Consider the following 115,343-nt stretch of genomic DNA (forward strand, 5'->3'; position numbering starts at 1 on the left):
GTCGGCGGAGGCTTCGGCACCCGCCGAGTCCGCCCCCGCGGGAAATGCCGGCGACGGTGCCGCGGCCTCCGGGCAGCAGGTGTGCAACGGCTCCACCGTCACGCTCTCCGGCGAGGGCGGTGCGCCGGCCGCGTCCAGCAACCAGTTCCCGGTCGGCACGAAGCTGAAGGTCACCAACCTGGACAACAACAAGTCCACGACGGTGGAAGTCACTTCGGCCTCCGGCAGCTGTGCGCTGCTCAATAACGCGGCCTTCGAACAGGTCCGTGAGCCCGGCAAGTTCCTGATCCGCCGGGCCGTGATCGAGAAGGTGGGGTGATGCCGGACGGCCGAACGGGTCACTGAGGCGGCGGCCCACCCCTCGGCCGCCCCCTCGGTACGTGTCACCGGTCCTGCTGCTCCCGGCCAGGAGCAGCAGGACCGGCACGTCCGGGTCACACGGGCGCCGGTCACCGGCTTGACGGAGGGAAGCCGGTGACCGAGGCCTCCCCGGGCGGCAACACCCTCTCGGCGTGAAGTACCGCACGGGCACACCAGGTAACACGGGGTTCACATTCGAGCAATGGCCGGGAAATCGCCTGTTGACAGGCTGCCGGACAGTTGACGCGGCGCACCGGTGCCGCAGCGCCGCAGCACCCGCGATACGCGCCCAGACACACCCCCGAAGGATGTGGCCCGTGACCTTCAAGGCTGAGTACATCTGGATCGACGGCACCGAGCCGACGGCCAAACTGCGTTCCAAGACCAAGATCATCGCGGGCTCGCCCGCCGGTCTCGACGCGCTGCCGATCTGGGGCTTCGACGGGTCGTCCACCAACCAGGCCGAGGGCCACGCCTCGGACTGCGTCCTCAAGCCGGTCTTCACCTGCCCGGACCCGATCCGCGGCGGCGACGACATCCTGGTGCTGTGCGAGGTCCTGAACATCGACCTCACCCCGCACGCCAGCAACACGCGTGCCGCGCTGGCCGAGGTCGCCGAGAAGTTCGCCGCCCAGGAGCCGATCTTCGGCATCGAGCAGGAGTACACGTTCTTCCAGGACGGCTACCCGCTCGGCTTCCCCAAGGGCGGCTTCCCGGCCCCGCAGGGCGGCTACTACTGCGGTGTCGGCGCGGACGAGATCTTCGGCCGTGACGTCGTCGAGGCGCACCTGGACAACTGCCTGCAGGCGGGCCTCGCCATCTCCGGCATCAACGCCGAGGTCATGCCCGGCCAGTGGGAGTTCCAGGTCGGCCCGGTCTCCCCGCTGGAGGTCTCCGACCACCTGTGGGTGGCCCGCTGGCTGCTCTACCGCACCGCCGAGGACTTCGACGTCGCCGCCACCCTCGACCCGAAGCCGGTCAAGGGCGACTGGAACGGCGCCGGCGCGCACACCAACTTCTCCACCAAGGCGATGCGCGAGAACTACGACGCGATCATCACCGCGGCCGAGTCGCTCGGCGAGGGCTCCAAGCCGCTCGACCACGTCAAGAACTACGGCGCCGGCATCGACGACCGCCTGACCGGTCTGCACGAGACCGCCCCGTGGAACGAGTACTCCTACGGCGTCTCCAACCGCGGTGCCTCGGTCCGTATCCCGTGGCAGGTCGAGAAGGACGGCAAGGGCTACATCGAGGACCGCCGTCCGAACGCCAACGTCGACCCGTACGTGGTGACCCGCCTGCTCGTCGACACCTGCTGCTCGGCCCTGGAGAAGGCCGGCCAGGTCTGACCGACGCCCCAAGGCTCCCGAGGGGGCGCTCACCGTTCGCGGTGGGCGCCCCCTCGCGTTGTCGGTGGGTCATGCCAGGGTGGGGCGCATGGAGATCGACGGGGGCCTTGCGATCAAGGTGAAGACGGAGAGCGGGCAGACGTACGCGCGGGTGTCCGCGCGGCGGCTGCGGGAGCTGGTGGAGCGGATCGGCGGTGCCGACGACCATTTCCTCGTCGTCCAGCGGATACCGGACCGGCCGAATGTCTTCATCCAGGTGGCACACGACCCGGGCGGGCCGTACGCGTTCCAGCACTGCACCGGATCCGTCCCGCACATGTGGGTGACCGAGGTGAGCGACCCGGGCCCGGTCGCCGAGGTGATGACGCGCTGGGCGCGGCAGGAGGACGGCTGGGACGCCGGAGTCGCGTGGCAGCGCGAGGAGTTCGGGGTGCCCGGGGAGGTCCCCGCTCTCGCCGCCGACGTGGCGGCACGGGCCGAGGGGCACGTCGGCGAAATGCTCCGGGACGGCTACCTGGGCATCGACGCACTGGTCCGCGAGACGGTGTACCTGATGCGGGACGGGGAGGACGAGTCTCCCGTCTCCCGGGCGCAGGCCGGCGAGATCGTCGAGCGGCTGTGGCTGGAGCGGCTCGACGAGCAGGAGACCTGGACGGAGCCCACGGATCCGGACCGGCTGGAGCAGGCCTTCGGGGCCCTGGAGCACGACGGCATCGTCGCCCGCGAGGACTTCACCTGCTGCCGCGGCTGCGGCATGACGGAGATCGGCGCGGAGGCGGACGGCACGCCGGGGGCGCGGGGGTTCGTGTTCTTCCACCACCAGAGCACGCGCGGCGCCGCGGAGGGGCACGGCCTGTCGCTCCACTACGGCGGGTTCGACGGTTCCGAGGAGACCACGAGAGCCGTCGGGCACGAGGTGGTGGCGGCGCTGACCGTGGCCGGGCTGTCCACGGAATGGGACGGTGACCCGGGCCAGGCGATCGGTGTCGCGCCCCTGGAGTGGCGGAAGCGCCTGGTGGGATGAGGTTTCGGCGGGCCGGCCGGATGTCCGGCATGTGTCCAAGGTGTGAGAGGAGGGTCCCGGCGCGGGGGCCTCTCTGCTTCAATGGGGCCATGGCCAGCTACCAGAAGTACACCGCGACGGGTCGTCATGACCTCGAGCCCTTCTGGCCGTCCCGTCAGGACTACGACTTCGACCGGGTGTGTTGCCGCGCGACGAACGCGCCGGCCCTCTAACGCCGTACACCCCGGCCTTCGGCCAGCGCGAACCGCGTACGTCCTCGGCGACCCCGACCACGAACTCGCGGCCGTCGACCTCTCCGACGAACTCCTCGCGCGAAAGAGCTGACCTCTCATGGCGACCACTCGTTCTCTGTCCACCGCCGCCCTCAACACCCCTCCGGCGAACAGCGCCCGGCATCGGCTGCGTGCCGTCGACCGGGACGAGGTGGTGACCGTCGCGGATCTGCTGCCGCCGGGTGCCACCTGGCTGCCGGCGCCGCAGCACACGCTGCCCGCACTGCCGGGCCAGCCGCCGATGATCGGCTATCTGGTGCTCGTCCCGGCCGACCAGCAGCCGCCGTTCCCGGTGGCGGTGCCGGACCGCCCGGAGCCCGTCGCGCCCGAGGCCGGTCCCGAGCCGGGCGGCGAGCAGCTGATCCGCGTCGACACCGTGCAGCGCACCGCCCGGGTGGCCGGCCGGCCGCTCGACCTCACGTATCTGGAGTTCGAGCTGCTCGCCCACCTGGTGGCGCACCCGGGCCGGGTGCACACCCGCGACCAGCTGGTCGGCACGGTGTGGGGCTACGGGCACGTGGGTGACGGCCGCACCGTCGACGTCCACGTCGCCCGGCTGCGCCGCAAGCTGGGCGCGGAGCACCGCGACACGATCCGGACGGTACGCCGGGTCGGATACAAGTACGTGCCTCCCGTGGGCCACTGAGCCACTGGCCCCCGGCCCGTCCGCCGACGGTTCTGCTGACGGCAGATCCCCGTTCCGTACCGCCGCCCCACCGGGCAGAGTCGGCGGCATGAGGCTTCTGATGCTGGGTGGTACGGAGTTCGCGGGGCGGGCCGTCGTGGAGGCGGCCCTGGGGCGTGGCTGGGACGTGACCGTCTTCCACCGGGGGCGGCACGAGGCGCCGGAGGGCGCGCGGTCGCTGCTCGGCGACCGCACCGCGCCCGGCGGTCTCGCCGCCCTCGCCGACGACCCGGGCGAGTGGGACGTCGTCGTCGACACCTGGTCGGCGGCGCCCCGCGCGGTGCGGGACACGGCGCGGCTGCTGCGGGGCCGCGCGGGCCGGTACGTGTATGTGTCGAGCTGCTCGGTGTACGCGTGGGCCCCGCCCGCCGGGTACGGCGAGGACGCGCCCCTGGTGGAGGGCGCCTCGGCCGACGCGGAGCAGACCGCGTACGCGCAGGACAAGCGCGGCGGTGAACTGGCCGTGCTGGACGCCTTCGGCGAGGACCGGTCGGTGCTCGTCCGGGCCGGGCTGATCCTCGGCCCGTACGAGAACATCGGCCGGCTGCCCTGGTGGCTGGACCGCACGGCGCGCGGTGGTCCGGTGCTTGCCCCGGGCCCGCGCGAGCTGCCCCTGCAGTACGTGGACGTCCGCGACCTGGCCGAGTGGATCCTGCACGCGGCCGAGCGGGAGCTGAGCGGGCCGTACAACCTCGCCAGCCCACAGGGGCACGCCACGACGGGCGCGCTGCTGGAGGCGTGTGCGCGGGTCACCGGCGGTGCGGCCGAACTGCGGTGGACGGAGCCGGAGGTGATCCTGGAGGCGGGCGTCGAGCCGTGGACCCAGCTGCCGGTGTGGGTGCCGCCGGGCAGCGACCTGCACGACGCGCTGCACAGCGCGGACGTCTCCCGGGCGGTGGAGGCGGGGCTGGACTGCCGGCCCGTCGCGGAGACCGTGGCCGACACCTGGAGCTGGCTCCAGGACATCGGCGGCACGGCACCCCAGCGGCCGGACCGGCCGCGCTCGGGGCTCGACCCGGAGGTGGAGGCGAAGGTGCTCGCGGCCGGCGGAGGCGTATGAACCACCGCACCGCGCCCCGGCTCCTGGGGGTGTACGTAACACCACCCCCTGACCGGGTGTCCCGGCCCAGTGACCCGGCACCCCCGCTCGGCGAGACTGACGCCATGACCATCGACACGAAGAGCGGCTACAGGGCAGCGAAGGGGCGGGGCGTCGCGCTCGCCGCGCTACGGGGGCTGGGGGTGGCCCTCGTCTCGTTACCGGCGGCGGTGTTGTGCTTCACCCTGTCCCTGGTGTCCATGGCGCTCATACCGATCGGCGTCGGGCTCGTCACCACGCCGTACGTACTGAAGGGGGTGCGGACGTTCGCGAACTGGCGGCGGGTGCTCGCGGCGGAGTGGGGCGGGGTGCGGATCCCGCCGGCGTACCGGCCGCTGCCGAAGGACGCCAATCCGTGGGCGGCCACGTTCGGGATGCTGCGCGACCCGGCGACCTGGCGGGACCTGATGTGGCTGCCGGTCGACATGACGGCGGGGTTCCTCACCGCGCTGCTGCCCGCCGCGCTGTGGCTGTACCCGCTGGAGGGCTTCACGCTCGCGGCCGGGCTGTGGCGGGTCTTCCCCGACGGGTACTGGTACGGGTTCGTCAAGGTCACCGGGCAGGTGTCCGCGCTCGGTGCCGCCGTGCTCGGCCTGGTCATCCTCTTCTTCGCGCACTTCCTCACCTCGCTCCTGCTGGACGTCCACTTCCGGCTCACCCAGGCCGTCCTGGGCTCCGGCCGGCGCGACCTGTCCGAGCGGGTGCGGGTCCTGACCGAGACGCGGCGCGACGCCGTCGACACCTCCGCCGCCGAGCTGCGGCGCATCGAACGGGACCTGCACGACGGGGCCCAGGCCCGGCTCGTGGCGGTGGGCATGGACCTGGGCACCATCGAGGCGCTCCTCGACAAGGACCCGGCCAAGGCCAAGGAGCTGATCGCGCAGGCCCGCACGTCCTCGGTCGAGGCCCTGGCCGAACTGCGCGAGCTGGTGCGCGGCATCCATCCGCCGGTGCTCGCCGAGCGCGGTCTCGGCGACGCGGTACGGGCGCTGGCGCTGCGGCTGCCGGTGACCACCGAGGTGAGCGTGGACCTGCCCGGGCGGGCGGAGGCGCCCGTGGAGTCCGCCGCGTACTTCGCCGTCAGCGAGGTGCTCACCAACGCGGTGAAGCACTCCGGAGCCGACCGGATCTGGGCCGACCTGCACCACGCCGACGGGATGCTGCGGGTGTCGGTCACCGACAACGGCAAGGGAGGTGCGGTGATCGGAGCCGGTTCAGGACTCTCCGGAGTCGAGCGGCGGCTCGGTACATTCGACGGCGTCCTGGCCGTCAGCAGCCCCGCGGGCGGTCCCACCATGGTCACCATGGAGATCCCTTGCGCGTTGTCCTAGCCGAAGACCTCTTCCTGCTGCGCGACGGGCTCGTCCGGCTGCTCCAGGCGCACGACTTCGAGATCGCGGCGGCCGTCGAGTCCGGTCCCGAACTGGCCGCCGCGCTGGCCGAGCTGGAACCGGACGTCGCCGTGGTCGACGTACGCCTGCCGCCCACGCACACCGACGAGGGGCTGCAGTGCGCGCTCGACGCCCGCCGCAAGCGGCCCGGGCTGCCGGTGCTGGTGCTCTCCCAGCACGTGGAGCAGCTGTACGCGCGTGAGCTGCTCGCCGACGGCAGCGGCGGGGTCGGGTACCTGCTGAAGGACCGGGTGTTCGACGCCGAGCAGTTCGTGGACGCCGTACGGCGGGTCGCCGCCGGGGGTACGGCGATGGATCCGCAGGTCATCCAGCAGCTGCTGGCGCGCCAGTCGGGCGACGACCGGCCGCTGGCGCGGCTGACGCCCCGGGAGCGGGAGGTGCTGGAACTGATGGCGCAGGGCCGGACCAACGCGGCGATCGCCGGCCGGCTGGTGGTGACGGAACGGGCCATCGCCAAGCACACCGCGAACATCTTCGCCAAACTGGGACTGGAGGTCTCGGACGACGACAACCGCCGCGTGCTGGCGGTTCTGGCGTATCTCGACCACGGCCGGTGAAACCGGACTCGCTGGTTCACCGACCGTGGGGGATCAACAACTCCCGGTACGAAATGGGTTGTTGAGAACACAGAGCCCTCACGAATCTCGCATCAATTTCCGGGACCTCTGAACACCCGTGGGACCACCTCCGTATGGAAGGGAGCCGCTTCACTCCTGTCGGGCGCCTCGATGCCCCCGAAAAAGGAAGTCAGAGGAGTTCCATGGGACGCAACACAAGAAAACGCCGGACGCCGATGGCCACCAAGGCCATAGCCGCATCGGCGGCCCTAGCGCTCGGTGGGGGCGGGCTGATCTGGGCAAACTTCTATGCCTCGGCGCATGAGGAGAACTCGGCGAACCAGACGAAGTCCGCGGGTGCGCAGGTCGCCACGATCCAGTGCCCGGACGTTGGACAGAGCCTGACCGACGTGCCGGACGGCGCGCGCCAGGGCGTGGACAAGGAGCTGGCGAACCTCGACAAGCAGATCAGCGAGGCCTACACCCGGCTCGCCTCCACGCGTCAGGCCCAGGCCGGTGACTCCGGCTTCGTCAACAACGCCATCCTCGGCCCGCTGAAGTCGAAGCGGACCGCCGCCATCGACCGGATCGGCATCAACATCAAGCGTGTTGGTGGCCAGGCGCCGGACAACCTCGCCCAGATGGCCGAGTGCCAGGGCATGGCCGCCGACGCGAACACCAACGACGGCCAGGCCGGGGGCGATCAGAACCAGGACGGCCAGAACCAGGACGGCCAGGACGGTCAGAACCAGGACGGTCAGGACCAGGGCCAGGACCAGGGGGGTCAGGACCAGGGGGGTCAGGACCAGGGCGGTCAGGACCAGGGTCAGGGCGGCAACGGCGGTCAGGACGGCAACGGCCCGGCAGCCGCGGACTTCGTCAACATCGAGGACGTCCAGCCCAACTCCCGTAACCTGCCGAACGGTCTGGCCTCGAACGGCGACGGTGGTTCCACGGGCACCTTCACCACGCAGTGCGGCACCAACGAGAACGAGAACCGCAACTCCGACAACGTGATCGTGGCGCCCGGTGTCTCCAACGGTGCCCAGCACCAGCACGACTACGTCGGCAACCAGAACAACAACGCCTTCGCGAGCGACGAGGACCTGGCGAACGGCGAGACGACCTGCCAGAACCAGGGCGACAAGTCGACGTACTTCTGGCCGGTCATCCGGATCCAGGACGGTTCGGACGACATCGACGCGGGCCAGCCCGGCGGTGGCCAGGACGGCAACGTCGGCAAGATCGTCGAGCCCGCCCAGGCGGAGCTGAAGTTCGTGGGCAACCGGACGAGCGACGTCGTCGCGATGCCGAAGGCGCTGCGGATCATCACGGGTGACGCCAAGGCGTTCACCAACGGTCTGAACAACGCCAACACCTCCTGGAGCTGCACCGGCTTCGAGGACCGGCAGTCGACGGACAAGTACACGATCTGCCCCGAGGGCAGCAGCGTGGTCCGGACGTCGAACTTCCAGAGCTGCTGGGACGGCCAGAACATCGACAGCGCCAACCACCGCACCCACGTGGACTTCGTGGAAGCGGACGGCAGCTGCTCGAACGGCTTCCAGGCCATCCCCCAGCTCCAGGTCCGTCTGGTCTACGACGTCCCGGCGCCGCAGATCAACAACGGACAGGTCCAGAACGCGTTCGCGGTGGACTCCTTCCCGGAGCAGCTGCACAAGCCGATCACTGACCACAACGACTTCATCAACTTCTTCGACGACAACGTGATGAACGAGATGGTCCAGTGCATCAACAACGGCGAGAACTGCCAGTAGTCCTCGGCCAGTAGAAAGCCGGCGGTGGGAATTCCCACCGCCGGCTTTCTCGTCCGTCCGGGCCCGCGAGGTTCAGCCGTGGTGGCTGCTGCCGCTGCTGTGACCGCCCTTGTTGTGGCTGCCGCCGGGGTTCATGTGCTCGGAGCCTTCCTCCATGGTCCCGCCGAGGGTGCCCTGCAGCGCCGTGACCGTCTTCTGCTGGCCCACGGCGACCCACTTGCGGCCGACGAGGTAGTAGCCGCCGTAGTCCTTCGCGCCGTTCAGCCACTCACGCTGGCCGCGGTCGGTGGAGAAGGTCGCGAGGACGTACTTCTCCTTGCCCTTCTTGCAGAGGGCCTGGCGGATCGTGTCGGCGTCGGTCTGCATGTTCGGCTTGCACTTGGCCTCGGCCGCGATGTGCTCCAGGCTGCCGGTCACCTCTTTCGGCACGGCTGCCTCGTCCTTGCCGCCGGATCCGCAGCCGGCCAGCGCCAGTATCGCCACCGCGCCGCTCAGCGCGAGCATCGGTCGGGTCACCCTCATCTGTTCCTCCGGTCCTTGTCACGGCACGGTCCGGACGCATGCCGCACGGAGCCCCGGCAAGGGCTCTCGCCTTCGATACGGCTGCGGAGCCCACAGCGCTCAAATTCCGCTGCCTCCGTAGGCACGCCTGTGCGAGGGTGGCAGGGTGAACCAGGACTGGGAAGATCGCGTCACCGCTCTGTGGGCCCGCTTCGACGACTACGCCGAAGAGGAAACGGACGAGGCGCGCTTCCGTGCCGAGATCGACGCCCTCGTCGCCGAGCTGCCGGACGGCAGCCCGCTCGGGCCGTTCGAGCAGGCCTGCGCCTGGGACTCCACGGGCCGCTCGGACCAGGCGGTCCCGCTGTACCGGGAGGCGCTGCGGCGCGGACTCGCCGACGCCAGCCCCTACAAGGCCCGCCGGACGAAGATCCAGCTGGCCAGCTCGCTGCGGAACACCGGCCGGGCGGATGAGGGCCTCGCGCTCCTGGCGCCCGAGCTGGTCGCCCCCTCCGACGAGCTGGACGACCCCGTACGCGCGACGCTCGCGCTCTGCCTGTCCAGCCTCGGCCGCGACCGGGAGGGACTGTCGCTGGCCCTGGGCGCCCTGGCCCCGCACCTGCCCCGCTACCAGCGGTCGATGGCGAACTACGCCCGGCTGCTCGTGGAGCCGCAGGAGCAGCCGGGGGCGTGACGCCCCGCGGTCAGGTGACCATCCGACCATTCGCTCGTTCTGCTGAACGTGCAGTCACAGGATGTCGCCCAGCGCCCCGCACCCTCCTCCCCCGCCGGCCCGGTCGTCGACGTCGAGCAGGCCGAGGCCGCGCTCGTCGAGCACTACCCGCGGCTCGTGCGGCTCGCCTATCTGGTGCTGCCACCGGGCCTGGGCCGCAGCAGGCGCGTCGTGACCGCACACGCCCTCACCCAGCGCGCACTCCCCCGCAACCGCACACCGGCACCGGTGATCCCGGCCCAGTCGACCGGGCGTGACGGCGATCCGGGCTACGCCCTGGTCCGCCTCCAGGTGCTGCGCACGGCGCTGGAGGCGGGGCTGCCGTTGCGGCGCAAGGCATGGCCCAAGCGGTCCCAGCTGCCGCCGCTGCTGCCGCAGGTGTGGGGCCTGAAGCTGTTCCCGCGGTCCGGTGGCGCCGACGAACTCGCCCTGGACCAGCGGCTGTCCACCCTGTCGGGACCGGCCCGGGCCGCCTACGCGCTGCGCGGCCTGGAGCGGCTCGCGGACGACGGGGCGCGCAAGGTGCTCACGGCGGCGGGTGTCGCCGACCCGGACGGCGCGCTGCTGGAGGCCGACGGGGTCCCCGCGCAGTACGGACTGCTCGACTCCCCCGAGTTCGACCCCTGCTCGCTCCAGGCGCGCCCCACCGACCTGATGCGGCGCCGCCAGCACCTGAAGGCCGCGCTGGCCGCCGGGGCGGCGCTGCTGGTGTGCGGGGCACTGCTCGGTCTGCCCGGCGAGGGCTGGGGTCCCGACGGCGCCGCCGCACCCCCGTACGCGCGGAACCCGGCCGCCCAGGCCGCCCTGGACCCGGCGAAGCTGACCCGGGTCGATCCGGCCGCGTGGCAGAGCTCGGCGCGCACCGACTTCTCCGTGTGGCCGGCCCGCGGCGACCTCACCGGCGATTCGGCCCTGCTGCGCCGCGCCCTGGCCGTCTGGGCACGCCCCGGCGAGCGGGTCCAGGTGTCGGCGACGCCCGGCACCCTGTCCGGCGGCCCGGCCGGACCGCCCCAGCTGCTGTACGCGGGGACGGTCGACGCCGCGCACGTGGTGATCCTCTACGACGGTCTGCGCCTCGCCCGGTACGCCGAGCCCAAGGACGGCACGCAGGGCGCAGCCCTCGACTTCGCCCGGGTCGACGGCGCCGACCGGGCCGAGGCGGGCGCGGTGGTCCTGGGCAGGACCGACGGCAACGTCCGCTATCTGACGGCCCCTTGGGTGTCGAAGGCGGGCGAGCGGGATCTGCTGAAGCCGGGCTCCGGGGCGATGGACCTCGCGCTCACCGACGGCGTGACCGCGCCGCTGGCCAGCCCGGCCCTGCGGTCCGGTCCGTGCACGTCGTGGAACGTGCTGCAGCTGGCCGACGGCAAGCGGACCCGGCTGCTGAGCGACCTCGGCGAACTGGTCCCGGCCCGGCTCACCAGCGGCCGGCCCGGCTCGCCGGGAGAGGCGTCCGGCGCGGCGGCGCTGCGCACCTGGCAGCCGTACGCCTGCTCGCTGGGCACGGTGCGCTCGGCGGGCGTGCGCAGTGTCAACGCCTGGGCGTTCAACGAGCAGCCGCTGCCGGACGCGAGCGGGTCGGCGGCGTGGGTGTGCACGCGGGCCGAGACCTGGCGGGGCGGCGGGGCGCGGGTGCTGGCGCAGTTCCACACCCCGGGCGGGAGGTACGGGGCGGTGGCGGCGAAGGCCGAGAACGTCCCGGCGTGCGGGGCGCGTGACCCGCATGTGCTGGCCGGGGTGCTGTGGAAGTCGGAGGCGGGCACCTGGTATCTGCTGGCCGCGGGCAGCCGCCGGACCGCGTCGATCCGGGCGACGGGCGGGATCAACGGGTCGGCGCGGAGCAGTCTGCTGACCGTGCCGGGCGAACAGGGGGCGCGGGCCGAGCTGAAGGGGACCCTGCGGGACGGGCGTTCGCTCGGCGGGCTGCGCTGACAGGCCCGCTCTGGTGCCCGCCCGGTGCACCCGGGTGAACGTCCGCGATCGATCCGGTCCGTTCGAGGCTGGAATCGATCGGTAAGGTGTTCGCATGACTACCGGGGTTCGCCGCAGATTGGGAGTCGAGGAGCGGCGGCAGCAGTTGATCGGCGTCGCCCTCGAACTGTTCAGCCGCCGCTCGCCCGACGAGGTCTCCATCGACGAGATAGCGTCGGCCGCGGGCATTTCGCGGCCGTTGGTCTATCACTACTTTCCCGGCAAACTCAGCCTGTACGAGGCCGCGTTGCAGCGGGCGGCGGACGATCTCGCGGCTCGGTTCGTGGAACCGCACGAGGGTCCGCTGGGGGCGCGGCTGCTGCGCGTCATGGGCCGCTACTTCGACTTCGTGGACGAGCACGGGCCGGGTTTCTCGGCCCTCATGCGCGGCGGACCCGCGGTCGGCTCCTCGACGACCAACGCGCTCGTCGACTCCGTACGGCAGGCCGCGTATGTCCAGATCCTTTCGCACCTGGGCGTGACCGATCCGCCCGCGCGTCTGGAACTGGTCGTCCGTTCCTGGATCTCGCTCGCCGAGTCGACGGCGCTGATCTGGCTGGACGGCCGGCGCATCCCGCGGGCGGAGCTGGAGAGCCAGCTCGTGCACGACTTCGCCGCGCTGGCCTCCGTGAGCGCCGCCTACGACCAGGAGATGGGCGCCCTGCTGCGCCGCATCTTCAAGGAGGAGCCGGCCGACGGCCCGTTCGCCGACCTGGCCGGCCGGCTCCTGACGCTGGCGACCTGACCCTGCTCAGCCCTCGAACTTCCGGTAGGAAACGTCCAGGTCACGCACCTCGGCGGAGGCGTGCAGCACGATCCCGTCGGCGGTCTTCAGATACCTGCGCAGCAACTCCAGCGCGGCTTCGGTGAGCCGGGCCTTGGTCTCCTCGGTGCGGCCGGCGAGCAGCGCGATGTGGACGTGCACATGGGCATGTCCCTCGGTGTCGGGTCCGACCACGATGTCCTCGGTCGGACGGAACCGGCTCTTGCACGCCGGCGGCTTGGCGGCCGCGATGTCGACGGTCGCCTCGTGCAGCGCCTTCGCGAATCCGGTCCGGTCGAAGCCGTCCGCGAGGTCGGCGGAATAGTCGACGGTGATCTGCGGCATCAGTACTCCAGTCCTGGGCGGCCAACGGCTCACCCTAACCGGAGGGCCAGCATGGCGATGTCGTCCTCCCGGTCGTGGCCGAAGCAGCCCAGGAGCACGTCGCAGAGGGTGTCCAGGGGGGTGGGGGCGTCGGCGGCGGCTGTGCGGAGTTGTTCCAGGGAGGTCTCCAGGGGGATGCCCCGGGTTTCGATGAGGCCGTCGGTGACCATGAGCAGGCGGTCGGTGGGGGTCAGGTGGTGCTCGGTCGGCGGGGGGCGTTCCAGGCCCAGGCCGAGCAGCGGACCGCACGCGTCGACGTACTGCGCGTCGCCCCCGTCGCGCAGGATCAGCGGCGGGATGTGACCGGCGTTGGCGATCCGTACCCGGCCGCTGCCGGGGTCGACCAGGGCCAGGCACACGGTGGCCGTGATGTCGGGGTGGTACCGCTGGAGCATCCGGTCGAGCCGCCCGGCCAGCACCACCGGGTCGCTCTCGTCCACGCAGTAGGCGCGCAGCGCGTGCCGTATCTCGACCATGACCGTGGCGGCGTCCAGCGAGTGCCCGACCACGTCACCGACCGCGGTGAGCACCCCGTCGCCGGTGCGCAGGGCGGCGTAGAAGTCGCCGCCGATCTCGGCCTGCCGGGACGCGGGCACATAGCGGACCTCGATGTCGACGCCGGGCAGGTGGGGCAGCTTGTGCGGCCGGGGCAGGAAGCTGTGCTGGAGGGTGAGGGCGACGTGCCGCTCGACCTGGTACAGCAGCAGTGGTTCGGCGGCGAGCGCGGCGGCCTGGGCGAGGCGGGCGAGCAGCCCGTCGTCCGCGGGGTCGGTGATCGCCGCGCGCCGTACGGGCGTGGCCAGGCACACGGCCGTACGGCCGTCCTGGCCCGTCGCCACGGTCAGGAGGGCGTCCTCCTCGACGCCCGGCCGGAAGATCCCGGCCGGCCACAGCGGCGCGGGGACGACGGTGCTGTGCACGCCCGTACGGCCCTCCGCGATCCGGGCGGCCAGGCGGGCCGCCGCCTGGTGCGCGCCGCTGTCCGTCGCCGCGGGGCGGCTGCGGGCCGCGCCCTGGTAGGGCTCGCCGTCCGGGGCGATCACGAACACCACGGCGGGCGAGCCGGTGAGACGTGCGGTGCCGTCGGCGGCGGCGGTGGCGAGTTCCCGGGGGCAGCGCGCCGTCTGCACCGTGATGATGGCCTCGGACAGCAGGGTCAGCCGGTGGACGACGGTCTCGGCGCCCGTGGCGCGGCGCGCTCCGCGCACGGCGGCCCGGACGACGGCCTGGATCTCCAGCGGTTCGGCGGGCACGGTCAGATAGGCGTCGCCGCCCGCGTCCAGCCCCCGGCACCGGTCGCCCGGCGCGGTCGCTGCGGCCGAGAAGTGCACGACGGGCAGAGCGGCCATGGGCGGCAGCGCCCGGAGCCGGCGGCACAGTTCGAAGCCGCTCATGTCCGGCAGGCCCACGTCGACGAGGGCCACGTCGGGCAGGGTGCCGTCGCGCAGCCGGACGTCGAGTTCGACGAGCGCCTCGCCGCCGCTGGCGACGGGCACGACCTGGTGGCCGGCCCGGCTCAGTACCGCGCCCATGGCGTACCGGCTGGCCGCGACGTCGTCCACGACCAGCACGGTGGTGCCGGGGGTGTGCTGCGTGCCGTTGCCGTCCATCTCGAGGAGCACCTCGGGGCCTACGTGGAGGGGGCGGACCGTCGGTCGCGGCCCGCCCCATCCAACCTAGTGCGCTATGCGGCGGCGCGGGTGAAGACGGCGACCGTGCGCCCCGGAACGGCGAACGTGCCCGATTCAGCCACGTAGGAGGACGACTTGACGGTAGGGTCCGCCCCCGCCGCCTGCACCGGGTGCAGCCGGTAGCCGGTTCCGGCGACTGCGGTGACCTGCTGTTCCTGCCGCTCGGGGGTGGCGTTGAAGACGACGACTAGATCGCCGAGCCGCATGGTGATCACACCGGGTGTCTCCTCCTTGCCGGACAGCGGGAAGGAGAGCTTCGACTGCACCTGGCCCGCCGTGGAGAGGGAGAACGCCGGCTCCGTCGAACGGATCCGCAGCAGATCCCGGTACGCGGCCGAGGTTCCCTCGATCTGCTCGCAGCCGACCTTGACCGTGCTCAACAGGGGCTTGCCGTAAGGCCACTTGTCCTTGTTGTCGGCAGCCATGGGCAGGCCGCGGCCGAAGCCGTTGCCGTCGGCGCAGTTCCAGTGGACGGCGTTGAACCAGTCGCCGCTGTCGTAGGAGTTGCGGTCCAGGGACTTGGAGCGCAGCAGGTCGGTGCCCGCCTGGGAGAGGGCCGGGCCCTGGGAGAGGGTGGCCGTCGCCATGGCGAGGACCTGCATCCGGGCGCGGTCGGACGCACTCGTCGTCGCGGGCAGTTTGAAGGCGAGGGCGTCGAAGAGCGACTCGTTGTCGTGCGCGTCGGCGTAGGCGAGGGCGTCGCCGGGGGCGTCCGCGTAGCCGGCGGGTTGGCCGTTGTAGTCGACGTCGGCGCCGGTGACGTCCTTGCCCTCGGTGTCGGTGAACCGGTAGCGGGCGAGATTGCCGGAGAGACCCACCTTGATGAGGTCCTGGTAGTGCAGCAGGCGGGCCTTCTGTTCGGCCGGGGTGCCGTTGCGCTCCGAGGAGTTGGGGTCGGTGTACAGGCCGGACGCGAAGCCCTGGACGCCGGGGTCCTCGTCGAAGGGGCCGCCGCCGCGCACGGCGTCGCGGGCGCGGTCGGAGAAGGTGGCGATGCCGGTGCCGGCCATGTTCTTCTGCGTGGCCTGCGTGAACCGGGCGTCGTCGGCGATCTCGCCGAAGTTCCAGCCCTCGCCGTAGAGGATGATCTTCTTGCCGTCGACGCCGTCCTTGTCCACGGTGAGCGCGTCGAGGGCCTTGCGGACCGCGAGGATGTTGGCCTTCGGGTGGTGGCCCATGAGGTCGAAGCGGAAGCCGTCGACCTTGTACTCCCTGGCCCAGGTGACGATCGAGTCGACGACGAGTTTGCCCATCATGGCGTTCTCGGTGGCCGTGTTGGCACAGCAGGTGCTGTTCGCGACCGAGCCGTCGGCGAGGAGCCGCTGGTAGTAGCCGGGGACGATCCGGTCGAGGACGCTCGTCCTCTCCTGGCCGCTCGCCGCGGTGTGGTTGTAGACGACGTCCATGACGACCCGCAGGCCGTCGTCGTTCAGTGCCTTCACCATCTTCCGGAACTCGACCGTGCGGGCCGTGCCGTCCGGGTCGGTGGCGTAGGAGCCCTCCGGGACGGTGTAGTGGTACGGGTCGTAGCCCCAGTTGTAGGCGTCCTTCGCGGCGATCTTCCCGACGCACTCCTGCTGCCGGTCGGAGTCGGCCGGATAGGAGGCGAGGTCGCAGTCGGCCGTCGCCTGGTCGGCCTTCTTCTCCGGGATGGTGGCGATGTCGAAGGCGGGCAGGAGGTGGACGTACGAGGTGCCCGCCTTCGCCAGCTCGCGCAGGTGCTTCGAGCCGTCGCTGTCCTGGTCGGTGAAGGCGAGATAGGTGCCGGGGTGCTTCGCCGTGCGGTCCTCCACGGAGAAGTCCCGGATGTGCAGCTCCTGGATCTGGGCGTCCCTCAGCGGTACGGCCTTGGGCTTGGTGTACGCCGACCAGCCGGAGGGCTTGAGGGCCTTGTCGTCCAGGTCGACGACGAGGCTGCGCTCCGAGTCGGCGGCGAGGGCCAGGGAGTAGGGGTCGGTGACCTTGTTGGTGACGACCTTGCGGACACTGGGGGCCCAGACCTCGACGACGTACCGGTAGGGCTTGCCCGTCCAGGACTTCGGGCCGGTCGCGGACCAGACGCCGGTGGTGGCGTCGCGCCGCATCGGGACGGTGGAGTCGCCGATCTCCAGGGACACCTGCTGTGCGGTCGGTGCCCAGACGGACAGCGTGGGGCGGCCGTGGGCGAACGTCGGCCCCAGGTCTGCCCTGGTCGCGCCGGAGTACAGGTCGTCGAGGACACCCGCGATCTGAATGCCGGTCGCCGCGAGCACGGCACCGTTGCCGGCGTGCTGCGTGGCGACGACCTGGCCGCGCAACGCCTCGCGAACCCGGTCGCGGTCGCGCGGGTCGACGGTCCAGGCGTCGTACGCCTTCAGGTGCGGGAACCTTGCCTTCTGGGCGTCGGTGAGCTCGGTCTTCGACAGGCGCAGCCACTTGGCGTCACCGGTGAGGGCGCCGTCCTTCGCCTCGATCGAGCCGTCGCGGGCGTAGAGCAGCTGGGTGGAGGCGGCCGCGTCGGAGCCGTTCCAGGCGAGGGTGTTCCGGTCGATCCAGACCGCCTTGGACGTGGTCAGGTCGAGCGCGGCAGCGGCACCGGCCGGCTGCGGGAGCAGGTACTTCTCCTGGCCGCTCAACAGCCACACCTCGTGGCCGTTCGCCTTGAGGTCGAGCGACCGGTCGGAGGGCAGGTCCTTCTCGTCGCCCTTGTGGAGGATGTAGCTGAGGCTGGTGGCACCGTCGGTGAGCGGTACCTCGAAGACCGCACCATAGGTATCAGTCTTGACCGGCTTGAGGGGGTTCGACCAGTCGGTGGGGTTCGCGGCGCCGGTCCAGACGTGCAGGCCCCAGCCGTCGTAGTCCCCGTCGGCCCGGTGGTAGTGCAGGACGGCCTTGGTCTTGTCCGGGGCCGGGTAGTCGGCGGCCGGCTTCTCCGTGCGGACGGTCTCCTCGCCCTGCTCGATCCAGACCTCGCCGGTCTTCGTGACGTCGATGGTGCGGTCGGCGGAGACGTCCTTGTCGCCGTCCTCGTCGATGACGAGGAAGCTGACGTTCGAGGCGCCGGGCTTGAGCTTGACGTAGGCGAAGGCGCCGTAGGCGTCACGGCCCGTGAAGGGGTGGCTGTCGGGCCATTGCGTGGCCTCGCCGTCGGCGAGGTCGCCCCAGGCGTACAGGCCCCAGTCGGCGTAGTTCCCGTCGGCGCGCTTGTAGTGGACGATCGCGTGGTCGCGGGAGGAGGCGCCGGGCGGCTCCTCGACGGGCGGGGTGCCCGTGGTGGAGGCGGCCAGGGCGCTCGCGGTGCGGCCGGCCGAGTCCACGACGACGGCCTTGTAGCGCAGGGCGGTGCCGGGCGGTACGTCCTCGGCGATGGTGTGGGTGACCTTGTACGGGGCGTGGTCGGCGGAGCCGAGGGTCTGCCACTCGCCGTTGCCGGTCTGGGCGGCGAAGACGACCCGGTTGAGCCGGCCGCCTCCCCCACTCTCGGCTTCGCTCGAGCGGGAGGTGCCCCCATCGTCGGCGGAGAGCTCCACGGTCCCGGTGGCACCGGCCGCCGGGGCCTTGAGGGTGAGCGTCGGCTCGGTGGCGGGCGGGGCGAGCTTGCCGGCCGCCTTGAGGACGATCGCCGAGCCAGCCGGGACGGTCACGGTGAGCTTCTTGTCGCCGTCGCTCTTCAGGGAGTCGCCGGTGCCGTAGACGCCCTTGAAGGCCATGCCGGCCGAGCCGGTGGCGAAGGTCGCGGTCTTCTGGCCGGCGGCGTTGTTGAAGGCGACGACGTACTCGGTGCCGGTGCGCGCGTCCGTACGGGAGAAGGCGTACACCCCTGCGCCGTCGGACGCGTACCGCTCCTGCTGGACGCCGTCGGTGAGGGCGGGGTTGGCCTTGCGGAGCTTGGCAAGGGCACTGATCTGGCGGTAGAGCGGCGCTCTCGTGTCGTAGGCGTCCTCGGCGTGGGTGCGGTCGGTGCCGATCCGGTCGTCGTCGAGGTAGTCGGCGGTGCGGGAGGCGAACATGCTCTGCCGGGCGTCCTTGTCGCCGCCCGCACCCGTGAAGCCCTGCTCGTCGCCGTAGTAGACGACGGGGTTGCCGCGGCTGAGGAACATCAGCTCGTTGGCGAGCCGGTCCTTGGCGAGGAGCTGCGCGTCGGTGGCCTTGGGGTTGTCCTGCTTCAGGAAGGTCCCGATCCGGCCCATGTCGTGGTTGCCGAGGAAGGTGACCTGCTCGTACGCGTTCGCCTTGCCGGTCGTGTACTTGTAGTCGTCGCCGAAGACGCCCGCGAGCCGCTGCGCGCTGCCGCCCTGCGAGGCGTACTGGCGGGCCGCCTCCTGGAAGGGGAAGTCCAGCGTGGCGTCGAGGCGGCCCCGGGTGACGTACGGGGAGGTGACGGCGGTGTCGGCCGAGTACACCTCGCCGAACATGAAGAAGTCGTCGCGCCCCTGCCGCGCCGCGTAGGCGTCGAGGGCGGTGGCCCACTGCGTCCAGAACTCCATGTTGACGTGCTTCACGGTGTCGATCCGGAAGCCGTCGACGTCGAAGTCCCGCACCCAGCGCTGGTAGATCTTCTCCATGCCCCGTACGACCTCGGGCCGCTCGGTCCACAGGTCGTCGAGGCCGCCGAAGTCGCCGTGCTCGGAGCTCTCACCGGCGAAGGTGGAGTCGCCGCGGTTGTGGTACATCGTCGGGTCGTTGAGCCACGACGGGACCTTGACGTTCTTCTTCTTGGCGGCCGGAACGGCCGGAGTGCGCGGGAAGGAGCCGGTGCCGACCGGCGGGAACCTCTTCGTGCCGTCCGCGTAGTCGGCGTCGTCGAAGGGCTTGCCGTCCTTCGTCAGGTACGGGAAGGCGCCCTTGGAGAGGTAGTCGTACGACTTCTCCTCGTAGTCGACGACATCGGCCGTGTGGTTGGTGATGACGTCGAAGAAGACCTTCATGCCCTTGGCGTGGGCCTTGTCGATGAGGGTCTCGAGGTCCTTGTTGGTGCCGAAGTGCGGGTCGACCTGGGTGAAGTCGGTGATCCAGTAACCGTGGTAACCGGCCGACGCGTTCGCCCCCGTGCCCTGCACCGGCTGGTTCTTGAAGATCGGGGCCATCCACAGGGCGGTGGTGCCGAGGCCCTTGATGTAGTCGAGTCTCTTGGTCAGGCCCTTGAGGTCGCCGCCCTGGTAGAAGCCCTTGTCGGTGGGGTCGTAGCCGGTGGACAGGCGGGAGCCGGTCAGGCCGCCCTTGTCGTTGCGCGGGTCGCCGTTGGCGAAGCGGTCCGGCAGGACGAAGTAGAACTGCTCACGGGTGGCGTCGTGACGGGCGGGCTCGGCGGCGAGCTTCGCGTCGGACGGGGGCGCCGGTGGGGTGGCCGCTCCGGCGGCGAGAGGCTGGACGAGTGCTGCGGCCAGCGCGGTGGCGGTGACCGCGGCGACCCGTCCGGCACGGGAGGTTCGGCGCCTTGAGGGCGCACGCCATCTCGGTATCACTGACGTGGACTCCTTGCGATTGCGGCTCTCTCGGGTCCGACCCCGCGCGACCGTATCGCCGCCGAAACGCTTACAGCAAGAGTCTTGAAACTGTTGGTAAGAACTTTCATGACCTCGGCGGGTCGAGCACAACTACACCGTCTTCCCTAGCGCGTGAGGGTGTAGGTGACGAGCGAGCGGGCCGGAACCGTGGCCCGCAGCGCACCCCCGCCGACCGGCACGGCCGGCTGCCGGGCGGTGCTGTGGGAGCCGTCGGTCAGGTACGGGGTGGCCGTCCCGGTGGTGAAGCCGAGGTTCCGCAGGCCGAACGACACCGGGGTGGCGCTGCCGGCCGCGTTGAGCGCCACGACCGTCACGGATCCGTCGGTGTCGCGGAACGCCGACAGCCTGAGGTTGGCGTCGGACGTGGTGGCGCCGATGCGGGTGGCTCCGGGCCGGATGAAGCGGCTGTAGTTCGCCAGGGCCCACAGGCGCTTGGAGACGTGGTAGTTCGCACCGTCCATCTGGATCAGCCCACGGGTGGCGCCGGTCGAGGCGCCGTACCAGTACACGTAGCCGCTGGTGTTCCCCTTGGTCAGGGCGTCGTGCACGGCGCCCGCGACCGTGAACCCGTCGTAGCCGCTGCCGTCGTCCCAGGCCTCGTTCCAGGTGGTGCCGTCGGGCGACCACTCCGACATCCAGGTCCGCTTGTCGGTCGGCAGCGGCCCGTCGACCTTGCTGGCATACGTGTGGCCGGCGTGGGTGTCGACGAAGCCGCGGGCCGTGGCGTCGGCCTCGATGGCGCTGGTGTAGTTCTTCTGCTGGTTCCAGCCGAAGGAGTCGCAGCAGACGACCTTGTAGCCGCCGGCCCTCGCCACCGGGCCGAAGACCTTGGTGAACTCCACCGCCTGGGCGGGCGTGAGCCGCATGGAGTCGTAGGTGGCCGTCCAGTCGGGCTCGTTGGTGAACCCGAGGTCATTGATCCGGATGCCTTCCTGGGCGTAGAACTTCGCGTACTGGACCAGGTGGTTCGCGTACGCCTTGCGCCAGTCGCCGCTCGCGCAGCTCGCGCCCGCCAGGCCGCACAGGGTGCCGCCGTTCGCGTCGGTCCCATTGGTCTTCATGTACCCGGGGGCCGTCCAGGCATCGGCGTAGAAGCGGTTCACGCCGTAGGCCTTGGCCTGCTGGGCGAGCCAGACCTGGCCCTTGTCGTTGCGGTCCCACACGTACTTGGGGGTCGCGTTCGGCCCGCCGGGGTCGGTCGGCTGGATGCCCGAGTCGATGCCGAGGCGAAGGATGCTCAGCCCGACGCCGGTGCTCCGGCTGAACAGCAGGTCGAGGATCTCGCGTTGGCGCTGGGCGGGCAGGCCCTGCGAGCCGCGCATGATCTCGGCCCGGCCGAAGTGCTCGGAGATGCCGAAGCCGTCTATGGGCTGATGCCGGGTGGCCCCGTCGATGGTCGCGGAAGCGTCCGCCCGTGTGCCGGCCGGTGCCGTCCCGGCGGTGATCCCGGCGGTCGTCGTCAGCACCGCCGCGGACGTCACCGTCCACCTTCTGAGCCTGCGCAGCGTGATCCGTCCCGTCATGGGAGCGCTCCCAGTGGTATGAGGTCGCCCCTCGGGGTTTCCGAGGGGCGAGTGTTCGAGATGCTGAACAGCGTTCAGGGAGTTGCCACTGAGGAGGGAACGTAGGACAGCGTTCCGGAAGCGTCAATCCCTCACGCAGCGCACTGGGGTGCTCGCGCTCAGCAGGTCGTCCGGCCCGCGTGGAGGGCGAGTGCGGTGTTCGCGCCGAGGGTGGCGGTGAACTGGCCACCGGAGTTCACGGTCACCGTCGTGTTGTCCTGCACGTCGCAGTACGTCCCCGCCGGCAGCGAGGTCTGATACGTCCGGCTCAGCGAGCCCGACTCGTGGTTGATGGCCACGAAGCCCTTGCTCCCCCGCCCGAACGCGATGGCGTCGCCCCCGTTGTCCCACCAGTTGGTGACGGCCTCGCCCCGCGTGGCGTTGCGGAAGCCGACCATCGACTTGATCTCCGGCCAGTTGTGCTGGCACTTCCAGCCGTCCTGCCAGCAGGCGTTCACCTGGCCGCCGTTCGGCGGGCCGGCGTCGTGGTCGGAGAACTCGTAGCCGGAGTTGATGTCGGGGGCGCCGTAGGGCCAGGCGAGCATGAACACGTTGGCGAGGGTGTAGTTGGCGTTGTCCTTGTAGCTGAGGGTCGAGCCGTTGCGCTCGGTGTCGTGGTTGTCGACGAAGACACCGGAGACGCCGCCGCTCATATAGCCCCAGCCCTCGCCGTAGTTCTTCAGATAGGCGAGGTTCTCGTTGGTGAAGACCCGCTTGAGGTCGTAGGCGTAGCGGAACTCCTGGACGTCACCGTTCTTCGTGTATTCGGTGGGCTGGACGGCCTCGCCGGAGCCGTAGATGACCTCCTGCTTCCAGTACACCGAGGGGTTGCTCAGGCGGGACTTGATGTTCGCCAGGTCGGCCGTGTCCATGTGCTTGGCCGCGTCGATGCGGAAGCCGTCCACGCCGAGGGAGAACAGGTCGTTCATGTACCCGGCGATCGCGCCGCGCACGTAGTCCTCGCCGGTGTCGAGGTCGGAGAGGCCGACCAGTTCGCAGTGCTGGACGTTCCAGCGGTCCTGGTAGTTGCTGATCTGACCCGTGCAGTCGTCGAAGTCGGGCGCGGAGTACAGGCCCGGATAGTTGTACTTCGTGTACGACGAGCCGCCGGTGCCGGTGCCGCTGCCCGCCGCCATGTGGTTGACGACCGTGTCGGCGACGACCTTCACACCGGCCGCGTGGCAGGTGTTCACCATGTTCCGGAAGGCCGTGCGGTCGCCGAGCCGGCCGGCGATCTTGTAGCTGACCGGCTGGTACGACGTCCACCACTGGGAGCCCTGTATGTGCTCGGCGGGCGGGGAGACCTGGACGTATCCGTATCCGGCGGGACCGAGGGTGGTGGTGCACTCGCGGGCGACGGAGGCGAAGTTCCACTCGAAGAGGACGGCGGTGACGTCCTTGGTGCCAGGTGGGGAGGCCTGTGCACTCGTCGGGTTCATGACAATCGCAGTCGCGGCGAGCGCGACGGCGGCGGAGAGGTGTCTGCGTGCCATGTGGGGTTTCCTTCTTCGTTGAAGGTTCTTGCTGCAAGGTTCAGAAACCTTGCGGTGACGCAGATGTTAAAGGCCCGCCGCCCGAAAGGGCAGCGGGCCGTACGAAATTCAAAGGAAAATCAGGCGGTGACCGCGGTGGTCCACCACACCGTGGTGTCGGCCGGCACCTTCGCCTCGTCGTCGACCTCGACGATCTCGCCGCTCGCGACCAGCACCCGGCCGTAGGCCGGCATCGCCACCGACTCCCCGGTGGTGTTCGCGACGCACACGAACTCCCCGCGCCGGAAGGCGAGCACGCCCTCGGGCGCCCGCAGCCACTGCACGGACGTGCCGGCGCCGAGGTCGGGCTGCTCGCGGCGCACGGCGAGCGCGGCCCGGTACAGCTCCAGCGTCGAGCCGGGCTCCCCGGTCTGCGCCTCGACGCTCAGCTCGCCCCACCCGTCCGGCTGCGGCAGCCAGCTGCCGCCGTCGCCGAAGCCGTACGACGACCCGGTCCGGGTCCACGGGATCGGCACCCGGCACCCGTCGCGGAAGCCGTCCTGGCCGGCGCCCCGGAAGTACGCCGGGTCCTGACGCACCTCGTCCGGCAGGTCGACGACGTCGGGCAGCCCGAGCTCCTCACCCTGGTAGACGTAGGCCGAGCCGGGCAGTGCCAGCATGAGCAGGCTCGCGGCCCGGGCCCTGCGCAGCCCCAGTTCCCGGTCGCCGGCCAGCCGGATCTGGGTGCCGAGCCCTGCCGGGTTGGCGAAGCGGGTGGCGTGCCGGGTCACGTCGTGGTTGGACAGGACCCAGGTGGCGGGTGCGCCCACCGGGCGCATGGCGTCCAGCGTGCGGTCGATGACCTCGCGCATCTCCGCGGCGTCCCAGTGGGTGCTGAGGTACTGGAAGTTGAACGCCTGGTGCAGCTCGTCCGGGCGGACGTAGTGGGCGGTGCGCTCGATGGTCGGGGTCCAGGCCTCGGCGACGAAGATCCTCTCCCCCGCGTACTCGTCGAGGACGAGCCGCCACTGCCGGTAGATCTCGTGCACGCCCTCTTGGTCGAAGAACGGCATGACATCGTTGCCCAGTAGCTTCACCTGGTCGTGGGATCCAAGGTCGGGCAGCCCCTCCGCCTTCACCAGACCGTGGGCGACGTCGATGCGGAAGCCGTCGACGCCCATGTCCAGCCAGAAGCGCAGGATGGAGCGGAACTCGTCGCCGACCGCCGGGTGCTCCCAGTTGAAGTCGGGCTGCTCGGGGGCGAAGAGGTGCAGGTACCACTCACCGTCCGGCACCCGTGTCCACGCCGGGCCGCCGAAGATCGACTCCCAGTCGTTGGGGGGCAGCTCGCCGTTCTCCCCCTTGCCGGGGCGGAAGTGGTAGCGCTCCCGCAGCGGGGAGCCGGGGCCCTCGGCGACGGCCCGCTTGAACCACTCGTGCTGGTCGGAGGAGTGGTTCGGGACCAGGTCGACGATGATCCGCAGGCTCAGCTCGTGGGCGTCGCGGATCAGCGCGTCGGCGTCCAGGAGGTTGCCGAACATGGGGTCGACGGCCCGGTAGTCGGCGACGTCGTAGCCGGCGTCGGCCTGCGGCGAGGCGTAGAAGGGGCTGAGCCACACGGCGTCCACGCCGAGGTCGCGCAGATACGGCAGGCGGGTGCGGACACCTTCCAGGTCACCCATGCCGTCGCCGTTGCTGTCGGCGAAGCTGCGCGGGTACACCTGGTAGATCACCGCGTCCCGCCACCAGTCGCGGCGCTTGGCGACGGTGGGGGTCATGGCAGGGGCGGCGGAGTGCTGCTGGCTCATGTCGTCCTTGATGCGTCACAGGATGTCGGTCATGGAAGGCGTGGGCGGGGTGTTGTTGGGGCGGCCGCGGCACAGCGGGGTCGGATGGGCACCACGGCCGCCCACCGCGCGCCCCCTCAGGGGCGCGGGGCTGTATCGATCTGCGGCTCCGCCGCGCGGGCGCGACCAGCCACGACGGCGCCGCGGCCGATCGCTCGACGAGGGTCACCCCTTCGTGCCACCGGCGGTGAGCCCGGTCACCAGGTTCTTCTGCACGAGGTAGAAGAAGATGGCAGCCGGTATCGCGATCAGTACAGCCGTCGCGGCCATCAGGTTCCGCTGCGCGTCATGCTCGCTCACAAAGGTCTGCAGACCGACGGCAAAGGTGTACTTGTCGTCGCTCAGCATGAACGTCGAGGCGAACGCGACCTCACCGAAGGCCGTGAGGAAGCTGTAGAACGCCGCGACCGCGAGGCCCGGCTTGGCGAGCGGCAGGATCAGCCGCGCGAACGTGCCGAAGGGGGTCAGCCCGTCGACGCGCCCGGCCTCGTCGATCTCGAACGGGATGGTGTCGAAATAGCCCTTCATCAGCCAGGCGCAGTACGGCACGATCGTGGTGCAGTTGACAAGGATGAGACCAAGGTAGCTGTCGATGAGCTGCAGATCCGAGAGGATCTGGTACATCGGCACGATCAGTACCGCGATCGGGAACATCTGGGTGACCAGCAGTACCCACATCAGCTTCCGGTAACCCGGGAAGCGCATGCGGGAGACCGCGTAACCGGTGGACGCGGCGACGACGACGCCGATGAGCGTCGTGCCCAGCACCACGACCAGCGTGCTCTTCAGCCAGTCGAAGAAGCTCGTGTCCTGCAGGACGAACGCGTAGTTGTCGAGCGTCATCTTGCTCCAGATGCGCCCGGGGTGGAGGTAGTCGTCCTTGTCCGGGCCGAGGGACAGGAAGACCAGCCAGGCGATCGGGAAGAGCGCGGTCAGGCTCGCGCCGATCAGCACGGCGTGCGAGGCGAGGGAGCCCGCGCGGCTGTTCTCGCCGCGGCGGCGGACCTTGCGGGGCGCGTCGGAAGGGCGCCGCTCGGTGACCGCGGCGGAGGTCTCGACGGTGGTCGTACTCATGGTGGACTCCTGCCTCAGATCGCGAGCTGCTGCTCGTTGCGGTTCAGCCAGCGGCGGTAGAAGGAGGTGAAGACGATCAGGAGGGACAGGAGCAGGATTCCGTAGGCGGCGGACTGGGCGTAGTCGCGCGGCTGCTGCCCGAAGCCCAGCTGGTAGGCCCAGGTCACGAGGATCTGGGCGTCGGGGGCGGTGTTGCCGAACAGCAGGAAGATGATGGCGAACTGGTTGAAGGTCCAGATGACGCCGAGCAGTACGACGGTGGTGCTGACGGACCTGAGGCCGGGCAGGGTGACGTAGCGGAACCGCTGCCAGGCGTTGGCGCCGTCCATCTCGGAGGCCTCGTACAGGCTCGCGTCGATCGACTGCAGTCCGCCGAGCAGCGAGACCATCATGAACGGCACACCGCACCAGGTGTTGACCATGATCGCGGCGAACCGCTGCCAGAAGGTGTCCTCCAGCCACAGCGGCGTCGGCAGGTGCAGGAACTCCAGGGCGCTGTTGATGACGCCGCCGTCGGCGAGCATGAACCGCCAGCCGAAGACGGTGACGAAGGTCGGCACCGCCCAGGGCAGCACCAGGACCATCCGGTAGAGGGTGCGGCCACGCAGCTTCTGGTTGAGCAGCAGCGCGAGCCCGAGGCCGATGCCGTAGTGCAGGGCGACACAGGCCGCCGTCCAGAAGACCGTCCACAGGAAGTGCGACCAGAAGCGGTCGTACGACGTCGGGCCCCACAGGATGTCGGCGTAGTTGTCCAGGCCGATGAACTTGTAGGTGGCGTCGATCTCGTTGACGCCGATCGTGCGGGCGGTGTTGAGGCTGGTGGCGTCGGTGAGCGTGAGGTACAGGCCGTAGGCCAGCGGGTACAGCACGAGGACCCCGAGGACGATCGCCACCGGGGCGATCATCGCGTAGGCGTACCAGTGCTTGTGGAAGCCGTTCTTCAGCCGCTGGCCCGGCCCGGGGCGCGGTTCCCGCTCACCGCGCCGCTTGCCGGTCGCTCGGTCGATGACGACTGTCATGGTTCGGCACCTTCTGGAGGTTCAAGGAGGTCAGGGGGAGCTGCCCGGGCGCAGGCGCGGGCCCGTGGCCGCCGGATCCCCTCCCCCCATGCCAGGGGGATCCGGCGGCCACGCGGCGGTCACTTGGAGAAGTCGGGCACCAGCTTGGTGATGGCGGTCTCGGCGTCGCCGAGGCCCTTGTCCAGGGACTCCTTGCCGCCGGCGATCTCGATCAGCTCGTCGTCCAGCGGGCCCCACAGGGAGCTGTACTCGGGCAGCGCCGGGCGCGGCTGGGCGGAGGAGAGCACGCCCTGGTAGCCGGCGATGCCGGGGTCGGCCTTGACCTTGGCGGTGTAGGCGTCCTCGCGCGTGGGGAGCGTGGAGTTCTTCAGCGCGATGGTCTCCTGGGCCTTCGCCGAGGTCATGAAGTTGACGAACTTCAGCGAGGCCTTCTGGTGAGCCGCGTCGGAGCCGGCGTAGACGGAGAGGTTGTGGCCGCCGGTCGGGGCGCCCGCCTTGCCGGTGGAGCCGGCCGGGACGGTGGTGATGCCGAGGTTGTTCTTGTCCTTGAAGGCGGAGCCCTTGTAGAAGTTGGTGATCTCCCACGGGCCCTGGACGATCGAGGCGACCTTGCCGCTGACGAACGCCTCCTGGATGTGGGCGTAGGCGTCGGCGGTGGTGTCGGCCTTGTGCAGGCCCTTGCCCTTGAAGAGGCCCTGCCAGGTGCCGTAGGCCTTCTTGGCCGCGGGCGAGGTGACGGTGATCTTCTTGGCGTCGACGTCGACGGTGTCGGCGCCCTCGCCGTAGAGGAAGCTCTGCGCGTAGTAGGCCTGGGTGGAGCCCCAGTAGCCGTCGACGCCGGTCTTGTCCTTGACGGTGGCGGCGGCCTTCTTCAGGTCGTCCCAGGTCTTGGGGGCCTCGACGCCGGCCTTCTTGAACAGGGCCTTGTTGTAGACGAGGGCGAGGGTGTCCGTGGTGAAGGGGACGCCGTAGGTCTTGCCGTCGTACTTGGCCTGCTCGATCAGGCTGGGCTGGAACTCGGCCTGGTCCTTGAGGGCCTCGGTGCCGTCCAGCGGCGCGAAGAAGCCCTTCTTGGCGAAGGCGGGGGTCCAGCCGACCTCGGAACGCAGCACGTCGGGGGCGCCCTTGGAACCGGCGGCGGTGTCGAACTTGTTCTGCGCCTGGTCGAAGGGGACGTTGACGTAGTTGACCTTGATGTCCTTGTTGGCGGCCTCGAACTCCTTGACCAGGGCCTTGTACGTCGGCGCCTCGTTGGTCGCGTTGGAGGTGTCCCACCAGGTGATGGTGACCGGGCCGTCGGCCTCGTCGCCGCTGTCGCTTCCGCCGCACGCCGTCGCCGCCAGGGCGAGGGACGCCACCAGCGCGGTGGCCGCTATGCCACGCCGCATGAGTTCTCCTTGAGGGTGAAAGCCCGTTCGTGCTGCCGACTGCGCCGTTGGCCGCCGGGCGTCGGTGAGATTAGCCGCGCTTCACGGACTTGCGAAAGACCTTGCAGCAAAAAGTTGCAAGCGGTGCCGATGGTTATCCCGCCGTGACCTCCCTTCGACCGCCCCGCAGCCCTGATTTCCGGCTGTTCGGCGGGGACTCGGACAGTTGTGCAAGACTCTGCAAGCACTTGCCATCCGCTTCCGTCGGGGGAATCATCCGTTGCGGATCGGACGCCGGCCACGACCTCTTCTCGACTTATTTGGGGACCGCGATGACCCAGCAACCCGCAGCCGGCCGTGCGACGGCACGCACCAGGCGTCCCGTCGGTGTGCAGGGAGAACCCCGGCCGCTACAGTCCAGTGCTGTGACCACACGGCTTGCCGACATCGCCTTGCAGGCGGGGGTGAGCGAAGCGACCGTCAGCCGCGTCCTCAACGGGAAGCCGGGCGTCGCCGCCACCACCCGCCAGTCCGTACTGGCCGCCCTCGACGTGCTGGGCTACGAACGCCCGGTGCGCCTGCGCCAGCGCAGCGAGGGCCTGGTGGGCCTGATCACCCCGGAGCTGGAGAACCCGATCTTCCCGGCCCTGGCCCAGGTCATCGGCCAGGCGCTGACGAGGCAGGGCTACACCCCCGTCCTCGCCACCCAGACCCCGGGCGGCTCGACGGAGGACGAGCTCACGGAGATGCTCGTCGACCGCGGGGTCGCCGGCATCATCTACGTCTCCGGGCTGCACGCGGACACCACCGCCGACATGCAGCGCTACGACCGGCTGCGCGCGCAGGGCGTGCCGTACGTGCTGGTCGACGGCTTCTCGCCGAAGGTGCAGGCGCCGTTCATCTCCCCCGACGACCGCGCGGCGATGAGCCTGGCTGTCACGCACCTGGTGTCCCTGGGGCACCAGCGGATCGGGCTGGCCCTCGGGCCCAAGCGGTTCGTGCCGGTGCAGCGCAAGATCGAGGGGTTCGTGCGCACGATGCAGGACCAGTTGGGCCTGGGCGCCGAGGCCGTCGAGACGGAGCTGGTCCAGCACTCCCTCTACACCCTGGAGGGCGGCCAGGCCGCGACCACGGCGTTGATCGAGCGAAACTGCACGGCCGTGGTGTGCGCGAGCGACATGATGGCGCTGGGCGCGATCAGGGCGGCGCGGCAGCTGGGCCTGGACGTGCCGAAGGACATCTCGGTGGTCGGCTTCGACGACTCGCCGCTGATCGCCTTCACCGACCCGCCGCTGACCACGATCCGCAAGCCGGTCCCGGCGATGGGCCAGGCGGCCGTCCGCACGCTGCTGGAGGAGATCGGCGGTACCCCGGCCCCCCACAGCGAGTTCGTGTTCATGCCGGAGCTGGTCGTGCGCGGTTCGACCGCTTCGGCACCCGGGGATCGCGGTCGTTCCTGACGTCGTGGCCTGATCTCGCCGTAGGGAGAACATGCGGCCCGGGCCTCGCCGGGGGATGATCGGTGGGGAAGTCCTTTTCTGGCAGACTTTGTGCCTATGGGTGACACGACCGTGACGAAGCCGGAAGGCCGGGAATCGGCCCTTCCGCAGACCGTTACGGCCGAGAGCGGTCCGGGTTCGCCGCACCGGCTGCGCGCCCCGCGCCGGCCCCGGTTCTGGTTCGAGATCCTGCTGATCGCGGTGAGTTACTGGACGTACTCACTGATCCGCAACGCCGTGCCCGAGCAGAGGGCCGAGGCGCTGCGCAACGCCGACTGGATCTGGAAGGCCGAGCACCATCTGGGCATCGCCGTGGAGGAGTCGGTCAATCACGCCGTGAACGCGGCGACTTGGCTGATCATCGGCATGAACTACTACTACGCGACGCTCCATTTCGTGGTGACGCTGAGTGTGCTCGTGTGGCTGTTCCGTCGGCATCCCGGCCGGTACGCGGCGACCCGGCTGGTGCTGTTCGCGACCACCGCCGTCGCCCTGGTCGGCTACTACCTGTATCCGCTGGCACCCCCGCGCCTGATGAACGGCGGCGATTTCATCGACACCGTCATGGTCCACCAGACCTGGGGATCGATGGCCTCCGGCGACCTGAAGCACATGTCCAACCAGTACGCCGCGATGCCGTCGATGCACATCGGCTGGTCCCTGTGGTGCGGCCTGACGATCTTCGCCCTGTCGGCGATCCCCTGGGTGCGGGTGCTGGGCCTGCTGTACCCGACGCTGACCCTGGTCGTCATCGTCGCCACCGCGAACCACTTCTGGCTGGACGCGGTGGGCGGCATGCTCTGCCTGGCCTTCGGATTCACGGTGGCGAGGCTCTGGTACGGCACCCAGCCGTACGCGCTGCCGCGCCTGGTACCGGCGAGATCCGCCGGGCCCCGTCAGCGGGTTCGAGCCGGCCGCGGGCCGTCGGCCTAGCGCTCCGCCACCCCGTAGAACAGTTCCTCCACCACGCCCCGTGCCCTGCGCGCCGTGCGGCGGTACGCGTCGAGCATGTCGCCCGCGTGTCCGGGGCCGTATCCCAGGTAGCGGCCGACGGCCGCGAGTTCGCGGGGCTCCGTGGGGAAGGTGTCGCCGGCCCGGCCGCGGACCAGCATCACCGCGTTGCGGACGCGGGTCGCCAGGACCCAGGCCTCGTCCAGGGTCGCGGCGTCCTCCTCCGTGATGAGCCCGGCCGCGCGGGCGGCGGCCAGGGCCTCACGGGTGCGGGTGGTGCGCAGGCCCGGCTCCGCCGAGCCGTGCCGCAGTTGCAGCAGCTGCACGGTCCACTCCACGTCGGACAGGCCGCCCGGGCCCAGCTTCGCGTGCAGTTTGGGGTCGGCGCCGCGTGGCAGCCGCTCGGACTCCATACGGGCCTTGAGCCGCCGGATCTCGCGGACGGCCTCGTCGTCGAGCCCGTCCGCCCGGTAGCGCAGCGGGTCGATCAGCTCGATGAACCGGCGGCCCAGGTCCTCGTCCCCGGCGACGGGCTCGGCCCGCAGCAGCGCGTGCGACTCCCACGTCAGGGACCACCGGCGGTAGTACGCCTCGTACGAGTTGAGGGTCCGTACGAGCGGCCCGGACTTGCCCTCGGGGCGCAGGTCGGCGTCGACGAGGAGGGGCGGGTCGGCGCTGGGGATCTGGAGCAGGCGGCGCATCTCGGAGACGACCTTGTTGGCGGCCTGCCCGGCCTCGTGCTCGTCGACCCCGTCGCGCGGCTCGTGCACGAACAGCACGTCCGCGTCGGAGCCGTAGCCCAGCTCGTGGCCGCCGAAACGGCCCATGCCGATGATCGCGAACCGGGTGGGCAGACTGTCCCCCCAGCCCTCCCGCACCACGGCCCGGAGCGTACCGGCGAGCGTCGCCGCCGTCAGGTCCGACACCGCGCCGCCGATCCGGTCCACCAGCGCGCCCTGGTCGGCCTCGGCGGGCTGCTCCTCGGTGCCGTAGGAACCGACGATGTCGACGGCGGCCGTACGGAACAGCTCGCGGCGGCGCACCCCGCGTGCCGCGGTGACGGCCTGGGCGGCCCCGTCGGCCCGTTTCACCGCGGCGAGTATCTCCTGCTCCAGATGGGTGCGGGAGCGCGGTTCAAGACCGCCGCCGTCCCCGTCGCCGAGCAGCGCCACCGCCTCCGGGGCGCGCATCAGCAGGTCGGGGGCGAGCCGCCCGGCGGACAGCACACGGGCGAGGTTCTGCGCGGCGGCGCCCTCGTCCCGCAGCAGCCGCAGGTACCAGGGCGTCTTGCCGAGCGCGTCCGACACCTTGCGGAAGTTGAGCAGGCCCGCGTCCGGGTCGGCGGAGTCGGCGAACCAGCCCAGCAGGACGGGCAGCAGGGTGCGCTGGATGGCGGCCTTGCGGGTGACGCCGGAAGCCAGTGCCTCGAGGTGGCGCAGGGCGGAGGCCGGGTCGGCGTAGCCGAGGGCAACCATGCGCTCCCGGGCCGCCTCGGGCCTGAGCCGGGCCTCTCCGGGGGCGAGCTGGGCGACCGCGTCGAGCAGCGGCCGGTAGAACAGCTTCTCGTGCAGCCGGCGTACGACGGTGGCGTGCCGCCGCCACTCGCGGTGCAGGTCGGCGACCGGGTCGGCGCGCAGGCCGAGGGAGCGGCCGATGCGGCGCAGTTCGGCCTCGTCCTCGGGGACGAGGTGGGTCCGCCGCAGCCGGAACAGCTGGATCCGGTGCTCCATGGAGCGCAGGAAGCGGTAGGCCTCGTCGAGCTGGGCGGCATCGGCACGGCCGACGTAGCCGCCGGAGGCGAGGGCCTTGAGCGCGTCGAGGGTCGTACCGCTGCGCAGGGAGGTGTCGGTCCGGCCGTGCACCAGCTGGAGCAGCTGCACGGCGAACTCGACGTCCCTGAGGCCGCCCGGGCCCAGCTTCAGCTGGCGGTCGACCTCGGCGAGGGGGATGTTCTCCACGACCCGGCGGCGCATCTTCTGCACGTCGGGGACGAAGTTCTCGCGCTCGGCGGCCTTCCACACCAGGGGCTGGACGGCGGCGACGTACTCCGCGCCGAGGTCGAGGTCGCCGGCCACCGGGCGGGCCTTGAGCAGCGCCTGGAACTCCCAGGTCTTGGCCCAGCGCTGGTAGTAGGCGAGGTGGCTGGAGAGGGTCCGTACGAGCGGACCGTTTCTGCCCTCGGGCCGGAGGTTGGCGTCCACGGGCCAGATGGAGCCCTCGACCGTGGTCTCCGAGCAGATCCGCATCATGTGCGAGGCGAGCCGGGTCGCGGCCCGCACGGCCTTGGTCTCGTCGGTCCCCTCGGTGGCCTCCCCCACGAAGATGACGTCCACGTCGGAGACGTAGTTCAGCTCGTGGCCGCCGCACTTGCCCATCGCGACGACGGCGAGCCGGCACTGGGCGGCGTCCTCGGGCGCGGCCGCCTCGGCGATGCCGAGGGCGGCGCGCAGGGTGGCGGTGGCGAGGTCGGCGAGCTCGGCCGCGGACTCGGCGACGCCGGTCGTGCCGCACACGTCCCGGGCCGCGATGGAGAGCAGGCAACGCCGGTAGGCGACGCGCAGGGAGACCGGGTCGGTGGCCTCCGCGAGGCCGGCCTCGAACTCCTCCACCCCGGGGTGCAGGTCGTACGCCTCGTACATGACGAGTGCCTGCCAGTCGTCCGGGTGCCGGGTGAGGTGGTCGGCGAGGGCGGTGGAGGCGCCGAGCACACCGAGCAGCCGGTCGCGCAGCGGCTTGGCCGCGATCAGCGTGTCGAGCAGTTCCCGGCGGGCGCCGGGATTCGGCTGGGCCTCCAGCAGCCGGACGAGCCCGAGCAGCGCGAGATCGGGGTCGGCGGTCCCGCCCAGCGCTTCCAGCAGCACCGGGTCGTCGCGCAGGAGCACGAGCTCGGCACTGTCCAGGAGCCGTTCGGCGGCGGTGGCGTCGGTGAAACCGTGCCGCAGCAGCCGTGTGAAGGTACTGCTCCTGCGCCCCGGCGCCGCCGTCATCCCGGGCCTCCCTCGGACTCGCCTCGGACCTGCTTCGGACTTCTTCGGATCAAGGTCGTACGGGCTCGAGCCTAGTCGCAGACCCCCGGTCGGGCCCCGATGAGTTCGGCAGGCGGACGGGGTCTGCCCTGTGAGAGCGCTGGGGGGCGCTTGGGGCGCTCTGTCAGGCGAGAGCTCAGGAGGACGGCTGATGACCACCACGCGACCCGAGACCAGGCTGGACCGCCGCTACAGCGACGAGACGGCCACCGCGACCGACTGGCAGGAGGCCGAAGCGCGGCTCACGGCGGCGGAGCTGTTCTGGATCACGACGGTACGACCGGACGGACGCCCGCACGTCACCCCGCTGCCGGCGATCTGGTCGGACGGCGCCCTGCACTTCTGCACGGGCCCGGAGGAGCGCAAGGCGAGGAACCTCGCGGAGAACCCGCACGTCGTGCTCACCACCGGCACGAACACCTGGAACAAGGGCTACGACCTGGTGGTGGAGGGCGAGGCGAGGCGCGTGACCGAAGACGCCCGGCTACGCGCTTTGGCCACCATGTGGGAGGCGAAGTACGGCAGTTTCTGGCACTTCGACGTACGGGAGGGCTATTTCCACCACGGTGCGGGACACGCGGCCGTCTACGCGGTGGCGCCGCGCACGGTTTTCGGCTTCGGTAAGGGGGAGCCGTTCAGCCAGACGAGGTGGCGGTTCGCCTGAGCCGTCGTCCGATGCCCGACGAAGGAGTCACGCCATGGACTTCACTCTCGAAGTGATCCCGCTGCCCGTCACCGACATCGACCGCGCCCGGGACTTCTACCGGGACAAGGTCGGCTTCCACGTCGACATCGACCAGGAGGTCATGCCCGGGATGCGGATCGTCCAGCTGACCCCGCCGGGTTCCGGCTGTTCCATCGCCCTCGGCGAGTCGATCTGGGAGATGACACCCGGCCCCACCCCGGCCCCCGGCTCGTACCAGGGCCTGCAACTGTGCGTCGCCGACATCAAGGCGGCCCACGCGGAGCTCGTCGAACGCGGCCTCGACGTCTCGGAGCCGGTCCAGTACGCCCCGGACGACGGCGCCACGTTCATGCACTTCACGGACCCGGACGGGAACGGCTGGGCGGTCCAGGAGTACCGCCGCCGGGCGACGGAGCCGCTGCACCAGCTGCTGGCGGACCTCAAGCGACAGGGGGCGTGACGCTGCCGGGCGCCCCGGGAGCGGACGAGGGGCCGACGGTCCGCGACCGTCGGCCCCCTGTGTCGTCTCGGCGGGCGAATCCGCGCCGGTTTGCGCCTACAGCGCCGGCAGGTTCTTCCGCAGCTCGAACGCCGTGACCTCGCTGCGGTACTCCTCCCACTCCTGCCGCTTGTTGCGCAGGAAGAAGTCGAAGACGTGCTCGCCGAGGGTCTCGGCGACGAGGTCGCTGCGTTCCATCAGGGTCAGGGCCTCGCCGAGGTTCTGCGGGAGGGGTTCGATGCCCATCGCGCGGCGTTCGGCGTCGGAGAGGGCCCAGACGTCGTCCTCGGCGCCCGGCGGGAGTTCGTAGCCCTCCTCGATGCCCTTGAGGCCGGCGGCGAGGAGGAGGGCGTAGGCCAGGTAGGGGTTCGCGCCCGAGTCCAGGGAGCGGACCTCCACCCGCGCCGAGCCGGTCTTGCCGGGCTTGTACATCGGGACGCGGACCAGCGCCGAGCGGTTGTTGTGGCCCCAGCAGATGTACGACGGGGCCTCGCCGCCCGCGCCCGCCGTGCGCTCCGCGCCGCCCCAGATGCGCTTGTAGGAGTTGACCCACTGGTTGGTGACCGCGGAGATCTCCGCAGCGTGCCGCAGCAGGCCCGCGATGAAGGAGCGGCCCACCTTCGACAGCTGGTACTCCGAGCCCGACTCGTAGAAGGCGTTGCGGTCGCCCTCGAAGAGCGACAGGTGCGTGTGCATGCCGCTGCCCGGGTGCTCGGAGAACGGCTTCGGCATGAAGGTCGCCTGCACGCCCTGCTCCAGCGCCACCTGCTTCATGACCAGGCGAAACGTCATGATGTTGTCGGCCGTGGAGAGCGCGTCGGCGTACCGCAGGTCGATCTCCTGCTGGCCCGGGGCGCCCTCGTGGTGGGAGAACTCGACCGAGATGCCCATCGACTCCAGCATGGTGATCGCCTGGCGGCGGAAGTCCATGCCGACGTTGGTCGGGGTGTGGTCGAAGTAGCCGGAGTTGTCGGCGGGCGTGGGACGGCTGCCGTCCAGCGGCCGGTCCTTCAGCAGGAAGAACTCGATCTCCGGGTGGGTGTAGAACGTGAAGCCCAGGTCGGAGGTGCGGGCCAGGGCGCGCTTGAGGACGTAGCGCGGGTCGGCGAAGGACGGGGAGCCGTCCGGCATGAGGATGTCGCAGAACATGCGGGCCGTGCCCGGGGCCTCCGCACGCCAGGGCAGGATCTGGAAGGTCGACGGGTCCGGCTTGGCGATCATGTCGGACTCGTAGACCCGGGCGAAGCCCTCGATCGCGGAGCCGTCGAAGCCGATGCCCTCGTCGAAGGCCTGTTCCAGCTCGGCCGGGGCCACGGCGACGGACTTGAGGAAGCCCAGCACGTCCGTGAACCACAGGCGTACGAACCGGATGTCGCGCTCCTCCAACGTCCGGAGCACGAACTCCTGCTGCTTGTCCATCTTCCGCTTCCCCATCCTTGCTGGTCAGGCCGCCTTCTCTTCCGTAGCCGGGAGGCGGTCGGGCACCTGAGCATCCCACCACACCACCATTTCGTACGCGTTGCGCACCATGATCGCCCGGCCGGCCCGGGGCCGAACGCCTCACGTACGGCAGGTGAACTGCTCTTCTGCCCATAGTGCCTGTTCGCGGCGACATCCGTAACGGCCGGTCCGCTTCGCCGCCCCACCCGCTTAATTTGCATCTCAGATGCAACTTTAAATACGGTGCGCGCAGTCGAGCACCGAGGAGCCCCGATGCTGTCCGAGCAGTCCGCCGCCACCGTCCGCGCCACACTCCCCGCCGTCGGCGGGGCCCTCGGCGCGATCACCGAGCGCTTCTACGCCGGCCTGTTCGCGGCCCGCCCCGAGCTGCTGCGGGACCTCTTCAACCGGGGCAACCAGGCCGCAGGCACCCAGCGGCAGGCGCTGGCCGGTTCCGTCGCCGCCTTCGCGACGCACCTGCTGGACCGTCCGGAGCAGCGGCCGGACGCGATGCTGCACCGCATCGCCCACAAACACGCCTCGCTCGGCGTCACGCCCGAGCAGTACGACCTCGTCCACGAGCACTTGTTCGCCGCCATCGCCGAGGTGCTCGGCGACGCCGTGACGCCCGAGGTCGCCGCCGCCTGGGACGAGGTCTACTGGCTGATGGCGAACGCCCTGATCGCCGTCGAGAAGCGGCTGCGCGAGGAGAGCGGCGGGCCCGGCTGGCGGAGCTGGGAGGTCGTCGAGCGCGTCACCGAGACCGCGGACGTCGCCACCTTCCGGTTGCGGCCCGCCGACGGCTCTCCCGTGCGGGACTTCCGCGCGGGCCAGTACGTCTCCGTCCGCGTCGCCCTGCCGGACGGCGCCCGGCAGATACGGCAGTACAGCCTCTCCGGTGCGGCGGGACCGCTCCGGCAGATCAGCGTGAAGCGCGTGCACGGGGACGGCGCCCCCGACGGCGAGGTCTCGAACCACCTCCACGCGCGCGTGGAGGAGGGCGACGTCCTGGAGCTGTCGGAGCCGTACGGCGACCTGGTCCTGGACGCCGGCCCCGACACTCCGCTGCTGCTGGCCTCGGCGGGCATCGGCGTGACCCCGATGACCGCGATGCTGGCGCACCTCGCCGGCTCGGGACACCGCGCCCCGGTCACCGTCGTGCACGGCGACCGCTCGCCCGCCACCCACGCCCTGCGCACCGACCACGAGGCCTACGCGGCCAAGCTGCCGGACTCGGCCGTCCACCTCTGGTATGAGCAGGACGCCCCGGCGGGCACCCACTCCGGGCTGGTCGACCTCACCGGCGTCCCGGTCGCGCCGGGCACGCGCGCGTACCTGTGCGGGCCGCTGCCGTTCATGCGGGCGGTACGGGCCCAGCTGATCGCGAAGGGCGTGGCCCCGGCCGGCATCCACTACGAGGTGTTCGGGCCGGACCTGTGGCTGGCGGGGCGGTCGTAGGGGGCCCCTAGCTTCCCCGTGTGATCCCCAGCAGCAGCGCCGCGGTCGGTTCCGCCACGATGTCCCGGAGGGTGACCGGGTCCAGTGAGGCGAAGAACGCCTCCTGGGCCCGGCGCAGGGCGCCGCGCAGCCGGCAGGCGGAGTTCAGGGGGCAGGGGGTGGTGCCCTCGCAGTCGACGACGTCGCCGTCGCCCTCGAAGGCGCGCACCACGGCGCCCACCGACGCCGTGCGGCCCTGCTCCGTCAGGGTGAGGCCGCCGCCGCGGCCACGGCGGGCGTCGAGCAACCCCATGTGCTGGAGCTCGGCGACGACCTTCGCCAGGTGCGTGTACGGCACGTCCATGCCGTCCGCGACCTCCCGGGTCGTCGGACTCGACTCGCCCGCGACGGCGAGCCGCATGAGGACCCGCAGGGCGAGGTCGGTGGAGCGCAGCAGCCGCATGCACGCAGCGTAGGTAATGGGAATCTGCGGTTCAAATTATCCGGAGGGGCGAGTGCGGAACGGACCCCGAAACTGTCGGGCACCTGTCGGTGCCGTATCGATTCAGCCCATTCCCTCCGCCGCCCTACGAGGCGCCCTGTTCCCCCCATTACGATCAGCTCACCCGACCGTCCCACCTTTCCCACGAAGGACACCTCATGGGCTCCGCCAACAAGAGCAGCACGGCACGCAAAGCGCGGATAGAGGAGATGCGGCGCGCCGAGCAGTCCCGTGAGCGCCGCAACCGGATCCTCGTCATCGCGGCCAGCGTGGTGGTCGTCTGCGGTCTCGTCGGCGGCGGTGTCGTGCTCGTGCGGTCCCAGTCCGGCGACGGTGGCAGTGACACCGCGGCGGCCGACTCCTCGGCCAAGGGGAAGTTCGTCACGGGCAAGGACGGTGTGAAGACCTGGGAGGGGAAGCTGTCCCGCAACCACGTCGCCAAGGACGTGAAGTACGCCTCCGAGCCGCCGGTCGGCGGCGACCACAACCAGGTCTGGATGAACTGCAACGGGGACGTCTACACCAAGGAACTCGACAACACCAACGCCGTGCACTCGCTGGAGCACGGCGCGGTGTGGGTGACGTACAACGCCGACGCGAAGAAGGCCGACATCGACGCCCTCGCGGCGAAGGTGAAGAAGACGCCGTACACGCTGATGAGCCCGATGGACGACCAGAAGGACCCGATCATGCTCTCGGCGTGGGGCCACCAGCGCACGGTGAAGGGCGCGAGCGACCCGGACGTCGCCACGTTCTTCGAGAAGTTCGTGCAGGGCGAGCAGACGCCCGAGCCGGGTGCCGCCTGCACGAACGGGCTGTCGCAGTGAGGCACGTCGGTCTGATCGCCGGGGCCGCGGCGACGGCGCTCGTCGCGGCCGGTGCGATCACCTACGCCGTCGCCGGGGACGACGGCAGCAGCCGGACCCCCTCCGCCGAGTCCGCGGACGCCGGGTTCGCGCGGGACATGGCGGTGCACCACCAGCAGGCCGTGGAGATGTCGTACATCGTGCGCGACCGCACCGAGGACGAGGACGTGCGGCGCCTCGCGTACGACATCGCGCAGACGCAGGCCAACCAGCGCGGCATGATGATCGGCTGGCTCGATCTGTGGGGGCTGCCCAAGGTGTCCTCCGAACCCATGGCCTGGATGGACATGGGAGGCATGGCCTCCGGCAAGGACGGCGCGCTGATGCCGGGCATGGCCACCAACACCGAGCTGAAGAAGCTCGGCAAGCTGAACGGCAAGCAGGCGGAGATCTTCTACCTCCAGCTGATGACGGACCATCACAAGGGCGGCGTCCACATGGCCGAGGGCTGTGCGGAGAGGTGCACGGTCGGCGTCGAGAAGCGGCTCGCCCAGGGCATGGTGGAAGCGCAGCAGTCGGAGATCGGCCTGATGACGGACATGCTGAAGGAGCGGGGCGCCGCACCGCGCTCCTAGCGCAGCACCCTCTTGGGGCGTAAGCCTCAAATCGCCCTGCCTCAGGGCGCCTTGGGTACTTCTTGGCCTGCGCAGGGCGCTTCTTGGGTTTCGCATTCCCCTGACATGAACGGTTCGTCGCGAGAGTGGCGACCGTCGAGTGATCACTCGCGACGAACCGCACAGGGGGTTCCATGAGATCCAACCGCGCCAAGGCGCGCGCCGGAGTGAGCATCGCGGCGACACTGCCGATGCTCGCCGGTGCGCTGGCGCTCGGCATACCCGCGGCGCACGCCGCCGACCACCCGCTCCGCGACCTGCTGGCCGGGACCCGGCCCGCGTGGGCCACGGCCAAGGCCGACAAGGGCGCCACCTCCGACGGCGCCCGGATGTCGGCCCGGGTGTATCTCCGAGGCCGCGACGCCGCCGGTCTCGCCGCCTACGCGAAGGCCGTGTCCGACCCGGCGTCGGCCTCGTACGGCAAGTACCTGACCGCCAAGAAGGCGCAGGCGCGCTTCGGCGCGACCAAGGCCCAGGTGGCGGCGGTGACGTCCTGGCTGACGGCCGCGGGCCTGAAGGTCACCGGGGTCACGCGGCACTACGTCTCCGTGACCGGTGACGTGGCCGCCGCCGAGAAGGCGTTCGGCACCCAGCTGCACGACTTCGCCAAGGGCGCGAGGACCTACCGGGCCCCGGCGGGCACCGCCTCCGTCCCGGCGGGCCTGGCCGACGCCGTGCTGACCGTCACCGGCCTGGACAACGCGCCGCACATGGTCACGCACGACGACCAGCTGCCGCCGCCGGACACCGTGTTCCGCAACGCCGGGCCGTTCTCCTCGTACTACGGCTCCAGGACGGCGAGCACGCTGCCGGACGCCTACGGCACGAAGATCCCGTACGCCGTCAAGGGCTACACCGGCAAGCAGCTGCGGGCCGCCTACGGCGCGGGCAAGCACACCGGCAAGGGCGTCCGGGTCGCCATCACCGACGCGTACGCCTCGCCGACCATCGCCTACGACGCCGGCACCTACGCCAAGCGCAACGGCGACGCGGCGTGGAAGACCGGCCAGCTGCACCAGGTGCTGCCCAAGCACTACACGAACACCAAGGACTGCTCGGCCTCCGGCTGGTACGGCGAGGAGACCCTGGACGTCGAGGCCGTGCACGCGGTCGCGCCGGCCGCGGACGTCACCTACGTGGGCGCCGCCTCCTGCACCGACGCCGACCTGCTCGACGCGCTCGGCAAGGTCGTCGACAACCACCTCGCCGACATCGTGTCCAACTCCTGGGGTGAGGTCGAGGCCGCGCAGACTCCCGACCTCGCGGCGGCCTACGACCAGGTCTTCCAGCTGGGCGCGGTCGAGGGCATCGGCTTCTACTTCTCCTCCGGCGACGACGGCGACGAGGTCGCCAGCTCCGGGACGAAGCAGGTCGACTCGCCGGCCAACTCGGCGTGGGTCACCGCCGTCGGCGGCACCTCGCTGGCCGTCGGCAAGGGCGACCAGTACCTCTGGGAGACCGGCTGGGGCACCGAGAAGGCCAACCTGTCGGCCGACGGGAAGAGCTGGACGGACTTCCCCGGCGCCTTCACCTCCGGCGCCGGCGGCGGCACCAGCAAGACGGTGGCGGAGCCCGGCTACCAGCAGGGCGTCGTACCGGACGCGCTGGCCAAGGCCGACAACGCGGCCGGCAACCGTGTCGTCCCCGACATCGCGGCGATCGCCGACCCGAACACGGGCTTCCTGGTCGGCCAGACGCAGACCCAGCCGGACGGGAAGACGCAGGCGTACAGCGAGTACCGCATCGGCGGCACCTCGCTCGCCGCGCCGACGATCGCGGCCATCCAGGCCCTGGCCCAGGAGGCCCGGGGCGGCACGCCGATCGGCTTCGCCAACCCGGCGATCTACGCCAAGGCCGGCTCGAAGGCCTACCACGACGTCACCGACAACCCGACGGGCTCCGGCCTCGCCGTGGCCCGCGTCGACTTCGTGAACGGCTACGACGCCACGGACGGTCTGGCCACGTCCGTGCGCGGCCTGGGCAAGGACAGCTCGCTCGCGGCCGTGAAGGGCTACGACGACGTCACCGGCGTGGGCACGCCCGCGAGCGGCTACGTCGAGTCCTACCGGCGCCGCTGAGGATCGGGGTGGCCTGGGGTGACCCAGGCCACCCCATTGCGTCGCTCTGACGATTACACTGGGCCCGTGCCTCAACTACGTCTCGCCCTGAACCAGATCGATTCGAGCGTCGGCGACCTCGCCGGGAACACCGAGTCGATCGTCCGCTGGACCCGGCACTCCGCCGAGCAGGGAGCGCATCTCGTGGCGTTCCCCGAGATGGTGCTGACCGGGTATCCCGTCGAGGACCTGGCCCTCAGGTCGTCCTTCGTGGAGGCCTCCCGGGCGGCGCTCGGCGCTCTGGCCACCCGCCTGGCCGACGAGGGCTTCGGTGAGCTGCCGGTGATCGTCGGCTACCTCGACCGCAGCGCGACCGCCCAGCCGAAGTACGGCCAGCCGGCCGGCGCGCCGCAGAACGCGGGGGCGGTGCTGTACGGCGGCGAGGTGGTCCTGAACTACGCCAAGCACCACCTGCCGAACTACGGCGTCTTCGACGAGTTCCGCTACTTCGTGCCCGGCGACAGCATGCCGGTCCTGCGCGTCCACGGCGTGGATGTCGCCCTGGCCATCTGCGAGGACCTCTGGCAGGACGGCGGCCGCGTCCCGGCGGCGCGCTCGGCGCGGGCGGGCCTGCTGGTGTCGATCAACGCGTCCCCCTACGAGCGCAACAAGGACGACACGCGCCTGGAGCTGGTCCGCAAGCGGGCCCAGGAGGCCGGCTGCACGACCGCGTACCTGGCCATGATCGGCGGCCAGGACGAGCTGGTGTTCGACGGTGACTCGATCGTCGTGGACAAGGACGGCGAGGTCGTGGCGCGGGCGCCGCAGTTCGACGAGGGCTGCGTGGTCCTGGACCTGGACCTGCCGGCGGCCTCGGCGGACGCGCCCACGGGTGTCGTCGACGACGGCCTGCGGATCGACCGGGTGATCCTTTCGGAGGAGCCCGTGGCTCCCTACGAGCGGGAACTGCCCGGTGGCTACGCGGACCGCCTGGACGACGACGAGGAGGTCTACTCGGCGCTGGTCGTGGGCCTGCGGGCGTACGTCGCGAAGAACGGCTTCAAGTCGGTCCTGATCGGTATGTCGGGCGGCATCGACTCGGCGCTGGTCGCCGCGATCGCGTGCGACGCGGTGGGCGCGCAGAACGTGTACGGCGTGTCGATGCCGTCGAAGTACTCCTCGGACCACTCGAAGGACGACGCGGCGGAGATGGCCCACCGCACGGGCCTGAACTACCGGACCGTGCCCATCGAGCCGATGTTCGACGCGTACATGGGTTCGCTGGGCCTGACGGGCCTGGCGGAGGAGAACCTCCAGTCGCGCCTGCGCGGCACGCTCCTCATGGCCGTCTCCAACCAGGAGGGCCACATCGTCCTGGCCCCCGGCAACAAGTCGGAGCTGGCGGTCGGCTACTCGACGCTCTACGGCGACTCCGTCGGGGCGTACGGCCCCATCAAGGACGTGTACAAGACGTCGATCTTCCGCCTGGCCGAGTGGCGCAACAGGGCCGCCCGGGAGCGCGGCCAGACCCCGCCGATCCCCGAGAACTCCATCACCAAGCCCCCGAGCGCGGAACTCCGCCCGGGCCAGGTCGACACGGACTCGCTCCCCGACTACCCGGTGCTGGACGCGATCCTCGACCTGTACGTCGACCACGACAAGGGCGCGGACGAGATCGTGGCGGCCGGCTTCGACCGGGAACTGGTCACGAAGACGCTGCGCATGGTCGACACGGCGGAGTACAAGCGCCGCCAGTACCCGCCGGGCACGAAGATCTCGGCGAAGGGCTTCGGGAAGGACCGACGGCTGCCGATCACCAACGGGTGGCGGGAGTCGGTCTGAGAGGCGGAACACCTCGAACACCTTGTGGGAGTCCGGGCGCACGGCGCGGACTCCCACGGGCGTCGGTCAGTCGGCGTCTCTTCTCCGCGCCCGATAAGCCGCCGCTTTGACGCGATTGCCGCACTCCTCCATCCCGCACCAGGCGCGCCGCGCGCCCCGTGAGCGGTCGAGGTAGATGCGGGTGCAGTCGGGGCGGCCGCACTCCTTGAGGCAGGCGTGGGGGTCGGCCAGCAAGGCGATACCGCTTCGGGCCAGTTGGGACAGTGCCGCGCGGAGGTCTCCCGACATGCGCAGTCCGGTGTCACTGAGCTCGATCGTCGGGACCGGCCCGGCGGCCGTGTCGTTGACGATTCCGAGGCAGCCCGGGTCGAAGGGGCGGTCGAGCACGCGGTCGAGAGCCAGGCGGTAGAGCGCTTCTCGCAAGGACAGCGCCGACCGGAGGGCCGTCTCGTCGGCGGTCACCCGGTCGGGGAGTCCGTCGCAGGCGGCCACCCACCGTTCGAGATCCGAGGGCCGGGTCAGGAGGTCGACGGGGTCGCCCCGGCGGGACAGGACCGTGCCCGCGAGATCCAGTGCCGGGTTGCCGCTCACGAAGGTGAAATCCACGTCACCATCTTGACCGGTGACGAGCCGGGTGGGCAATATCGTCACCTGCTGAAGTGGTGACGACCGAGCCGAGGGCAGGGGAACGCATGGGCGAGATCCGGGACATCGAGGTCGTCGTCTTCGACGTCCTCGGAACGCTCGTCGATGAGTCCAGCGGGCTTCGAGCGGCGATTCGCGAGGCAACTCCCGCGTCCGACGAGGCGGTTGTCGGCGACCTGGTCACCCTGTGGCAGCAGCACTGTGAGCACGAGCAACAACGCATCCAGCGGGGACACCGCCCTTACGCAAACACCGAGGTCATCGACGCGGAAGCCGCCCGGCGCGTCGCCGAGCAGGCCGGGATCGACGATGCGGCGGCCGTCGCCCGGCTGGCCACGGCGGGGCAGCGCCTGCCCCCGTGGGACGACTCCGTCGCCGGTCTCGGGCGGCTCGCGCGGCGGTTCCCGGTCATCGGGCTCTCCAACGCCAGTCGCACCGCCCTGCTGCGGCTCGACGCGCATACGGGGCTGCGCTGGCACCAGGCACTCTCCGCCGAGGCCGTCCTCGCCTACAAGCCGGCACCGGAGGTCTACCGGCTCGCCGTCGACACCGCCGGATGCCCACCGGAGCGCGTCCTCATGGTGGCCGCCCACGCCTGGGACCTGCGCGGAGCCCGGGCTGCGGGCCTGCGGACCGCCTACGTCCGTCGGCCGGCCGGGGATCCGCCGACGAGCTCCGACGACTTCGACGGACGGTTCGACGGACTCGATCAACTGGTCGACGCGCTGACACCGGGTCAGGTGGCGTCAGGCTCGCCTTGACCATAGGCACCAGCGGGGTCGAGACCGGCCCGGACGAGCATCACGCGTGCGGGCCGCCGAGCCAGTCGACGAGAGCGCGAGTCACACGCGCCGGCGTTTCGACAGGGGCAAGGTGCCCGGCCTCGCCCAGCAGGATCACGGGTGGACTTCCGGGGAGCAGGTCTCGCAAGCGAGCTGCCTGGTCGACAGGAAGCCATGGGTCCTGCTCACCCCAGCCGATCGTCACCGGGCAGCGCACCTGCCGCAGGCGTTCCGCGACCGGGCGAGTGTGTTCAGGCCGCAGCGCGGCGATCTGACGGTAGAACGCCGGCTGACCCGACGCCCCCAACCACGGCTGGCTCAACGCGTCCACCCAACCGGCTGTCAACTGGTGACGTGCCGCACCGGCGATGTACTCCCTGACCAGGGCCGTGTGGAGCGCGGCCGGAAGTTCCGCGAACACGTCGGCATGGTCGGCGACCAGACGGAAGAACGGCGATCCCCACGGATCGAGTGTCAGCGCGTCCCAGAGAAACAGACTCGCGTACTCACCGCCGTGAAGCAGGTGAGCTCCGAGTGCCACGGCTCCTCCGATGTCGTGTGCGACGACGTACGGCCTGTCCAGGCCCCAGTGGGTGAGCAGTCGAGCGAACCGCGACATCTGGGAGGCGAGATCGACCGGTACTGCCGGGTCCTTCGGCGATCGGCCGTAGCCAGGCATGTCCCACAAGAACACCCGATGACCGCTGCTCAGGTGCCGTGCGGCCTCCGCCCACACCTGTGACGACCACGGCGTGCCGTGGCAGAACACCACATCCCCCAGCGGAGCCCGCCCCTCGGGAGCCAGTACGTAGGTCGCGACGCTTGTCCCGTCGACGGTGACGTGGACAGGATCCGGCAGCCGCGATGCACTCGTCTTCATACGATGAAGCTAGAACCTCAGGTCGACCTGAGGTCAAGCGGGGACAATGGCCTCATGAAGATCGGAGAGGTCGCTCACCGTCTTGGAGTGGCGGTGCATGTGCTGAGGCACTGGGACGACGTGGGCGTCGTCGTGCCCGACCGCACACCGTCAGGCCAGCGCGACTACAGCGAGGAACACCTCCACCGCTTGCGGGTCCTGCGGGCATGCCAGGGCGTCGGCATGAGCCTGCCGGAGATCCGGCTGGCGCTGCACCGGGGTGAACCCGAGAGAAAGGGCGCGATCGAGCGGCAGCTCCACCGGATCCGGGCGCAACGAGCGCAACTCGAGGACGCCGAACGATTCCTCGTGCACGTGATCAACTGCGAGCACGATCTGCTCACCAGGTGCGATGCGTGCACGCGCTACGCCGAAAGCGTCCCCCTGCGGGAGAACGAGCACGTGACGCCGTCGACAACGACCTGACCCGCGTGGAGAGCAAGACCCCCCGATGAACAGAGCGGCAGCCCGTGGGACCAACCCCACGGACTGCCGCCCGAGTCACAGCACCGGCATACCACCGGCAACCGTCAGTGGTGCACCGTCTCCGCCTCCTGCGGGACGTGGCTCGCCACGATCCGCTCGCGTCCGGCGGCCGGCGCCCTGCGCCGGTCCACCGTGTACGCCAGCGCCGCCACGGCCAGGCCGAGGACGGCCAGGGCCGCGCCGGCCAGGGCCGGGGAGGTGACCCCGAAGCCCGCGGCCAGGGCGAGGCCGCCGATCCAGGCGCCGCCCGCGTTGGCCAGGTTGAAGGCGGCCTGGTTGGCGGAGGAGGCCAGGGACGGGGCCGAGGCGGCCTTCTCCATGACCATCAGCTGGAGCGGGGAGCCGGTGGCGAAGGCCGCCATGCCGAGCAGGATCACGGCCACGGCCGCGGTCAGCTCCGTACGCATCAGCAGCGGGAAGAGCGCCAGCACCACCACCAGGGACGCCAGGCCGCCGAACAGCGTGCCCCGCAGGGAGTGGTCGGCCAGCCGGCCGCCGAGCAGGTTGCCGGCGGTCGCGCCGACGCCGAACAGCGCCAGCAGCAGGGTCACGCTCGCACCGGCGTAGCCGGCGGCGTCCGTGAGCATCGGCGTGATGTAGCTGTACGCCGAGAAGAGGGCGCCGAAGCCGGCGACCGTCGTGCCGAGCGACAGCCAGACCGGGAGGGAGCGCAGGGCGGCGAGTTCGCCGCGCAGGCCCTGTGCGGTGGTGTGCTCGTGGTCGTGCGGGATCAGGAACGCGAGCGCGGCGATCGCCGCCAGGCCGATGGCGCTGACGCCGAGGAAGGTCGCCCTCCAGCCGAGGTTCTGGCCCATGAGGGTCGCCACGGGCACGCCCGCGACGTTCGCGACCGTCAGGCCGAGGAACATCAGGGAGACCGAGCGCGCCTTGCGCTCGGGGGCGACCATGTTCGTCGCGACGACGGCGCCCACGCCGAAGAAGGCGCCGTGCGGCAGGCCGCTCAGGAAGCGGGCCGCCAGCAGCCAGCCGTTGTCGGGCGCGAGGGCCGACAGGGCGTTGCCCGCGACGAACAGTCCCATCAGGCTGATCAGGACCGTGCGGCGGGACATCCGGGCCGTGACCGCGGCCAGCAGTGGGGCGCCGATGACGACGCCCAGCGCGTACGCCGACACCAGATGGCCGGCGCTGGGTATCGAGATGTGCAGGTCGTCCGCGACATCGGGCAGCAGCCCCATCATCACGAACTCGGTGGTACCGATGCCGAAGGCGCCCACGGCGAGGGCGAGCAGGGCCAGGGGCATGAGGAAGCCTTTCGAGTCTTGCTGGGGGATCCGTACTTTGTATGTTCAAGTACGGAACAAAGTCTCTCAGGCCCGCTATTCCTCGTACGGCTCTCCTCAGCCGCTTGTGGCGACCTTCACACGCGCGGCGATGGGCAGATGGTCACTGCCCGTCTCCGGGAGGGTCCAGGAGCTCTCCGGCTTCAGGCCCCTGACCATGATCTGGTCGATGCGCGCCATCGGGAACGACGCCGGCCAGCTGAACCCGAAGCCGTTGCCGGCCGCGCCCTGTGTGGAGCGCATCTGGGAGGTGACGGCGTTGAGCGCGCGATCGTTCATGGTGCCGTTCAGGTCGCCGAGCAGCACGACGTTCTTCAGCGGCTCGTGGGAGATGGCCTCGCCCAGGAACTCCGCGCTCCGGTCGCGCTGCCGGGCCGTGAAACCGGCCTCCATCTTGACCCGTACCGACGGCAGGTGGGCGACGTAGACCGCGACCTGCCCGGCCGGGGCGGTCACGGTGGCGCGCATCGCCCGGGTCCAGCCCATGTCGAGGTCGACGGCCCGCACACCGGTCAGCGGGTACTTGCTCCACACCCCGACCGTGCCCTCCACCGCGTGGTAGCGGTAGGTCGACGCCAGCGCCTTCTCGTACGTCGGGACGGCGGACGCCGTCAGTTCCTCCAGGGCCACCACGTCCGCTCCGGAGGAGGCCACGTCACGGGCGGTGCCGGCCGGGTCCGGGTTGTCGGCGTTGACGTTGTGCGTGGCCACGGTGAGGTCGCCGCCGGTGGCGGTCTTGTCGCTGAGCTGGCCGCCGAAGAGGTTCAGCCAGACCAGCGACGGCAGCAGCAGCGCGATCAGCGCGGTCACCGACCTGCGGACCACGGCGAGGACGAGCAGCACCGGGACGAGGAGCCCCAGCCAGGGCAGGAACGTCTCGATGAGGCTGCCCAGGTTGCCGATGGTGTTGGGGATGTGCGAGTGCACCAGCATGACCACGGCCAGCAGCACCGCGCCCGTGGCCACGAACAGACCGCGCCGCCACATCCGCGGGTCGCCCCGCCGGCCGCCGGCCATCCGGTCGAACAGGCGCCGAAGCCGGTTTCCCCGGCGCTCGGGCCCCGAGCCGCCGTTGTCCGTCTCCGTCATGTACGCCTGCTGCGCCATACCGTTGCCTCACTGCCTGCCGTGCACACCATCGCCCCCGTGTCATTACGACCCTAGGGGATGATCCGTTCCGTTCCCGCCGTCCGTCGACGGCCGTACGGGGGCGAGGACGAACGAGTCCGCGCGGCGAGTTCCGGTCACCGCCTGTGAAAGCGCCCTCTGTGACGAAACGCGCACACTAGGACGGCCGCGATACCGAACTGACGGGCGATGAGCTGCCGGGACGCAGCCCGTCGAGCAGCGTGTCGACGACCTGTTCGGCGAGGCCCTCCGGCAGGTCGGCGTCCGGGTGCAGGACGGCGCGCAGCAGCAGGGGGCCGACGAACAGGTCGTTGAGCAGGTCGAGGTCGACGTCCGTGCGCAGTTCGCCGTTCTCCTGGCCGCGGCGCAGGACCTCCCGGCCGAGCCGGCGGCGCGGTGCGACGACGGTGGCGTGGTACGCCGCCCAGATCTTCGGGCTGCTCTTCATCTGGGCGTGCGCGTTGTGCAGGATCGCCGACGAGCGGCTGGCCACGCCGCGCCGCCGCACCTGCTCCAGGAGGACCACGAGGTCGTCACGCATGGAGGTGCCGGGGAGCGGCGGGTCGGGCGGTTCGGCGGCGCGCAGGACGTCGACGAAGAGCTCCTCTTTGCCGCTCCAGCGGCGGTAGATGGTGGCCTTGCCGACGCCGGCGGTGCGGGCGACGCGCTCGATGGACAGCTCCGCGAGGGGCACACCCTCCTCCAGGAGCCTCATCACGCCCTCGATGATGGCGCGTTCGACGGCCTCGCTTCTGGGGCGGCCCCTCGGGGGACCGTCGTTCGGGGGGTGCCGTTCGGCGAGGCTCACGTCGCTCCGTCCATTGCTGGCTGATGAGATGCATTGTCGCGCAGGGTCACGACCGCGTGTCCGACAACTCCTTCTCCTCCTCCCCCTGCTGGGGCGCCGGGGGCTTTCCGGGCAGGAACAGCGCCACGACGACCGTGCCGACGAGGGCGACGCCCGCGCCCCACAGGGCGGTGACGTGCATCGCGTGCAGGAACGCGTCGTAGGCGGGGGTGACGAGGGTCTTGCCCTCGGGGCCGAGCTTCGCCGCGACGCCGAGCGTGGCCTCGATGGACTCGCCCGCGGTGTGGCGTACGGCGGGCGGCAGCGTGCCGAGCTTGTCCTCGATACCGGTGCGGTACGCCGTGGACAGCACCGAGCCGAGGACGGCGATGCCGAGGGCGCCGCCGACCTGCCGGAAGGTGTTGCTGAGCGCGGAGGCCGAGCCGGCCTTCTCGCGGGGCAGGGCCTGCATGATGACGACACTGACCGGGGTCATGATGTGCGCCATGCCGGTGCCCATGAGGAAGAAGATGACCTCCAGGATCCAGATGGGCGTGTCGGCCTCCAGGGTGGCGAAGGCGGCCAGCATCGCGGCGATGACCAGCATTCCGGCGGTCGTGGTGGCCTTGTTGCCGAAGCGGTCGACCAGCAGCCGGGCCCGTGGCGCGAAGATCATCTGGGCGGCGGCCAGCGGCAGCATCAGCAGGCCGGTCTGCAGCGGCGAGTAGCCGCGCACGCTCTGCGTGTAGAAGACCGAGAAGAAGGTCACGCCCATCAGTGCGAAGAACACCAGCGCGATGGCGGCGATGGCGGACGAGAAGACCTTGTTCTTGAAGTACGTGACGTCGATCGACGGGTGGTCGCTGCGCTTCTCGAACACCACGAAGGCGACGAGGACGGCGAGACCGGCGCCGATCGTCGACAGCACGGTGGCGTCGGTGAAGTCGGCGAGCTGGCCGCCCTTGATGATGCCGTAGACGAGGAGGACCAGTCCGACGACGGAGAGCACGACGCCGACGGGGTCGACACGGCCCGGCTTCGGGTCGCGGGAGTCGGGCACCAGCCACAGCATCAGCGCGAGCGCGAGCAGCACGATCGGCACGTTGATGAGGAAGACCGAGCCCCACCAGAAGTGGTCGAGGAGCACGCCGCCGGTGATGGGGCCGATGGCGATGGCGAGGCCGACGCCGCCGGCCCAGATGCCGATGGCCTTCGGCTGCTCCTCGCGCTCGAAGACGTTCATGAGGACGGCGAGGGTGGCGGGCATGACGAACGCGGCACCCAGGCCCATCACGGCCCGGAAGGCGATCAGCTCCCCCGGCGAGCCGGAGAACGCGGCGAGCGCGGAGCCGATGCCGAACACGGCGAGGCCGCCGAGCAGCACCTTCTTGCGGCCCAGCCGGTCGCCGAGCAGCCCGGCGGTGAACAGCAGGCCCGCGAAGACGAGGGTGTAGGCGTTGATCGCCCACTCCAGCTCGCTCTGCGTGGCACCCAGGCCGGTCGGAGCCGGGGTGGAGATCGTCTTGATGGCGACGTTCAGGATCGAGTTGTCGAGGACGACGATCAGCAGGCTCAGCATCAGCACACCGAGGATCGCCCAGCGGCGCCGGTGCACCGCTTCCGGTATCCGGGGGCCGGTGGGGGCGGCGCGGTCGGCAGGATTAGTCATGCCGTCGAGCGTAGAAGCATTTCGATACGAGACCGTCTCGTATTGGAATACTTTTACCGAGCTCTTACGCGCGCCGCGCAGTGGGGCTCCGGCGGAACTCACAGGGCCTCCCCTAGCCCTGACTGGCACGAGGTGCCACCATGGACGTGGTCCGGGGACGCCGTCAGGGCGCCTCGAGATGACGTGTAAGGAGCCGTGCAATGACGCAGCTTTCGGCTGCCCAGACCGAGCGGACGAAGCCCTCCGACGGCGGCAAGGCGCTGTACGGAGGCAAGGGCACCCGCCGCATCACCGTGCGCGACATCGCCGCCGCCAAGGAGCGGGGCGAGAAGTGGCCCATGCTCACCGCCTACGACGCGATGACCGCGTCCGTCTTCGACGAGGCCGGCATCCCGGTCATGCTCGTCGGCGACTCGGCGGGCAACTGCCACCTGGGGTACGAGTCGACCGTGCCCGTCACCCTCGACGAGATGACCATGCTGTCGGCGGCGGTCGTACGGGGCACCTCGCGCGCCCTGATCGTCGGCGACCTGCCCTTCGGCTCCTACCAGGAGGGTCCGGTGCAGGCGCTGCGCTCGGCGACCCGGCTGGTGAAGGAGGCGGGCGTGCAGGCCGTGAAGCTGGAAGGGGGCGAGCGGTCGCACGAGCAGATCCGGCTGCTCGTCGAGTCCGGCATCCCGGTCATGGCGCACATCGGCCTGACCCCGCAGTCCGTCAACGCGATGGGCTACCGCGTGCAGGGGCGGGGCGAGGAGGCGGCCCAGCAGCTGCTGCGGGACGCGAAGGCCGTGCAGGACGCGGGCGCGTTCGCGGTGGTGCTTGAGCTGGTCCCGGCGGAGCTGGCGGCCGAGGTGACGCGGGTGCTGCAGATTCCGACGGTGGGGATCGGGGCCGGCCCCGAGACCGACGCGCAGGTGCTGGTGTGGACCGACATGCTGGGTCTGACCGGCGGGCGCGTTCCCAAGTTCGTGAAGCAGTACGCCGACCTGCGTGAGGTCATGGGCAACGCGGTGAAGGCGTTCGCCGAGGACGTGGTCGGCGGAACGTTCCCGCAGGAGGAGCACTCCGTCCACTAGAGCCACAGCGGTACCACGGACGGCCCGCCGACCTTCCCCCAGTCGGCGGGCCGTTCCCATGTCGGGGCCCCGACACGGTCTGTCGGTGGCGTGTCGGTGGTTTGTCGGTGGGTCCTGAGACCGTCTGTCTCATGACGCGAATCGACACACAAGCCGGCGGCGCCGCGGTCACCGTGCGGGGGCTGGTGAAGCACTACGGCGAGACCAAGGCACTGGACGGGGTCGACCTGGACGTGCGGGAAGGCACCGTCATGGGGGTGCTCGGCCCGAACGGCGCCGGCAAGACGACCCTGGTGCGGATCCTGTCCACACTGCTCGCTCCCGACACGGGCCGCGCCACCGTCGTCGGCTACGACGTCGTACGGCAGCCCCGGCAGCTGCGCCGGGTGATCGGACTCACCGGGCAGTACGCCTCCGTGGACGAGAAGCTCTCGGGCTGGGAGAACCTGTACATGATCGGGCGGCTGCTCGACCTGCCCCGCAAGAGCTCCCGGGCCCGGGCCGACGAGCTGCTGGAGCGCTTCTCGCTCACCGAGGCCGCCAAGCGGCCCGCGGCGACGTACTCCGGAGGCATGCGGCGACGGCTGGACCTGGCCGCGTCGATGATCGGCCGGCCGGCCGTGCTCTTCCTGGACGAGCCGACCACCGGGCTCGACCCGCGCACCCGCAACGAGGTGTGGGACGAAGTCAAACGCATGGTCGGCGACGGCGTCACCGTGCTGCTCACCACCCAGTACATGGAGGAGGCCGAGCAGCTCGCCACCGAGCTGACGGTCGTCGACCGCGGACAGGTCATCGCCGGCGGTGCCATCGAGGAGCTGAAGGCGAAGGTCGGCGGCCGTGCGCTGCGGATACGCCCGGCCGATCCGGTGCACCTGCGGCCCCTCGCCGCCGCGCTGGACGAGCTGGGGATCACCGGGCTCGCCACCACGACCGTGGACACCGACCGGGGCGACGTCCTCGTGCCGATCCTCAGCGACGAGCAGCTGACCGCCGTGGTCGGCGCGGTCACCTCGCGCGGCATCACGCTCTCCTCCATCACCACCGAACTGCCCAGCCTGGACGAGGTGTTCCTGTCCCTCACCGGCCACCGCGCCAGTGCCCCGCAGGACACCACGCCCGCCGACGACCGTCAGGAGGTCGCCGTATGAGCGCCGCCACCGCAACCGTCCACACAGCCGAGGCGGACGCCCGTATCTCGCCGCGCGCCCACCTGCGCCACACCGGGGCCCTGATACGCCGCAATCTGCTGTGGATCCGCAAGGACCCGGAGTCGATGGCCGACGCGCTGCTGATGCCGGTCATCTTCACCCTGCTGTTCGTGTTCGTGTTCGGCGGCTCGATCGGGCAGGCGCTGGGCGGCGGGCAGGACCAGTACGTGCAGTACGTGATCCCCGGCATGATCGCGATGATGAGCATGACGCTGTCCCAGGGCGTCGGCACCGGCTTCAGCCAGGACTTCAACTCCGGTGTCATGGACCGCTTCCGGTCCCTGCCGATCGGCCGCGGCTCGGTGCTCTTCGCGAAGATCTCGGTGGAGCTGATGCGGATGCTGTTCGCGACCACCGTGCTGATGATCGTCTCCGTCGCGGTCGGGTTCGACATCACCAACTGGCCCGGACTGTTCGCGACCGTGGCCCTGTCCACCGCGTTCGCGTCGTCGATCATGTGGGTGTTCCTCACCCTGGGCGTGATCATGAAGAACGCGCAGTCCGTGCAGGCGATGGGCTTCCTGGTGCTGTTCCCGCTCCAGTTCGGCTCGTCGATCTTCGCGCCGACGACCTCGATGCCGGGCTGGCTGCAGGCCTTCACCGACTACAACCCGCTCTCCACGCTGGCGGACGCCGCGCGCGGTCTGATGGTCGGCGGGCCGGTCGCGCACGATCTGTGGGTGACGCTCGGCTGGTCGGTGGCGATCACGGCGGTGATGGCTCCGATCGCGATCCACAAGTTCCGCACCAAGAGCTGACCGGAGGGCTCGCCTTCGCGTCACACCAGGGCGGTGGCCTCCTCGGGGGAGAGGCCGCCGCCTTCCGCGTACGCGGTCTCGTAGGCCCGGTCGCCGAGCACCGCCCGGGCCCGCCGTTCCGCCTGCTCGCGGGTCTCGCGCTCCTGCCGCGCGGCGACATGGCCGGGCGGCAGGAGGCCGTCGGCGGCGCCCAGGCAGCGGGCCGCGTCGCGGGCGCGGTGCCCGCCGTCGAGGCCGGCCAGGGCTCCGGCCCCGATGGTCAGGTACACCGCCCGCATATGGGGAGCGATGACCTGCGAGCGCGGGTCGGCGGCGTGCTCCAGCGCCTTGCGGATGAGGTCCAGGCACTCCGCGTGACGCCCCTCCACGGCGTCCAGCCAGGCCTCCGCGCCGAGGATGAACGCGTCGAAGACGATGAAGTGGGCGATACGGAAGTCCTGGCGCAGCCGCCGCAGTTGCTCGCGCGCCTCGGGGACACGACTCGTCAGGCCCAGCCGGACGGCCAGGAAGAGGCGGGCGGCGGGCATGGCCTCGCTGATCGAGTCCCCGCGCTCGGCGATCACCTCGCGCAGCAGCCGCTCGCCGCGCTCGGCCTCGCCGGCCTCCAGCAGGGCGTTGCCGAGCCGGGCGGTGAGCACGGCCGTCTGACCGTGAGCACCGAGGTGTTCCGCGTGCGCGATGGCCGCCTCGTAGTCGGCGGCGGCCAGGGCGTAGGCGCCCCTGCGTTCGTGGGTCTCGGCCCGGGCGGAGAGGGCCTCCGCGGTACCCCAGGCGTCGCCGAGGCTCCGGTAGATCTCCAGCGACTCGTCGGCGTCCCGGGCGGCGTCGCCCGCCCAGTCGGTGCGGTTGGCGAGGAAGTTGGCCCGCATCTGGAGGCCGGAGGCCAGCTCCCACTCGAAGCCGGGGGTCTCCCGGCAGGTGCGGATGGACGCTTCCATGACGACGCGCAGCCGGTCCATGTCGCCGGTCAGCATCACGGCGAAGAACCAGAGCATGCCGGGGAGCCGGCAGGTCTGCGGGAGGCCGGGCTCGTAGGTCTCGGCGATGATCTGCAGCTTCTGCTGGGCCCGCGGGGTCTGCCAGGCGTCCAGTTCGGTGTCCATGCAGGCGAGATGCGCGAGGTGGATCCCGCGCCATGCCTCCTTGAGGACCTCGCCGGTCATCGGGGGCGGGGCGTCGGTGCAGCGCTGCCAGACCGGGGCGGCACGGCGTACGGGCTCGGTGAAGGGGTCGGGGCCGAGGGCCATGACCTCGCGGCACCAGGTGCGGGCCTCGATGCGCAGGTCGCGCATCTGCCAGTACCAGACGAGGGACAGTGCCAGGCAGAGCGCCTCCTGCTCGTCGCGCAGGGCGACGGCGTGGCGCAGGGCGGTGCGCAGGTTCTCGTACTCCCGCTCCAGCAGGTGGATGGCGGCGAGCTGACCGGGTCCGTGCAGCAACGGGTCGGTGGCGCGGGCGAGTTCGCGGAAGTACGTCAGGTGAGCGCGCTCGGCCTCGGCGCGCTGTCCGGCCTCGTCCAGCCGCTCGGCGGCGTACTCGGCGACGGTCTCCAGCAGCCGGTAGCGCATCTCGCCGTCGGCCGACTCGCGGGGCGGGGCGGCCACGACCAGGGACCGGTCGACGAGCGAGCCGAGCGCCTCCAGGGCGGCCGGACCGCACACCGCCTCGGCGGCGGGCAGGTCGCAGCCGCCCGCGAACACCGAAAGCCGCCGCAGGACGTCCCGTTCGTCCTCGTCGAGCAGCTCCCAGGACCAGTCGACGACGGCTCTGAGGGTCTGCTGGCGAGGCAGGACGGTACGGCTGCCGGAGGTGAGCAGGCGGAAGCGGTTGTCGAGCCGGTCGGCGATCTGGCGGGGCGTGAGCATCCGCAGCCGGGCGGCGGCGAGTTCGATGGCCAGGGGCAGGCCGTCGAGGCGCCGGCAGATCTCGGCGCACGCCTCGGGGTCGTCCTGGACGCGGAAGCCGGGCCGGGCCGCCGCGCCCCGGTCGGCGAGCAGCCGCAGTGCGACCGGCTCGGGCAGCGGCTCCACGGGCCGCAGCAACTCCCCCGGTACGCCCAGGGGTTCACGGCTGGTGGCCAGAACGGTGAGTCCCGGGCAGCGCTCCAGCAGTTCCTCGGTGAGCCGGGCGGCGGCATCGGCGACGTGCTCGCAGTTGTCGAGGATCAGCAGCATGCCGGGTCGGGAGCAGTGCTCGGCGAGCCGCTCGACGGGGTCGTCGAGCCGGTCGGCGACGGCGGCCCGGATGCCCTCGGCGCCGGCTCCGTACAGCACGGTCTCGCGGGCGCCGACGGCGGTGAGCACGGCCTCCGGGACGGCGGCGGGGTCGTCGACCGGGGCGAGTTCGGCCAGCCAGACACCGCCGGACATGGTGGGCCGTACGGTCTCGGCGGCCTCCTGCGACAGCCGGGTCTTGCCGGCCCCGCCGGGCCCGAGGAGCGTGACCAGCCGGGCGGTGGTGAGATCGCCGCGGATGGTCTCGATGTCGCTCTCGCGGCCGATGAAGGAGGTGAGCCGGGCCCGCAGGTTGCCGACGGGCTGAGCCCCGGCGGCGGATGCGGCTACGGGCCTGTCCCCCAGGCTCAGCAACTCCGCGTGCAGCGAACGCAGTTCCGGCCCCGGGTCGGCCCCCAGCCGGTCGGCGAGCAGCCGCCGGACGTCCTCGTAGGCGTCCAGGGCCTCCGCCGTGCGGCCGGCGTCGCGCAGGGCGCGCAGGCGCAGGGTCTGCAGGGGCTCGTCCAGGGGGTGGCTGTCGCACAGGGCGGTCAGCTCCGGCAGGGACTGCTCGGCCTGGCCGAGGGCGAGGGCGGCGGTGTGGCGGGCGCGCAGGACGTCCAGGCGGCGGGTGTCCCGGCGGGCCGCCTCGGCGGTGCGGTCGGGGAGGTCGGCGAGGGCCGGGCCGCGCCACAGGGCGAGGGCGTCGTCGAGGATCACGGCGGCCTTGGCGGGGTCACCGTCGGCCAGGGCCCGCAGTCCCTCGCCGGCCAGCCGCTCGAACCGGTGCAGATCGACGTCGTCGGGCGCGGCCGTGAGCCGGTACCCGCCCTCGGCGGAGGCGACCGCGTCCGCCCCGAGCGCCCGCCGCAACCGCCCGACCAGCGCCTGCAGCGCCGCCGGGCCGTCAGCGGGCGGTTCCCCGCCCCACACCTCGTCGACGAGCAGCCCCACGGGCACGGTACGGCCGGCCCGCAGAGCGAGCACGGTCAGCAGCGCACGCAACCGCGCCCCGCCCACCGAAACGACCGTGCCGTCGGTGCGGAGCGCCTGCGTGGTGCCGAGGATGCGATAGCGCACGGGGTCCATTGTCTCCGGTGGTACGAGGCCGGGTCACGACGTTCGACGGCGCGGCGGGTGGGTGGGCGGGCGGGCGGGCGGGCGGGGGTAGCTGGGCCGGGTGGCCGGGATGGGTTGGCCAGGCGGCCGGGCCGCGGCCGACGCGGCCGCCGGGCCGGGGTGGCCGGGCCCCGGGTAGCCGCGCCGAGGCCGGCTCGTCGCCGGGCCGGGGTGGCCACACGTGCGAGCTGGCAACGGCCGGGCATGGGCGGCCGGGCCGGGGCCGACTCGACCGCCGAGCCGGGTGGCCGGGCCGGGGCCGACTCGACGCCGAGCCGGGTGGCCGGGAAGGGGTGGCCAGGCAGCCGCGCCGAGGCCGGCTGGACGCAGGGCCGGGGTGGCCACACGTGCGAGCTGGCAACGGCCGGGCACGGACGGCCGGGCCGAGGCCGACTCGACCGCCGAGCCGGGTGGCCGGGAAAGGGTGGCCAGGCAGCCGCGCCGAGGCCGGCTCGTCGCCGGGCCGGGGTGGCCACGCGTGCGAGGTGGCAAGAGCCGGGCCGGGTCGCCGGAGCGGCCGGAAGGCTGGACCAGGTGGCCGGATGACCGGATGACCGGGCCGTGGGCAGCCGGGTCGCCGAGCCCGAACCAAACGGGCCGGTCAGTCGCGGCGGCCCGTCCCGCCCCGGCGCGACGCCGCTCAGGCATGATGACGAGGCCGTCCGGCCCTCGAGTGCCGGGGCGGCGCGACCGTGCTCAGGGACTCCAGCAGGGACGTCAGGGCCTCCGCGGGGATGCCCTGTGTCTCCGCGCCCGGCTCGGTGTCCTGTTGGGGCATGCCCCGGGCCGTGCGGACGGCGTGTGAGAGCCAGGAGTCCGTGCCCGGTACCTCCAGGGTCACCACCACCCCCGATTCCCGCCGCCGGCGTCCCTGCTCCGCGGCATCGTCGGCGAACCACTTCGGGCACTGCTCGACCAGCCTCAGACCCCGCTCCCCCGGGACCGGCTCCCAGGAGCGCGAGCCGGGCGGGCTCTCGGCGTAGCCCTGGGACAGCACCTGCACGGCCCGTACCCGCCCGGCGACCTGGGGCCAGGACGCGCCGTGCCGTTCGACGGAGAGCAGCCCGACCGACCGGATCCACCCACCGGGCTCCCCGCCCAGTGCCACCGTGAGGCCCGTCTCCTCCCGCACCACCCGGACGCCGCCCACCTGCTCCACCGGCCCGGCGACCTTGGTGAGCTGGTCGTGCCAGCCGCCGCCGTACACGTCGTCCGCGTCCAGGAGCAGCAGGGGCCAGCTCACCTCGTCCCCCACCGAGAACGGCGTGCCGCAGCACTCCATCTGCCAGTCCGCGTAGAACACGTGCCAAAGCCCCATGCCCCCACCCTCTCCGGAACCGACCGCCCCGCGCGAGACGTTTTCCCCGTGCGCCCGGTACGGTCGGGCAGTCCCACCGCGTGTCCGAAGAGTGCAGGGAGCCCCATGACCACCGCCACCAGCCGCCACAGCGAGCGGCGGATCAGTCCCGTGTTCGTCGGGATCATGGCCGTGACGGCGGTCACAGGATGGGCGACCTGGACCGGCTTCGCGGAGCAGCCCGGCGTCGCCGTGTTCCTCTTCGTGACGGCGGCCTGGATCGTTTCCCTGTGTCTGCACGAGTACGCGCACGCGCGCACCGCCCTGCACAGCGGCGACATCTCGGTCGGCGCCAAGGGCTATCTGACCCTGAACCCCTTGAAGTACACGCACGCGCTGCTGAGCATCGTCCTCCCGGTGATCTTCGTGATCATGGGCGGGATCGGCCTGCCCGGCGGCGCGGTGTTCATCGAGCGGGGGCGGATCCAGGGACGCTGGCGGCACAGTCTGATCTCGGCGGCGGGTCCGCTGACGAACGTGCTGTTCGCGGTCGTGTGCACGGCACCGTTCTGGCTGGACGCCCTGGACGGCGTGCCGAGCGACTTCCGTCTCGCCCTGGCCTTCCTCGCCCTGCTCCAGGTGACGGCCGCGCTGCTGAACTTCCTGCCGGTGCCGGGCCTGGACGGCTACGGCGTGATCGAGCCGTGGCTGTCGTACAAGATCCGGCGCCAAGTGGAGCCGTTCGCGCCGTTCGGCCTGCTGTTCGTGTTCGCGCTGCTGTGGCTGCCCGCGGTGAACGGCGTGTTCTTCGACGTGATCGACACGATCCTGAAGTCCCTGGGGATCAGCGACTTCGAGACGTACTGCGGTCAGGAGCTGTACCGCTTCTGGCAGGGCTCGAACGAGTTCTGCCAGGCGGCTCCGTGACGGAAGCGGTCAGTGTGTGACCGACTTCTGGGCCCTGGCACGCCGCAGGTAGTACCAGGTCATGTTCGACGACAGTCCGGCGAGCAGCACCCAGACGATTCCCAGCCAGCTGCCCTGCACGAAGGAGACCACGGCCGCGGCCACGGAGAGGACGCAGACGATCGAGGCGTAGACGGCGAGGCGGGGCATGGCGGTCGGCTCCTGTCGGGGGACACTGCTGGTACTGCGGGCACTACTGGCACCGCTGGTGCCGTCCAGTGTCCCCCATCGGCCTCACCGGCTCACACGTCGGTGACGCGCAGCCCGGCGTGCGCCTTGTAGCGGCGGTTCACGGAGATCAGGTTCGCCACCAGCGACTCCACCTGGTGGGCATTGCGCAGCCGCCCCGCGAAGATGCCGCGCATACCGGGGATACGGCCGGCCAGCGCCTGGACGATCTCGACATCCGCCCGCACCTCGCCGAGCACCATCACGTCGGTGTCGATCTCGTCGATCTCCGGGTCCTCGAGCAGCACGGCCGACAGGTGGTGGAAGGCGGCCGTGACCCGGGAGTCCGGCAGCAGGGCGGCGGCCTGCTCGGCGGCGCTGCCCTCCTCGGGCTTGAGCGCGTAGGCGCCCTTCTTGTCGAAGCCGAGCGGGTTGACGCAGTCGACGACGAGCTTGCCGGCCAGTTCCTCGCGCAGGGATTCGAGGGTCTTGCCATGGCCGTCCCACGGCACGGCGACGATCACGATGTCGCTGCGGCGCGCGGTCTCGGCGTTGTCGGCGCCCTCGATGCCGTACCCGAGTTCCCCGGCCGCCGCCTGGGCCCGCTCGGCGGCCCGCGAGCCGATGATCACCTTCTGGCCGGCCCGGGCGAGCCGGTAGGCGAGGCCCTTGCCCTGGGGCCCGGTTCCGCCGAGCACACCGACGACGAGTCCGGAGACGTCGGGCAGGTCCCAGGGGTCCTTGGCGGGGGCCTTCTGGGCGTTGTCGGTGGCAGCACTGTCGGTAGAGGTCATGGCCCCGACTCTACGTCCGCGCCGGCGCCCCCGACGGTTCAGGTCAGCTCGGTCACGGGCACCCGCCGGAAGGTGATCGTCTCGTAGGCGCCGAAGTCGCCGGTCTCGTACAACAGCCCCACGGTGTCCGGGTCGACGCGGACCAGATCGGAGTACGCGGCGGGCAGGCCGTCCACCGTGAACGCCGGGCGCCAGGTGGTGCCGCCGTCGGCGGAGGCGCGGATCGTCATCAGGGCGCGAAAGCCCGGGTCGGCGGGTCCGGAGTACAGGAGCAGGTCGGGGTCGCGGAGCTGGAGGACGCTCGCCTCGCAGACGGGAGCGGCGAGGCCGGCCTGCGGACGGAAGGGCTTCACCAGGGTCTGGCCACCGTCGCGCGAGTGGGCGTCGGCGCGGGTGCCGGGCGAGGTGGAGTCGTTGCGGGCGTTGAAGTAGACGCGGCCGCCGGGGAGTTCGGCGGCGGTGGTCTCGTTGACGTTGAGGTAGCCGTCGGTGGTGTCGTCGACGTACCCGATGCTCCAGGTCGCGCCCCGGTCGTCGCTGAGGAGGCAGTGGCCGCCGTTGTATCTGCCCTCGGTGCCGTGGTCGGTGCCGGTGGGCGGCAGGGAGTGGTTGGCGGGGACGACGATCCGGCCGGTGCTCAGCTGGATCGCGTGGCCGGGGGTGGTGGCGTACCAGCGCCACTGCGGCTTCTTGGTCTCCTGGGTGATCTCCTTCGGCGCGGACCAGGTGAGGCCCTCGTCGTCGCTGTGCCGCACCCAGACGCGGCGGCCGTCCGCCGCGCTCACCTTGCCGCGCCGGATGGCGTCCTCGGTGGCGAGGGCCGCGTTGCGCACGTGCACGAGCAGGACGCGGCCGGTGTCGAGGACGACGGGGGCCGGGTTGCCGGCGAGGGCGTCGCCGTTCTCCGCGGCGACCTGGAGCGGGCCCCAGGTGCGGCCGCCGTCCGTGGAGCGTTTGAGGACGATGTCGATGTCGCCGAAGTCGTCCCGGGAGCCGACGCGGCCCTCGCAGAAGGCGAGCAGGGTGCCGGTGGCGGTGGCGACGACGGCGGGGATCCGGAAGCTGGCGTATCCCTCGCGGCCGGCGCGGAAGGGGACGCTGGTCTCGGTCATCGGCGGGCTCCTCCGGTCGTTCGACAGCGGCACGGGTGACCGGTTGCTCTGCCCAAGCCGGGCGAATTCGTGGTGAATTCCACATCACGAGTGACCGGTTGGGGCAGGATGCGGTCGCATGGATGCCGTACGGGTCGCGCTGCTGCGGGAAGTGCTCGCCGGGACCGAGTGGCTGGGCGCCACGCGGCGGTTCGCCGGGGCGCTGCGGGGGTCGGTGGTGTCGCACGGGGGCGGGCTGCTGCTCGTCGGCACGCCGGAGTACGAGCCGTGGCATCTGGCCGCGCACCTGGTGGACGAGGCGGCGTGGTCGGGCACGCCGGAGCTGGCCCCGACGCTGGTACGGCACGACGCGCACCCCTGCGACCCGGCGCACCTGGCGGTCGGTCTGGGGCGGCTGGAGGCGGCCCGGAGGGGCGAGACGCTGCTGGTGGTGTCCCCCGAGGGACCCGGACGCGCCGCGCCACTCCTTGAACGGGTGTCCGACGCCCGGCGCGCGGGGGCGACGGTCCTGGCCCTCGGCCCCGACGCGGGCGAACTGACGGCGATGGCCCACGAGACCCTGGCCGTCCCCACCGGCTCGGAACTGGACCTGGACACGGTCCAGCACCTGGTCAGCGCGGCGGCCGGCGAGAACGCCCTTCCGACCCCGCGAAGCCGCCGCCGCTTCCGGGACAGGGTGTCGAGACTGGCGGAGCATCTGACCGCCCCGCCGCCCGCGCGGTGGTGAGTCCGGGGCGGCGTCGGCGGCCGCCCCGGACCCCGGAACGCGTGCTCAGGCGGTGTCGTCCCGGCCGCCCGCCGGGGCGTCGTGCCACTTGGGGTCGTTCTCCCACTGGAGGTTGCGCTCGCGGGCGGTCGCCATCGCGTGTTCGGCCTCCGTGCGGGAGGCGTACGGCCCGAACCGGTCCTTGTTGGGGCACTCCGGCCCCTCTTCGACCTTCTTGTGCTCCAGGCAGTAGTACCACTCACCCGGCTTGCCGACCGTGCGCTTCTTGAACAGGGCCATGACCAGCTCCTCTCGCCACCGACATGTTCCCCCATGGGCGCTGGTTAGACTCGCTGGCATGTCTGGCCAGTCGCTGCTCGCACCGGGGGAGCTGTCCCCCACCCGTTCCGTGCCCGGAAACATCCGTCGCCCCGAGTACGTCGGCAAGCCCGCGCCGACGCCGTACACCGGACCGGAGGTGCAGACCCCCGAGACGATCGAGGCGATGCGCGTCGCCGGCCGGATCGCCGCCCGGGCGATGGCGGAGGCCGCGAAGCTGATCGCCCCCGGGGTGACCACGGACGAGCTTGACAAGGTGGCGCACGCGTACATGTGCGACCACGGTGCCTACCCCTCGACGCTGGGCTATCGCGGCTTCCCGAAGTCGCTGTGCAGCTCGGTCAACGAGGTCATCTGCCACGGCATCCCGGACTCCACCGTCCTGCGCGACGGCGACATCATCAACCTCGATGTGACGGCGTACATCGGCGGCGTGCACGGCGACAACAACGCGACGTACCTGGTGGGCGACGTCGACGAGGAGTCGCGGCTGCTGGTGGAGCGGACGCGGGAGTCCCTCGACCGCGCGATCAAGGCCGTCCGGCCCGGCCGGCAGATCAACATCATCGGCCGGGTCATCGAGTCGTACGCCAAGCGCTTCGGCTACGGGGTGGTCCGGGACTTCACCGGCCACGGCATCAACAGCTCGTTCCACTCGGGCCTGATCATCCCGCACTACGACAGCCCGCACGCGACGACGGTCATCCAGCCCGGGATGACGTTCACGATCGAGCCGATGCTGACGCTCGGGACGCACGAGTACGACATGTGGGACGACGGCTGGACGGTCGTGACGAAGGACCGCAAGCGGACGGCCCAGTTCGAGCACACGCTGGTGGTGACGGACACGGGCGCGGAGATCCTCACGCTGCCGTAGCACCACCGCACGCACACCGCCCAACGGCCCGCTCTCCCCGGAGGACGGGCCGTTCCTCATGTCCGCAGGTTTTTACCGACGCCGCGTCGGGAAGTTTACCGACAACAGGTCGGCAAGGCTGTTGACTTAGGTTAGCCTAACCATAGAAAGTGTCGCCATGGAATCCTTCTCGACCCTCATTCGGACCGCTTCCCGAGAGCAGCACGAGGAGGTCAGGGGCTCGACCTTCATGAGCGACCTGCTGGGGCACAAACTGGGCGTCGACGCGTTCGCGCGCTACACGGAGCAGCTGTGGTTCGTGTACGGGGCGCTGGAGTCGGGGGCCGCGCGGCTGGCGGCGGACCCGGTGGCCGGCCCGTTCGTCCGCCCGGAGCTCTTCCGGATGGCCTCGCTGGAGCAGGACCTGGAGTATCTGCGCGGCCCCGGCTGGCGGTCGGGCATCAGCGCGCTCCCCGCCACCCTGGAGTACGCGGAGCGGATCACCGAGTGCGCCCGCGCCTGGCCGGCCGGCTATGTCGCCCACCACTACACCCGCTACCTCGGCGACCTCTCCGGCGGGCAGATCATCCGCGACACGGCCGAGAAGGCGTGGGGCTTCACGAAGAAGGGCGACGGAGTCCGCTTCTACGTCTTCGAGCAGATCCCCAACCCGGCCGCCTTCAAGCGGAGTTACTGCGCACTGCTGGACGCGGTGCCCGGTGACGAGCTGGAGCGGCAGCGGGCCGTGGCCGAGTGCAAGCGGGCGTACGCGCTGAACAACGCGGTGTTCCAGGCGCTGGGCGCCGAGTTCCCGCTGTCGGCGTGAGCCCGGAGGCCACCGCCCGGTTCAGCGCTCGAGGTGCACCCGGCCGCCGACCTCGGTCCACCCGCCCGGCTGGGGCGCGGTCAGCAGCTGGGAGCCGGCGCCCTGGGTGATGTTGAGGGCCCGGCCCAGCCGGTCGGTGAGCAGCAGGGCCGCCGCCCCGGTCGCCTCGTCCTCGTCGATGCCGTCGCCACGGCCGGGGAAGGCCCGGGCGCGGACCCGGCCGGCGGGCTCGTCCTCCCAGGCCCAGGCATAGACCCACTCCCCCGGCGGCGGTACGGCCAGATCGTCGACCTCGGCGGCGCTGCCGTACTGCCGCAGGGTGCGTGGCGGCGCCCACTCCGCCCGCGCCTCGATCCAGCAGAACTCCCCGTCCTGCCGGGCACCGACCACGCCTGCGGGGGTGACCAGTTCGGGCACGTCGAGCAGCCAAGCCGCCCCGACGCAGGGATGCCCGGCGAAGGGCAGCCGCAGGGTCGGCGTGTAGATGTCGATCACGCCGCGCTCGGGATCGTCGACGAACACGGTCTCACTGAAGCCGAGTTTCGCGGCGAACTCCTGCCGCTCGCTCTCCTCGGGCAGCACCGAACCCTCGCGAACGACCCCGAGTTCATTGCCGTATCCACCGCGCGGCCCGCAGAAGACCCGGAGTACGTCGTAGTCAGTCACGAGGGCATTCTGCCTTGAACTTCCCACCGCCACGACGACCGACAGAGAGCGCGGGCAAGGCTGGATCACCGTCCTGGAAAGGCCCACCACGAGCACCCCGGCGAAGAGCCCGCCCCGAAGACGCCGCACGACCACTCCTCCTGCTCGACGAACCGACCGCGGCGCTGGACCGGTCAAGGGCGCACGCCGGTGACGCGGTGGTCGGGGTGGTGCACGACCTGGGGCTCGCCGCTGCCCATGCGCACCGGGTCGCGCTTCTGTGCGCCGGTCGCGTCGCGGCGACGGTCCGCCCGCCGAGGTCTTCTCCGAAGGACTGCTGTCCGAGGTCTACGACCAGCCCGTCGAGACCCTCCCGCACCCCGGATGGGAGCGCTCCTGGTGACCCCCGACGAGAGCCTTGACTCCTCCTTGACTCATTCTTGAAGGCGATTTTGAGCCACTTAGGTAATCCTTATGTGGCCTTAGGTGAGCCTCACCTTCCCTTCCCTGGAGCCCTCATGCGACCCGCCAGACCCGCTTCCCTCGCGATCGCCGTCGCGGCGGCCCTGACCGCCGTCACCGGCTGCACCGAGAAGAGCAACGCCAAGGACGGCGACCAGGTCGTCCATGTCACGGCGACGGACGACAAGTGCGAGGTGTCGAAGAAGGAGTTCCCGGCCGGGCACGTCGAACTGGCCGTCGAGAACAAGGGTTCCAAGGTCACCGAGGTCTACGTCCTCTTCCCCGACGACCGCGTGGTCACCGAGCGGGAGAACATAGGCCCCGGCACCAAGCAGCGCGTCACCGCCGAGGTGAAGGCCGGCGACTACCAGATCGCCTGCAAGCCCGGCATGAAGGGCAAGGGCATCCGCCAGGCCGTCAAGGTCACCGGCGGCAAGGCCGTCCAGCGCGACCCGCGCCTGGACAAGGCCGTCGCGGCCTACCGCGCCTACGCCCAGACCCAGGCCGACGAGACGCTGCCCAAGGCCGAGACGTTCGCGCAGGCCGTCAAGGACGGCGACCTCGACGCCGCGAAGAAGGCGTACGCCCCCTCCCGCATCGGCTGGGAGCGCACCGAGCCGGTCGCCGAGTCCTTCGGCGACATCGACCCGAAGGTCGACGTCCGCGAGGACGGCCTGGAGGACGGCCAGGACCCGGCCACCGACTGGACCGGCTGGCACCGCCTGGAGAAGGCCCTCTGGCAGGACAAGAAGATCGGCGACCGCGAGAAGGAACTCGCCGGCACGCTCATCACCGACCTGAAGGACTGGCAGAAGCGGGTCGGCAAGGCCGAGATCACCCCCACCTCCATGGCCAACGGCGCCAAGGAACTCCTCGACGAGGTCGCCACCGGCAAGGTCACCGGCGAGGAGGAGCGCTACTCGCACACCGACCTGGTCGACTTCAAGGCCAACGTCGAGGGCGCACAGCAGTCGTACGAGCTGCTGAAGCCGGTCGCGAAGGAGAACGACGCGGCCCTCGTCACCGAACTCGACAAGCAGTTCGCCGCCCTCGACACACTGCTCGACAAGTACCGCCCGAACACCACGTCCTACGACTTCACCTCGTACGACAAGGTCGGCGAGGCGGACCGCAAGGAGCTGTCGGACGCGGTGAACGCCCTGGCGGAGCCGCTGTCCAAGCTCGCCGCAGCGGTCGCCGAGTAACGGGACGCCACCATGACGGACACCAGCACACCGCCCCCTTCCCGCCGTTCGCTGCTCGGCTGGGGCGGCGCGGGCCTCGCGCTCGGCGCCGCCGCGGCCGGCGGAGCGGTCGCGATGGCCCGCGACGACGACGAAGCCCCAGCAGGCCCCGGAGCCGCGGTCCCCTTCCACGGCATGCACCAGGCGGGCATCGCCACCCCGGTACAGGACCGCCTGCACTTCGCCGCGTTCGACGTGACGACCGACGACCGGGCGCAGTTCGTCCAGTTGCTGAAGGACTGGACGGACGCGGCCCGGCGGATGACGGCCGGACACCCGGTGGGCGAGGGCGCCTACGGCGGCCTGCCCGAGGCGCCCCCCGACGACACGGGCGAGGCCCTGGGCCTCAGGCCCTCCCGCCTGACGCTCACGATCGGCTTCGGCCCGTCCCTCTTCGAGAAGTTCGACCTCGCGGACCACCGCCCCGAAGCGCTGGTCGACCTGCCGAAGTTCGCGGGCGACAACCTCGACGGCACCCGCAGCGGCGGCGACCTGTGCGTCCAGGCCTGCGCGGACGATCCGCAGGTGGCCGTACACGCCATCCGCAACCTGGCCCGCATCGGATTCGGCAAGGTGGTCATCCGCTGGTCGCAGCTCGGCTTCGGCAAGACGTCGTCGACGACGCCCGAGGCGCAGACCCCGCGCAACCTGATGGGCTTCAAGGACGGCACGCGCAACATAGCGGGCACGGAGACGGACCGTCTGCGCAAGCACGTCTGGGTGTCCGAGAAGGCAGGTCCGGCCTGGATGACAGGCGGCTCCTACCTTGTCGCCCGCCGCATCCGCATGCACGTCGAGCCATGGGACCGCACCTCGCTCCAGGAGCAGGAGGACATCTTCGGCCGCGACAAGGGCGAGGGCGCCCCGGTCGGCAAGGCGAAGGAGCGCGACGAGCCGTTCCTGAAGGCGATGAAGCCCGACGCGCACGTCCGGCTCGCGCACCCCGACTCCAACCACGGGGCGACGATCCTGCGCCGCGGCTACTCCTTCACCGACGGCACGGACGGTCTGGGCCGCCTGGACGCGGGCCTGTTCTTCCTGGCCTACCAGCGGGACGTCCGCGAGGGCTTCATCCCGATCCAGCGCAACCTGGCAACGGACGCGCTCAACGAGTACATCCAGCACGTGGGTTCGGCGCTCTTCGCGATCCCGCCGGGCGTCCGCGACAAGGACGACTGGTGGGGCCGGACGCTGTTCTCCGGGGAGGCCTAGACCCGATGTTCTCCAACTACCTGATCGGCCTGCGCGAGGGTCTGGAGGCGAGCCTGGTCGTCTGCATCCTCATCGCCTACCTGGTCAAGACGGACCGCAGGGACGCCCTGAAGCCGATCTGGGCCGGCATCGGCGTGGCGGTGGCCCTCGCGCTCGGCTTCGGCTGCGCGCTCGAATTCGGCTCCCAGGAGCTGACGTTCCAGGCCCAGGAGGCGCTGGGCGGTTCCCTGTCGATCCTCGCGGTCGGTCTGGTGACGTGGATGGTGTTCTGGATGCGCCGCACGGCCCGCCACCTCAAGTCGGAGCTGCACGGCAGGCTGGACGCGGCCCTGGCGATGGGCACGGGCGCGCTGGTCGCCACGGCCTTCCTCGCGGTCGGCCGGGAGGGCCTGGAAACGGCCCTGTTCGTCTGGGCCTCGGTCCACGCGGCGAGCGACGGCACGCCGCGGCCGCTGGTCGGTGTGGGTCTGGGCCTTGCGACAGCGGTCGCTCTGGGCTGGCTGTTCTACCGGGGCGCGCTGCGCATCAACCTGGCGAAGTTCTTCACGTGGACCGGCGGCATGCTCGTGGTCGTCGCCGCGGGTGTCTTGGCGTACGGCTTCCACGACCTCCAGGAGGCCGACTTCCTGCCCGGCCTCACGAACAAGGCCTTCGACATCTCCGGCACGATCCCTCCGGACAGCTGGTACGGCACGCTCCTCAAGGGCGTGTTCAACTTCCAGCCCGACCCGACGGTCCTCCAGGTGACGGTGTGGCTCCTGTACCTGATCCCGACCCTGGCGCTGTTCCTGGCGCCAACGGGCCTCGGACAACGCCGGACGCCGACAACGGCGGCCCGCGACAGCTGAGGCCGGGTGGGTGCGCAGCTCGGCGCGACGAGGTGCCGCTGCGCCCACCCGTGCCGCCCCTAGCGGCACGCATGCCCGCAGCTGGGTACGCACGGAAGGGGACGTGTCGGGGGGTGTCCGCCCGCAGCGGTTGGCGCGTCAACGCCAGTCAATTGGTCTCTCACCTCATCGCGCCGTTCCGAGGACGGACACCCCCCGACACGGCCCCGACCCACCACCGGCGAGCAGGCGCACCCACCCCGCCCCAACCGCCGGAGGCACCCGGTAGGGTTCGCCTCCGGAAAGGGGAAGGTGAAGGCACCCGATGATCAGGGATCGCGACCCTCGAACACTCCGCACGCTTGGCCGGAGGACCCTCATATCAGCCTCGGTGACCGCTTTGTCGCTGACGGCGAGCGGATGCGTCGTCGTGCACGGTGAGCGGGAGATCCTCCCGTCGACCACCCGCGCCGAAGCCGCCAAGGCCCTCCAGGAGTTCACGACCGCGTACAACGACGCGGACAAGGCCTACGACGCCTCCCTGGACGCCGAGCACACCACCGGCGCCCTCGCCGACATCGACTCGGCGCGCCTGAAGGCCGGCCAGAGGAACAACCCGGGCGGCAACCCGAACCACTCGCCGCTGAAGCTGACGGACGCGAAGTTCACGATCCCGAAGAAGGCCGGCTGGCCCCGCTGGTTCGTCGTCGACGCCGCCGGCAACAAGGGCGGCACCGCCCGCTGGCTGCTCGTGTTCACCCGCAGCAGCCTCGACGACCCGTTCCAGGTCGCGTACCTGACCCTCGTCGCCCCCGGCAAGGTCCCGGAGTTCAAGAAGGACGCGGACGGCTGGGCCGAGTCGGTCCCCGTGAACTCGACGAGCGTGGCGGCCAAGCCCGGCGACCTGAGCCAGACGTACACGACGTACCTCAAGAGCGGCGGAGCCGCCTTCGCGGACGGCGCGCACACCAGCCAGTGGCGTGCCCTGCGCGAGAAGAACACCAAGAGGCCGGGCCTGGTCACCCAGTACATCGACGAGCCGCTGACGAACGGCGACTACGGACCGCTGGCGCTGCGCACGACGGACGGCGGCGCACTGGTGTTCTTCACCACGCGGCACTACGAGAAGCAGACGGCCTACGCGGGCACGACGTTCCCGACCCCGAACAAGGACGTGCTCGCCCTGACGAAGGGCGAGATCAAGCAGTCCCTCACGCTGGAGTTCGTCTCCAACGAGGTGGCGCTGGATCCGAAGGGCCAGGGCAAGGTGACGATCCTGGGCCGGATCCAGGGAATGACCTCCGCGGAGGGCTCGTAGCCCTGGGCCTGGGCCGACTCAGGGCCTCAACACCGGCTCAGGGCCTCAGCGCCGCGAAGGCCACGCCGACCCCGCGGAGTCGGCGTCGACGTACCGGCCGCAGACCTCGGTGAGCACCTCCAGCAGGCTCAACGGGTCCGGCAGCTCATGCTCGGGCCCGCGCACCCACCGCACCGCCCGGCCGTCACCGGGCAGCCGGGCCGGCGGCACGAGGACGTAGGAGCCACGGCAGTGCCAGCGCAGCCCGGGGTGCTCGTCCGCCGTCTCGGGGTGGCAGTCCAGCTCGCACGGCCACCACTCGTCCTCGTCCTCGGGCGTCCCGCGGGTGAGGGTGAAGAAGAGCATGCGGCCGTCGTCGCTCTCGGCGACCGGCCCGACCTCGACACCCTCCGCGAGCAGCCGCTCCAACGCGTCGCGACCGGCATCCAGGGGCACGTCGAGGACGTCGTGCACCATGCCGGTCGCGGTGATGAAGTTGGCTTCGGGCTGATGGCGGGCCCAGCGCTCGATCTGGGCGCGGTCGGTGGTGGACTGCGTCTGCCAGGCGAAGGACACGGGGTGCCGGGCCGGGGTGGGACAGCCGACGCGGTCGCAGGAACAGCGGTAGCCGGCCGGGTGGGCCGCGGGCGCGAGGGGCAGTCCCGCGCCGGCGGCGGCGAGCAGCAGGGCCTCACGGCCGCCGTCACCGGCGGTCTCCTTCGGCCGGCGCCCGGCGCGCAACCACTGGGTGAGTTTGCCCTGCAGACCGGTCCGACCGCCGAACTCCGCGCTCATCTATCCCCTCGCCTCGCCGTCGTGCGGAACAGCATGCCCTATCGTCCCATCTTCCCTCGCACCGGGGGGCCAGTGCCCACATCCGGGGCAGGAGCTATGAGACGGGTACCGGTGGGGCGAGCGAGGCATATGCCGCACCAAGATCGGTGTCATTGCCCGCTTTGAGCTGATATGGCGCCCTACCGTATCGCCATGGTCACAACGATCGCGCTGACGGGCCTGGCCACCGCGGCTTCCGTGGTCGCGCTGACCCTCACGGCACACGGCACCGCCCCGATGCCGCTGGAGTGGGGCACCGGCCCGCTGACGGTGGCGGCACTCCCCCGGATCACGTACGTCGCGCACCGCGGCGGCGCCCACGAGGTCCCCGAGAACAGCATGTCGGGGCTGATGACCGCCTACCGGCGCGGCACGGCGCAGGTGCTGGACTTCGACACGCGGCTGCTGCGCGACGGTACGCCGGTGGTGTTCCACGACGAGACCCTGAACCGCACCACCTACCTGGGCGGCGAGGTGCGCGGCCTGGACGCCCGGGAGTGGCAGGGCGTACGGCTGCGCCCGAGGGACGTGCTGCCCGGGAGCTGGCGGTCGGAGCGGCCGCCGACGGTCGCGGAGGTCCTGGACCGTTTCGGCGGGCGGATCGTGCTGATGCTGGAGGCGAAGGATCCGCGGAGCCTGGACCGGCTGGCCGGCCTGATCCGGGCCCGTGGCCTGACCCGCTCGGTCTTCGTGAACTCCAACGACCCCGGGGTGGCCCGGCGCGCCCACCGCCTCGGCCTGCTCACCCAGGTGTGGCGCTCGGCGCGGCAGATGCGCACGGACCGCCCGGAGCGCTGGCGGTCGTACGTCGATCTGCTGGACGTGGACCACCGGGCGCGCGACGCGGACCTGACGCGGGCGGTGAACTCGGGGATCGCGCGGGTGTGGGCGCACACGGTGGTGACGGACACACAGCGGGACCGGGTGCTGGCGCTGGGGTGCACCGGGGTGATCACGGACGCGCCGGGGCGGCTGGCGCGCATCGCCGCGCTGGAGGCCTGGCAGGCCCGGGAGGCCCGGCAGGACGCCCAGCGGGACGCCCGGAGGGCCCTTCAGCGGGGCGCGAGGCCGTGGAGGGCGTAGTCGACGAGGGTGTCGGTGTACTCGTAGGAGATCGGGCCGGTGTACTGGAGCCAGCGCTGGGCGAGGGGGGAGACCCAGAGTTCGAGGGCGATGCGCGGGTCGACGTCCGGGCGGACCTGGCCGGCCTCCTGCGCGGAGCGCACCCGGTCGGCGTACATCTGGAGCGAGGGTTCGAGGAGCTTGGCCACGGCGATGCGGCCCAACTGCTCGTCGACCACTCCCTCGGCGGCCAGGGCGCGGGACGGACCCTCGAAGCGGGGGTCCCGGAGCTGGTCGACGGTGAGGCGCAGGACGGCCTTGAGGTCGGCGGCGAGGTCACCGGTGTCCGGGATGGCGAACTCGTACTCCGGGCCCGCGTCCCGGGAGGCCTGTTCGCTCAGGTCGAGGAAGGCCTCCAGCAGGACGTCGGCCTTGGAGGACCACCACCGGTAGATCGTCTGCTTGCCGACACCGGCCCGGGCGGCGATGCCCTCGATGGTGGTCTTGGGGTAGCCGACCTCCGCGACCAGTGTGAGGGCGGCGTCGTAGATGGCGCGACGGGACCTTTCGCTGCGCCGGGTGGAGTCGGGGGCGGGCTGCGCGGACTTCTTCAGGGTCATGGCCCGAATTTATCAGGTTGACAAGACGGTGCGTCTCGTCGGACAGTGTGAGGGCAAGTGCGAGACGAAACGTCTCGTCGCACGGTCACACTCATCACTCTCACGAGAGGAGCCCCGACATGACCCGAGGCGGAGCCGGAAACATGCTGGGTGTCGGCGGATCTCGCAAGAACCTCGACCGCAAGGCGCTGCGCGGCGGCGGCCGGGGCGGCCGGATCGGCGGCGGTCTCGATCCGCAGGCCCAGAAGCGCGAGCTGCTGCGCAAGCTCCAGGAGAAGCGACAGCAACAGCGAGAAGGACAGGGAGGCGGTACGACCGACCGGTCGTCGTGAGCCTCCCCCGCCCGGGGGAGACCGTCCCCTCGCGCGCGGGATCCTCCCGGGACGTCCGGCGGATGTACTGAAGCGGTCGTGCACACCGCGACGGAACCGCCACCGACGGACACCCGGGAGGAAACACGATGGGCGTGTGGACGAGACGACGGCTGCTCACCTCGGCGGCCTCGGCGGTCTCTGCGGCGGGCCTCGCCGCCACGGCGGCCGTACCCGCGCGGGCGGCGGCCGGAAGACCCGGGCCGGGGGACGCCGACATCGCGGACACCCTGCGGGCGCTGCCCGGACTGCGGCTGATCGAGGAGCGGCAGGACGCCGAACCGGGGTACCGCCACTTCGTCCTGGGCCTGCGCCAGCCGGTCGACCACACCGACCCCGCGGCCGGCACCTTCGAGCAGCGCCTCACCCTGCTCCACACCGCCGCCGACCGGCCCACGGTGCTGTTCAGCACCGGCTACCACGCGGTCCTCACCCCTCGGCGGACCGAGCCGGCGACGCTGCTGGGCGCCAACCAACTCCAGGTGGAACACCGCTACTTCGGCACCTCACGCCCGGCGGAAACCGGCTACACCCACCTCACCATCCGCCAGGCCGCCGACGACCATCACCGCGTCGTCCGCCTCTTCCGCCGGGTCTACCCCGGCGCGTGGCTCTCCACCGGCAGCAGCAAGGGCGGCATGACGAGCGTCTACCACCGCCGCTTCCACCCCGCCGACGTGGACGGCACGGTGGTCTACTCGGCCCCGAACAACGTCGACGACCGCGAGGACTCCGCCTGCCTGCGTTTCCTGGAGACGGTCGGCACCGCCCCCGATCGTGAGGCCGTCAAGGCCGCGCAGCGTCAAATGCTGCTGCACCGGGCCGAGTTGGTCGCCCGCTACGAGGCCTGGGCGTCCGCCGCCGGCGACACCTTCCGTATCGTCGGCAGCGCCGACAAGGCGTTCGAAATCGCCGTGCTGCGTGTGCTGTTCATGTTCTGGCAGCGCGCGACGCCGGCCGACCTCACCGCGATCCCCGGCCCGGAGGCGACGACCGACGAGCTGTACGCGTGGCTGGACAACTGGGCGGGGCTGTCCCTGTACGCCGACACGGCGGCCCGGCGGTACATCCCGTACTGGTACCAGATCGGCACGCAGTTGGGGTACGGCGATGTCCCCACCGCCCATGTGGCGGACCTGCTGCGCCACCCGGACGGCATCGCGGCGCGCAACTTCGTCCCCCGGGACACCCCCATGGTCTTCGACACGACCGCCATGCCGGACATCGACCGCTGGGTCCGCCGCCGCGGCAGCCGGATGCTGTTCGTCAACGGCGCCCAGGACCCGACCGTGGCCGAGCACTTCCGGCCCGGGGGTGCCGACTCGCGGCTCCTGTGGGTGCCGGGCGGCAATCACAGCGTCGACATCGCGAACCTGTCCCCCGCCGACCGGACGTCGGCGGAGGACACGTTGCACCGCTGGGTCGGTCAGGAGTACTTCACGCAGACGTTGGGCACGTAGCCCACGGTGCCGCGGTAGTTGACCTTGCGCCAGTAGTGGTAGCTCTTGATCCCGCAGGCGTCCTTGTACGAGCCGCCGTCGACACCCTTGATGTCACAGCCCTTGGTGCCCTTGTACCAGAGGCGCAGGATGGTCGACTTGGTGCTGGCCGACTTGCGGACGTTGACGTTCGACAGCGCCGTGAGGCTCTTGCACTTCGCCGTGGCCGCGACGGTCGTCATGTCGTCGCTCTGTACGGTCGCCGTGCCGGAGGCACTCGGCACCAGCCCGGCCAGGGCCAGGGTCGCGACCGCCACCGGAGCGATCAGAAGCTTCTTCAAAGGTTCCTCCCGTTTTTGGTACGTCATGCTCACGCCCAGAGGCGCGAGTTGATCTTAGGCGTACCTGTCAGGAGGCCGGTGATCAGGGTGCGGGCGGCCAGGCGTCACCCCAGTGCGCGTCGCGTGCGGCCTTGTACAGGTCGCCGTGGCGCTTGGTGACGGTGGTGCGGTTCAGGGACGGTTCGGTCTCGCAGAGGTCGAGGAGGACCTGGCCCTTGCGGATCTGGGGCTTGCGTACGACGCGGGCGGGAGCCGGTTCGACGGGGAAGCGGGCGGCGGCGACGTAGCTGAACTTCTCGTCCTCGTAGGGGAGGGAGCCGCCCTTGACCTGGCGGTGCAGGGAGGAACGGCTGACCCGGGCGGAGAAGTGGCACCAGTCCGTGCCCGGGGCGATGGGGCAGGCCGCGCTGTGCGGGCAGGGGGCGGCGATGTGGAAGCCGGCGGCGATCAGCCGGTCGCGGGCCTCGATGACGCGGGCGTAGCCGTCGGGGGTGCCGGGTTCGACGATCACGACGGCCCGGGCGGCGGCCGCGGCGGCGTCGACGAGGGCGGTGCGGTCGGGGGCGGTGAGCTCGTTGAGGACGTAGGAGACCGTGACGAGATCAGTGCTCTCGAGGGTGAGCGCCGCTCCGATCCGAGAGCGCTGCCACTGTACGTCCCGCAGGGCCGGGTTGGCCGCGGCGATCTCCCGGCCCAGGGCCAGCGCGGGCTCGGCCCAGTCGAGCACGGTGACGGGCCGCTCCCCGTCCCAGGTCGCGGTCACGGCCCAGGCCGCCGCGCCCGTACCGCCGCCGAGGTCCAGATGCCCGCCGGGCGTCCAGTCGGGCACGGCATCCGCGAACGCCTCGAGCGCCGACCGCACCGCCTCGAAGGTCGCGGGCATCCGGTAGGCGGCGTAGGCGGCGACATCGGCCCGGTCCCGGAGGATGGGAGCGTCCGTGGGGGTGGCCCCGCGGTAGCTGGCGATCAGCCGCTCGACCGCCCGCGCGGCCTGCCGGGGCGGCAGCCCGTCGAGCAGACCGGCGAGAGCGGTGCGGAGGGTTTCGGCGGCCGGGGGTGCGGGGGCGTTCACCCGGCGATTCTACGAGGGGACGAGGGGCGGGAGAGAGCAGTGCTCTCAAATCCCCCGTACCGCCCGGGCCACCCGTGCCCCCGCAGCAGCCCTGGGCGCGTTGTCCGGGCGGCGGCGGCGCGGATGGACCGCGTTCGTCAGGAGGATCAGGAACGTGTCCGTCGCCGGATCCAGGACGAGGGACGTGCCCGTGAAGCCCGTGTGGCCGGCCGCACCCCGGCCCGCCAGGTCGCCCATGAACCACGGCTGGTCCAGGGAGAAGCCGAGGCCGGGCGGGGTGAAGAGGAGCTCGACGAAGTCGGGGCCGAGGATGCGGGCGGGGCCGTAGGAGCCGCCGGCGAGGAGGGTGCGGCAGAACACCGCGAGGTCCCGGCCCGTGGAGAACAGGCCCGCGTGGCCCGCCACACCGCCGAGCGCCCAGGCGTTCTCGTCGTGGACCTCGCCCCGCAGCATCCCCCGGTCCGCCTTGGCCCACGGCCGCCGCTGGTCCTCCGTGGCCGCCGCCCCGGGGCACGGCCCGAACTCCGTCGCCGTCATGCCCAGCGGCCGGGTGATGCCGTCGCGGACGAGGACGTCGAGCGTGCGGCCGGTGACGCGTTCCAGGACGTACTGGAGGAGGAGCATGTTCAGGTCGGAGTAGCAGTACGTGCCGGGCACGCCGACCGGCGGCTCCGCCTGGAGCATCGCCAGCCGGTGCGCGGCGTCGGCGCAGTCGTACAGCGGGAGTTCGGGCCGCAGCCCGGAGGTGTGGGTGAGCAGCTGCCGTACGGTGACGCCGTGCCGGGCCGCCCCCGTGAAGTCGGGCAGATACGCGCCCACCTTCGCGTCGATGCCCAGCGTGCCGCGCTCGATCTGCTGCACGGCGGCCACGGACGTGAACAGTTTCGTCAGGGACGCCAGGTCGAAGGGTGTGCCGACGGTCATCGGGACCCGGTCCTCGGCGGGCAGCTCCACCCCGGCGTCGGCGTCCTCGTCGTAGGCCGCGTACCGCACGGCCCAGCCCGCCGCCTCCTCCACCGCGATCACCGGGCCGCGCCCGACGACCAGGACCGCGCCCGGTGCCCAGGGGCGCTGCCCGGTGGTGAGGACGTGGACCTCCCGGACGAGATGACGCAGTTCCGCGGGGTCGAGTCCGGCCCGTTCCGGCGTGCCGTCGCGCAGTCTCGGTGCGCTCAGCTGTCCGCTCCCTCCGCGCTCGCGGTCCTGCTCTCCGTCTTCGAGGCCTTCGAGGTCTTCGAGGCCTTCCAAGGTCGGCACATTCCCATGAAGCAGGCCACTGCCACCAGTGCGGCGGCCAGTTGGACGACGGCCATCGGGACCGCGGTGTCCTCGCCGGCGACGCCGACGAGCGGGGAGGCGATCGCGCCGATGAGGAACGACGACGTGCCGAGCAGGGCGGACGCGGAGCCGGCGTTGTGCTTGGTGCGCATCAGGGCGAGGGCCTGGGTGTTGGGCAGGGTGATGCCCATCGCGGACATCAGCACGAAGAGCGCGACGGCGACGGGCGTGAGACCGACCTCGCCGAACACGCCCGTGGACATCAGCAGCAGCGCGGTCGCGGCGGTGATGACGATCGTCAGGCCGATGCCCAGCACCCGGTCCAGGCTGACCCGGCCGACCAGGATCTTGCCGTTGATCTGGCCGACGAGGACCAGCCCGACGGAGTTGACGCCGAACAGCAGGCTGAACGTCTGCGGGGAGGCGCCGTAGATCTCCTGGATGACGAAGGGGGACGCCGAGATGTAGGCGAAGAGCGAGGCGAAGGCGAAGCCGCCGGTGAGGGTGTAGCCGGCGAAGGACCGGTCGGCGAGCAGGCCGCGCATCGCGCGCAGGGCCTCGCCGACGCCGCCGCTGTGGCGCTCGGCGGGCGGCAGGGTCTCGGGCAGCTTCGTCCAGACCAGGACGCCGATCGCGATGCCGATGACGGTGAGGACGGCGAACACGCCCCGCCAGTCCGTCACGCGCAGGACCTGTCCGCCGATCAGCGGCGCCACGATCGGGGCGACCCCGGAGATCAGCATCAGGGTGGAGAAGAAGCGGGCCATGGCCATGCCGTCGTAGAGGTCGCGGACGACGGCCCGGGCGATGACGATCGCGGCGGCGCCCGCGAGGCCCTGGGCCAGCCGGAAGGCGACCAGGAGTTCGACGGTGGGGGCGAGCGCGCACAGGACGGTGGCGACGACGAAGACGGCGAGCCCGGCGAGCAGCGGGCGGCGGCGCCCCCAGCGGTCGCTCATCGGCCCGACGACGAGCTGGCCGAGCGCCATGCCGGCCAGGCAGGCGGTGAGCGTGAGCTGGACGGTCGCGGCGGGCGCGTGCAGGGAGCGCGTGACCTCCGGCAGCGACGGGAGGTACATGTCCATCGCCAGCGGCGGCACGGCCGTCAGGCTGCCGAGGAGGAAGGTGACGAGGAGCCCGGTGCGGCGGTGCGGTGTGAGGTCGGGCCGCTCCGTCCCGGCTGCGGCCCCCTGTGCGGTGTTCGATATGGACGCCCCACCCTCGGGCATGAGTCCCTCCCTGTTCGATTCGATCGCCCCCTATGCTCTCAGCTCGTACGGACTGCTCGGGGTCACAAGGTGAAGGCGGGGCGGTAATGACGGCGGACACGGTGCGGTGGGGCATCCTGGCGACCGGTGGGATCGCGGCCGCGTTCACGGCGGATCTGATCGACCTGCCGGACGCGGAGGTCGTGGCGGTGGCGTCACGGTCCGAGGAGTCGGCGAAGGCGTTCGCGGAGCGGTTCGGGATACCCCGGGCGTACGGCGACTGGAACGCGCTCGCGCGGGACGAGGACATCGATGTCGTGTACGTCGCCACACCGCACACGGCGCACCGGACCGCCGCCGGTCTGTGTCTGGCGGCCGGGCGGAACGTGCTGTGCGAGAAGCCGTTCACGCTGAACGTCGGCGAGGCGGCGGAACTCGTCGCGCTGGCGCGGGAGCACGGGCGCTTCCTGATGGAGGCGATGTGGATGTACTGCAATCCGCTGGTGCGGCGGCTGAAGTCGCTGGTGGACGACGGCGCGATCGGCGAAGTGCGCAGCGTGCAGGCCGATTTCGGGCTGGCCGGACCGTTCCCGCCCTCGCACCGGCTGCGGAACCCGGAGCTGGGCGGGGGCGCGCTGCTCGATCTCGGCGTGTATCCGGTGTCGTTCGCTCAGCTGCTGCTCGGGGAGCCGTCGGACATCGCGGCGCGAGCGGTGCTCTCCGAGGAGGGCGTCGACCTCCAGACCGGAGCCCTGCTCTCCTGGGAGAGCGGCGCTCTTGGCTCGGTGCACTGCTCCATCGTCGGCGGTACGGCGACCTCCGCCTCGGTCACCGGCTCGCAGGGCCGTATCGACGTCCCGGACGGGTTCTTCTTCCCGGACCGTTTCGTGCTGCACCGGGACGGCCGTGACGCCGAGGAGTTCACGGCCGGTCCGGCGGACGGGCCCCGCAACAGCCTGCGCCACGAGGCCGCCGAGGTGATGCGCGCCGTGCGCGCCGGCGAGACCGAGTCGCCGCTCGTCCCGCTCGACGGCACGCTCGCCGTGATGCGGACGCTCGACGCGATCCGGGAGCGCGTCGGCGTCCGCTACCCCGGCGAGACGGGCGAGTCCCCCGATGAGACGGGCGAGCCGCGCCTCACGCCGGCTTGAGCCCCTGCTCCCCCACCTCCGTCACGAAGGACGCGGCCGTCGTGACGGGCGCCCCCTGCGTGGTCACGTACGGCACGGTCTTGAAGTCGGCCCGCGCCGACTCCCGCCCCAGCGCGACCGTCACATAGCCGCGCCGTCCGTTGAAGAACCTCAGATGCGGGTTGGCGGACATGTAGGTGTCCCAGGTCGGGGGCTTGTCGGCGCCGTCCCGGCCGCTGGAGATCGAGGTCGCCACGATCTCCGTGCCGAGCGTGGCCGAGGACTGGTCGGCGAAGTCGTCCTTGATGTCGAAGGCGTACGCCGAGTGGACGTCGCCGCTGAGCACCATCAGGTTCTCGACACCGGCGGCCTTCGCCCCGTCGAGGACGCGCCGGCGTGAGGCGCTGTAGCCGTCCCAGGCGTCCATCGACACTCGGGACGGGGTGGTCGCGTCCATGTGCCGCCGGGCGAACAGGACCTGCTGCGGTACGACGTTCCACAGCGCCCGCGAGGAGCGCCAGCCGTCGAGCAGCCACCGTTCCTGCGTCGCGCCGGTCATGGTGCGCGCCGGGTCGTCGGACTCGGGTCCCGGGACGTGCGCCTGGTCGCCGTAGGCCTGGTCGGAGCGGTACTGGCGGGTGTCCAGGACGTCGAACTGGGCGAGCCGGCCCCAGGTCAGGCGTCGGTAGAGCCGCATGTCCGGTCCGGCGGGGCGCTGCGGGCTGCGCAGCGGCTGGTTCTCCCAGTAGGCCCGGTAGGCGGCGGCGCGGCGCAGCAGGAACTCCTCCGGCGGGACGTCGTTCTCGGGGATCTCGTCGGCGTAGTTGTTCTCGGTCTCGTGGTCGTCCCAGGTGACGACGAAGGGGTGCGCGGCGTGTGCGGCGCTCAGGTCGGGGTCGGACTTGTAGAGGGCGTACCGCAGGCGGTAGTCGTCCAGGGTCAGCGTCTCGCGGTTGAAGAGATCGGGCAGGGTGCGGTCGGTGTACTTGCGCTGCCCGCCGGCGGAGTCGACGGCGTACTCGTAGAGGTAGTCGCCGAGGTGGAAGACGAGGTCGACGTCGTCGGCGGCGAGATGGGCGTACGGCGTGTAGTAGCCGTCGTGGTAGGCCTGGCAGGAGACGGCGGCGAGGGTGAGCTCCGAGACGCGGCTGCCGGGGTCCGGGGCGGTGCGGGTGCGGCCGGCCGGGCTGACCCAACGGCCGACGCGGAAGCGGTAGTAGTAGACGCGGCCGGCTTCCAGGTGGCCCGCCTCGACGTGGACGGTGTGGTGGAACTCGGGGTGCGCGGTGACGGTGCCGCGCCGGGCGATGCGGCGGAACCGCTCGTCGTGGGCCAGCTCCCACTGGACGGTGACGCGCTCGGCGGGCAGTCCGCTGTCGGCCTGGAACGGGGCGGGTGCGAGGCGGGTCCACAGGATCACGGAGCCGGGCAGCGGGTCGCCGGAGCCGACGCCCAACGTGAACGGGTTCTCGGTGATCCGCGCGGCGTCGAGTTCGGCGGCGGCCGCGACTCCGGCCGAGGGCAGACTGGTCGCGAAGGCCAGCGCGGCGGCGGCCCCGGTGGTGGTGAGGAAGCCGCGTCGGCCGATGTGCCGGGCGGCCGCGCGGAGTTCGGGGGCGTGCTGGGACGGGCGTGCTGCGGGTGTCATCCGGTCCTCCCCTGGCGAATGGCTGCACAGGGCATTGGAGTGGCCGGGGTCGACACCCGGACGACGTGTACACCGCACGCACGTGACGGACGGATGAGTTCCGCATGGCGGGGCCTCCCGTACGCTGCGGGCCCATGAATGCCAAGGAAAATGCAGTCGCGGTGGTGACCGGGGCGGGTTCCGGTATCGGCCGGGCGGTGGCCGTGGAACTGCTCCGCGCGGGCTGGTCGGTGGCGCTGGCGGGCCGGCGCGTGGAGACACTGGAGGAGACGGCGGCCCTGGCGCCCGAGGACGCGGCTCTCGCCGTACGGACGGACGTCTCACGGCCCGAGGACGTGTCCGCCCTCTTCTCCGCCGCCGTCGAGCGCTTCGGGCGGGTCGACCTGCTGTTCAACAACGCGGGCACGTTCGGGCCCGGCGGCGTTCCGGTCGAGGAGCTGCCCTACGACGCGTGGCGGCATGTGGTGGACACGAATCTCAACGGGGCGTTCCTGTGCGCGCAGGCGGCGTACCGGCAGATGAAGGAGCAGGACCCGCGGGGCGGGCGGATCATCAACAACGGGTCCATCTCGGCACACACCCCCCGGCCGCACTCGGTGGCCTACACCGCGACCAAGCACGCGCTGACCGGCCTGACCAAGGCGCTGTCGCTGGACGGGCGGCCGTACGGGATCGCGGTGGGGCAGATCGACATCGGCAACGCGGCGACGGACATGACGTCCCGTATGCAGACGGGAGCGCTTCAGGCGAACGGGGAGGTGGCTCCGGAACCGGTGATGGACGTCGCCGATGTGGCCCGCACGGTGCGGCACATGGCGGAGCTGCCGCTGGAGGCGAACGTGCAGTTCGCGACCGTCCTCGCCACGGCGATGCCGTACATCGGGCGCGGCTGAGCGCCGGACCCACGGTCGTCAACTCGTCAACCTGCACAAGCGGAATTGCAACGTCCGTACTATTGCGGCCGGTAGGGCGCTTATGCTCAACTCTTCTACACCAAAGCTTCACACTTGGAGCAAAGAGCTTCCATCGGCCACCTTCTGGGGGGAGGCGGCAGTCGTTCCACGGTCCGGGTGGGGGTGGACCCCGCGAGGGACCGCGGGGTACGCACCGGTGCGTGGAACGACTGCCGCGTAAATCGACGGCGGCTACCGCCCGAGCAGCTGGTCGATCTCGGCCAGTTGCCCGCCGGTCAGTGCTCCCTTCGCCATCGCTCCCGCGTTCTCCTCCGCCTGCGCGACCGAGCGGAAGCCCGGGATGGGGACGGTGGCGGGGCTGCGGGCCCACAGCCAGGCCAGGGCGCCCTGGGCCAGGGTCCGGCCCTCACTGGTGAGGATGGAGCGGACGGCCTCGACGCGGGCGAGCCACTCGGGGTCGGCGCCTGATCCGTCACCGAACCCCTGGAGCCAGGCCGGCGGCCTGCTGCGGATGTCCCCGCTCTCCAGCGGCTGGTGGGCCCGGCGCTTACCGGTGAGCAGCCCCATGGCGAGGGGACTGCGGTTGATGCTGGCCAGGCCCGCCTCCTCGCACAGCCGGAGCATGTCGGGCGCGTCCTGGAGGACGTTGAGGGCGTGCTGGACGGCGGCGCAGTGCGGGCCCTCGGCGAACACGGCGGCGCGGGCCGGGTCGTCGGTGCTCCAGGCATAGGCGCGGATCAGCCCTTCGCGCACCAGGTCCTCGCAGGTGTCGCGGAGCCGTGCGGCCCGCTCCGGGGCGGCGTCCCCGATGTGGAACTGGTACAGGTCCACGTAGTCCGTGTCGAGGCGGCGCAGGGACGCGGTCAGCGCGCGGCGCAGGTGGGCCGGGGAGTCGTCGTGGCCGCTGGCGGTGCGGGTCCGCTCGTCGAAGAGGTAGCCCCACTTGGTGGCGACGACCACGTCGGTCCTGCGCTTGCCGAGGGCCCGGCCCAGCACGCGTTCGCTGTGCCCGGTGCCGTAGTTGTCGGCCGTGTCGAAGAAGGTGACGCCCAGGTCGAGGGCGTGCCGCACCGCCCGTACCGACTCCTCGTCGTCGACCTTCCCCCAGCCCAGCGGCAGCCCGTCGGCCGCCTGCCACTCCCCGCCGATCGCCCAGCAGCCGAAGCCCAGGGCGCTCACCTCGATGCCGCTGCGTCCCAGTGTGCGTGTGGTGTCCATGCCCGGGGACGCTATGAGTTGGAGCCCACGCGAAGACAAGACCTCGCGCAGGGGCTTTCAGGCCTGCCCGGTCTCGAAGCGGGAGATCCTGCCGTCGTCGTCGACCGTGAAGCTCCACCGGGTGCGCATCTCGCCCCAGGTGTCGTTGTTGTAGTGGGCGACGAGGGAGCGGCCGTCGTTGGACTCGCTGTCGACCTGCATATGGCCGTGGGACAGGAAGATCTCCCGGTCCACCCAGTCGGCGAGGTCCCGGTCGGAGCCGTCGTCCGCCATGGTCGCGCCCGGCGCGAGGAGCTCCATGAAGCTCTCGCGGTCGTGGTTGTTCACGGCGGTCACGAAGGCGCGGACGGCCGGGTCGCTGAGGCGCGTGGTCTGAATCGTCATGCCAGTCAGCCTCGTACCGGTCGGCGGGCCACGCCACCCGTGCCACCCGAACGGCGTCCCCGGCGGCTCCGCCGGGTGTCGCGGGAGGTCAGGGGTGCGAGGGTGGAGACACGACGAGGAACACTCCTTCGCTGTGCTGTCCGCTCCGGGAGACGACGTGAGCCGTTACGACCGACGTGATCTGGGCCTGCTGCTGCTCCGGCTGGGGACGGGCGGTGTGCTGGCCGCCCACGGCACGCAGAAGCTGTTCGGCTGGTTCGGCGGGGGCGGCCTCGAGGGCACCGGGCAGTTCATGGAGGCCGTCGGCTACGTCCCGGGCAAGGTGAGCGCGACGGCGGCGGGCCTCGCGGAGACCGGCGGCGGCACGCTGCTGGCCCTGGGCCTGGCCACTCCGGCGGCCGGTGCCGCGGCGGCCGGTGCGATGGCGGGGGCGGCCGCGGTGCACACACCGAACGGGTTCTTCAACCAGGGCGGCGGCTACGAGTACGCGGCCACGCTGGGCCTGACGGCCGCCGGCCTGGCCGTCACCGGCCCCGGCCGGCTCTCCCTGGACCATCTGCTCGGGCACGCGGTGAACCGGAGCTGGATGATTCCGGCGGCGTTCGCCGCGACGGCGGCCGGGACCGTGCTGGTCGTGGGGGCGCGCACCAAGCGGCTGCGGAAGGCGAAGGAAGGCGAGCAGGACCCGCTGTTCGACGAGGAATACCTGGAGTAGGGCGGCGGATCGGGCGTTGTCAGACCCTCGTGGCAGGCTGCCGCCCCATGAACGATCAGACAGCGCCCGGACCCGATCTGTGGGCCGCCATCGACACCCTGTGGGAGTGGCTCGACACCAAGCGCCCCGTCGAGGGCCGCGAGGGCGTGCTCCTGCGCATCCTGAAGCTCTCCGAGGAGGTCGGGGAGGTCGCCGAGGCGGTGATCGGCGCGACCGGCCAGAACCCGCGCAAGGGCGTGACCCACGACTGGGACGACGTCCAGTCGGAACTGTGCGACGTGGTGATCACGGCCCTGGTGGCCCTGCGGACCCTGACGCCGGAGGCGCGCGAGGTGTTCGCCCGGCATCTGAAGCGGGTGACGGAGCGGTCGCTGGCCTCGCCGGGCTGACGTCCTCGGTCGCCGCCGGCACCGCGCTGATCACCCGATACTCGACAACACCCCGCCCCCGCCCCTTCGTCGGGCTACGCTGCGAACGAATATGCCGAGCGGCCGAATCCTGGCCCTGCCGGGTTGAGGAGTTTGGTGACGGGGGTGGACTGGAGGTTCCGGTCCCTGGTGGTCGCGCACGCCGTGTCGGCCTACGGGACCTACCTGAATCTGATCGCGCTCAGCCTGTTCTCGTACGAGGTCACCGGTAGCGCCCTGGGCGTGGGTGCGGTGATGGCCGTGCGGCTGCTGTCCGGTGTCACGGCAGGTCTCACCGCCGGGGCCGTGACCGCGAGGCTCACGCGCCGGACCGTCATGGTGGCGACGGACCTCGCCCAGACCCTCGCCATGGTGGTGCTCGCCCTCTGGGCCTCGCGCACGCCGCTGTGGGTGCTGCTCGGGGCGGTGGTGGTGCTGGGCGCGGGGAACACGTTCTTCAACGTCGCCCTGCGCAGCGCGGTTCCGGTCATGGTCGGGCAGGACGACCGCGCCCGGGCGAACGGGGTACTGGTCACGGCCCGGTCCGTCGCCACGGTGCTGGGCTTCGCGTCGGCCGCGCCGGTCGTCTCGCTCGGCGGTTTCGGTGTCGCGTTCGGGGTCAACGCCGCGAGCTTCGCGGTGTCCGCCGCCGCGGTGCTGATGCTCCGGCCGCGTACGGACAGTGACGGCGAGAGCGACACCGGCGGCGACGCGGGCGCCACGGAAGACGGCGGGGACGGGTCCTCGCCGGGGCGTGGTGGGCGGCTGCGGCGCCGAGTGGCGGGCCTCGCGGGCCCGTTGCTCGGCCTGATCGCGCTGCGGGGGCTCGACGCGCTGGCGTCCGCGTCGCACAACGTCGCCCTGCCGCTGGCGGCGCACGCGGCCGAGCCGTCCGATCCTGCGGTGTTCATGGCCCGGTTCTGGGCGGCGTGGGCCGTGGGCACCCTGCTCGCCCACCAGGTCCTCAAACGCCGGTCGCACGGGGCGTCCTGGGGCGAGCGCGCGTTCGCCCTCGGCACCTGCGCGATGTCGTTCTGCTTCGTGGCCGCGTTCACCGGACCGCCCGCCCCGGCCCTGATCGCGGCGGCCGTGGCGGCCGGGTTCGCGGACGGCTGGACCGAGATCGTCTACACCTCGCGCCTCCAGGCGGCCCCCGACCGGCAGCGCGGCCGGCTGTTCGGACTGTCCGCCACCGCCGAGCAGTCCGGGTTCGCCCTGGGCACGATCGCCGCCGCGGCCGCGCTCGAGGCCCTGCCCGCGCTCGCCGTCGTGGGCGTCTTCCACGGGGCGGCGGCGTGCGGGGCGCTGATCCTGCTGCTGCTCACCGTCCGGCGGCGCGACGCGCGTAGAGACCAGGGCCGGTCAGACCGATCGTCCACCAGCGGGGAAAAGGGAGAGGAAACGCATGGAACGTCTACGGGGGCACGCCCTCTGCCAGGGTCCTGAGCCCGAGCGCACCGAGGCCGATCCGGCCGACGCCGTGCGGGCGCTGCTGAGCGCGGCCCGGTCCGCCTCCGGCGGTGCCGTCGTCACCGTCGCCGCCGACGGCACGACCACCTCGCGGTCGTATCCCGAACTGCTGGACGCGGCCCGCCGTATGCTCACCGGCCTGCGGGCCCACGGGCTGCGGCGCGGCGACACGGTGGTGCTGTGCGGGCTGCCGCTCGCCGAGTTCTTCCCCGCCTTCTGGGCCTGTGTGCTCGGCGGTGCCCTGCCGGTGGCCATCGCCGAGCATCCCGCGCCGGGCTCCCCGGCCTTCGAACGCCTGCGGCAGGCCTGCGCGTTACTCGACCGGCCACTGGTCCTGACCGACGCGCCCGGTGCCGCCGCGCTCGCCCACGCCACGCCCGCACCGCGCGTCGCCCTCGCCGGGGACTGCCTGAACGCGCCGCACACGGACGGCCACGACGACCACGACGACCACGTCGAGCCGGACCCGTCCGACACCGCCCTGCTGATGCTGTCCTCGGGCAGCACCGGCGTACCGAAGGCGGCGCGGCTGACGCACGCCGGACTCGCCGACTTCGCGGCGAGCAGCCGGCGGATCCTCGACGTCCGCCCGGACGACACCATGGTGAACTGGCTGCCGGTCGACCACAGCGGCGCCTTCCTGCTCTACCACCTGCTCGCGGTCTTCACCGGCTGCACCAACGTCCACGCGCCCACCGAGCATGTGCTCGCCGAACCGCTGCGCTGGCTGGACCTCCTCCACGAACACCGGGCGCGGCACAGCTGGGCGCCCACCTTCGCCTACCGACTGGTCGCGGACGCGCTCGCCGAGCGGCCCGACGGCCACTGGGACCTGGGCGGCCTCAAGTCCCTGCTGTGCGGGGGCGAGCGGGTCGTGCTGCCGGTGCTGCGCCGCTTCCTGGACGCGACGGCCCCGTACGGGGTGCGCGAGGAGCACCTCACCCCGGCGTGGGGCATGGCCGAGACGGTCACGGCCGTCACCTACGGCCGGCTCGACCGGCCCGGGACCGTGCACCGCCTGCTCAAGAGCAGCCTGGGCGGGGACCTGGTCCCGGCCGGTGCGGACGCCCCGGACGCCGACTGCGTCACCTTCGTCGCGTCCGGCTCGCCCGCGCACGGCGTCACCCTGCGCGTCGTCGACGACCACGGCGACCTCACCCCGCCGGGCCGGATCGGCCGGCTCCAGGTCCACTCCCCCGCGCGGCTCACCCCCGGCTACGTCGACAACCCCGAGGCGGACGCCGCGGCCTACCCCGCCGGGCGGGACTGGCTGGACACGGGCGATCTCGCCTTCCTCGACAGCGGCCAGGTCGTCATCACGGGCCGGCGCAAGGACCTGATCATCCTCAACGGCCACAACGTGTACTGCCACGAGGTGGAGGAGACCGCCACCGCCGTCGACGGCGTCCGGCAGGGCGAGATCGCCGCCTGCGGCATTCCGCATCCGGAGCGGGGCACGGAGGAACTCGCGGTGTTCTTCGTCAGCCGCGGCGCCCCCGAGGACACCAGGATCGCCGCGCAACTGAAGGCGGCGCTGTTCACGCGCCTCAGGCTCACCGCCGCGTACGTCCTGCCCGTGCCGGCGGACGAGTTCCCGCGCACGCCGGCGGGCAAGGTGCGCCGCGCGGAACTCCAGAGCAGGTTGATCGACGGCGGCTTCGGCGGCACGGCCCCGGATGCCCGGCCGGACGCCGACACCGTGACCCGAGCCGTCCGGGAGGAACTGGGCGCCGTGCTGGGCCGCCCGGTCGACGTGGACGTGCCCTTCTACGAACTCGGCCTGACCTCCGTCCTGCTGGTGCGCCTGCGGAACCGGCTGGCGGAACGTCTCGGCATGCCGATCGCGCAGACCGCGTTCTTCGAGCACCCGACGGCCACGGCACTCGCCGCGCATCTCGCGGGCCCCGCCGTGGCCCCGAGCCGGCTCGTGGCGGTCACCGACAGGGGCACCTCCCCCGCGGACTTCCCCGAGCGACGGGTCGCCGTCATCGGACTGGCGCTGCGCTTCCCCGGCGCGAACTCGGCGGAGGAGTTCTGGGGCAATCTGCGGGACGGCGTGGACAGCATCCGGGTGTTCGGCGAGCCGCAGCTCACGGCCCCCGGCCACGTGCCCACGCCCTCCGGCCATGTGCCCGTCGCCGGAGTCCTCGACGGCGTCGAGGAGTTCGACACGGACTTCTTCGGACTGAGCCCCAAGGAGGCCGGACTCACGCATCCCGCGCACCGGCTGTTCCTGGAGTGCTGCCACCAGGCGCTGGAGGACGGCGGCCACGCGGCGACCGCGCCGGGCGTCAGGGTCGGGGTGTTCGCCGGGTCGGGCATGAACCTCTACGACCACCAGCAGCCGTCCGCGACCGGCTCGCCGTACGACCCGGCCGACCCGGCCGCCGGAATGCAGACGGCCATCGGGCAGGAGCCGGACTTCCTCGCCACGCGGGTCGCCTACCGGCTCGGTCTCACCGGCCCGGCGATCGGTGTGCAGACGGCCTGTTCCACCTCGCTGGTCGCGGTGCACCTCGCGGTGCAGGCGCTGCTGACCGGTGACACGGACCTGGCGCTGGCGGGCGCCGCGGCCGTGCACCTGCCGCAGGAGAGCGGCTATCACAGCCACCCCGGGTCGATCCTGTCCCCCACCGGACGGTGCCGTGCCTTCGACGCGGAGGCCGACGGCACGGTCGGCGGCAACGGCGTGGCCGCCGTCCTGCTCAAACGCCTCGACCGGGCGCTCGCAGACGGGGACACCGTGCACGCGGTGATCCTGGGCTCGGCGGTCAACAACGACGGCGCCGCCAAGGTCGGCTTCAGCGCCCCCGGAGTCGAGGGACAGGCCGACGTCGTACGGCAGGCCCTGCGCAGGGCCGACGTACCCGCGGAGACGATCTCGTACGTGGAGGCGCACGGCACCGGGACGCGGCTCGGCGACCCGGTGGAACTCACGGCACTGGCCCGGGTGCTGGGCGAGGACGCGGGGCGCTCGGGCCGTTTTGGCGGTTGTGTCGTCGGCTCGGTGAAGCCCAACATCGGGCACCTCGACAGCTGTGCCGGAATGGCCGGGCTCATCAAGACGGTTTTGATGCTGCGTCACCGCACCCTGGTGCCGACACCGCACCTGAACCGGCCCAACCCGGAACTCCCGCTGGCCGACGGCACGTTGACGCTGGCCATGGAACTGCGGCCCTGGGAGGTGCCGGACGGTGTGCCCCGCCGGGCCGGGGTCAGCGCGCTCGGCGTCGGCGGCACCAACGCCCATGTGGTGCTGGAGGAGGCCCCGCCCGCTCGTCCTCGTTCCGCTGAGGAACGGCCCGTCCTGGTCCCCGTGTCGGCTCGCGACACCGAGGCCCTCGCCGAGCTCACGGCCGGGCTCCGCGACCGGCTACTGGCCCGGCCCGGCCTCCCGGCCGCCGACGTGGCCGCCACCCTGGCCCTCGGCAGACCGCACCGCGCGGCACGCACCGCCGTGGTCGGCCGCACGGCCGGCGAACTCGCCCGCGCGCTGGAGGAGGACCACCGCCCCGAGGCCTCCCCTCCGGGCCCGGTCGCCTTCGCCTTCCCGGGCCAGGGCAGCGCCCGCCACGGCATGGCGAGCGGCCTGTACGCCACACACCCGGCGGCACGGACCACGCTCGACCGGTGCGAGAGGCTCTACGCGGGGGAATTCGGCGGGAGCCTGCTGGAACCACTGCTGGCCGCCCCCGGTCTCAGCGGTCTCGTGGGTCCCTCTGTGGAAGACGACATCTGGCCCACCGAGACCGCGCAGGCCGCCCTCTTCGCCCATCAGGCGGCGCTGGCCGACGCCTGGCGGGCTGCCGGTATACGCCCCGGTCTCCTGCTCGGCCACAGCGTCGGCGAGTACGCCGCCCTGTACGCGGCCGGCGCCCTGACCCTGGAGGACGGGCTGCGACTCACCGCCTGGCGCGGGCGCCTCATGCAGGCCCGCTGCCCGGCCGGGGGCATGCTCGCCGTCCGGGCCGACCAGGCCACCGCCCGACGTGTCGCGGACGCCGCCGGTGCGGAACTCGCCGCGGTCAACGGCCCGCGTGCCCAGGTGCTCTCGGGCCCGCCGGGGGCCCTGAAGGAGGCGGCACGGCTGCTCGACCTGGACGGCCTGCGGTGGCGTGCGCTGCCGGTCGACCGGGCGTTCCACTCCGCGGACGTCGACAGCGCCCTGGACGAGTTCCGGACCCGGGCGCGCGAGGTGACGTACCGGCCGCTGCACACCCCCTTGGTGACCACGGCCGACGGCGAGCCGCGCCCGGCGGGCTGGACGGTCGACGTGGACTACCTCTGCCGGCAGGCCCGGCAACCGGTCCGTTTCGACCTCGCCATGGACACGGCCGTCGAGCAGGGGTTCCGGGACTTCGTGGAGACCGGCGCCGGGCGGACCCTCGCCGGGCTCGGCCGGCACTGCGTTCCCGACAGCCGCTGGCTCAGCGGGCAGGGCGAAGGGGCCGGGGCCACCGAGCAGGCCCAGGGGTTCCTGACGGCGCTCGGCTCGCTGTACCGCAGGGGGACCGACCTGGACTGGCGGGCGCTCATCGGCGATGACGGTGGCCGGGTGCCGCTCCCGGGGCATCCCCTGCGCCGAAGCAGGGTGCCGTACCGAACCGAGACGCCGGTGTCGGCACCTGAGAGGCCGGAACCGCGCGCTGACGAAGTCGTGGACGCCATACGGCGGTTGACGGCGGACAAGCTGGGCCGCTCGACCGCCGACGTCACCCCCGACAGCTCCTTCTTCGAACTCGGCGCCGACTCGCTCTCCCTGATGAGCATGACGACCGAGCTGGAACAGCGGTACGGCGTCCGTGTCCCGGTCCGCGAGGTGTTCGACTCGGCCGACACACCGCGCCGGCTGGCCGAACGGGTCGCGCGGCTGCGGGGCGACGCGCCGGTGGTCCGGGAGCCCGTGGCCGAGGAACCGCCGACGGCACCCGCCGCTCCCCAGGAGGCGTCCCCGGACCTCCACGCGCTGTTCGGTCAGCAGCTACGGCTGGCGGAGCAACTGGTGGGCCAGGTGGGCGAAATGATCTCCCGCCAGCTGGACGTACTCGCGCCGGCGCCCCGCACCACGACGGCACCGGCCGCTCCGGAACCGGTGCCGACGCGCCTCGTTGCCGAGCCCGCCCCCTCAGGAGCCGTCGACTTCAGCCTCTATTTCTTCGGCGACTACCCCCAGCACTCCGACCACGACAAATACGGCCTGATCATGGCCGCCGCCGACTTCGCCGACCAGCACGGCTTCCACGCCCTGTGGTTCCCCGAACGGCACTTCAACTCCTTCGGCGCGCTCTTCCCCAACCCCTCCGTCCTGGCCGCGGCCCTCGCCGCCCGGACCAGCCGGGTCCGGCTGCACGCAGGTTCCGTGGTGCTGCCGCTGCACCATCCCGCCCGGGTCGCCGAGGAGTGGTCGGTCGTCGACAACATCTCCGGCGGCCGGGCGGGCCTGTGTTTCGCGAGCGGCTGGCACGCCACCGACTTCGCGATCGCCCCGCAGCACTTCGGCCGGCACCGCGAGGTGATGTACGAGCACCTGGCGGCCGTACGGGACCTCTGGTCGGGGCAGGCGCTGAAGACGACGGCGGGTGACGGCACCCCGGTGGAGGTCCGCCTGCATCCGCGCCCGGTACAGGAACGGCCGCCGATGTACGTGGCCGTCGTCGGGAACCCGGACAGCTACCGCCGGGCGGCCGCCGAGGACCTGGGCGTGGTCACCAATCTGATGACGCAGACGGTGGAGCAGCTGGCCGAGAACATCGCGCTGTACCGGCGCTGCCGAGCCGAGCACGGTCTGGACCCGGCGGCGGGGCGGGTCGTGGTGCTCGTGCACACGTACCTGGAGGACGACGCGCAGCGGGCGCGGGCCGAGGCGTACCGGCCGTTCCTGTCGTATCTGCGGTCTTCCCTCTCCCTCTTCGACCAGGTCACCAACAGTCTCGGCTTCCAGGTGGACCTGGAGAACACCCCGGAGGAGGACGTGGAGTTCCTCCTCGGGCGCGCCTACGAACGCTACTGCGACTCCCGCGCGCTGATCGGCGACGAGCACACGGCGGCGGAGACCGTAGGGCGGCTGCTGGCCGCCGGAGCGGACGAGATCGCCTGCTTCGTGGACTTCGGCGTACCGAAGGAGAAGGTGCTGGCGGCGCTGCCGGTGCTGGACCGGGTGCGGCAGACAACGCCCAGGACGCAAGCGCGAGCCCTGCCCGAGCCCCGCCGCACCCCCCTCACTCCCGCCCAGCGCCGGATCTGGTTCCTGGAGCAACTGCACCCGGGCACCGCCATGTACCACGAGCCCAAGGCGATCCGGCTGGACGGCCCCCTGGACGTACCGGCCCTGCGCTGGGCGCTGGAGCGCGTCGCGGAGCGGCACCCGGCGCTGCGCACGGTCTTCGGTGACACGGCCGGTGTCCCGTACCAGGAGATACGCGACCGTATGCCGCTGGACTGCCCGGTGGAGGACCACACGGGGTCGGCGGAGGAGGAGGCGCTGCGGGCGACGCTCGCGGCGGACCACGGCCTCGACCTCGCCTCGGGCCCGCTGGTCGTGGCCCGTCTGCTCCGTCTGTCTCCGGACCACCACCTGCTCTTCCTCATGGCGCACCACATCGTCTTCGACTCGTCGTCCACGGCCGTCCTGGCCCGCGACCTGGCCGATTGCTACCGCGCCCGGCGGGGCGGGGGTTCCGCGCCGGGTCCGCTGTCCGAACCACCGGCGGCCGCCGAGCCGGATCCCGCGTCGCTCGACTTCTGGCGGCGGCGACTCGGCGGCGCACCGGAGCTGGCCCTGCCCACCGACCGGCCCCGTCCGCCGGTCAGGTCGGGAGCGGGCGCGAGCCTCACGCACGCCCTCGACGGGGAACTCGTAGACGGTCTGCGGATCTTCGCCGCCCGCCACCGCGCCACCCTCTTCATGACGCTGACCAGCGCGATCGGCGCGGTCCTCGGCCGGTTCAGCGGGCAGCGGGACGTGGTGATCGGTACCGCGGTCGCCGCGCGTCCCGCCGGCGCCGAGGACCATGTGGGCCTGTTCCTCGACACCGTGCCGCTGCGCCTGGACCTCACCGGAGACCCGGACTTCCCGGCCCTGCTGCACCGGGTCCGCGAGAGCAGCACCTCGGCGTACGAACACAGCGGCGTGCCCTTCGACGAGCTGGTCGGCGCGCTCAACCCGCGTCGCGACCCGGGACGCAATCCGCTGTTCCAGGTGATGGTGGAGTACGAGAACGAGGGCGAGGCCCTCTTCGACCCGCCCCGTCTGACGGCCACCCTGCTCGACGTGCCGAGCGCCCGTGCCCCGTTCGACCTGAGCGTCTATCTCACCCATCACGCGGGTGGCGTCCGGTTCATGGTCGAGTACGACACGGCCCTCTTCGACGAGGCCACGGTGCGCCGTTTCGTGGACTACGTCGAGCAGGTGCTGCGCCGCGCCCTGGCCGCTCCCGACGCGCCCCTCCCCGAACTGACCGCCCTCACCGCCGCCGACCGCGAGTCCCTGGCCCGCTGGGAACACCCGGCCGGCGTGACCGACGCGGCGTCCCCCGGCACCCTGCACGGCCTGTTCGAGCGGCAGGCCCGCCGCACCCCGGACGCCGTGGCGCTGATCAGCGGGGAACAGCGGCTCTCCTACGCGGATCTGGACGCGGCGGCCGACCGCCTCGCCCGGCAGCTCCGGACCCGGGGCGCGGCACGCGGGGAACGGGTGGCGGTGCTCCTGCCGCGCGGACCGCACCTGATCACGGCCCTGCTCGCGGTGCTCAAGAGCGGGGCGGCCTACCTCCCCCTCGACCCGTCCCTGCCCACCCCCCGTCTCTCACTGCTGCTCGCCGACGCCACACCCGTCGTCCTGCTCACCTCCGACGCCGCCCTCACCGCGCACCCGGAGCTGGCGACCGGGCTGCCCGTCCAGCGGGTGGAACAGACGGACGACACACCCCCCACCGGCCCCGTACCGGAGGGAGCCCGCCCGGAGGACCCGGCGTACTGCATCCACACCTCGGGCTCGACCGGCCGCCCGAAGGGCGTCGTCGTACCCCACCGGGGCCCGGCGAACCTGGTTCAGGGGCATCTGAGCCGCCACCCGGCCCTGCGTACGCTGCAGTGGACGTCACCGGCGTTCGACGTCAGCGTGCAGGAGATCTTCACGACGCTGGCCTCGGGAGCCGCGCTGGTCCTCGTCGACGACGCCGTACGGCACGACCCGGCGGCGGTGGCCGAGGCGGTGCGCCGCCATGAGGTGCAGCGGATGTTCATGCCCTGCACCCCGCTGAAGTACCTGATGGAGACCGCTCCCCAACTGCCGTCCCTGCGCGAGCTGTTCTCGGCCGGCGAGGCCCTCCAGCTCACGGCCGCGTTCCGGCGCTTCCTCGCGTCGCACCCGCACTGCGCGCTGTACAACCAGTACGGCCCCACGGAGACCTCGGTCATCGTCACCTCGCACCGCGTCGACCCGGACGGCGAGGAGTGGCCGCCGATCGGCACCCCGGTGCCGGGAGCACGCGTCCTGCTGCTGGACGGCACGGGCCGGCAGGTCCCGGTCGGGGCGGTCGGCGAGATCCATGTGGGCGGGATCCCGGTGTCGTACGGCTACCACGACCGCCCCGCCGAGACCGCCGCGGCCTTCCTCGACGACGGCACGGGCGGGGTGCTGTACCGCACGGGCGACCTGGGCCGTCTGCGTACGGACGGCACCCTGGACTACCTGGGCCGGGCGGACGACCAGGTCAAGATCCGCGGCTACCGGGTGGAACCCGGCGAGATCCAGGCGGCGTTGACGGCACTGCCGTCCGTCAGGGACGCGGCGGTCCTCACGCGCCGCGACCGCCACGGCGACACGGAACTGGTCGCGTACGTGGTCCCCACCGACCCGCCGGCCGGCCTCGACCCCCTGCGCGGCGCTCTCGCCGCCGGCCTCCCCGACCACCTGGTGCCCCGCCGCTGGGTGCCCCTGGACCGCCTCCCGGTGAACGCCTCGGGCAAGCTGGACGGCTCGGCTCTGCCCGAGCCGGGCGACGGCTCCGACGACACGCCGGCCGCCGTACCGGCCACGGTCCTGGAGAAGACGCTGCACGCCCTGTGGTGCGAGGAACTGGACGCGGACCAGGTCCCGGTCACCACGTCCTTCTTCGAACTCGGCGGCCACTCCCTGAGCGCGATCAGGCTGCTGAACCGCATGCGGGACGAGGCCGGCGTCGACCTCACGATGGCCGACTTCTTCCTGGATCCGACCATCCGGGGCATCGCGACCCGTCCCCGTGTCGTGGACACCGCACCGATGCCGTCCACCCTGCGCCGACTGTGGCGCCGCCACCACGCGCGCACCGACCCGAGCGTCTACAACATCGCCCACCGCATGGACCTGCGCGGCGATGTGGACCCCGGCGCCCTGCACCAGGCCCTCACGGACCTGGTGGCCCGCCATCACGCCCTGCGCAGCCGCCCGGTACGCAGGCCGGACGGCCGCCACGAGGTCGAAGTCCTGGCGGAGATCCCGGTGCCGCTGCCGCTCACCGACCTCACGAGGGCGGCAGCGGACGCGGTGGACCGCTGGTGCGACGAGCAGGTGGCCACCCCCTTCGCGATGGACCGAGCCCCGCTGCACCGCTTCCGTCTGGCAAGGGTCGCCCCCGACCACTGGATCCTGGTGACGGTCTTCCACCACGCGGTCTGCGACGGCTGGTCCCTGGGCGTCATCCGGCGCGACCTGGAGGAGCTGTACAACGCCCGACGGGCGGGAAGAACTCCACAACTCCCCATGGAGATATCTCAGTTCACCGACTTCGCCCGATCGGAACACGCCCTGCCGGACGAACGCAGGACAGCCCTGGAACGCTTCTGGCGCACGGAGCTCGAAGGCATCCCCCTGCGCCCGTCCCTCCCCTACGACCACCCGCACCCCGGCACGCTGTCCGGCCGGGGCGCCCTGCACACCTGGGTCATCGACGACGACACCCCCGCCCTGCTGGCCGACACGGCGACCCGCCTGGGCACCACCACCTACACGGTGCTGGCGGCCCTGTTCGCCAGGTGGCTGGGCGACCTGTGCGGCGAGGGGAACGACATCGTCCTGGCGGCGTCCAGCGCGAACCGCGTCCGGCGCGACCGCTCGGAGATCGTCGGCATCCTGGGTGATGCCGTACTGCTCCGGGCCCGGCTGGGCGAGGCCGAGACCTTCGACGAACTGGTCGCGCAACTCGGCGCCTCCCTTTTCACGGCCCTCGACCACCAGGAACTCCCCCTGACGGATGTGGTGTCCCTGGTGTCACCCGACCTGAAGGGCGCCCTGTTCCCGACGGTCCTGTTCACGGTGATCACCACGGAGCCACCGGCCCTGGACCTCCAGGGCGTGTCGACGGCCGTACACGCCCTCCCCGTCCAGGGCGTGGCCCGCAACGAGCTGTACGTCGTGATCGCCCCGGAAGGCGACCGCGTCACGGTCACCTTCGAGTACTCGACGGACCTGTTCACCAGGGAGACCGTCGAGGGGTGGGCCAGGTCCTTCACCGGGTTCCTGCGGGGGTAGGCCGGGCCGTTACCGCTGCGCGGACTCCGCGTACTCCTCGTCCCGGTCGGATGCCGCCGGGTCGTCGTCGCCGGGCTTGCCCGTGGCCTTGCGGCCGGGCAGCACGGCGATGACGATCATGGTGCCGGCGGCCATGATGACGGCGCCGATGAGGCTGGTCTGGGCGATGGCGTGGGCGAAGGACTCGTGGACCGCGTCGACGAGGGCCTGGGCCTGCCGGGCGCCGCCGTCGGGGGTCTTCGCGACCTGCTGGGCGACCGCGAGGCCGCCGCCCACCGAGTCCTGGGCGGTGTCCATCGCGGTGGCCGGGAGGTGGCCGCCGACCAGGTCGGTCAGCTTGTCCTTGTAGGAGGTGGCGAGGAGCGAGCCGAGGACGGCGATCCCGAGGGCGCCGCCGAGTTCCAGGGCGGTGTCGTTGGCGCCGCCGCCGACACCCAGCTCCGACTCGGGGAAGGAGCCCATGATGGTGTCGGTGGCCGGGGACAGGCTCAGGCCGATCGCGAAGCCGAGCAGCAGCAGCGGCGCCAGGAAGTCGGTGTACGTGGAGCCCGACTCGATCCGCGTGAGCAGCAGGACGCCCACGGTGCCGAGCGCCATACCGGTCCCCACCACCAGCTTGACGCCCAGCTTCGGGGCCAGCCCGCCGGTCACCGCGGCACCGGCGAAGACGGCTCCGGCCAGCGGAAGCAGCCGTACGCCGGTCTCCAGCGCGCTGTAGCCGAGGACGAACTGCAGGAACTGGGTGGAGTAGTAGATCGAGCCGAAGGTGCCGAAGAAGAAGAACAGCACCGCGAGCATCGACCCGCTGAAGGGGCGCTCCCTGAACTTGCGCACGTCCAGCATGGGGTTGGGGTGGCGCAGCTCCCAGGCGACGAAGGCGAGCAGGCCGACGCCGGCGACCACGGCCCCGGTGATCGGGCCGGTGCCCCAGCCGAAGTGCGGGCCCTCGATGGCCGCGTAGACCAGGGAGCCGATGGAGACGATGGAGAGCAGGCCGCCGACGTAGTCGATCGCACCCATCCGCTCCGCCTTCGACGGCGGTACGAGAAGCAGGGCGCCGACGACGCCGAGGACCGCGATGGGGACGTTGATCAGGAAGGTGGAGCCCCAGGCGTGGTTCTCCAGCAGCCAGCCCGCGGCGAGCGGCCCGGCGGCGATGGCGAGACCTGAGGTGGCGCTCCAGGCCGTGATGGCCTTGGCCCGCTCGGCCCTGGGGAAGATCGCGACCAGCAGGGACAGGGTGGCCGGCATGACGACGGCGGCGCCTATGCCCATGATCGCGCGGGCGGTGATGACCAGGGTGGTCTCGTCGACCATGCCGCCCATCACCGAGCCGCCCGCGAAGATCAGCAGACCGAGGACCAGTGCCCCGCGGCGGCTGTACTTGTCGCCGATCGCGCCCAGGACGAGCATCAGCGCGGCGTACGGGACGGTGTAGCCGTCGACGACCCACTGCAGGTCGCTGCTGGTCAGGCCCAGGTCCTTCGTCATGTCCGGCGCCGCCACGATCAGCGACGTGTTCGCCATGACGACGATCAGCAGGCTCAGGCAGAGCACCAGCAGGGCCCACCAGCGCCGTGGATAGGGAGCTGTCATCTTCTCGGCGGGCGTGTCGGCAAGCAGCGGCATCGGAGGCTCCTCGGGGGCGAAGCGACGGGGGCAGTTATTTGCCCATCGATGTGCAGACTAGTTTATTGCCCACTGGTGTGCAAATATCGAGCCACCCTCCCCCGCCGACCGTCGACCGGAGATCCGATCCGCCATGACCCGCCCACGCCGACCGGCCCACCCCACAAGGGCCCGCATCCTGGAAGCGGCGGGACGGGAACTGGGCCGCGATCCCGACAGCAGCCTCACGAACATCGCCGAGGCCGCCGGGGTGGTGCGCCGCACCGTCTACGCCCACTTCGCCGGCCGGTCCGCACTGGTGGAAGGCCTCGCCACGGAGGCCGCGGACGCACTGCGCCACGCCTTGGCGACGGTGGCGGCCCCCGGTCCCGACGACGCCGCCACCGCTCTACGGCGCTTCGTCCTGGCGCTCTGGCCCGTCGGCGACCGCTATCGCATCCTGCTGAGACTCGCGCCGCAGGACCTGGGGGCGGCACAGGTCGACGAAATCCTCGCCCCCGCCCGTGACATGGCGACGGCGATCATCGAACGCGGACAGCGGCAGGGCGTCTTCCACACGCGCATCCCACCCGTCCCGCTCGGCAGAGCACTGGAGAAACTCCTCCTGGCCCTCCTGGACTGCGTGAACGCCGGCACGTGGAGCGACGACGGCACACAGAGCGCGAGGGCGGCGCTGATCGCGGTGGGAGCGGAGGGTTCCGCGAAGCGCGTGACTGCGGGGACAGCGAGCCCCTCCGCGTGAGCGAGCCGCCTCAGACGCAGGTCAACGACTCACCAGTACTGCCCCGATCAGCTGTCGGAGGCCTCGGCCCGCATCTCCGACGCCACGTCCCCGACGATCGACGTCGCGACCTCGTCCGACACCCCGGCGGCGACCAACGTGGCCACCGCCGTCCTGGTCCCGTCGTCCTCCCACGCGCCCGTGTTGACGCTCTCCAGCAGGGAGAGCGTGACGGCCTCCAGCGCGGCACTCAGTACCGCCGCCGGCAGATGGTCGTGGAACACGCCCGCGCGCTGGCCGCGCTCCAGGATCGCGGTGGCCTGGTCGCGGGCCGGGGCGAGGGTCTCGGACACCCGTTGCACGCCCAGATCCTGGCGGGCGAGGGAGAGGAGCAGCCGGTAGCGGTCACCGACGGGCCAGATCGACAGGACGAACCGGGCCAGGGCCCGCTCCGGCGCCTCCTCGGCGTCGGGGACTCCGGCCGCGATGCCGCGCAGGGTCTCGGACGCCTCCTCGGCGAGCGCCTCCAGCAGGGCAGCGCGCCCCGGGAAATGCCCGAAGAGCGTACGGCGGACCACCCCGGCGGCCCGGGCGATCTCCTCCAGGGTCACATCGGGGTTCCGGCCGAGCTCCTGCCGGGCGGTGGCGAGGATGCGGGCCCGGTTGGAACGGGAGTTGCGGCGCAGCGGTTCGCGGACGACGGATTTGGTCATGTCGCTCAAGCCCCTGTCAGTCGAGGTCGGGCAGGGGGCGGCGGGCGACGTCACGGGCGTCCTCGGGCGGCACTCCCAGCATGCACAGCAGCATCTCGGCCAGGTTGGACGCGGCCTCGTCGCCGTCGAGCTCCGGCCGGGCGAACCGCAGCTCCACCAGCGCCAGCAGCGAGCCGCCCAGGGCGGTCACGGCGACGGTGGGATCGGCGATGGCGAACCGGCCGGAGGCGATACCGGCCTCCAGATCGCGCACCGCACGCGGCGCCAGGCCCGATTCCGAGTGGATGTACCCGAGGCCGCGATGGCGCAGCACCTGCATCAGCTCGGGCCGGGAGTCGGCCAGGCGCGCACTGAGGCGGAAGCCGGTCGCGACGAGTTCCGCCGGGTCGTCGACGCCCCGCAGCTGCTCGTCGAAGGCCTGGCCGAGCTCTTCGAGCGCGTCCCGCACCGCAGCGTCGAACAGCTCCGTCTTCGACTCGAAGTGGTTGTAGAAGGAGCCGAAACCGACGTCCGCGCGCTCCGCGATCAGCTGGATGCTCGCGCTGGTGTCCCCGGTCTCGGCGAGGATCTGCCGCGCCGCGCGGACCAGCGCCTGACGGGTCTCGGCACGGCGCCGTTCGAAGCGGTTGCGGGGCGGGGCTGACGACGGCATGCGCGCGAGTCTAACAACACCCCGCAGGACGCCACAGTTCTGACGAAATCCTCAGCATCCTCGACGACACCTATTGACGATCGAAGAGTCAAAGCTGATGATTTCATCACTACGGCAATGTTGCTTGGAGGACGTCATGTCCCAGACGGCTCATCAGGACCTCCACAGCGAGCAGGGCGCCCTGCGCGGCGAGCACCCCGGTCGCTCCCGGAACCCGGTGATCAAGGTGGCCGACCTGGCCTGGCTGGAGTTCGAGAAGCCCGACCTGGACCGCGCCGAGGTCTTCGCCCGGGACTTCGGCTTCGCCATCGCTTCCCGCACCGAGCGGGAGCTGTGGCTGCGCGGCACCTTCGCGGGCTCACCGTGCATGGTGATCCGGCGCGGTCGTACGTCCCGCTTCATCGGCCCGGCCTTCCGCGCGGCGGAGCGGGCCGACCTGGACCGGCTGGCCCGGGCGACGGGCACGGCCGTACGGGAAACCGACGTGCCCGGCGGCGGCAGGGCGGTCGATCTGCTCGACCCCTCGGGCTTCCCCGTACGCGTGGCGCACTGGGGCGAGGACCTGCCGCCGCTGCCCGAACAACGGCCGCTCCTCCTCAACTCCGGTACCGAGCATCGCCGTACGAACGCCACGCAACGCCCCCCGCGCGAACCGTCCCGGATCCAGCGGCTCGGCCATGTGGTCCTGGAGACCCGCGTGTTCACCCGGGCGCTGAACTGGTACCTCGACACGCTCGGCATGATCGTGTCCGACTTCCTCTTCCTGGACGGGCGGCGCGACCGCGGCCCGACCATGGCGTTCATCCGCTGCGACCAGGGCGGCCTGGCCGTGGACCACCACACGCTGGCGATGCATCTGGGGCCGGGCACGGGTTACGTCCACTCCGCCTACCAGGTGACCGACCTGGACTCGATCGCCGCCGGCGGCGAGTACCTGGCCGAGCGCGGCTACCGGCGCAGCTGGGGCATCGGCCGGCACATCCAGGGCAGCCAGCTCTTCGACTACTGGCGCGACCCCGACCGCTTCATGCTGGAGCACTTCGCCGACGGCGACCTGTTCTCCTGCGACATCGAGCCCGGCTGGGCGCCCATGTCGACGAGCGGCCTGGCCCAGTGGGGCCCGCCGGCCACCCGCGACTTCCTCGGCGCGAGCCCCTCCCCGCAACGGGTCCGCGATGTCGTCCAGGCCCTGCGGGGCGACAACGAGCTGGACCCGGCACGCCTGCTGGGCCTGCTGAAGGCCGCGAACTCCTGACCCCTGCCCACGAGATGAAGGCACCGACATGAGTACGAACATCCTGCGCACCGCCGACGACTGGTGGGTGGTCCTCGGCGACCGCGCCGTCCCCGTCGACACCAAGGCCGTCACCACGGCCGAACTGCTGGCCGACCGGGCGGCCGTACGGGAAGCGGCCCTTTCCGGTGAGGCGGGCTCACCGGTCGCCGACCTGGCGCCCCTCTCCCCGGTCACCACCCCCTGCCGGGTGGTCGCCCAGATGGTCAACTACCGCAGCCACGCCCGGGATTCGGGCTTCACCGGCGACATCCCGCCCGCCTTCTTCCGCAAGGCGTCCGGGTCGGTCAGCGGCCCGCACGACACCATCGTCCGCCCGCCGCACGTGAAGCTCCTCGACTACGAGATCGAGCTGGGCCTGGTCATGGGCGCACCCCTGCCCGTAGGCACCGTCGTCGACGAACGCGACCTGCCGTCGTACGTCGCCGGACTCGTGATCACCAACGACGTCAGCGCCCGGGACGTACAGCTGACCAGGACGCAGTTCTACGAGAGCAAGTCGTACCCCACCTTCACACCGACCGGCCCCGTCCTCTGCCTGCTGGAACCGGAGGACTTCGCCCATCTCCCCGACCTGCGGCTGAGGTTGTCGGTGAACGGCGAGCCGCGTCAGGACCGCACCCTCGCCGACATGATCGTCCGTCCGGCGCGGGCGCTCACCCTGCTGGCCCGGTTCCAGACCCTCGACCCCGGCGATCTGCTGCTGACCGGCACACCCGGCGGCACGGCGTTGAAGGCCCCGCCGAAGCCCGTCGAGAAGATCGCCGCGTTGCTGCCGCCCGCGGTGAAGTGGAAGGCGTTCTTCAAGGGCCAGGCGAAGAACCCCCGCTACCTGCGCCACGGCGACGTGGTGACCGCGACCATCGCGACGCCGGACGGGCGCATCGAGCTCGGTGAGCAGCGCACGCCCGTGACCTACGCGCACTGAGACCCGAAGCGAGCCACACATGACCGTCCCGCACAACTCGGCCGACGTACCCGTGGTGATCGTCGGAGCCGGACCCGTGGGCGTGACCGCCGCCCTCCTCCTGGCCCGGCGCGGCGTGCGTACCGTCGTCCTCGAACGCCACCACGGCGTCTACCCCCTGCCGCGTGCCGTCGCCACCGACGACGAGGTCCGCCGCATCCTCCAAGCCGCCGGAGTCGAGGCGGAGTTCGCCGCGATCGCCCGCCCCGCCCGCGGGCTGCGACTGCTGGACGCCCGGCACCGGGTGCTGGCCGAGTTCCCCCGCACCGCGCAGGGCGCCCACGGCTTCCCGCAGACCAGCATGTTCGACCAGCCCGAGCTGGAGCGGGTCCTGCGCGAGGCCCTGGCCGGCACGCCGGAGTGCGAGCTGCGCGGCGGCGTGGAGGTCGTCGGCGTCGAGCAGGACGACGACGGTCCGGTCCGCGTGACCTACCGCGACGACACAGGCGAACATCTGCTGCGGGCGGACGCCGTCCTCGGCTGCGACGGCGCCAACAGCCTCACCCGCGAGGCCATCGGCGCCGACTGGGAGGACCTGCGCTTCGAGGAACGCTGGACCGTCGTCGACGTCCGCACGAGCCTCCCGGTCCGCTGCTGGGAAGGCGTCGAGCAGATCTGTGATCCACGGCGTCCGGCGACGTTCATGCGCGTCGGCGAGGACCGCTATCGCTGGGAGTTCCGGCTGCGGGACGACGCGGAACCGGCTGACGAGCAGGTGCGGGAACTGGTAGCCCCGTGGGTGGACCTCACGCATGGTTCCGACTTCGAGGTGCTGCGCCGGGCTCAGTACACCTTCCGGGCGCGGATCGCCGACCGCTGGCGCCGGGGCCGGGTCTTCCTCCTCGGCGACGCGGCCCACCTCACCCCGCCGTTCATCGGGCAGGGCCTGTGCGCGGGCCTGCGGGACGCCCACAACCTGGCCTGGAAGCTCGCCGCTGTCCTCCGGCAGGGCGCGGACGAGCGGTTGCTGGACACGTACGAGAGCGAACGCAGGCCGCACGCCCGCCACCTGATCCGGCTCGCGGTGGCCATGGGCTGGGCGATGACCGGCGGCCAGGACGGCGCCGCCGCTCTCCGACGCCGTGCCCTGAACGCGGCCGTCCGCATCCCCGGCCTGACCACGGCCGCCGCCCGCGACCTCAGTCCGGCCCTGACCGCGGGCCCGCTGGTCTGCCGCCGACCCCACGGGGCGGGCCGCCGTCTGGTGGGCCGCATCTGCCCGCAGCCGTGGGTGACGGCGGCCGGGCCCCGGGAACACCGCACCCGCCTGGACACCCTGCTCGGCGACTCCTTCACGGTCCTGACGGCCGAGCCACCACCCCCTTCCCTCCAGGCGGTAGCCGACGCCCTCGGCGCCCGGACCGTCCTCGCGACCGACCTCGGCGACGACGGCCGACTCGCGGCATGGCTCCGCGCGGGACGGGCGGACGCCGTACTCCTGCGACCGGACCGGGTCGTGATGGACGCGGTCTCGCGCGGCGCCCACGCGTTCACGGCCATGGCGTCCTGGGCGCCCCTGCTGTGCACCGCACGCACACCACCACTGCCCGAAGCCTGTTGAGGAGCACCAAGATGAAGTACCCGGACCCGTTCTTCACCCCCGATCCGGAGGCCGCGGCGGCCAGCCGCATCATGGACTTCACCCGCTGGGCGGCCGCCCGGCACCGGGGCGTGGCGGCCGACGCCGACTACGCCGTCCTGCACCACTGGTCGGTCACCGACCTGGAGGGCTTCTGGGGCGCGGTCTGGGAGTACTTCGGCATCGAGGCGGAGACCCCGTACGAGCAGGTGCTGGCCGAGAAGACCATGCCGGGCGCCCGCTGGTTCCCAGGAGCCACCCTCAACTACACCCACCACGCCCTGCGCAACCTCACCGACGACGACGTGGCGATCATCGCCCTCGACGAGACCGGCTCGGGATACGAGGTGACCGGTCAGCGGCTCCGCGCCCACGTCGCCGCGGTGGCCGCGACCCTGCGCGAACTGGGTGTGGGACGGGGCGACCGGGTCGTCGGCTACCTGCCCAACACCCCGCACGCGATCGTCGCGTTCCTGGCCGCCGCGAGCCTGGGCGCCGTCTGGTCGGTGTGCGGCCAGGACTACGCGCCCCAGGCCGCCGCCGACCGGTTCGCCCAGCTCGAACCCACGGTCCTGATCGCCGCCGACGGCTACCTCTTCAACGGCACCACCCACGACCGCCGCGACGCCACCGCCGAACTGACAGGGTCACTCCCGACGTTGAAGGCCACCGTCCTGGTCGACCACGTGGGCCTGCCCTGGCCCGACACCGGCCACCCCACCCTGGCGATCCCGTGGGAGGACGCCTCCACCCGCACCGAGGAACTGATCTGCACTCCGGTGCCGTTCGACCACCCCCTGTGGGTCGTCTTCTCCTCCGGCACCACCGGCCTGCCCAAGGGCATCGTCCACGGCCACGGCGGCGTCCTGCTGGAGCATCTGAAGACCCTGAGCCTGCACTCGGACCTGGGCCCCGGCGACCGCCTCCTCTGGTACACCACCACGCACTGGATGATGTGGAACCTGGCCGCCTCGACACTGCTGACCGGCGCCACGACCTGCACCTACGACGGCAGCCCGGCACCGTTCGCCCGGCCGGACATCCTCTGGGAGCTGGCCGCACGCCACCGCGTGACCGTCTTCGGCACCAGCCCCCAATACCTGCTCGGCATGGCCAAATTCGGCATCGACCCCACGGCCCACGACCTGTCATCCGTCCGCGTGGTCGGCTGCACCGGCTCCACCCTCCCGGCCTCGGCCTACCCCTGGGTCCGCGACCACGTGGGCGGCGACGTCCTGCTCGCCTCCATCAGCGGCGGCACGGACGTGGTCTCCGGCTTCGCCGGCAGCGCACCCACCACCCCCGTCTGGGCAGGCGAGTTGTCCGCACCCCACCTGGGCGTGGCCCTGACGGCGTACGACGCCGATGGCCTCCCGGTCACCGGCCAGGTAGGCGAACTGGTCATCACCCGCCCCATGCCCTCCATGCCACTTCACTTCTGGAACGACCCCGACGGCACCCGCTACCAGGACGCCTACTTCTCCTCCTACCCCGGCGTCTGGCGCCACGGCGACTGGATCACCCTCACCCCGCACGGCTCGGTCATCGTCCACGGCCGCTCCGACAGCACCCTCAACCGCAACGGCGTACGCCTGGGCAGCGCGGACATCCACGACGTCGTGGAACGCCTGCCGGAGGTCGCCGAGGCCCTGGTCGTCGGAGCGGAGGAACCGGACGGGGGCTACTGGATGCCGCTGTTCGTGGTGCCGGCGGCTGGGACGACTCTGGACGAGTCCCTACGCGAGAAGATCAGGAACGCGATCCGCACCGGCGCCTCACCACGCCACGTCCCCGACGAGATCCTCGAAGTACCGGCCATCCCGCACACCCGCACCGGCAAGAAGCTCGAGGTTCCCGTCAAACGCCTCCTCCAGGGGGCGCCCGCCGCGCAGGTGGTCAACCGGGCGACGGTGGATGCTCCCGAGCTCGTGGACTATTACGCCCGGCTGGGAGCGGAACGCCACGGGCGGAGGATCGGCGGGGCATAAGAACGGCACAGTCCATGAGCGCCGCCGTTCAGTCCGTCTCGGTAGCGGACTCCAACCTGGCGACGGCGTCCAGCATCGACTGCTCGGCGGAACGTGTCCCCCACACCGCGGAGATCTGGGCACCCAGTGCCTCCAGAATGCTCGTGGCGTCCCGGTTGCCCAGAGCCCGCAGGCTGTGCAACCGGGAAGGGGAGAAGTCGACGAGGGCGGTCGTCCCACCGAGCGGGCCGGGCATCTGCAAGGGCCGGCTCGGCCGGATCTCGATGACGCCGATGCCGGGGAAATCGTGGGCGTCCCACAGCACGCCGTCGGTCAGGTGGACCACGATCACGATGTCGCACTGTTCACGATGGGCGAGCGCTCCTACCGGAGTGTTGTCCGCGATGCCGCCGTCCCTGAAAAGCCGCCCGTCCACACGTCGTGCGGGCAGGATCACAGGGAGCGCGGCACTTGCCAGCACGGCCGGCTGACGTTCCTCCGGCGGCAGCGCGTTGACGTGCAGCCATTCCGCGCGTGTGCCGAGTCTGGAGCGGAGGACGTCGAGGACCCAGCCCCAGTCGTGAAGTACGTCGAGCTCCTCCAGGGCAGGGAAGGCGGATACCCACAACGGCGTTCCGCCGTCCAGTCGGCCGGGGTCGACATGGGTGGCGACGAGCCCTTCCAGGTACGAGGGGCGGACGACCTGCCCGGTCAACCGCGGGAGCAGCAGCCTGAGCTGTTCCGAGGTCGTTTCCTCGACAGGCACGCCGAGACCGTCCGCGACCCCGCCGCGCCGTTCCGGTACCGCGCTGTATGCCGCCACCTCATCCCAGATCGCGCGCAGGGCCACCGCTCCCTGTTCCAGGTTCCCGGCGCAGGCGAGCACCGCCCCGTTCAGCGCGCCGATGCTGGCGCCCGCGACGGCGTCGATGTGCACACCGGCCGACGCCAGGCACTCCACCACGCCGACGTGATAGGCGCCCTTGGCGCCGCCACCGGACAGCACCAGACCGATCCTGGGCTTGATCGCACCGGATGCAGGAGGCGCAGGAGGGAGCTGTTCGACCTTCCTGGGCCCAGGACCGGCGTCCGTCCGGCCCGCCGCCGTACTCCGTGCTGCGGCCGCGAGATCGTCGAGACCGGTCATGGCAGAAGCCCTCCGGCCGTGGCGGCGTCCGATCCTGCGAGGTGCCCTCCCCCGGGCTCGCCGCGCTGTTCTCCGGTCGGGGTGAACCGCCGACGCAGCGTGCGGGACGCGGCGGTCTGCTCGTCCACGACGTGCTCGACGAAGCGTCGTGCACTGCTGGTACGGGGGGTCCACATCCCGTGGCGCCGCTGCACGAGCGCCAACGCCGTCTTCGCGGGGGCGGCCGGCCTCGCCCCCTGAGGCAGGGCCCACAGCTCCACGGCACTGCCGATGACGGAAACCAGCGCCCCGGTGGGTGCGACGAGGGAGGTCTCCAGGCCGCTGCCCAGCAGCTCCGCCACCAACTGGCGCTCGCTCCCTGCCAGAGAGCCACATGCCTGGTCGAGGAGGTCGGTGACGACGAACCTCCCCTGCGGGGAGTCCCGGAGCGGCGTGGTCATGATCTTGTTGACCAGTCGCTCGTCGAAGGTCTTGTCGCCGGTCCGATGGCCGTAGAGCCCAGCCGGACCGTTGGCGACCTCCGCGGCCAGGAGCACCACCTGGAGAGGCCATGGGAACGTGGCGTACGTCTGCCCGGAGGCCCAGCGTCCAGTGGACAGGGCGAAGCTGTCGTCGGCTCTGAGGCGCAACTCCGTCAAGGCCTGCCGGTGCTCCAGCGCCGACACCCGGTCCTCGATCCGAGTGAACCGCTCCTCGCACACCTCGGCCACCCGTGCCACGACCTCGGCGAGTTCGGTGAGCCGTGCCGACAACCGCGCGGTGTCCGACTCCGAGCGGCGCCGCGTCTCCCCGAGGCAGTTCGCGACCCGGCGCAGGGCCAGGTCCGAGACCTGCACATGCCCCGACAGCTCCGTCACCCAGCCGATCAGGGCTTGCTGGCCGTCGATGAGGGCACGCGTGGTGAGCAGCTCGCGGCGGCGTTCCTTCCCCACGATCCCGGCGAGCAGGCCGCGGATCACCCCCTGCTCCTGCCGGAAACGGGTGAAGTCATCGGCAACCACCACGCTGTTGGCGAGTTCCAGCATCACCCGGTCGGGCACCAGAGGGACGTCCCGGGCGAGTTGGTACAGGTCCTCGGACACGGCGGATCACCTCCAAGTGATCGGAGTACGGACGTACAGGCTCCGAGCCCTCTCGACAAGCTGCTGCCGGCGGCTCGCCAGGACCGTGATCCCGTCACGTGGCGCAAGAGGGCGACCTGACACAGCGGCGGCCGGATCGCCGACCGAGGCGATGCGGGAGAGCAGGTCGGCCAGTGCCCACGCACCGGGGTTGCGGGCTCGGACGGTGATCAGCTGGTCGAGCAGCGCCGGCACCCCGGACTGCTCCCATTGCCGTCGGGCCAGATTCCGGATCTCAGCTCCGGACAGCACGTCGGCGTGATGCTCCCAGTCGAGAGGGAACGCCGTCCGCAGAAAGGCGCGCTCCGCGGCGGAGGCCTCGTGCCGTCGTTCGCCGTCCGGTGGGCGCCGCAGGACAGATGCCGCTGCCAGGCCCTGACGGGCGGCTGTGCGTACGCCGGAACCCTGCGACGGGGTTGAGGACGCGTTCCGTGGGTCGTCCGCCAGATCCACCCGGTTCACGACGGTGAACACCGGCTTCTGAACGGACGTGGCCATGCGGGTGACGGTGTGCTCGGCCTCGTTGTCGCGCCGTGTGGCGTCGGTGACCAGCAGCAGTTCGTGTGCTCGGTGGATCTCCTGCCTGACGAAGCGGTCCAGCATGCCCGGCGGCAGCTCTTCGTCCGGACCAGGGGTGTCCACCAGTACCAGCCATCCTCCCGCCGGATCCGTGACCATCCAGGGCACGGGAACCACCACTTCGGGCGGCTGCAGGCTGGGGAGCTGCACCAAGACGTCCTCGTGGGCCAGCGCCGTCAGTGCCAGCCGGAGCAGATCGTTCACCTCCGCCAGGACCGCGCGGATCGCCCGGGTTCCGACGGTGCGGTGCGGCGGCCCCGCCACGCCGGTGCCGGACAACCGGGCCTCGGCGGCGGCCAGTTGCGGGTGCCGCCGGACAGCGGTGGCCACAGCGGGCCGGTGCCCGGGCCGGGCCAACCGGTGGGCGAGTGCCGTGACGCCCTCGATAGTGGACCCGGGCACCGTGAGGACCGGCTCCGGGACGCTCTCCGCGGCGACCGGCACCACACAGGTGGGCAGCACCGTCATGGCAGGGCCGCGCGACGGCAGCAGCTCCCGGCTCAGGACCGCGTTGAGGAGCGTGGACTTGCCCGCCTTCATCGGGGCGACCACCGCGATCCGGTAGTCAAGGCGTCCGGAAGGCGCCTCCGACAGTTCGGGCAGCAAGGGCCGGAGGCGGTCCGGCGTACCGGCAGGACTCGTGGCACCGGCCGCGCCGGCCGACGCCAGCACCTTGGCGGCGGCCGTGTGGAGACTGCTGAGCATCCAGCACAGGTCGTGAGGCAGCGGCATCACCCGGGGACGTACGGCCCGCGGGTTCGCCGTCTCAGACACCACGTAGATGGCGCACTTCACTGTGCAGTGCCCGCGTGGCGTCCAGGAAGCCGGTCAAGGACTCCCGCAGTTCGACCTGGCGCATTTCCTGGAGCTGGTTGTCCTCGGCGGACTGCTGCAGGATGTGCCGGTACCGCTGGAGGAACGCCTCGACCTGGTCGTAGTACTGGGACACCTGCTGTGTGATCATCTCCCGGACATGGCCGCCCAGGGCGGCATGGATCTCTTTCAGCCGCTCCTCGAACGAAACCTGCAGGCCGGTCGCCATGGCATCGGGCCGCACCAGGTAGGTCCGCTCCTCGGTGATCTCCGTCTCGGTCTTGGCGTACGTGCTCTTCCACAGCCACAGGCGTCGCCAGGAGCGTTGGTGATACTCGCGTTCGATCTTGCGGCTCGTTGCCTTGGTCTCCGTCTGGAGCTCGGTGGGGAGTTCCGCGACGTTCGCCCTGCCCAGTTCCCATGCGGGGATGCTGAAGGTGACGTTGAACTCGTCCTTCATCCGGTCCGCGGCACGCACGACCACCGGCCGGACCCGCTCGCTCTGGCGACGGACCTGTTCCTCGGCCGACGCGCCCACGCGTGACTCGATGTGCGTCCGGGCCCGTTCGAGGACGGCGTCGAGTTCTTGCCGGGCCCGGAAGGTCTGGGCGTGGACGTACTCCTCCGCGGCTTCCTGGGTGGCGAACTCGAGGGCTCCGTCACCTCGTGTGAACCTGCCGGTGAGCATCGCCATGGGGTTGCGGCCCCAGGAATGGGAGTTGGTGTCGCGGAACTCCTCCACGACCTTTTCGCCCTCGGCCTCGGCCCGCTTGAGCTCGCGCTTGCTCAGCTGGCCCGCGAGCTCGCCGGCCAGCTTCGACGGAGAGCTCACCTGGCTGCGGAAGCCCGCGATGGCGTCGAGATCGGCGGAGATCTGACGAGCCGCTGCCGCCAGGTCCTCCGATTCGCGTCCGATGAGATCGCGTCGTGCCAGCGTCGCGGTCTGCAGATCGGAAAGTTCGGCCGCGGCCTTGTCCAGCGCGGCGTCAACGGCCAACCGCAGCACGCGCATGCGCAGCCAGGCCACCACGGAGACGAGGAACTGGTTGATACGGCTGAACTCCAGCGCTCGCTTGGTGCTCTTGCGCAGTCGGCCGGGGCTCATGTCCTCCAACTGGTCCTGCCAGTCCACGGGGTAGAGAAGCCGGGCCAGCCGTGCGGCGCTGCCGTCCGCCACGGGCGCGTCGTCGGATCGCGCCAACGCCGCCAACACCTGCACCGACGCCAGGGCCCACTCGGCCGACACCGTGAAGACACGGCTGGAGGCCCGGGAATCGGTCAGCCCGAGGTTGGCGCAGGCCGAACGCACGATGCCCTCGTCGTCCAGATCCGTCTCACGACGCTTCTGGTCGATCTTGTTGACCACTGCGAAGAGCTTCTCCGTCCCGACCACACTGAGCAGGGGCTCCATCAGTTCCCGGATCTGTGCGTCCGACTTCCCGCCCATCTTGGTGTAGTCAAGCACGACCAGCACGATGTGACTCTCGCTGAGCTGCCTGCGGACCACCGCCGTCAGCATGTCCGCGAGGTCGTGCTCGTCCGGGCCCGGGGTGTCCACGATGACCAGGCGCCCCGGACCTTCGGCCTCCTGGGACGTGACGGACCAGTACGGCGTACGCACCACGGGGACGTCCGCGAGGTCCGCCTTCCAGCCGTCCGGCATCACCCGCCCCGCGAGGCGCACGAGGTCGTTGAGCAGCGTCAGGCACTTCTGTACGGCTGCTCTGCCCTCATAGCGCACTCCGATGTCCTCGATCCTGTCGGACAGGATGTCGTTGACCAGGGTCGCGAGGTGCGGGTACTGCTTGAGGAGGCCTCCGGCCACCGGCTTGGAGACATGTGCCCGAAGCGCCTTGACCAGCAGGTTGAACTGCGCCGCGTCCTCCTCGCGAAGTTCCAGGACGGGGGCGAAGTGGTCGTTGTCGTGGTCCGTCAGCTGGGCCTCGTGCACGCGCTGGTCCAACACGATGCGGGTCGGCAGCGTGGTCATGGCCGCCGCCCGGGCGGGCAGCAGTTCATAGCCGACGACGGAGTTGATCAACGTGGACTTCCCGGCCTTCATCGGCGCGACCACCGACATCCGGAGCTCCCCGCCGCGGACGGCTTCCAGCTCCCTCCTGACGACGTCGATCGCGCCCGCCTCACCCTCAGGGTGATCGCTCCACGCGAGCTCCAGTTCCCTCGCCCGCGACAGCAGGTCCAGAACCTGCTCGATCAGTTCGATCGCGTCAGCGGCGCGTGCGTTTCCCACCTGCCCGTCGGTCCCACCCGATGTGTTCGACTCGAAAGCGTTCTGGTCCGACATGGCCCCCCACGGCAGAGAAGTACTGACGAGCTGTGCTGCATACACCGACACGTCCGAATATGACGGTCATGCGTACTCAAAGTAGCCTGCCTGGCCGGAAGTTGACAGTGGATCCGGGGATCTCACCTCGGCTTCGGTATCACAACGCGTCCACCGCGCTCACCTTCCACCCGTCGCCCGTGCGCTCCATCGTCATCCGCACCCGGTTCAGGTCCACGCGGGACCCCGAGACCTGGGTGCTCTCGGTGACCTGGTTGACGAAGAGCAGGACCACGACCTTGTCGGGAGAGGCCGAGACGACGGAGGCGGCCGGGGCGGTGCCGGAGCCGGGGGCGGCGACCGTGGCCTTCACCACGCCGCGGTACTTCTCGGCCGTCGGGGCGACCACGGTCTTCGTGGTCTTGCCGTACTCGTCGCGGAAGTCGCCGGTCAGGTGGGCGCGGGCCGTCGAGAAGTCCTTGTCCAGGTGGCGGTAGTCGTACGACAGGACGATCGGCGCCGCTTTGCGCGCGGCCGCGAGCGCCTCGGTCCGGCCGGTCTCCGTCAGGCGGCCGTCGCGGTACTGCCATCCGAGGGCGGCGAGCGCGACCAGGCCGACGGCGACCAGGACGGCCAGGACCGAGGTGAGCAGCCTCCGGCGGCCGCCGGGGCCGGGCTCGCTTCGCTCTCGCGGCCCGTCCTCCTCGAACGACTCCGGCGACGGCTCCGGCGGGTCGTCCCAGCCGTCCTTCGGGGCCTCGACGAGGACGGTGCGTCCGGCGCGTGGCCGCTCGTCCCGGCGCGGGGACTCCTCGTCGCCGGACGTGGCCGTGGCCGTCGCCGCGCCCGCTGCGCGGTGGCCGCGCTCGGCGCGCTTCGCCGCCGCGCGGGCGGCCGCCGTCATGGTGCGGCGGGTGCCGGGACCGGGGGCGCGGCCGGTGGTCGTCTTCGGCATGGTGGTGCTCCTCGTCGGTGCTTGTCGGTCGGCGGATCGGCCCGTGGATCAGCCGACGAACTCGACGTCGGACGTCAGCCAGCGGCCGTCCTTGTGTACGAGGTCGAGCTGGAGCCGGTACGTGCGCGCCTCCCCTTCGGGCGCGGCGGTGTTGGTCACCTTGCTGTCGGCGACCACCAGCACACGGGCCGAGTCCTCGTCGGAGCGGACGATGCCCGCCTCCAGTACCTGGCCTTGGGACACGGACTTGTTCTGGGCCACCAGCTGCGTCAACTGCTCCGTCTGTGCGGTGAACTGCTTCTTGAAGTCGCCGGTCGCGCCCGCCAGTACGTTCGCGCTGTCGCGGTCGTAGTGCCGGTAGTCGAGGGACGTGAAGTTCAGCGCCGACTGGCGGGCCGCGGCCAGGATGCCCTGGCGTCGCTGGTCCGCCTCGCGCTGGTCGTAGAGGGTGAGGGCCAGCCAGAGTGTCAGTGCTGTGGTGAGGACGGTCGCCGCGACGAGTCCCGCCGTCAGCACTCCGGGTCGCACCGGCTTCATGCCATGGGGCCGACGAGCAGCCATTGCCACGACTCCTTTCCGAACACGGCCTGCTGGCCGCCCGTCGAGCCGATCTCGACGTTCTTTCCGTCCGGGCCGGTGGTGGTGCCGGTCTCCGGGTCGTACGGGGTGACGTACGTCGCCTGGTTCGCGCCGCCGTCGGTGCTCGACGCGCCCGGGGCGTTCTGCGCGCCCCGTACCGACGACTCGCTGCCGCGCGGGAGCGTGCAGCGGGCGTCGGTGTTCGCCTCGCGTGTGCTGGTGTCCGCGGGGTCGCGGCGTGCCGTGCCGTAGCCCCGGGTGCAGGCCGGCGGGTCGTCGGCGTTCAGCACCAGGCCGAAGTGGGTGGTGCCGTCGCCCGGGACGACCGTGTAGCTGCCCGCGACCATCAGCGGGAAGGTGACCAGGGCCTGTTCCACGCCGGGGAGGCGGGCCAGTGTGACCTGGCCGCCGCTGATCAGGTTGGCCAGCAGGACCGACAGCTCCGGCCCGGTCGACTTCAGCAGCGAGTTCAGCTCCTGTGCCGCCGGCCGCGCGTTGCCGATCAGCTTGCGCAGGTCCCCGTCGCTGGTCTTCAACTGGGCCGAGAGCGCCGCCAGATCGCGCGCGAAACTCTTGATCGACGAGCCCTGGTCGGCCTGCGTCTTCAGGACCTTCCGCGAGTCCTCGATCAGGGCGATCGTCTCCGGCAGCGCCTCGGACGCCGACTCGACCAGGGTGTTGCCCGAGTCCACCAGGCGGCTCAGGTTCGGGCCGGTGCCGGCGAAGGCCTGGCCCAACTCGTCGACCGTGACGCGTAGGTCGTCCTTGCCGACCGAGTTCACCAGGCGGTCCAGGCTGAGGACCATGTCCGTCGTCGACAGCGGCACTCGCGTGCTCTCGCGCGGGATCGTGCTGCCGTTCAGCAGATACGGGCCGTGGGAGGTGCGGGGCTGAAGGTCGACGTACTGCTCGCCCACCGCCGAACGGTTCGCCACGACGGCCAGCGTGTCCGCCGGGATGCGCGGCGCTCCGTCCTCGATGTCGAGCGTGACCGAGACCCCGTCCGGGCCGGCCAGGCGCAGTGCGCCGACCTTGCCCACCGGCACCCCG

At 71.5% G+C, this 115,343-nt stretch carries 93 protein-coding genes and 1 pseudogene (2 of these 94 only partly in view); 49 read left to right on the top strand and 45 right to left on the bottom strand.

Annotation, left to right across the window (positions count from 1 at the left end; translation table 11 throughout):
• The 9 genes from OHU35_RS11960 to OHU35_RS12000 all read left to right on the top strand — a co-directional run.
• Positions 1-319, top strand: the end of a protein-coding gene (locus tag OHU35_RS11960) for a hypothetical protein (RefSeq protein WP_189724650.1). 377 nt of this gene lie to the left of the window's left edge; 319 of the gene's 696 nt are visible here — the last part of the coding sequence; the start codon falls outside the window, past its left edge; its stop codon occupies positions 317-319.
• A gap of 358 nt (positions 320-677) precedes the next feature.
• Positions 678-1,709 (top strand): glutamine synthetase, encoded by a 1,032-nt coding sequence (glnII, locus tag OHU35_RS11965; RefSeq protein WP_189724651.1) that lies wholly within the window; start codon positions 678-680, stop codon positions 1,707-1,709.
• 88 nt (positions 1,710-1,797) lie between these two features.
• Positions 1,798-2,733, top strand: coding sequence for a DUF6891 domain-containing protein (locus OHU35_RS11970; RefSeq protein ID WP_405505271.1), 936 nt, complete (start codon positions 1,798-1,800; stop codon positions 2,731-2,733).
• Between the two features lie 89 nt (positions 2,734-2,822).
• Positions 2,823-2,945 carry a hypothetical protein gene (locus tag OHU35_RS11975; RefSeq protein ID WP_255961307.1) on the top strand — a complete coding sequence of 41 codons (123 nt, stop codon included), beginning with the start codon at positions 2,823-2,825 and terminating at the stop codon, positions 2,943-2,945.
• Positions 2,946-3,063: 118 nt separating this feature from the next.
• The gene (locus OHU35_RS11980; protein ID WP_189724653.1) at positions 3,064-3,651 is read left to right on the top strand and encodes a winged helix-turn-helix domain-containing protein; all 588 of its coding nucleotides are present in this window, start codon (positions 3,064-3,066) and stop codon (positions 3,649-3,651) included.
• Between the two features lie 88 nt (positions 3,652-3,739).
• Positions 3,740-4,750 carry an SDR family oxidoreductase gene (locus tag OHU35_RS11985; RefSeq protein ID WP_229872968.1) on the top strand — a complete coding sequence of 337 codons (1,011 nt, stop codon included), beginning with the start codon at positions 3,740-3,742 and terminating at the stop codon, positions 4,748-4,750.
• Positions 4,751-4,854: 104 nt separating this feature from the next.
• Positions 4,855-6,120: a sensor histidine kinase gene (locus OHU35_RS11990; RefSeq protein ID WP_405505272.1), complete on the top strand. Its 1,266-nt coding sequence runs from the start codon at positions 4,855-4,857 to the stop codon at positions 6,118-6,120.
• Positions 6,105-6,758 carry a response regulator transcription factor gene (locus OHU35_RS11995; RefSeq protein WP_020274443.1) on the top strand — a complete coding sequence of 218 codons (654 nt, stop codon included), beginning with the start codon at positions 6,105-6,107 and terminating at the stop codon, positions 6,756-6,758. Before OHU35_RS11990 ends, OHU35_RS11995 begins: the two co-directional genes overlap by 16 nt.
• Positions 6,759-6,961: 203 nt before the next feature.
• Positions 6,962-8,536, top strand: coding sequence for a DUF1996 domain-containing protein (locus OHU35_RS12000; protein WP_405505273.1), 1,575 nt, complete (start codon positions 6,962-6,964; stop codon positions 8,534-8,536).
• A 72-nt stretch (positions 8,537-8,608) separates the two neighbouring features.
• On the opposite strand, the gene OHU35_RS12005 is transcribed toward OHU35_RS12000, so the two are convergent.
• Complete coding sequence (locus OHU35_RS12005; RefSeq protein ID WP_405505274.1) at positions 8,609-9,058, bottom strand: hypothetical protein; 450 nt, start codon at positions 9,056-9,058, stop codon at positions 8,609-8,611.
• Between the two features lie 145 nt (positions 9,059-9,203).
• Between OHU35_RS12005 and OHU35_RS12010 the strand changes: the two genes are divergently transcribed.
• From OHU35_RS12010 to OHU35_RS12020, 3 genes are all read left to right on the top strand, one after another.
• Positions 9,204-9,731, top strand: coding sequence for a tetratricopeptide repeat protein (locus tag OHU35_RS12010; protein ID WP_189724657.1), 528 nt, complete (start codon positions 9,204-9,206; stop codon positions 9,729-9,731).
• Positions 9,732-9,779: 48 nt separating this feature from the next.
• A complete protein-coding gene (locus tag OHU35_RS12015; RefSeq protein WP_405505275.1) occupies positions 9,780-11,702 on the top strand; it encodes a hypothetical protein in 1,923 nt (640 codons plus the stop codon).
• 94 nt (positions 11,703-11,796) lie between these two features.
• Positions 11,797-12,486: a TetR/AcrR family transcriptional regulator gene (locus OHU35_RS12020; RefSeq protein ID WP_189724659.1), complete on the top strand. Its 690-nt coding sequence runs from the start codon at positions 11,797-11,799 to the stop codon at positions 12,484-12,486.
• Between the two features lie 6 nt (positions 12,487-12,492).
• Here the strand turns inward: OHU35_RS12020 and OHU35_RS12025 are convergent, their stop codons facing one another.
• The 9 genes from OHU35_RS12025 to OHU35_RS12065 form a co-directional block, all read right to left on the bottom strand.
• On the bottom strand, positions 12,493-12,849 hold the full coding sequence (locus tag OHU35_RS12025) for a 5-carboxymethyl-2-hydroxymuconate Delta-isomerase (RefSeq protein WP_189724660.1): 357 nt from the start codon (positions 12,847-12,849) through the stop codon (positions 12,493-12,495).
• A 29-nt stretch (positions 12,850-12,878) separates the two neighbouring features.
• A complete protein-coding gene (locus OHU35_RS12030) occupies positions 12,879-14,498 on the bottom strand; it encodes a fused response regulator/phosphatase (RefSeq protein ID WP_189724661.1) in 1,620 nt (539 codons plus the stop codon).
• Positions 14,499-14,572: 74 nt separating this feature from the next.
• The gene (gene pulA / locus OHU35_RS12035) at positions 14,573-20,023 is read right to left on the bottom strand and encodes a pullulanase-type alpha-1,6-glucosidase (protein WP_405505276.1); all 5,451 of its coding nucleotides are present in this window, start codon (positions 20,021-20,023) and stop codon (positions 14,573-14,575) included.
• Between the two features lie 146 nt (positions 20,024-20,169).
• The gene (locus OHU35_RS12040) at positions 20,170-21,588 is read right to left on the bottom strand and encodes a glycoside hydrolase family 30 protein (protein ID WP_405505277.1); all 1,419 of its coding nucleotides are present in this window, start codon (positions 21,586-21,588) and stop codon (positions 20,170-20,172) included.
• 158 nt (positions 21,589-21,746) lie between these two features.
• The gene (locus OHU35_RS12045) at positions 21,747-23,120 is read right to left on the bottom strand and encodes an alpha-amylase family protein (protein ID WP_405505278.1); all 1,374 of its coding nucleotides are present in this window, start codon (positions 23,118-23,120) and stop codon (positions 21,747-21,749) included.
• A 119-nt stretch (positions 23,121-23,239) separates the two neighbouring features.
• The gene (locus tag OHU35_RS12050; protein WP_359895498.1) at positions 23,240-24,907 is read right to left on the bottom strand and encodes a glycoside hydrolase family 13 protein; all 1,668 of its coding nucleotides are present in this window, start codon (positions 24,905-24,907) and stop codon (positions 23,240-23,242) included.
• 204 nt (positions 24,908-25,111) lie between these two features.
• A complete protein-coding gene (locus OHU35_RS12055) occupies positions 25,112-26,020 on the bottom strand; it encodes a sugar ABC transporter permease (RefSeq protein WP_189724665.1) in 909 nt (302 codons plus the stop codon).
• Between the two features lie 14 nt (positions 26,021-26,034).
• Positions 26,035-27,039 carry a carbohydrate ABC transporter permease gene (locus OHU35_RS12060; protein WP_189724666.1) on the bottom strand — a complete coding sequence of 335 codons (1,005 nt, stop codon included), beginning with the start codon at positions 27,037-27,039 and terminating at the stop codon, positions 26,035-26,037.
• Positions 27,040-27,158: 119 nt separating this feature from the next.
• Positions 27,159-28,427 carry an extracellular solute-binding protein gene (locus tag OHU35_RS12065; protein ID WP_359895499.1) on the bottom strand — a complete coding sequence of 423 codons (1,269 nt, stop codon included), beginning with the start codon at positions 28,425-28,427 and terminating at the stop codon, positions 27,159-27,161.
• A gap of 404 nt (positions 28,428-28,831) precedes the next feature.
• Between OHU35_RS12065 and OHU35_RS12070 the strand changes: the two genes are divergently transcribed.
• Both OHU35_RS12070 and OHU35_RS12075 read left to right on the top strand, forming a co-directional pair.
• The gene (locus OHU35_RS12070; RefSeq protein ID WP_189724668.1) at positions 28,832-29,866 is read left to right on the top strand and encodes a LacI family DNA-binding transcriptional regulator; all 1,035 of its coding nucleotides are present in this window, start codon (positions 28,832-28,834) and stop codon (positions 29,864-29,866) included.
• A 96-nt stretch (positions 29,867-29,962) separates the two neighbouring features.
• Positions 29,963-30,838, top strand: coding sequence for a phosphatase PAP2 family protein (locus OHU35_RS12075; protein ID WP_405505279.1), 876 nt, complete (start codon positions 29,963-29,965; stop codon positions 30,836-30,838).
• Here OHU35_RS12075 and OHU35_RS12080 read toward each other — a convergent pair.
• On the bottom strand, positions 30,835-33,843 hold the full coding sequence (locus tag OHU35_RS12080) for a bifunctional [glutamine synthetase] adenylyltransferase/[glutamine synthetase]-adenylyl-L-tyrosine phosphorylase (RefSeq protein WP_189724670.1): 3,009 nt from the start codon (positions 33,841-33,843) through the stop codon (positions 30,835-30,837). The genes OHU35_RS12075 and OHU35_RS12080 overlap by 4 nt on opposite strands.
• A 190-nt stretch (positions 33,844-34,033) precedes the next feature.
• Here OHU35_RS12080 and OHU35_RS12085 point away from each other — a divergent pair, with 190 nt between their 5' ends.
• Entirely contained in the window at positions 34,034-34,546 is a 513-nt protein-coding gene (locus OHU35_RS12085; RefSeq protein WP_405505280.1) for a pyridoxamine 5'-phosphate oxidase family protein, read from the top strand.
• Between the two features lie 34 nt (positions 34,547-34,580).
• Positions 34,581-35,027, top strand: coding sequence for a VOC family protein (locus tag OHU35_RS12090; RefSeq protein ID WP_189724672.1), 447 nt, complete (start codon positions 34,581-34,583; stop codon positions 35,025-35,027).
• A 96-nt stretch (positions 35,028-35,123) separates the two neighbouring features.
• On the opposite strand, the gene glnA is transcribed toward OHU35_RS12090, so the two are convergent.
• A complete protein-coding gene (gene glnA / locus OHU35_RS12095) occupies positions 35,124-36,485 on the bottom strand; it encodes a type I glutamate--ammonia ligase (protein ID WP_184596240.1) in 1,362 nt (453 codons plus the stop codon).
• Between the two features lie 294 nt (positions 36,486-36,779).
• Between glnA and OHU35_RS12100 the strand changes: the two genes are divergently transcribed.
• Positions 36,780-37,964, top strand: a complete 1,185-nt coding sequence (locus OHU35_RS12100) for a globin domain-containing protein (protein WP_405505281.1) — start codon at positions 36,780-36,782, stop codon at positions 37,962-37,964.
• Between the two features lie 7 nt (positions 37,965-37,971).
• Here OHU35_RS12100 and OHU35_RS12105 read toward each other — a convergent pair whose 3' ends face one another.
• Complete coding sequence (locus OHU35_RS12105) at positions 37,972-38,406, bottom strand: Rrf2 family transcriptional regulator (protein WP_359895517.1); 435 nt, start codon at positions 38,404-38,406, stop codon at positions 37,972-37,974.
• 197 nt (positions 38,407-38,603) lie between these two features.
• On the opposite strand from OHU35_RS12105, the gene OHU35_RS12110 reads away from it, so the two are divergent.
• From OHU35_RS12110 to OHU35_RS12125, 4 genes are all read left to right on the top strand, one after another.
• The gene (locus OHU35_RS12110; protein ID WP_189724675.1) at positions 38,604-39,272 is read left to right on the top strand and encodes a DUF3105 domain-containing protein; all 669 of its coding nucleotides are present in this window, start codon (positions 38,604-38,606) and stop codon (positions 39,270-39,272) included.
• On the top strand, positions 39,269-39,886 hold the full coding sequence (locus OHU35_RS12115) for a DUF305 domain-containing protein (protein ID WP_359895518.1): 618 nt from the start codon (positions 39,269-39,271) through the stop codon (positions 39,884-39,886). Before OHU35_RS12110 ends, OHU35_RS12115 begins: the two co-directional genes overlap by 4 nt.
• 173 nt (positions 39,887-40,059) lie before the next feature.
• Positions 40,060-42,003, top strand: a complete 1,944-nt coding sequence (locus tag OHU35_RS12120; protein WP_405505282.1) for a protease pro-enzyme activation domain-containing protein — start codon at positions 40,060-40,062, stop codon at positions 42,001-42,003.
• A gap of 66 nt (positions 42,004-42,069) precedes the next feature.
• Positions 42,070-43,824, top strand: a complete 1,755-nt coding sequence (locus OHU35_RS12125) for an NAD+ synthase (RefSeq protein WP_189724678.1) — start codon at positions 42,070-42,072, stop codon at positions 43,822-43,824.
• A gap of 66 nt (positions 43,825-43,890) precedes the next feature.
• Here the strand turns inward: OHU35_RS12125 and OHU35_RS12130 are convergent, their stop codons facing one another.
• Positions 43,891-44,430, bottom strand: a complete 540-nt coding sequence (locus OHU35_RS12130) for a CGNR zinc finger domain-containing protein (RefSeq protein WP_405505283.1) — start codon at positions 44,428-44,430, stop codon at positions 43,891-43,893.
• A gap of 86 nt (positions 44,431-44,516) precedes the next feature.
• Between OHU35_RS12130 and OHU35_RS12135 the strand changes: the two genes are divergently transcribed.
• Positions 44,517-45,230: a haloacid dehalogenase type II gene (locus OHU35_RS12135; protein WP_405505284.1), complete on the top strand. Its 714-nt coding sequence runs from the start codon at positions 44,517-44,519 to the stop codon at positions 45,228-45,230.
• 40 nt (positions 45,231-45,270) lie between these two features.
• Here OHU35_RS12135 and OHU35_RS12140 read toward each other — a convergent pair whose 3' ends face one another.
• Positions 45,271-46,131, bottom strand: a complete 861-nt coding sequence (locus tag OHU35_RS12140; RefSeq protein WP_405505285.1) for an alpha/beta fold hydrolase — start codon at positions 46,129-46,131, stop codon at positions 45,271-45,273.
• A gap of 54 nt (positions 46,132-46,185) precedes the next feature.
• Between OHU35_RS12140 and OHU35_RS12145 the strand changes: the two genes are divergently transcribed.
• Complete coding sequence (locus OHU35_RS12145; RefSeq protein WP_189724682.1) at positions 46,186-46,596, top strand: MerR family transcriptional regulator; 411 nt, start codon at positions 46,186-46,188, stop codon at positions 46,594-46,596.
• Positions 46,597-46,700: 104 nt separating this feature from the next.
• Here OHU35_RS12145 and OHU35_RS12150 read toward each other — a convergent pair whose 3' ends face one another.
• From OHU35_RS12150 to OHU35_RS12165, 4 genes are all read right to left on the bottom strand, one after another.
• Positions 46,701-47,918, bottom strand: a complete 1,218-nt coding sequence (locus OHU35_RS12150) for an MFS transporter (protein WP_189724683.1) — start codon at positions 47,916-47,918, stop codon at positions 46,701-46,703.
• Positions 47,919-48,014: 96 nt separating this feature from the next.
• Entirely contained in the window at positions 48,015-48,974 is a 960-nt protein-coding gene (locus tag OHU35_RS12155) for an endonuclease/exonuclease/phosphatase family protein (RefSeq protein ID WP_405509209.1), read from the bottom strand.
• Positions 48,975-49,242: 268 nt separating this feature from the next.
• A complete protein-coding gene (locus OHU35_RS12160) occupies positions 49,243-49,893 on the bottom strand; it encodes a TetR/AcrR family transcriptional regulator (RefSeq protein ID WP_359895524.1) in 651 nt (216 codons plus the stop codon).
• 46 nt (positions 49,894-49,939) lie between these two features.
• Positions 49,940-51,541 (bottom strand): MFS transporter, encoded by a 1,602-nt coding sequence (locus OHU35_RS12165; protein WP_405505286.1) that lies wholly within the window; start codon positions 51,539-51,541, stop codon positions 49,940-49,942.
• A gap of 200 nt (positions 51,542-51,741) precedes the next feature.
• On the opposite strand from OHU35_RS12165, the gene panB reads away from it, so the two are divergent.
• The 3 genes from panB to OHU35_RS12180 all read left to right on the top strand — a co-directional run bounded on the left by panB (position 51,742) and on the right by OHU35_RS12180 (position 54,586).
• Positions 51,742-52,617 (top strand): 3-methyl-2-oxobutanoate hydroxymethyltransferase, encoded by an 876-nt coding sequence (gene panB / locus OHU35_RS12170; RefSeq protein ID WP_189724687.1) that lies wholly within the window; start codon positions 51,742-51,744, stop codon positions 52,615-52,617.
• Positions 52,618-52,748: 131 nt separating this feature from the next.
• Positions 52,749-53,768 (top strand): ATP-binding cassette domain-containing protein, encoded by a 1,020-nt coding sequence (locus OHU35_RS12175; protein ID WP_184596212.1) that lies wholly within the window; start codon positions 52,749-52,751, stop codon positions 53,766-53,768.
• Positions 53,765-54,586 carry an ABC transporter permease gene (locus tag OHU35_RS12180; RefSeq protein ID WP_405505287.1) on the top strand — a complete coding sequence of 274 codons (822 nt, stop codon included), beginning with the start codon at positions 53,765-53,767 and terminating at the stop codon, positions 54,584-54,586. The genes OHU35_RS12175 and OHU35_RS12180 overlap by 4 nt, the downstream gene beginning before the upstream one ends.
• Positions 54,587-54,606: 20 nt before the next feature.
• On the opposite strand, the gene OHU35_RS12185 is transcribed toward OHU35_RS12180, so the two are convergent.
• Together OHU35_RS12185 and OHU35_RS12190 are read right to left on the bottom strand one after the other, a co-directional pair.
• Positions 54,607-57,888 carry a BTAD domain-containing putative transcriptional regulator gene (locus OHU35_RS12185; protein WP_405505288.1) on the bottom strand — a complete coding sequence of 1,094 codons (3,282 nt, stop codon included), beginning with the start codon at positions 57,886-57,888 and terminating at the stop codon, positions 54,607-54,609.
• Between the two features lie 670 nt (positions 57,889-58,558).
• Positions 58,559-59,236, bottom strand: a complete 678-nt coding sequence (locus OHU35_RS12190) for a DUF6578 domain-containing protein (protein ID WP_189724690.1) — start codon at positions 59,234-59,236, stop codon at positions 58,559-58,561.
• Positions 59,237-59,341: 105 nt separating this feature from the next.
• Between OHU35_RS12190 and OHU35_RS12195 the strand changes: the two genes are divergently transcribed.
• Positions 59,342-60,142, top strand: coding sequence for a site-2 protease family protein (locus tag OHU35_RS12195; protein WP_189724691.1), 801 nt, complete (start codon positions 59,342-59,344; stop codon positions 60,140-60,142).
• Positions 60,143-60,151: 9 nt separating this feature from the next.
• On the opposite strand, the gene OHU35_RS12200 is transcribed toward OHU35_RS12195, so the two are convergent.
• The 3 genes from OHU35_RS12200 to OHU35_RS12210 all read right to left on the bottom strand — a co-directional run bounded on the left by OHU35_RS12200 (position 60,152) and on the right by OHU35_RS12210 (position 62,255).
• The gene (locus tag OHU35_RS12200; RefSeq protein WP_189724692.1) at positions 60,152-60,331 is read right to left on the bottom strand and encodes a hypothetical protein; all 180 of its coding nucleotides are present in this window, start codon (positions 60,329-60,331) and stop codon (positions 60,152-60,154) included.
• Between the two features lie 92 nt (positions 60,332-60,423).
• Positions 60,424-61,143 carry an NADPH-dependent F420 reductase gene (gene npdG / locus OHU35_RS12205; protein WP_405505289.1) on the bottom strand — a complete coding sequence of 240 codons (720 nt, stop codon included), beginning with the start codon at positions 61,141-61,143 and terminating at the stop codon, positions 60,424-60,426.
• Positions 61,144-61,181: 38 nt separating this feature from the next.
• The gene (locus OHU35_RS12210) at positions 61,182-62,255 is read right to left on the bottom strand and encodes an exo-alpha-sialidase (protein WP_405505290.1); all 1,074 of its coding nucleotides are present in this window, start codon (positions 62,253-62,255) and stop codon (positions 61,182-61,184) included.
• A gap of 118 nt (positions 62,256-62,373) precedes the next feature.
• On the opposite strand from OHU35_RS12210, the gene OHU35_RS12215 reads away from it, so the two are divergent.
• Positions 62,374-62,982 carry a hypothetical protein gene (locus OHU35_RS12215; RefSeq protein WP_359895528.1) on the top strand — a complete coding sequence of 203 codons (609 nt, stop codon included), beginning with the start codon at positions 62,374-62,376 and terminating at the stop codon, positions 62,980-62,982.
• Positions 62,983-63,027: 45 nt separating this feature from the next.
• Here the strand turns inward: OHU35_RS12215 and OHU35_RS12220 are convergent, their stop codons facing one another.
• A complete protein-coding gene (locus OHU35_RS12220; protein ID WP_184596201.1) occupies positions 63,028-63,261 on the bottom strand; it encodes a hypothetical protein in 234 nt (77 codons plus the stop codon).
• 58 nt (positions 63,262-63,319) lie between these two features.
• Here OHU35_RS12220 and map point away from each other — a divergent pair, with 58 nt between their 5' ends.
• Together map and OHU35_RS12230 are read left to right on the top strand one after the other, a co-directional pair.
• Complete coding sequence (gene map, locus OHU35_RS12225; protein ID WP_189724696.1) at positions 63,320-64,177, top strand: type I methionyl aminopeptidase; 858 nt, start codon at positions 63,320-63,322, stop codon at positions 64,175-64,177.
• Between the two features lie 157 nt (positions 64,178-64,334).
• The gene (locus OHU35_RS12230; protein ID WP_328414636.1) at positions 64,335-64,982 is read left to right on the top strand and encodes a biliverdin-producing heme oxygenase; all 648 of its coding nucleotides are present in this window, start codon (positions 64,335-64,337) and stop codon (positions 64,980-64,982) included.
• 21 nt (positions 64,983-65,003) lie between these two features.
• On the opposite strand, the gene OHU35_RS12235 is transcribed toward OHU35_RS12230, so the two are convergent.
• Complete coding sequence (locus OHU35_RS12235) at positions 65,004-65,648, bottom strand: PhzF family phenazine biosynthesis protein (protein ID WP_405505291.1); 645 nt, start codon at positions 65,646-65,648, stop codon at positions 65,004-65,006.
• 41 nt (positions 65,649-65,689) lie between these two features.
• On the opposite strand from OHU35_RS12235, the pseudogene OHU35_RS12240 reads away from it, so the two are divergent.
• The 5 genes and pseudogenes from OHU35_RS12240 to OHU35_RS12260 form a co-directional block, all read left to right on the top strand.
• A pseudogene (locus OHU35_RS12240) lies at positions 65,690-66,071 on the top strand (hemin ABC transporter ATP-binding protein); the annotation flags it as partial.
• Positions 66,072-66,145: 74 nt separating this feature from the next.
• The gene (efeO, locus tag OHU35_RS12245) at positions 66,146-67,294 is read left to right on the top strand and encodes an iron uptake system protein EfeO (protein WP_405505292.1); all 1,149 of its coding nucleotides are present in this window, start codon (positions 66,146-66,148) and stop codon (positions 67,292-67,294) included.
• 12 nt (positions 67,295-67,306) lie between these two features.
• Positions 67,307-68,545 (top strand): iron uptake transporter deferrochelatase/peroxidase subunit, encoded by a 1,239-nt coding sequence (gene efeB, locus OHU35_RS12250; RefSeq protein ID WP_189724700.1) that lies wholly within the window; start codon positions 67,307-67,309, stop codon positions 68,543-68,545.
• Between the two features lie 5 nt (positions 68,546-68,550).
• Positions 68,551-69,393: an iron uptake transporter permease EfeU gene (efeU, locus tag OHU35_RS12255; protein WP_189724701.1), complete on the top strand. Its 843-nt coding sequence runs from the start codon at positions 68,551-68,553 to the stop codon at positions 69,391-69,393.
• 304 nt (positions 69,394-69,697) lie between these two features.
• Positions 69,698-70,690: a hypothetical protein gene (locus OHU35_RS12260; protein WP_405505293.1), complete on the top strand. Its 993-nt coding sequence runs from the start codon at positions 69,698-69,700 to the stop codon at positions 70,688-70,690.
• Positions 70,691-70,735: 45 nt separating this feature from the next.
• Here the strand turns inward: OHU35_RS12260 and OHU35_RS12265 are convergent, their stop codons facing one another.
• Entirely contained in the window at positions 70,736-71,464 is a 729-nt protein-coding gene (locus OHU35_RS12265) for a bifunctional DNA primase/polymerase (RefSeq protein ID WP_189724703.1), read from the bottom strand.
• A 192-nt stretch (positions 71,465-71,656) separates the two neighbouring features.
• Here OHU35_RS12265 and OHU35_RS12270 point away from each other — a divergent pair, with 192 nt between their 5' ends.
• Entirely contained in the window at positions 71,657-72,586 is a 930-nt protein-coding gene (locus OHU35_RS12270; RefSeq protein WP_405505294.1) for a glycerophosphodiester phosphodiesterase, read from the top strand.
• On the opposite strand, the gene OHU35_RS12275 is transcribed toward OHU35_RS12270, so the two are convergent.
• Positions 72,556-73,185, bottom strand: coding sequence for a TetR/AcrR family transcriptional regulator (locus tag OHU35_RS12275; protein WP_189724705.1), 630 nt, complete (start codon positions 73,183-73,185; stop codon positions 72,556-72,558). The two genes, OHU35_RS12270 and OHU35_RS12275, sit on opposite strands and share 31 nt — an antisense overlap.
• 119 nt (positions 73,186-73,304) lie before the next feature.
• Here OHU35_RS12275 and OHU35_RS12280 point away from each other — a divergent pair, with 119 nt between their 5' ends.
• Entirely contained in the window at positions 73,305-73,517 is a 213-nt protein-coding gene (locus OHU35_RS12280) for a DUF6243 family protein (RefSeq protein WP_189724706.1), read from the top strand.
• Between the two features lie 128 nt (positions 73,518-73,645).
• Positions 73,646-75,016 (top strand): S28 family serine protease, encoded by a 1,371-nt coding sequence (locus OHU35_RS12285; RefSeq protein ID WP_405505295.1) that lies wholly within the window; start codon positions 73,646-73,648, stop codon positions 75,014-75,016.
• Here OHU35_RS12285 and OHU35_RS12290 read toward each other — a convergent pair.
• The 4 genes from OHU35_RS12290 to OHU35_RS12305 form a co-directional block, all read right to left on the bottom strand.
• The gene (locus tag OHU35_RS12290) at positions 74,983-75,336 is read right to left on the bottom strand and encodes a hypothetical protein (protein ID WP_189724708.1); all 354 of its coding nucleotides are present in this window, start codon (positions 75,334-75,336) and stop codon (positions 74,983-74,985) included. The two genes, OHU35_RS12285 and OHU35_RS12290, sit on opposite strands and share 34 nt — an antisense overlap.
• A gap of 82 nt (positions 75,337-75,418) precedes the next feature.
• Complete coding sequence (locus OHU35_RS12295) at positions 75,419-76,408, bottom strand: small ribosomal subunit Rsm22 family protein (RefSeq protein ID WP_405505296.1); 990 nt, start codon at positions 76,406-76,408, stop codon at positions 75,419-75,421.
• 45 nt (positions 76,409-76,453) lie between these two features.
• Positions 76,454-77,656 carry a serine hydrolase domain-containing protein gene (locus OHU35_RS12300; RefSeq protein WP_405505297.1) on the bottom strand — a complete coding sequence of 401 codons (1,203 nt, stop codon included), beginning with the start codon at positions 77,654-77,656 and terminating at the stop codon, positions 76,454-76,456.
• The gene (locus OHU35_RS12305) at positions 77,581-78,915 is read right to left on the bottom strand and encodes a multidrug effflux MFS transporter (protein ID WP_405505298.1); all 1,335 of its coding nucleotides are present in this window, start codon (positions 78,913-78,915) and stop codon (positions 77,581-77,583) included. The genes OHU35_RS12300 and OHU35_RS12305 overlap by 76 nt, the downstream gene beginning before the upstream one ends.
• A gap of 86 nt (positions 78,916-79,001) precedes the next feature.
• On the opposite strand from OHU35_RS12305, the gene OHU35_RS12310 reads away from it, so the two are divergent.
• Positions 79,002-80,045, top strand: a complete 1,044-nt coding sequence (locus tag OHU35_RS12310; RefSeq protein ID WP_359896377.1) for a Gfo/Idh/MocA family oxidoreductase — start codon at positions 79,002-79,004, stop codon at positions 80,043-80,045.
• Here OHU35_RS12310 and OHU35_RS12315 read toward each other — a convergent pair.
• Positions 80,032-81,672 carry an alkaline phosphatase D family protein gene (locus OHU35_RS12315; protein ID WP_405505299.1) on the bottom strand — a complete coding sequence of 547 codons (1,641 nt, stop codon included), beginning with the start codon at positions 81,670-81,672 and terminating at the stop codon, positions 80,032-80,034. The two genes, OHU35_RS12310 and OHU35_RS12315, sit on opposite strands and share 14 nt — an antisense overlap.
• A gap of 134 nt (positions 81,673-81,806) precedes the next feature.
• Between OHU35_RS12315 and OHU35_RS12320 the strand changes: the two genes are divergently transcribed.
• Complete coding sequence (locus OHU35_RS12320) at positions 81,807-82,565, top strand: SDR family oxidoreductase (RefSeq protein ID WP_405505300.1); 759 nt, start codon at positions 81,807-81,809, stop codon at positions 82,563-82,565.
• Between the two features lie 252 nt (positions 82,566-82,817).
• Here the strand turns inward: OHU35_RS12320 and OHU35_RS12325 are convergent, their stop codons facing one another.
• Positions 82,818-83,804, bottom strand: coding sequence for an aldo/keto reductase (locus OHU35_RS12325; protein WP_189724714.1), 987 nt, complete (start codon positions 83,802-83,804; stop codon positions 82,818-82,820).
• Positions 83,805-83,861: 57 nt separating this feature from the next.
• On the bottom strand, positions 83,862-84,188 hold the full coding sequence (locus OHU35_RS12330) for a nuclear transport factor 2 family protein (RefSeq protein ID WP_189724715.1): 327 nt from the start codon (positions 84,186-84,188) through the stop codon (positions 83,862-83,864).
• 157 nt (positions 84,189-84,345) lie between these two features.
• Here OHU35_RS12330 and OHU35_RS12335 point away from each other — a divergent pair, with 157 nt between their 5' ends.
• The 4 genes from OHU35_RS12335 to OHU35_RS12350 all read left to right on the top strand — a co-directional run bounded on the left by OHU35_RS12335 (position 84,346) and on the right by OHU35_RS12350 (position 97,293).
• Positions 84,346-84,903, top strand: a complete 558-nt coding sequence (locus OHU35_RS12335) for a DoxX family protein (protein ID WP_189724716.1) — start codon at positions 84,346-84,348, stop codon at positions 84,901-84,903.
• 47 nt (positions 84,904-84,950) lie between these two features.
• Positions 84,951-85,292, top strand: coding sequence for a MazG-like family protein (locus OHU35_RS12340; protein WP_189724717.1), 342 nt, complete (start codon positions 84,951-84,953; stop codon positions 85,290-85,292).
• 135 nt (positions 85,293-85,427) lie between these two features.
• Positions 85,428-86,756, top strand: coding sequence for an MFS transporter (locus OHU35_RS12345; RefSeq protein WP_405505301.1), 1,329 nt, complete (start codon positions 85,428-85,430; stop codon positions 86,754-86,756).
• Positions 86,716-97,293, top strand: a complete 10,578-nt coding sequence (locus OHU35_RS12350) for an amino acid adenylation domain-containing protein (protein ID WP_405505302.1) — start codon at positions 86,716-86,718, stop codon at positions 97,291-97,293. Before OHU35_RS12345 ends, OHU35_RS12350 begins: the two co-directional genes overlap by 41 nt.
• Positions 97,294-97,302: 9 nt before the next feature.
• Here OHU35_RS12350 and OHU35_RS12355 read toward each other — a convergent pair whose 3' ends face one another.
• Complete coding sequence (locus tag OHU35_RS12355) at positions 97,303-98,922, bottom strand: MFS transporter (RefSeq protein WP_405505303.1); 1,620 nt, start codon at positions 98,920-98,922, stop codon at positions 97,303-97,305.
• Positions 98,923-99,055: 133 nt separating this feature from the next.
• On the opposite strand from OHU35_RS12355, the gene OHU35_RS12360 reads away from it, so the two are divergent.
• Positions 99,056-99,664, top strand: a complete 609-nt coding sequence (locus tag OHU35_RS12360; RefSeq protein ID WP_405505304.1) for a TetR/AcrR family transcriptional regulator — start codon at positions 99,056-99,058, stop codon at positions 99,662-99,664.
• 47 nt (positions 99,665-99,711) lie between these two features.
• Here the strand turns inward: OHU35_RS12360 and OHU35_RS12365 are convergent, their stop codons facing one another.
• Positions 99,712-100,356: a TetR/AcrR family transcriptional regulator gene (locus OHU35_RS12365; RefSeq protein ID WP_405505305.1), complete on the bottom strand. Its 645-nt coding sequence runs from the start codon at positions 100,354-100,356 to the stop codon at positions 99,712-99,714.
• 16 nt (positions 100,357-100,372) lie between these two features.
• Complete coding sequence (locus OHU35_RS12370; RefSeq protein WP_405505306.1) at positions 100,373-101,008, bottom strand: TetR/AcrR family transcriptional regulator; 636 nt, start codon at positions 101,006-101,008, stop codon at positions 100,373-100,375.
• A 136-nt stretch (positions 101,009-101,144) separates the two neighbouring features.
• Between OHU35_RS12370 and OHU35_RS12375 the strand changes: the two genes are divergently transcribed.
• Genes OHU35_RS12375 through OHU35_RS12390 form a run of 4 tightly spaced genes read left to right on the top strand, consistent with a single transcriptional unit; the run spans position 101,145 to position 106,836 of the window.
• The gene (locus tag OHU35_RS12375) at positions 101,145-102,263 is read left to right on the top strand and encodes a VOC family protein (RefSeq protein ID WP_405505307.1); all 1,119 of its coding nucleotides are present in this window, start codon (positions 101,145-101,147) and stop codon (positions 102,261-102,263) included.
• A gap of 28 nt (positions 102,264-102,291) precedes the next feature.
• Complete coding sequence (locus tag OHU35_RS12380) at positions 102,292-103,230, top strand: fumarylacetoacetate hydrolase family protein (protein ID WP_405505308.1); 939 nt, start codon at positions 102,292-102,294, stop codon at positions 103,228-103,230.
• Positions 103,231-103,249: 19 nt separating this feature from the next.
• Positions 103,250-104,830: a bifunctional 3-(3-hydroxy-phenyl)propionate/3-hydroxycinnamic acid hydroxylase gene (locus tag OHU35_RS12385; protein WP_405505309.1), complete on the top strand. Its 1,581-nt coding sequence runs from the start codon at positions 103,250-103,252 to the stop codon at positions 104,828-104,830.
• Positions 104,831-104,841: 11 nt separating this feature from the next.
• The gene (locus OHU35_RS12390; RefSeq protein WP_405505310.1) at positions 104,842-106,836 is read left to right on the top strand and encodes an acetoacetate--CoA ligase; all 1,995 of its coding nucleotides are present in this window, start codon (positions 104,842-104,844) and stop codon (positions 106,834-106,836) included.
• 28 nt (positions 106,837-106,864) lie between these two features.
• Here the strand turns inward: OHU35_RS12390 and OHU35_RS12395 are convergent, their stop codons facing one another.
• The 7 genes from OHU35_RS12395 to OHU35_RS12425 all read right to left on the bottom strand — a co-directional run.
• Entirely contained in the window at positions 106,865-107,962 is a 1,098-nt protein-coding gene (locus tag OHU35_RS12395) for a patatin-like phospholipase family protein (protein ID WP_405505311.1), read from the bottom strand.
• Positions 107,959-109,044: a hypothetical protein gene (locus OHU35_RS12400; protein ID WP_189724729.1), complete on the bottom strand. Its 1,086-nt coding sequence runs from the start codon at positions 109,042-109,044 to the stop codon at positions 107,959-107,961. The genes OHU35_RS12395 and OHU35_RS12400 overlap by 4 nt, the downstream gene beginning before the upstream one ends.
• Before the next feature lie 6 nt (positions 109,045-109,050).
• Positions 109,051-110,436, bottom strand: a complete 1,386-nt coding sequence (locus tag OHU35_RS12405) for a dynamin family protein (protein WP_189724730.1) — start codon at positions 110,434-110,436, stop codon at positions 109,051-109,053.
• Positions 110,429-112,726, bottom strand: coding sequence for a dynamin family protein (locus OHU35_RS12410; protein ID WP_189724731.1), 2,298 nt, complete (start codon positions 112,724-112,726; stop codon positions 110,429-110,431). Before OHU35_RS12410 ends, OHU35_RS12405 begins: the two co-directional genes overlap by 8 nt.
• A gap of 193 nt (positions 112,727-112,919) precedes the next feature.
• Entirely contained in the window at positions 112,920-113,714 is a 795-nt protein-coding gene (locus tag OHU35_RS12415) for a hypothetical protein (protein ID WP_189724732.1), read from the bottom strand.
• Between the two features lie 48 nt (positions 113,715-113,762).
• Entirely contained in the window at positions 113,763-114,275 is a 513-nt protein-coding gene (locus OHU35_RS12420) for a hypothetical protein (RefSeq protein ID WP_229872971.1), read from the bottom strand.
• Positions 114,248-115,343, bottom strand: partial view of an MCE family protein gene (locus OHU35_RS12425; protein WP_405505312.1) — the 3' portion only. It continues 182 nt past the right edge of the window; 1,096 of the gene's 1,278 nt are visible here — the last part of the coding sequence; the start codon falls outside the window, past its right edge; the stop codon is at positions 114,248-114,250. Before OHU35_RS12425 ends, OHU35_RS12420 begins: the two co-directional genes overlap by 28 nt.

Origin of the sequence: Streptomyces purpurascens, assembly GCF_045040895.1 — a bacterium.
Classification (GTDB): domain Bacteria; phylum Actinomycetota; class Actinomycetes; order Streptomycetales; family Streptomycetaceae; genus Streptomyces; species Streptomyces purpurascens.

Excerpts from the sequence above, each read along its gene's own strand:
- OHU35_RS12080 (WP_189724670.1), bottom strand. The coding sequence starts at position 33,843 with ATGACGGCGGCGCCGGGGCGCAGGAGCAGTACCTTCACACGGCTGCTG.
- OHU35_RS12230 (WP_328414636.1), top strand. The coding sequence starts at position 64,335 with ATGGAATCCTTCTCGACCCTCATTCGGACCGCTTCCCGAGAGCAGCAC.
- OHU35_RS12265 (WP_189724703.1), bottom strand. The coding sequence starts at position 71,464 with ATGAGCGCGGAGTTCGGCGGTCGGACCGGTCTGCAGGGCAAACTCACC.
- OHU35_RS12200 (WP_189724692.1), bottom strand. The coding sequence starts at position 60,331 with ATGCCCCGCCTCGCCGTCTACGCCTCGATCGTCTGCGTCCTCTCCGTG.
- OHU35_RS12215 (WP_359895528.1), top strand. The coding sequence starts at position 62,374 with ATGGATGCCGTACGGGTCGCGCTGCTGCGGGAAGTGCTCGCCGGGACC.
- panB (WP_189724687.1), top strand. The coding sequence starts at position 51,742 with ATGACGCAGCTTTCGGCTGCCCAGACCGAGCGGACGAAGCCCTCCGAC.
- OHU35_RS12325 (WP_189724714.1), bottom strand. The coding sequence starts at position 83,804 with ATGGACACCACACGCACACTGGGACGCAGCGGCATCGAGGTGAGCGCC.
- OHU35_RS12055 (WP_189724665.1), bottom strand. The coding sequence starts at position 26,020 with ATGAGTACGACCACCGTCGAGACCTCCGCCGCGGTCACCGAGCGGCGC.
- OHU35_RS12030 (WP_189724661.1), bottom strand. The coding sequence starts at position 14,498 with ATGGACGGCAACGGCACGCAGCACACCCCCGGCACCACCGTGCTGGTC.
- OHU35_RS12395 (WP_405505311.1), bottom strand. The coding sequence starts at position 107,962 with ATGACCGGTCTCGACGATCTCGCGGCCGCAGCACGGAGTACGGCGGCG.
- OHU35_RS12420 (WP_229872971.1), bottom strand. The coding sequence starts at position 114,275 with ATGGCTGCTCGTCGGCCCCATGGCATGAAGCCGGTGCGACCCGGAGTG.
- OHU35_RS12385 (WP_405505309.1), top strand. The coding sequence starts at position 103,250 with ATGACCGTCCCGCACAACTCGGCCGACGTACCCGTGGTGATCGTCGGA.
- OHU35_RS12175 (WP_184596212.1), top strand. The coding sequence starts at position 52,749 with ATGACGCGAATCGACACACAAGCCGGCGGCGCCGCGGTCACCGTGCGG.
- OHU35_RS12005 (WP_405505274.1), bottom strand. The coding sequence starts at position 9,058 with ATGAGGGTGACCCGACCGATGCTCGCGCTGAGCGGCGCGGTGGCGATA.
- OHU35_RS11985 (WP_229872968.1), top strand. The coding sequence starts at position 3,740 with ATGAGGCTTCTGATGCTGGGTGGTACGGAGTTCGCGGGGCGGGCCGTC.
- OHU35_RS12210 (WP_405505290.1), bottom strand. The coding sequence starts at position 62,255 with ATGACCGAGACCAGCGTCCCCTTCCGCGCCGGCCGCGAGGGATACGCC.
- OHU35_RS12110 (WP_189724675.1), top strand. The coding sequence starts at position 38,604 with ATGGGCTCCGCCAACAAGAGCAGCACGGCACGCAAAGCGCGGATAGAG.
- OHU35_RS12380 (WP_405505308.1), top strand. The coding sequence starts at position 102,292 with ATGAGTACGAACATCCTGCGCACCGCCGACGACTGGTGGGTGGTCCTC.
- OHU35_RS12100 (WP_405505281.1), top strand. The coding sequence starts at position 36,780 with ATGCTGTCCGAGCAGTCCGCCGCCACCGTCCGCGCCACACTCCCCGCC.
- OHU35_RS11975 (WP_255961307.1), top strand. The coding sequence starts at position 2,823 with ATGGCCAGCTACCAGAAGTACACCGCGACGGGTCGTCATGACCTCGAG.
- OHU35_RS12155 (WP_405509209.1), bottom strand. The coding sequence starts at position 48,974 with ATGGCCGGCGGCCGGCGGGGCGACCCGCGGATGTGGCGGCGCGGTCTG.
- glnA (WP_184596240.1), bottom strand. The coding sequence starts at position 36,485 with ATGGACAAGCAGCAGGAGTTCGTGCTCCGGACGTTGGAGGAGCGCGAC.
- OHU35_RS11970 (WP_405505271.1), top strand. The coding sequence starts at position 1,798 with ATGGAGATCGACGGGGGCCTTGCGATCAAGGTGAAGACGGAGAGCGGG.
- OHU35_RS12275 (WP_189724705.1), bottom strand. The coding sequence starts at position 73,185 with ATGACCCTGAAGAAGTCCGCGCAGCCCGCCCCCGACTCCACCCGGCGC.
- OHU35_RS12050 (WP_359895498.1), bottom strand. The coding sequence starts at position 24,907 with ATGAGCCAGCAGCACTCCGCCGCCCCTGCCATGACCCCCACCGTCGCC.
- OHU35_RS12190 (WP_189724690.1), bottom strand. The coding sequence starts at position 59,236 with ATGGGGCTTTGGCACGTGTTCTACGCGGACTGGCAGATGGAGTGCTGC.
- OHU35_RS12185 (WP_405505288.1), bottom strand. The coding sequence starts at position 57,888 with ATGGACCCCGTGCGCTATCGCATCCTCGGCACCACGCAGGCGCTCCGC.
- OHU35_RS12020 (WP_189724659.1), top strand. The coding sequence starts at position 11,797 with ATGACTACCGGGGTTCGCCGCAGATTGGGAGTCGAGGAGCGGCGGCAG.
- OHU35_RS12305 (WP_405505298.1), bottom strand. The coding sequence starts at position 78,915 with ATGCCCGAGGGTGGGGCGTCCATATCGAACACCGCACAGGGGGCCGCA.
- OHU35_RS12370 (WP_405505306.1), bottom strand. The coding sequence starts at position 101,008 with ATGCCGTCGTCAGCCCCGCCCCGCAACCGCTTCGAACGGCGCCGTGCC.
- OHU35_RS12000 (WP_405505273.1), top strand. The coding sequence starts at position 6,962 with ATGGGACGCAACACAAGAAAACGCCGGACGCCGATGGCCACCAAGGCC.
- efeU (WP_189724701.1), top strand. The coding sequence starts at position 68,551 with ATGTTCTCCAACTACCTGATCGGCCTGCGCGAGGGTCTGGAGGCGAGC.
- OHU35_RS12195 (WP_189724691.1), top strand. The coding sequence starts at position 59,342 with ATGACCACCGCCACCAGCCGCCACAGCGAGCGGCGGATCAGTCCCGTG.
- efeO (WP_405505292.1), top strand. The coding sequence starts at position 66,146 with ATGCGACCCGCCAGACCCGCTTCCCTCGCGATCGCCGTCGCGGCGGCC.
- efeB (WP_189724700.1), top strand. The coding sequence starts at position 67,307 with ATGACGGACACCAGCACACCGCCCCCTTCCCGCCGTTCGCTGCTCGGC.
- OHU35_RS12285 (WP_405505295.1), top strand. The coding sequence starts at position 73,646 with ATGGGCGTGTGGACGAGACGACGGCTGCTCACCTCGGCGGCCTCGGCG.
- OHU35_RS12090 (WP_189724672.1), top strand. The coding sequence starts at position 34,581 with ATGGACTTCACTCTCGAAGTGATCCCGCTGCCCGTCACCGACATCGAC.
- OHU35_RS12330 (WP_189724715.1), bottom strand. The coding sequence starts at position 84,188 with ATGACGATTCAGACCACGCGCCTCAGCGACCCGGCCGTCCGCGCCTTC.
- OHU35_RS12350 (WP_405505302.1), top strand. The coding sequence starts at position 86,716 with ATGGAACGTCTACGGGGGCACGCCCTCTGCCAGGGTCCTGAGCCCGAG.
- OHU35_RS12120 (WP_405505282.1), top strand. The coding sequence starts at position 40,060 with ATGAGATCCAACCGCGCCAAGGCGCGCGCCGGAGTGAGCATCGCGGCG.
- OHU35_RS12135 (WP_405505284.1), top strand. The coding sequence starts at position 44,517 with ATGGGCGAGATCCGGGACATCGAGGTCGTCGTCTTCGACGTCCTCGGA.
- OHU35_RS12310 (WP_359896377.1), top strand. The coding sequence starts at position 79,002 with ATGACGGCGGACACGGTGCGGTGGGGCATCCTGGCGACCGGTGGGATC.
- OHU35_RS12355 (WP_405505303.1), bottom strand. The coding sequence starts at position 98,922 with ATGCCGCTGCTTGCCGACACGCCCGCCGAGAAGATGACAGCTCCCTAT.
- OHU35_RS12315 (WP_405505299.1), bottom strand. The coding sequence starts at position 81,672 with ATGACACCCGCAGCACGCCCGTCCCAGCACGCCCCCGAACTCCGCGCG.
- OHU35_RS12375 (WP_405505307.1), top strand. The coding sequence starts at position 101,145 with ATGTCCCAGACGGCTCATCAGGACCTCCACAGCGAGCAGGGCGCCCTG.
- OHU35_RS12320 (WP_405505300.1), top strand. The coding sequence starts at position 81,807 with ATGAATGCCAAGGAAAATGCAGTCGCGGTGGTGACCGGGGCGGGTTCC.
- OHU35_RS12280 (WP_189724706.1), top strand. The coding sequence starts at position 73,305 with ATGACCCGAGGCGGAGCCGGAAACATGCTGGGTGTCGGCGGATCTCGC.
- npdG (WP_405505289.1), bottom strand. The coding sequence starts at position 61,143 with ATGACCTCTACCGACAGTGCTGCCACCGACAACGCCCAGAAGGCCCCC.
- OHU35_RS11980 (WP_189724653.1), top strand. The coding sequence starts at position 3,064 with ATGGCGACCACTCGTTCTCTGTCCACCGCCGCCCTCAACACCCCTCCG.
- OHU35_RS12150 (WP_189724683.1), bottom strand. The coding sequence starts at position 47,918 with ATGCCCCTGGCCCTGCTCGCCCTCGCCGTGGGCGCCTTCGGCATCGGT.
- OHU35_RS12045 (WP_405505278.1), bottom strand. The coding sequence starts at position 23,120 with ATGGCACGCAGACACCTCTCCGCCGCCGTCGCGCTCGCCGCGACTGCG.
- OHU35_RS11990 (WP_405505272.1), top strand. The coding sequence starts at position 4,855 with ATGACCATCGACACGAAGAGCGGCTACAGGGCAGCGAAGGGGCGGGGC.
- OHU35_RS12360 (WP_405505304.1), top strand. The coding sequence starts at position 99,056 with ATGACCCGCCCACGCCGACCGGCCCACCCCACAAGGGCCCGCATCCTG.
- OHU35_RS12140 (WP_405505285.1), bottom strand. The coding sequence starts at position 46,131 with ATGAAGACGAGTGCATCGCGGCTGCCGGATCCTGTCCACGTCACCGTC.
- OHU35_RS12260 (WP_405505293.1), top strand. The coding sequence starts at position 69,698 with ATGATCAGGGATCGCGACCCTCGAACACTCCGCACGCTTGGCCGGAGG.
- OHU35_RS12060 (WP_189724666.1), bottom strand. The coding sequence starts at position 27,039 with ATGACAGTCGTCATCGACCGAGCGACCGGCAAGCGGCGCGGTGAGCGG.
- OHU35_RS12040 (WP_405505277.1), bottom strand. The coding sequence starts at position 21,588 with ATGACGGGACGGATCACGCTGCGCAGGCTCAGAAGGTGGACGGTGACG.
- OHU35_RS12105 (WP_359895517.1), bottom strand. The coding sequence starts at position 38,406 with ATGCGGCTGCTGCGCTCCACCGACCTCGCCCTGCGGGTCCTCATGCGG.
- OHU35_RS12075 (WP_405505279.1), top strand. The coding sequence starts at position 29,963 with ATGGGTGACACGACCGTGACGAAGCCGGAAGGCCGGGAATCGGCCCTT.
- OHU35_RS12270 (WP_405505294.1), top strand. The coding sequence starts at position 71,657 with ATGGTCACAACGATCGCGCTGACGGGCCTGGCCACCGCGGCTTCCGTG.
- OHU35_RS12165 (WP_405505286.1), bottom strand. The coding sequence starts at position 51,541 with ATGACTAATCCTGCCGACCGCGCCGCCCCCACCGGCCCCCGGATACCG.
- OHU35_RS12145 (WP_189724682.1), top strand. The coding sequence starts at position 46,186 with ATGAAGATCGGAGAGGTCGCTCACCGTCTTGGAGTGGCGGTGCATGTG.
- OHU35_RS12390 (WP_405505310.1), top strand. The coding sequence starts at position 104,842 with ATGAAGTACCCGGACCCGTTCTTCACCCCCGATCCGGAGGCCGCGGCG.
- OHU35_RS12180 (WP_405505287.1), top strand. The coding sequence starts at position 53,765 with ATGAGCGCCGCCACCGCAACCGTCCACACAGCCGAGGCGGACGCCCGT.
- OHU35_RS12220 (WP_184596201.1), bottom strand. The coding sequence starts at position 63,261 with ATGGCCCTGTTCAAGAAGCGCACGGTCGGCAAGCCGGGTGAGTGGTAC.
- OHU35_RS12025 (WP_189724660.1), bottom strand. The coding sequence starts at position 12,849 with ATGCCGCAGATCACCGTCGACTATTCCGCCGACCTCGCGGACGGCTTC.
- OHU35_RS12085 (WP_405505280.1), top strand. The coding sequence starts at position 34,034 with ATGACCACCACGCGACCCGAGACCAGGCTGGACCGCCGCTACAGCGAC.
- OHU35_RS12065 (WP_359895499.1), bottom strand. The coding sequence starts at position 28,427 with ATGCGGCGTGGCATAGCGGCCACCGCGCTGGTGGCGTCCCTCGCCCTG.
- OHU35_RS12415 (WP_189724732.1), bottom strand. The coding sequence starts at position 113,714 with ATGCCGAAGACGACCACCGGCCGCGCCCCCGGTCCCGGCACCCGCCGC.
- OHU35_RS12340 (WP_189724717.1), top strand. The coding sequence starts at position 84,951 with ATGAACGATCAGACAGCGCCCGGACCCGATCTGTGGGCCGCCATCGAC.
- map (WP_189724696.1), top strand. The coding sequence starts at position 63,320 with ATGTCTGGCCAGTCGCTGCTCGCACCGGGGGAGCTGTCCCCCACCCGT.
- OHU35_RS12365 (WP_405505305.1), bottom strand. The coding sequence starts at position 100,356 with ATGACCAAATCCGTCGTCCGCGAACCGCTGCGCCGCAACTCCCGTTCC.